The following is a 108,985-nucleotide window of genomic DNA, read 5'->3' as shown; positions in this document are numbered from 1 at the left end:
AAACTTATGTTGAGCGTGGGCGGGCAATAGCGCGCTCGAACTTTTTTGAGTTTTTTGGACTTATTCAGCAAGCCCTACTTAGCAGTAGCCAAATAAAGACGACCCACCCGAAACAAAAGAAGACAGGCAATTAAACAACAACTTCAATATATCAAAAGAAACCTCGCTCATCTTGAACAGCTAATCGAGTCAGGTGTGACCCTAGAATGGCTGAACAAAAAGCAATATAAAACTTTGCTATTCCTCACAGAAGTCGCTCGCCAGCAACAGTGGTTATTTGACAACGATAAACAGAGTATATCGGATAGAATAGTAAGTTTAAGTCAACCCCATATTCGTCCTATAGTCAGAGGAAAAGGCGGGAAAAGCGTAGAGAGGCGAGCCAAACTATCAGCCAGTTGTTTTGAAGGATATGTATTTTTAGACCGGATGAGCTGGGATAACTTTAACGAACCAGGGGACTTAAAAGCACAAGTAGAAGCTTATTCTAGATTTACAGGATATTATCCAGAGTCAGTTCATGCAGATCGCATTTATCGTACAAGATCAAACCGAGCGTGGTGCGAAGAAAGAGGAATTAGGCGAGCGTGGACTCCCTCTAGGAAGACCCCCAGCAAATGTGAGTAAATCAAAAAAGAAGCAAGCATTGGAAGATGAGAGGATTAGACTGGACTTCCCCCTGCAAATATACTTACATAGGCTCAAAGCCTATCATTGCAAAAGTTTCCATTGTTGAGTAAAATTTATGTAGCCATGTAGGTTATTCACGCCTGCAAGCTTACGCCAATTATATTGAATCTATTGCGTTCTGCACGATCGCCAAAACGGCTATTGCTTTAACTTGGGTACAGTTTTTTCACTCAACAATTGAAACCTATAATTGGTAAAGGTTTTAGATATTTTATTACATTTGTACGGGGGAAGTCCAGCTTAATAGTTAACAGCCCCCTCCTTGGGGTGGGTGAGATAACTTTCGATTGTCTAGTGTTGCTTCAGATAGACAGCCTTACCCGGAGCGGACGTGAATTTATGAAAAATCAATCTGACAGGATCTAACCGCTAACAATCAACAGACTGCATTTCTATTTTTAACGCCGTTTCGACTCTTTGATACTCCGCCTCAACCTGTTCTAAAAGCGCGCAGGCCGGATCGGGTAAAGGCTGGTTAGCATTCGTTCCGATGCGGCCCATGATTTCGAGTTGCTCACACAGCTCAAACAGGCGAAAAGCACCGAGAGTACCGCTAATTGACTTCAAAGAGTGAGCCGATCGCCGCAAAGCCAGCGGATCGGCGTTGCTCAGGGCCATAGAGATGCCTCGCAGCAGTTCGGGAGCTGTTTCGAGGTAAATCTCGATCGCCTCGTCCAAAGCTTCCACTTCTCGCAGTCCCTCTATAATCTTGGCACTCAGGGAATCGTGGCTATGTGACAAACCCCGATCGAGATTTGATTCGCCGCGATCTACGACTGCCGCCGAATTGGGAATTGTCTGTTGTGGATTTCCTGCAACAGCCACATTCGATCGCACTTCTAATTCACTCGTTCCTTCGATCTGTTCCGCCGGGGCATCCAAACAAACAATCGGCTGCAGGCGATCGAATGCGGAGTTCGATCGAGATTTACACGCGCTCAAAGCTCGCACCAACTGGTCAATGGCGATCGGCTTGCTCAAATAGTCGTCCATCCCCGCAGCCATACACTCTTCGCGATCGCCCTGCATCGCATTTGCCGTCATCGCCACAATCCAAGGCCTAGGTGGTTTTAGATTGTGGATTTTGGATTTTCGATTGTTAGATTCCTCATCAGTCAATTTTGGATTTTGGATTCTGGATTTTCCATTATTAGATTGCTCATCTGTTGCGGAAACTTCCGATCCTCCCGTGGGATTTTTGGTCGCGTCTCGATTATGAGATTGCTCATTTGTTACGGAAACTTCTGATTCTCCCGTGTGATTTTCTAAAGTTAAATCTGCTGAAAATTGCTCGCGGATGTGGCGGGTAGTTTCCAGTCCGTCCATTTCCGGCATTTGCACATCCATCAGCACCACATCATAAGGCTGGCGGCGCAAAGCTTCGAGCACTTCGATACCGTTTCCCGCCACATCTGCGCGATACCCCATCCGCTGTAAAATTTGCAAAGCCACCTTCTGATTCACCAAATGATCGTCAGCCAACAGAATCCGCAGGGGTAAGTTCTCAGCCAACATGGGTATGCTTTGCAAGAAAGCCCCGCTAGTGCGCTGCCCTTTAAATTCAGTTGTCTGTTCTCCAAAAATATTGATTAAAACATTGTAAAGCTGAGATTGTTTGATGGGTTTATTCAAAAAAGCAGCAAAATCCATCTCCATAGCAGGGGGGTGAATTTCTTGCCTGCCGATCGAAGTTAGCATCACTAACGGCAACCTTTCGCAACCAGGATACCGGCGAATTTGCGCCGCTAAAGCTAACCCGTCCATTTCCGGCATTTGCATATCCAAAACTGCCAAGTCAAACATCTCTTTAGCAGCCAGCCAATCTAAAGCCAAACGAGCCGAAGCTGAAGCCCTAGCCACCATTCCCCAAGACTGAGCTTGGAGAGTCAAAATTCTGCGGTTGGTAGCATTGTCATCGACAATTAAGACTCGCTTACCACTTAATTCAGGTTGAGAATTGCTCAAGTTAACTGGTAAGGAATTCTTGGAGCCAGAAACGATCGTACTGAAATAAAAAGTAGAGCCAACGGATTTCGTATTTTGGCCGAGCGGCTTGTGGCTGAGTACAGATTTGCCATAGGCGTATTTTTCGGCAATTTCGCAAGATTCTGCCCATCCCAAATCAAAAACTGCCGACGATCTAAAATCGGCAGGAGGATTGCCCGCGACACTACCCATACTTTCCACCCACATCCGGCCGCCCATCATTTCGGCCAAACGCTTGCTAATTGCCAAACCCAATCCGGTACCGCCGTACTGCCTGCTCGTTGAAGAATCAACCTGGCTGAAAGATTTAAATAGCCGATCCATGCGATCGCTCGGAATGCCGATACCAGTATCTTTGACCGCAAAATGTATTTCGTATGCTGAGTTAATTACTACCGATTCGCCATTAATTGCTGGCGGTTCTTTAGCGTTAGCCGCTGACACTGAAATCTTTTTGGCAGTCACCGCCACCACCACTTCTCCAGTTTCGGTAAATTTAACCGCGTTACTGAGCAAGTTGATTAAAATTTGCCTCAAGCGGGTGCTATCGCCGATCGCCGTTGCCGGTACTGTACGATCGATCAAGTAACCCACTTCCAGTTTTTTTTCTGCAGCCTTGGCAGCTACCAAGTCTAGAGATTCCTCAATGCAAGTGCGGATGTCAAACGGATGTTCCTCCAAGTCCAATTTGCCCGACTCAATTTTCGAGAAATCTAGAATATCGTTGATCAGCGTCAGCAAGGCATCGCCGCTGCTGCGGATAGTTTCTACAAAATCGCGCTGTTCGCGAGTTAAGGGGGTATCCAGCAGCAAACCGGTCATGCCGATGACTCCATTCATCGGAGTGCGAATTTCGTGGCTCATGGTGGCTAAAAATTCGCTTTTGGCTCTAGTAGCCGCCAGTGCTTGATCGCGAGCTTTTGCCAAATCTACGTCGGTTTGCTGACGTTCGAGTTCGCTTCCCACCCACTGAGCCATCAGTTTCATCAACTCTCTGTCTACAGCTCGGAACGGTTCTGTCACAGGAGTCGGAGAAAAGAAACACAGAGTGCCGTAAACTTCACCTGCCACAGTGACGGGAATGCCCATGTAAGCTTCGATTGGGAAGGCTCGATCGTCCGTGTTGAAGGAAAAACCCGCAAATCTCACCGACTCAAAGTAGATCGGTTCTTTTGCCATTGACGTAGCGACGCAGAAAGTTTTTTCCAGATCGTAGATTTGGTCTTTGACGATCGACCCGTCGGGACACTCAACAGCCATGATTTGATAGTTATCGCCTTGAATGCAGGACAAAATTCCCACGGACAGTCCTAAATGTCGGCATCCCATTGCCAGCAGTTCTTGGAGGCGCAAATCAAAGGTAGAGAGGTGGTTGAGCGGGTCTGTACGGGGAGCCGAAGTCACTTGGTACAAAGCTTTGATTGCAGCTTCGCTTTCTCGCAGTTCTTGTTCTGTTTGCTTCCGCACGCTGATGTCGCGGGAAATGCCGATAATTTCTTGGACTTCGCCGGTTTGGGGATCGCTGATCGTGCGACCGGTGGTTTCAAACCAAATGTATTTGCCGTCTTTGCGACGGATGCGGTAGCTAACGGTGTAAGTAACTGGGAGGGCCAGGACTTTCCAGTGAGCCTTGGCAATGGTTTCTAAATCGTCGGGGTGAAAATAATCGTTGGGAACGCGGCCGAGGAGTTCCGAAGGTTCGTATCCCAGCAAAGCCCGGCTGGCGGGCGAGACGTAAATAAATACGCCTTTGGGGTCGTGTCTGGTGATCATGTCGGTTGAGTTTTCGGCCATCAACCGATAGCGGTCTTCGCTTTCATTACGTTCGACTTGAGAATTGCCCAATGCTTCTAGCATTCTGTTGATGCCGTCTGCCAAGCTTGCGAGTTCATCTGCTCCTGCCATATGAACCCGCAAGTCTGGGTCGCCGTTGGCTGCGATGTTGCTGACGCTGGTGCTCAAGGAAGCCAATCTTGCCAAGACTAATTTTTCTAGCAACAGCAGGGTGATCGCGCTAAATATTAAACCTACTGCCAGTATTGATAAGGTAAATAGCTCCAAGGTAGCCTGACCTTGGCCGTAGATGATGCGATCTGTCTCTACTCGCAGCAGCAGCGCTAGGTTGCCGTCGATGTCGCGAATCAGGGCGTATCCTGCGACTAAGCTGTCGCTGAGCGGCTCCACTAAAATTTCTACTGATTTGAGGTGGGAAATTTTGAGTTTGAGGTTTTCCAAATCCTGCCTAGATGGAGCCATCGCCTTGGCGCCATGCCCGGAGTAGTTCGTGGCTCCCACTTTAAAATCCAAACTCGGCAATCTAAAATCTACTGACAGATGAGTTAGTTTTGAAAGCAAACCAATTTCGCTGCTGTCGAGATAGCGTCCCACGATTAGGGTTCCGCGCGGTGGGCCTTGGGCGTTGCTGTTGAAGATCGGCTTTGAAGCAATCAGCAGCGTGGCTTCTGGCAGGGTGAGGACGCCTGTTTTGGCGGGGCGATCGCCCGAACCTGTCGAGGAGTCTAGCAGCGCCTCGATCAAGTGCTGTTTTAAGCTTTCGGGAATTGGGATTTCGGTTTTGGATTTCAGGTCGAAACCTTTGCTGAATATCGTCTGACCGTTGGAGTCCAGCAACACCAATAAGTTTAGTCTCAAGTAAACAAATGTCGAATCGACGAAATTTGACTTGACAAATTTTTCGTTTCGTGTTACGGCGAAAGAGTAAGTATCGTCCCACTCGGCGTAATCTTGAGCGCTGGTGTCTAAATTCGACAAATCGTCATCTAATGCGTCCAAAGCCCGCGCGACATCCTGGCGGACGTACTGGGCCTCCAGGTTGTGAAAATCATGCAGCAAAATAGTTGATGCAGTGGCATAGAGAACCACAATCAGGCTGATCAGCGCTGCACTGATGATTAATAGTGTTTTTTTTCGGAGTTGCATGGCGTCGCCCTCCTCACGGTGCTACTCGGCAACTAGCCAGGAGAGGTTTGAGACGTAGGTTGTTTAGCATTGGCGATCGCAGGGCCTGCGTGTTTTGACTTTTCTGGGCTGGCTTGGCAAAGCCCTTGGTATTTCCAAGGTATCCGGTATGTTGCCCCCCACAGTCAGTGTAGTATTTTCACAGCTTTAGTTCCCTATTATGCACAACCTAATGGTCTACAAGTTATAACCTGACGATCGGCATCTTCAAAGGAAACGGGCGATCGAACTTTTTGAGTTCGCGTTTGATACTAGCGCAACCAGGGAGGCAGGCGGTTGAGAGAACAGGCGTGCTGGGTTTAGAACCCTACTATTACTGTAGCTAAAAAATATTGAGGAGAGACCGGACTGTCGCGTCGAGTTTTTCCTACAAAAAGATTCTTATTCCAAGAGCTTTTTTGATTTGTGTTGTTTTACAGCAATCCTTGCAGGAGTGGTGGAATACACCCAGAAGTCAATCCAGCCGCCTCGAAGCCTGGACCACGTTCATAACTGACGAAAAAATTGCGATCGCAGAGGTAAGGAATATCCGCCGAATTTTCATTTACATCCGCCAATAAAATAGACAATCTAAAAATTATGCTTTTGACTTTTTTATTGTGAATGAAGCAAAACTGCTAATTAAAATGTATAAACTCACAGTTTGCATTCTCCTCAATAAACTTGTAGGAGCGGATTTACGAATAACCTTAAAAAGTACCAACAAATTAAATAAACCAGTTCCCACTCCCCGATAACATCCTTTAATAAAAGTAGTGCCTGATATCAGTATCAACTCACATCAGGCACTATCTGCAATTCGATCGCAACTTGAGTCTTTTTTACCGGATAACGGCTAAAGCACCGGCGCCTGCAGCAGCAGCGGCCGAAGAAAGAGCGGTGAAAAACAGCCACCAAGAGGCAACTTCTGCTGCTTTCCGGGTTTCTTCGGCTTGTTTTTCGGCTTGCAGTTTGATGCTTTCGAGACGAAGCTGCGCCTCTTGCTGCAAGCGTTCTGCTCTTTGCAAGACGCTGTTGCGGCTTCTTTCAATTTGGTCGATCAAGCGGTTGGCATCTGCTTCGGAAATGTCCTCGCGAGAACTCATTAGTGCTACTAAAGTATCGCGATTGAAATGACCTAGCCGATCGCGCAAAGCGTCAAATCCGGCTTGCGGATCGTCAAATAGCTTCCGCACGTCCCGCGTAATGCCTTCGTAGTTGAGTTCAGGGCGATCGAGCGAATTGAGGTAATCCCGAATTTTTCCGAGAATCCCGTCAATTACCGACTGAATACCCTCCTGTATTTTCTGAATTTGCAGTGCGAACTCATCGCGCACCGACAAAATTCCATCGACAATGCGATTTGCTTCTGCTTCAGAAATATCCTGCCGCTGAGACAGCAGAGAAACAACTGTAGCTCGATCGATGTGCGACAAGCGCTCGCCCAAACTGTAAGCGCCCACTTTCGGGTCATGCAGCAGCAGTTGCAAGTCGCGCTTGATGGCTTCTGGATTTAATTCATCCTTGCCCGTATTACGCAAATAATCTTCTAAAACACTCTGAAAATCGTGCACTTGGCTTTGCACCCGTTTTGCCAAACGGCGCGGCGCTTTCACAATCGATCCAAGAGTTTCCTGCACTTGGTCGATAATTTGATTGACTTGTTCCTCACTCAAATCTTGTCTCTGAGAAAGCAGTTTTACCAAAGTATCGCGATCGACTTGAGACAGGCGGCCGCGCAGTGCTAAAGCTCCTTCTTTGGGATTTTCCAGGAGTTTTGTCAAATCCCGCTTAATCCCTTCAGGATTGAGTTCTGACTTGCCAGTATTGCGAAGGTAATCTGCAAGGGCGGTTGTGGTTTGGTCGTACTGATCCTTAGCTTTTTCGGCCAACTTTTGCGGCGCATGCAGCACGCCGTGCCAAGTTTCTTCGGTGCTGTCGAGAAGCTGATTTACTTGCTCTTCGCTGAGGTCTTTCCGCTGAGATAGCAATTTTACCAACGTTTGGCGATCGAACTTAGAAGCTCTAGCTCTCAGCGCCCACATTCCCGCTTCCGGGTTGTCCAGCAGCGTTTTCAAATCGCGCTTGATGCCTTCGGGATTGAGTTCTTCTTTGCCCGTAGACTTCAAATATTCTTGCACTCTTTGCCACTGGTTATCTAGTCGGGCTTGCGCTGCTTCTTGCAGACCTTTAGCATCTGCTAACACTACATCTCGCGTCCTTTCCAACTCTTGAACAATCTGTTCTACTTCCTGGAATCCGAAGTTTTCGCGACCTCGGAGAATTTGCACAAAACTGTCGCGGGTGTAAGGAGAAAGCCGATCGCGCAACTGTTCGTAAGTAGCGTCGGAATCCTCTAATATTTTTTTGAAAGCGCTCCCGATACCTGCTGCTGTGAGTTCCTCTTTCGGCGTCAGCTTCAAATAAGTTTCTACCCGCCACTGCAAATCGCGAGATTTTTCTTGCTCCTCGGCAAAGATCACGGTTTGTAAAACGCGCTGTCTAATTGCTTCTAATTCCTGGGAAATTTCTTTAATTTTGTCTTGGGTAAAAACGCCTCTACTAGCCAGGATTTCGGCAAAATAAGACTGTTTTAGTTTTTCTAATTCCCGGCGCACAGTTCCCGGATCGGCTGTAGGATCGTAGAGAACGTCCCGAAATTCGCGCTCGATGGCTTGGGGGTTCATCTGCCACGAATAAGTGTTGAGTAGGTAGTTTTCTACGTCGGCACGAATTGGGCTGTAAGTTACGGGTTCGCCTTTGACTTGAGCGGTAATTTTATCAGTTTGCTGAGTAACTTTGTCTTTAGCTTCTTTGAGCTGACCGACTACTTTTTCAAGATCCAAGTCAGAAATATCCGTGCGACCCAATACTATTCCCATTAAAGCATTGACTGCCATTGTCGTTGCTTGGGACATCATGGTCGGGCTTTGTCCAGAGTTTTGACCGCTCAGATTGCTGAGAGCTTTTTCTACCCTACTTGCCAATTTATCTGAAACCAAATCTCCCGATTTGGCAGATTTGAGATAGTCTACTAATTGGGCGATGCCGTCTGATGGCTGCCCTTGTTTTCCTACTTGTTTCCAAGCATCTTGAAGTTGGTCTACAATCCGGTTAACGTCGCGTTTTGATAAGTCCGATCGCGAACTTACTAAATCTACGAGAGTTTGGCGATCGAGATTCGGCAAATTTTCGGCTGCAATGGTTTTTAGTTGCGGATCGTTAAGCAATTTTTCAAACTCGCTACGCATCCCTTTGATGTCTAATTCTGGCGGTTTGAGGCTTTGGATGTAGTCTTCGACGTTTTCGCGCAAGCTTGTGGGGTCGATCGCGCTACCCAGTTCATGGCCCACTGCTGCTGCTGCTGCTTTGGCTGTGGCGACTACTTGGTTGCTGGCTGCTTTGGCGCCGATGGCCGAGGCTGCGGTGCCGACAATGGCTTGAAAGCCTGATGTGGCGGTGTTGACGACGGAACCGATCAAGGAACCGACGGTGGTGGAACTCACCCAAACAAGCATTGAGAAATACGCGGCCCACACTACTAAACCGACGATCGCACCTAAACCGGGACTGCTAATCAAGCTGAGCTTAACTGCTAGCAAGCAAGCAAAGAATAGGGCAATGGTGACGGTGACTAGCGTCCAAGTACCTACCTTTCGGCCGATGTGGCGGACTGGGGAGCTCCCGCTATCCGAGTGGTGGCCGTCGTCGTGGGATTGTCCCATGTACGAAAGGCCCGCAGCTACTGATAAATTTGTTAGCAAGAGTTGGAAAGCGCAGGCAAGTACGACTCCAGCTATCAAGGCGATAAAAAATTGCGGCCCGGAATAAAGGAGTGCTGCGTCTTCTGCTGTGTTTGTAGTAGTCTGCTCTACTGGCACTTGGGCCAGCCAGAACCCGATGTTATACAGTTGTGGATTTATTGGCAAATTTTGATACATAGTATATTCCTCGTTAAGAGTGGGTGCGCGCGCTCATTGGCGCAAGTTAACCAATGTATAGTTTTAGACTCATGCCCCCAATGGCAAGCATCGCCTTATTGACGAGCTAAAGCATCCCCCTACAGTTGGAAGTGTAGAAATATGTCTGCGGCCGGCTGTCACTTTAGGAATATTTGTGCTATGTAAATTGGCAGTTGTGAAGTTGTTACTTCTCAGGTATGAGTAAGGTGCGGTGTGGCGCATCCAAGATAGATGGTAGTAATGGTAAGTCGGATTAAAATAATGGCAGAGGAAAATCTTTGGTCGATCGATATTAAGAGTCGGCACAGAAGCCCAGACAGATTGTTCCCTATTCATCAACCAATGCCATAGCAAATTAGCTTTGAAGGAATTCGATAGTGCAGCGAGAAAGTCATGCAATTATTATTGGGGGGAGTTTAGCAGGACTGTTGGCCTCTAGAGTATTAGCAAAACACTTCGACCGAGTAAGTATTGTTGAACGAGATTTTTTTCCTGAGCAACCCGCACCTCGCCCCGGGATTCCTCAATCCAGTCACCTTCACATCCTTTTAAATCGGGGGAAAATCATCCTAGAAGAGTTGTTTCCCGGCTTGGAAAACGAACTGATAGCTGCTGGTGCTCCTAGGTTAAATCCGAAGTCGATCGGGTGGTTTAGTCCGGCGGGCTGGGCCCCGCAATTTAGCCCGGATCTAAATGATTTAATTATGTTCAGTCGGGATTTACTGGATTGGCAAATTCGCCGCCGATTGGCTGAAAATACGAACGTGCATTTCCTCGAAGGAGGCACAGTAACGGGGTTTCTGGCGAAGGCCTCGCGCGCGGAGATTGCTGGTGTATCGGTGCGTTTTCGCGATCGCCACAACCCGGGTAACATTCATGCAGAGAATTTGTATGCAGATTTAGTAGTCGATGCTGGTGGCAAAGTTTCCAAAACACCTCAATGGTTGAAAAGTTTGGGCTATGAACCTCCACAAGAAACCGTTATCAATGCTTTTGTCGGCTATGCCAGCCGCATCTATAAATGCAGCGGTAAATTGTCAGACACAGCGCCAGTATTTGTGTCTCCAGCACCGCCATTTCGCACCTGCGGCGGTGCAATTTTCCCGATCGAAGGCAATCGCTGGCTGGTGGGTTTCGCCAGGGGCGATCGCGATTATCCCCCCACAGACGAAGCAGGTTTTGTAGAATTTGCGCGCAGTCTGCCAATCCCGACAATTTATCATGCGATTAAAGACGCAGAAGCCATCACACCAGTTTATAGCTATCGAGGTACAGAAAATCGTTTGCGACACTACGATCGCCTCTCCCGTTATCCTGAAAATTTGGCAGTTATCGGTCATGCAGTTTGCGCTTTCAACCCAGTTTATGGCCAGGGAATGACCGTTGCTGCACTGGATGCTCAGATGCTAGATGGATGTTTGCAAAAGCAAAGAGAGCGGTATCCAGAAGGCGATTTAACAGGCTTTGGGCGACAATTTCAAGAAAAACTAGCAAAATTACACACTATTCCTTGGACGTTTGCTATCAGTCAGGATTCCCGCTATCGGGGAAGTGAAGGTGCAAAACTAAACCTTGCTACGCGGCTGACAATTGATTACATGGATCTGGTGTTAAAAGTGCTGGTCGGAGATGCTAAAGTTTGTCAAGCATTTTTGGAAGTTCTGCACATGATTGAGTCGCCGGCTGTACTTTTTTCTCCCAGTATTGCGCTTAAGGCGATCGGGCAATTAGTCACCGTTCGGCAGAAGGGAGAATTAAGATCGAGAGTTTATACAGAATCCGGTTAGTTTTGCCAAGTCTATTTTTTCACCGCCGAGGAAGGAAGATAAACGCAGATGAAATCCTATTCATCTGCGTTGATTTAACCTGATATGATGTTCCCTGGAACCGGGATGATAAAAAGCGTGACTTTTGCGACTGCGGTTTTCTGGTATTTCACGTAATTAAGATGGGTAAAATCCGATTTAGTACCGCAATTGTCGGTTTTTGAAATAAATCTAGTGGATTGATTTCAAAAAATGTTTGTAGTCACGACTTACCCACAGGACTCAAGAAACCCGGTTTTTGCCCCATATCCCTCGCGCTTCACGCTATATTGTCGTAAAAAAATCGGTTTCTGCCACCTAGAATAATCTAGACTTGTGCAATTGTCACTTGCCAGCCAAACAATCTAATTGTTGTTGCATTTGGGTGGTAACTCGCTCGAAACAAGCATCAACATAATCGCGATCGCGCGCCGCCTCCGAACCGTACTTCTCAAATACAATTGGTTCGCACACGCGAGTCCGAATTTGCACGGGTAAAGGCAGGTTTGGCAAAGGCCCAATACTCAATCCCCAAGGCAATCCCAAATACACCGGCAATACCACTGGATCGATGCCAAATAGCCACGGCATCCCCAATTCATGCAATTGCTTTGCTTGTTCGTACAAATCTGCCAAAACTATCAAAGTATCGTGGGCACCGTGCGATATAATTGGTATAATTGGCACTTCTTCTCGCAATGCTAATTTGATAAATCCCTTGCGTCCCGCAAAGTATATTTGATCGCGCAAATGGTGGGGGCGAAAAACATCTTGAGCGCCGCCCGGATAGACGAGAACTGCGGCATTTTTCCGCAAAGCTGCGATCGCCATTTTTGGATGTGCCTGGAGGGCACCACACTCAACCCCCATGCTAGCAATCTCTGGGGAAACCTTCCATACCGTGGGGTGCATCAATCCGTAGGCCAAGCGTTCCGTGCCGTACCTGCGGAACCATTCGTATAGGAACATAAACATATCGGGAGCGGCGAGTCCCCCGTTGTGAGAACCGACAACAAGCATTTTTCCGTTTGGGGGTACATTGTGCCAACCGTCGCTTTGTACGCGAAAATAGTAGCGGTACAGCCATTCCCAGATTGGCAACAGAAGCTTAATGAAGTCGGGATTGCGATCGTCTAAAGATAGACCGTCAAAGGGATATTTAGAGGGTTTGCCGTCTTTTTTGTTAGTAGTTTTTGTCACTGCAAAAATATTTAACGCTTCGATAATTATATAGCAGAAGGAAGAAAATTCTAACTCTCGAAGAGAGAAGGCTTGAGTTATTTGGGAAAGGAGGAATAAGGGAGGAGATTAGTTAGGCTTTTCCTCTTCTTGTGTGTGCGCTAATCGCCCTCGCCCTGCGAAAAAAAAGATTTTGTTTATCATTAATATACTCCCATTCCGAAGGAATCTACCGCATTAGTTTCAGCAAGTGAAAACCTCATAAACATCGAGTGCGGTTGCTATAGCAATATAATTAAATCAGAATTGGCGCCAATATTTGGTTTCTGATTTGAGCGGGCTGGTTTTGTTCGGAGGTTTTGTGCTGGTTGTCTCCACAGGAACAAAACCGTTTGCAAACAGCTACAGCAACTGTCGCTGATGGCGGGGCGGCTTTAGCGACAAAAACACAACTGTGTCTCAAGCCGATAAGTTTCCGTTTTGGAAGATTTTATCAAATTGACGCCAGCCATCGGGTCAAGGCGAGCGATTGGTGCTGTTTGCCACAATTTTAAGAGGACTTACCCACGTACTACGATTTTCTGTCGGGAGATAAAGTAGTGAAGCAATCTCAAACCCTTGATTTAACGGCGTTGAGTGCGTAAGTCCTGTTTAAGTAAGGTACGATCGACAGTGGAGAGCGAAGAACTGTATCCGGCTTCCGATACCCCAGTACGACGATGGGGTCGAGCGCGCCAATCGCCTGTCACTCAGAATCTGGCAGCATCTCAAGCACCATCTCGGTCTCGAATCTGCCAAGAATTCACCTGAAATGTAGCCCTATATTACTCAACGACAACAACTGACAGCTAAATAGTTTAACGAACACCTGACAAGATATTGGCGGACAACAGATGACTTGGATTCCTAGCAAACTGTGCCGCATTTAAACTGTTAACTGTTGAGTTTTGACTTTCCCGCTCTCCCATTCCCCGACTCGGACACTCTCGCCTTCTCCCTTCCCCGCTCTGCCATAATGAGTCATTTATCGGCGTAGCAGCTTTATTTGTCTTCGCTCAACTCACCAAACATTAAATAATATAAATAAAACTTGACTTGTGGTCCTAAAAAAGTTATATAAAGCTTTTTGGTGGAAGACAAATCGATTTTTTGCTATATTGACCTGCAATTAAGATAATGATTGTGGTTAAGTGAGGAGTTGAACTGATGAAAAACTTGAATTGCTGGAATAAACCCGCTGCATTGCTCGGCGCGATCGCGATCGTAGCCGGAAGTTTGCAGGCGAATGCCATCGGTGTTGCCGCCCCATCAACATCCACTGTCAGTCAAGATGCGGAAAATATTTCCTTTGAAGATAGCGCCACGTTTCAAATAGCCCAGGCTGGCAACCTTTGCCGTAAAGTCACTCCCAAAGAAGGTTTGACCGTTCGCCAGAACCCAGACCCCAAATCCCCTAGAGTGGGCGGGGTAGGACTTAACACTCAGGTAACGCTCTCCCAAGGCGCTACTTCGGTTAAAGCCTCCGACGGTCGCCTCTGGATTCAAATTACCGCTCCCGTCACAGGGTATGTAGCTAGTGGCTATCCCAACGACGAAAGTAATTTAGGTTCGTGCACCATTAGTCAAACCCCTTCCCCAAGTCCCGCACCGGCACCCGCACCGGCACCCGCACCAGCGCCTGCACCTGCACCCGCAGCAACACCGGCACCAGCACCAGCGCCAGCACCAGCGCCAGCGCCTGCACCAGCACCAGCACCAGCACCAGCACCAGCACCAGCACCAGCGCCAGCGCCAGCGCCTGCACCAGCACCAGCGCCAGCACCAGCACCAGCACCAGCACCAGCACCAGCGCCAGCACCAGCACCAGCGCCTGCACCAGCGCCTGCACCAGCAACGGGCCCCGTAAGTCTGTGCCGACAAGTAGAACCTCGCGTAGCGCCGAGGGGTCTAGCTATCCGCACCGAGCCTTCCAAGACTTCTGCTGTTAAAGGCGGTGTACCTGCTAACGGTCAAGTAACGCTTGTACCAAATTTCCAGTTAGTGAAAGATAAGAATGGAGAAAACCGCAATTGGGTTGAGATTTCAGCCCCTGTGGCGGGATTCATCTCGGCGGGCAATTTAATCATGTGCAAGTAAAATTCTGAGTTCGATCGCTCTTTTTGACTAAAAGAGTGATCGACACCAAAAATAGTTTTAAGATTGTGGCGCAGGCAGGAAACAACGCCGAGCCCTGACTGCTTCTGCTGCTTACGAATGAATAACTTATTTCTATCGGGAAGCAGCGGTAGCCAATCTTTATCAGCTTCTTTTTTTCGTGAGTGGCGTCAAGTCCTAGCTTGGTTCCTGGCAACGCACGCGGGATGAATGAATTTAAGCAAAAAGCCGATCGACCTTTCTACTGACAGCGGCCGCTTGCCCAATCTTGGTGTCCGCGATTTGGTTGACACTGGGATTGTCGGCCAATCCAGACAATTTCCCACTTATTTTGCCTGAGTCTGAGTTCGATGCGGTGCCGCATTCCAGCAACAGAATCGTCAGCTAAACCGACGACGGTTTGGAGAATTACGGCTGTTTCTCGCGTGGGATATTCAACTGAAATTTGGTCGCTTTTTCTGCCTTCAGATTCTCGGTCGCTGCTAAAAAGTTTTGCTGCGATATCTTTGGGGTTGGAGACGGTAATTTTGCGATCGGCAAGGAACTGTTTAGGGTTAATTGCTTGGTAGTTCGATCGGGTGGCGGGCTGCCCCTTTGCTGCGATGGGAATTTGGATGCAGGCGAAAACAGCTAGGAAAAAGAGCGATCGCTTGACAATTGATTGGTTCATTAGGCTTGAGATTGTGCCAGAAATTTTTGTCTTCGAGATGCGTAAGCCGCCATATCTGCCTCGGTGAATTGAGTTTGCTGCCATGAGGGACGCGACATTAGTCGATCGCACCAAGCTTGAATTTTAGGATAGCTGTCTAGGGACACACCAACCCAAGATAGCAAGGGCACGACGGTGCCGGCAACGCACTCGGCAAAGGTAACAGTGTTGCTAGCGAAAAAAGGGCGATCGTCCAGCAAGCCTTCAAAGAATGTCAGCACAGTATTGACTTTTTCCTTAGCCTTTTCGATTTCCTGCGGTTGGGGAGTTCCCCGTCCCATTTTTTCACTGCCTAGGGGGTAAAGTTGCGGTAGAAGTTCGTTAACCGTGACCAATTCTACCATCCTCACAACTGCCAAATCTTTCGGTTCTTTTGGCAGCATTGCCGGTTCGGGATACTTCGTTTCTAGATAGTCAAGAATTGCTAGAGACTCGACGACCGTGAAGTCATCATCGACCAAAACAGGGATGCGGTGAAAAGGATTTATTGCGACAAACTCAGGCTGCAAGTGATCGCCGTCCAAGTGGATTTCTATTAATTCAAAGTCGAGGTTTTTTTCTAGGAGGGCGATCCACACGCGGCGGGAGTTGGGGGAAATGGGATTGTGGTAAAGGTTCATAATTGGTGTGCCTGGTTATTGATAGGTAATAAAAGCCACATTTTGATTATGCACTTAGGCGGATCAGTTTTTGCTGCCTTCAATCAAAGTTATTCGAGAGTTTGATCTGAAATTACTCTGCTCCGTTTACAGGCTTCCTCCGCCGTCATCGCCTCGCTAGTTTCCCACTCTGCAAAAGTCACTTCTATGGCTTCAGATAGCGCTTCTTCATAAGCGATCTTTTCCAGTCCAGTATTCTGAGCTAAACTTGTCGTCATGTCTGAAAGGAGAAGCTCTAAAAATTTAATATTATTCCCTATATCGGCAGCCTCATCCTCATCTACATCTTCAATTACTTGCCAACGTTCTTTATAGGCATTTATTTGATGTTCAATGGCTTTTATAATATAAATATTAAATATTTAAATGATAGATTCATCTTATTTCCCTTCCTGATGACGAATATTTAGAAATTCCTAACTAGATGGTTGCTTGAAGAAGCATATCGTCTACTTGTCTAATTTCCTCCCAATTAATTACGGCCACCCAAAGACTTTCCTCTTCAGAATATTGCACCACGCCATCCACTTCTAATTCTTCACTATAGACGGTGAGCAATTGACCATTTTGCAATTTAATATTTTGGCGACTTAAATCTTCAATTGTACCAACACAATTCAGACGAAGGCGACTCTGTTTATCAGCATTATGAAAGTCGGCAAAGATTCTAGGAGAAGTCATATTTATTACTACACTTAAGATGAATTTTTTGATGGGGGGATTTACGCAACTGACTCACTTAGATGAGCTTGTAGGGTGCGTCAAACGAAGTGATGGATTAATATAACCAGGGTTTGAGGGTCTGACGCACCGTAATTTATGTGCCAGTTGCCTAAGTCCTAGATGGGTTAGGAATCGTTGGTATCAGCAGAAGACTTGCTTTTTCTGGTGTTAAGCCAGTCAGAGTTGCATGATTTAAACTTCTGCCAGAAGTACGGATCACATCTCCACCTTCGGAACGAACTTTACCCACTGTGGTAACACCAACTTGTCTATGAGGGATTGGTAATGCTAATTCTGCTACTGACAATTCTACTGCACATTCTACAGAAATTCCCGTGATGCCGCTGGGGTGGGTTCCTATGGCCCGTTGAATATCTTCTGGATGATTACGACCACCACGAACTACTAAGGCTTCGTTGGGAATTATCTCTAAATTTGTTTTAGTCATGTTCAAAATTAAAATTTCTAGTTTTAATGTCACCGCAGGGTTGGGCTATTAGGTTGTGACCTGGCGTTTTGAGTAAAAAAATATATTAATATTATTTAATATCTCTGAAAAAAGTATTTAACTTATCTTCAGAGTTAAAGTCATGCGTACGCTAAAAGCACTTCCAAATATAACAGGGCGGACATTATTGCCCGCCCCATCAAACTAGCGATTAGTTATCAAACTATCGATTAGTAATCGAAGTCGCCGCCGCCCATGCCGCCGCCAGCGCCAGCCGCAGCAGCGCCATCCTTCGGTTCAGGCTTGTCAACGACGATACACTCGGTTGTCAGCACCATACCAGCAATAGATGCGGCATTTTGCAGAGCAGAACGAGTCACCTTCGCAGGGTCAACGATACCAGCTTCAAACATATCGACAAACTCATTTGTCGCTGCGTTGAAACCAACGTTGAAGGGCTTTTCTTTGACGCGCTCAGCAATCACAGCGCCATTCAAACCAGCATTTTCAGCAATCCGCTTCAGAGGAGCAGCCAAAGCCCGTGCCACAATCAAAGCACCGGTCAATTCTTCGCCCTTCAGGCTGCTGTTAGCCCACTCTTCTAATTGAGGAGTCAGGTGAGCCAAAGTTGTACCGCCACCAGGAACAATTCCTTCTTCGACAGCAGCTTTGGTTGCGTTGATCGCATCTTCCAAACGCAGTTTGCGATCCTTCATTTCTGTTTCGGTAGCCGCGCCGACTTTGATCACTGCGACGCCACCAGCCAATTTGGCCAAACGTTCTTGCAGCTTCTCTTTGTCGTAGGAAGATTCGGTTTCGTCCATTTGACGGCGAATTTGTTCGCAGCGGGACTTGACGGCGGCTTCGTTACCTTCGGCAACAATTGTGGTGCTGTCTTTGGTGATGGTGATGCGGCGAGCTTTGCCGATCATGTCGAGCTTGGTGTTTTCCAGTTTCAAACCGGCGTCTTCGGTGATTAGTTGACCGCCGGTCAATACGGCGATATCTTCTAACATGGCTTTGCGTCGATCGCCAAAACCGGGTGCTTTAACAGCAGTCACATTCAACACACCGCGCAGTTTGTTGACAACGAGGGTAGCTAGAGCTTCTTTCTCAATGTCTTCTGCAATGATCAACAGCGGGCGGCCGGAACGAGCTACTTGTTCGAGCACGGGTACTAAATCTTGTACCAAAGCGATTTTCTTGTCTGTCAGCAAGATGAACGGTTCTTCCAGAATCGCTTCCATCCGTTCGGTGTCGGTGACGAAGTAGGGAGAAATGTAGCCTTTGTCGAAGCGCATCCCTTCGGTGATTTCCAATTCGGTGGTCATAGACTTCCCTTCTTCCAGGGAAATCACGCCTTCTTTGCCCACCTTGTCCATTGCGTTAGCAATCATTTGACCGACTTCATCGTCGTTACCAGCAGAGATGGAGCCGACTTGAGCGATGGCTTTGGAATCTTCTACTTGTTTGGCGTGTTCGGCAATTTTTTCTACCAAAAACGTGGTTGCTTTGTCAACACCGCGCTTGAGGGCGATCGCATTTGCACCAGCTGCTACGTTACGCAGACCTTCTTTGACCATTGCGTGAGCCAAAACGGTAGCAGTTGTGGTACCGTCGCCTGCTGCGTCGTTGGTTTTGGAAGCTGCTTGACGGATCAGGGCAACGCCTGTATTTTCTACGTGGTCTTCTAGTTCGATTTCTTTGGCGATGGTAACACCGTCATTGACGATCTGAGGAGCTCCGAATTTCTTTTCGAGAACCACGTTACGGCCTTTGGGGCCGAGGGTTACGGCCACTGCTTCGGCCAGAATGTCCATACCGCGTTCGAGGGCGCGACGTGCATTTTCGTTGTAGATGATACGCTTAGCCATAGTTTTTGGGGATTTGAGGGTTTGAGATTTTGGATTGGGGATTATGGATTTTAGTCATTTGTCCCGTGTCATTAGTTGTTTGGCGGCGTTCGCTTTAAACTAATGACTGATGACTAAGGACTGATGACTGATGATTAATTAGTTAACGATCGCCAGAATGTCTTTTTCTGCAAGCAAGACGTATTCGTCTGTGCCGAGTTTGATGTCGGTGCCGGCGTATTTCGAGTAGAGAACTTTGTCGCCGACTTTGACTTCCATTTCAGTGCGGCTGCCGTCGTCATTGCGCTTGCCAGGGCCCACGGCCGCGACTTCGCCTACTTGGGGCTTTTCTTTCGCTGTGTCGGGCAGAAGGATGCCGCCGGCGGTTTTTTCTTCGCTAGCGCTTACTTTTACGAACACGCGCTCGCCTAACGGTTTAACGGTAGAAACACTCAGTGATACTGCTGCCATAAATAAATCTCCAGATTACAGATTGTCGTGAGTCAGTCGTCAGGGGTCACGATGAAAGCAACAGCGGACTACTTACAACTGACATATTAGCACTCTCGACTCCTGAGTGCTAATTTAGCTTTAGTCAGGGTCGATCGCAACTTAGTTGTCAGTACGGGTTCCCGAACCGAGCATGAGTTGGAGGCAAGGAGAGGGGGGAGCGGGGGCTGTGGTTAAGACTTTCGACCGCTAACCAATTACTTTTGATTGATGAAGACAATGACAGAAAATAACGAGGAATCTTGCAGCCAAGGCTTGAGTGCTTGCGTCCAAAGCCTTGGCATCGATCGAATCGAGCGGCATATTTTTATCTGTGCCGACCAAACCGTGCCCAAGTGCTGCGATCGGCAAACCAGTCTGGAGGCGTGGAATTACTTAAAAAAACGCTTGCAAGAATTGGGGTTGGACAAGCCAAGTGCCACTCGACCAACCTGCGTCTTTCGCACGAAAGCCAATTGCCTGCGAGTGTGCGCGTCTGGCCCGATTATGGTAGTCTATCCAGACGGAGTGTGGTATCGCGACGTTACTCCACCCGTCATTGAGAGAATTATTCAGGAACATCTCCTAAACTCAAAGGTCGTTCAAGAATACGCTTTCTTAACTCATCCTTTGCCTGTGCCTTCTGAGGCCCAGCCAAACATTTAAGTATAGCGCTGTTTAAAGTACAGGGTTATAGGTAAAGTGTTAAATTTAAGGTTAAGGGTGAGAATTTGAGACAGTTTGGCGTCCGGGCGATCGCACCTGCTACAGTTCAATAAAACTGTAGTTAGGTTCTTGTCTTACTTGTGCGGCTTCCCGTGTTCCTGGTGTTTCTCAAAAGGTACAGTAAAAAAAATCTATCCGAGGAACTGTGAAATTTTGTGCAAAAATTTCTCAGTGGCAGACACTAAGCAGGTTGCCAAACTACACTAGAAGCAGTTAAATACGTAAGTAGGGAGTCTGCTTAAATTTCTCTATATCAGAAGTATCATTTAAAACCGGGGCATTAACCTGAAATTGAACCGATCGAGATTAACTATTTAACTTGGGCTCTGTTAGGGAGTCTCCAATCAATCAAGGCTGATCTTGGTAGGGCGATCGTGCATTACAGGTTTGGGCTGCATTCCAGGTCGTAAGACACTGACAAACAGCCGTCAATTATAGGTTGGAAAGCGGTAATACCCGCCCCGCTTTCCCTCACCGCCATCCCTTCAGCCGACCGTCGTCCTCCACTCCCAGCCTGGTGGCGGGGGACTGACGGAAAAAACAGAAGTGAAAACAAGGAAGTGTGCGGGATACTTTAGCGGGAATAAACATGACAAAGGACAATAATTCAGGAGAGCAAAAACGGCTGATGCTGGTTGACGACGACCCCAACTTGATCTTGCTCGTCAAGGACTACTTGGAGTTTCGGGGTTACAACGTCATTACAGCAGAAAACGGCAGAGACGCTCTGGAAAAACTAGAACAAGAAGTTCCCGACTTGATTATCTGCGACGTGATGATGCCGGAAATGGACGGCTACACTTTAGTCAAACACATCAGGGAAGACCCTCGCACTAGCTGGATTCCGGTTCTTTTCTTGTCCGCAAAAGGTCAAAGTTCAGACCGAGTAAAAGGCTTGAGCACTGGGGCTGACGTTTATATAGTCAAGCCTTTTGAACCAGAAGAACTGGTAGCCCAAGTGGAATCTTCTCTGAAAGCAGCATCGCGCTTGATTCGCCACTCAAATCCCGGTATGGAGAGTGGCCCAAAAATTAAGGCGCGCCGCAATGTCGAATTGACTCCCACTGAGTTAAAGGTGGTACAGTTGCTAGCCCAGGGTATGGCAAACCGCCAGATCGCAGACGTGATGAATGTCAGCCAGCGCACTATAGAGAGCCACGTCAGCAATATGCTGGGCAAAACAGGTCTGCACAACCGGACAGAGTTAGCTCGCTGGGCTCTTGAAAGCAAAAAGGCTTGAGCGGAGGTAGTCTGCGCTATGAAATCAGGGGAGCAAAATCTACTGCTATGCGTTTCGGTATGCCTGATTGGCGGTAGGGCGGTGGGCGCGGTAGTTTGAAGGCGCCATTAACCTTGACACGGCAGCCGGTATTGAGTTACGAGGCGTATAGTTTGTGAGAGCCCCTCGCTCAAATGCAAGGAGGGTTAAAAGAACCCTCTGGCGGTAGAGCCGAAAATATGAAATACTGGGGAGATGGAGTTTTCTGAAGTTTAATCTATTGCCTCAGTTAGCTCCATGTTGCTAAAATGTGATATTTAGATTAACTTCTTTCTACAATTATTAGGTCTAAGTTTCTATGACAAACTTAATGAACCGCCTTTCTATTTTTGTGGACGGGAACAATATGTTCTACGCTCAACAAAAGAACGGCTGGTTTTTTGATCCTCGCAGGGTGCTCGAATATTTCAAAACTTCGCAGCCGAATGTCATCTTGATCAATGCTTTCTGGTATACGGGTCTGAAAGACCCCCAAGATCAAAGGGGATTTCGAGATGCTTTAATCAGTCTAGGTTACACGGTTCGCACTAAAATTCTTAAGGAATATTACGACGATGCTTCGGGCAGATATTCTCAAAAGGCTAATTTAGACATAGAAATTGTGGTTGATATGTTTAATACCGTGGATCAATACGACCAAGTTGTGCTGTTTAGCGGGGATGGGGATTTTGAGCGGGCGATCGAACTGCTCCGCTCGAAAAATACTCATATTACTGTGGTATCAACCGAAGGAATGATTGCTAGAGAGTTACGAAATGCTACAGATAGGTATATAGACCTAAATGAAATTAGGGAACATATCGAGAAGATGGATTATTAGTCATTAGTCATTAGTCATTAGTCAGTAGTTATTAGTCATTAGTCAGTAGTTATTAGTCATTAGTCATTAGTTAGGGGTTAGGGGTTATTAATTATTCGTTATGGGCGCGAGACAGGGGACTGGTGACTGGAGGCTAAAAATCCAGAAAAACGGACAAGTAAAAATCAGGAAAACACTTTTTTAGAGCTATGAAAACTCAACCAAGTCAAGACCGGATTATTATTTTCGATACGACTTTGCGCGACGGAGAACAATCTCCGGGTGCATCTCTGAATGTGGATGAAAAGCTGACGATCGCTCGCCAGTTAGCGAGATTGGGCGTGGATGTGATTGAAGCGGGTTTCCCTTTCACCAGCACGGGAGATTTTGAGGCAGTCCAAAAAATAGCCCGATCGGTTGGCACAGAAAATGGGCCGACAATTTGCGGTTTAGCGAGGGCGAGAAAGGAGGATATTAAAAAAGCAGCCGAGGCTCTCAAACCCGCAGTAAATTCGCGAATTCATACGTTTCTGGCTACGTCTGATATTCACTTGGAGTATAAGCTGAAAAAGACGCGGGCTGAGGTTCTGGAAATTGTGCCGGAAATGGTGGCTTACGCTAAGTCTTTTGTGGAGGATGTGGAGTTTTCGCCGGAAGATGCTTGTCGATCGGAACCGGAGTTTTTGTATCAGGTTCTAGAACGGGCGATCGCAGCGGGTGCGACTACTGTTAATATTCCCGATACTGTCGGCTACACGACTCCGAGCGAGTTTGGGGCTTTGATTCGGGGAATTAAGGAAAATGTGCCGAATATCGATCGCGCAATTATTTCGGTTCACGGTCACAATGACTTAGGATTGGCTGTTGCTAACTTTTTGGAAGCCGTGAAAAATGGCGCCAGACAGTTAGAATGCACGATTAACGGGATTGGCGAACGGGCGGGAAATGCGGCTCTGGAAGAGTTGGTAATGGCGCTTTATGTGCGGCGCCAATATTATAATCCGTTCTTGGGCAGGCCTGCTGATTCTGAGGAACCGCTGACAAATATTGACTCGCGCCAAATTTACAAAACTTCCCGCTTGGTTTCCAATTTGACGGGGATGTTGGTGCAGCCAAATAAGGCGATTGTGGGAGCAAATGCTTTCGCTCACGAGTCGGGAATTCACCAAGACGGGGTGCTCAAAAATAAGCGGACATACGAGATTATGGACGCTGAGTCGATCGGCTTAACTGAAAATCAAATCGTCTTGGGCAAATTATCCGGCCGCCACGCATTTCACACTCGCTTGAAAGAGTTAGGTTTTGAAATGGCAGACGATGAGCTAAATAAAGCTTTTGTCAAGTTTAAAGATTTGGCAGACAAGAAAAAAGAGATTACGGATTGGGATTTAGAGGCGATCGCCAATAACGAAGTGCACCAAGCACCGGAACTGTTCCGGTTAGAATTGGTACAGGTTTCTTGTGGTGACAAATCCCGGCCGACAGCAACCGTCACTGTGCGGAATCCGGCGGGCGAAGAATTGACCGATGCTGCGATCGGCACTGGGCCTGTGGACGCGATTTACAGGGCAATTAACCGGGTGGTAAACGTACCCAACGAGTTGATCGAGTTTTCTGTACAGTCGGTGACAGCGGGCATAGATGCGATCGGCGAAGTAACAATTCGCTTGCGGCACGAAGGCAAAGTATTTTCCGGTCACTCAGCCAATACCGACATTATCGTAGCGTCTGCAGAAGCATACATCAGCGCTTTAAATCGCCTGTATCAGGCATTGCAGCATACTACTGAAAAATCCTCGGAACAGCCAACTGCGATCGGAAATCAAGTGGTTGCCAAAGCACAGCGCTGATAAATTTGTTGTCAGCCATTTTTCTTGAAACAAACCGCAGACGAACCCAGATCGAAGCAGATAAATCTCAATTAATCTGCCTTAATCCGGGTTTATCTGCGGTTTAAAATTACTTTTTTTACTAATAACCAACTCTTGAAAAATGCAAGACGAAACTTTAAAAAAAGAGCGACAATTCCACGATGCTTGGGCATCCACAATCGATATTGACGGCATTCGAGTCAATGATTACTTTGAAGCTTGTACCGCCCCAGAAAATAGATTTATCGTCCAGCAAATGGGTGATATTACAGGCAAACGCCTGTTAGATTTAGGCTGCGGCGCGGGAGAAAACAGCGTTTATTTTGCTAAAAAAGGCGCCGATTGTGTGGCTGCCGACTATTCTCAGGGCATGGTAGAAGTTGCTCTAAAATTGGCTGAGAAAAACGGCGTCAAAATAGACGGCTGCACGGTCAATGCAATGGCGCTGGATTTCCCGGACAACAGTTTTGATATTGTTTACGCTTCTAATTTGTTGCACCATTTACCGGAACCTGAAAAGGCAATTCGCGAAATGCACCGGGTGCTAAAACCTGGGGGTAAGGCTTGTTTTTGGGACCCGATGAAGCATAATCCGGTGATTAATGTTTACCGAAGGATGGCGACTGAGGTGCGGACAGAGGATGAAACTCCTTTGGATATTAATATTGTGAACTTTGTCAAGTCTTTGTTTTCCGAGACGGCTTATGATACATTTTGGCTGACATCGCTGTGGATTTTTTTGCGCTTTTATTTAATCGAAAAAGTGCATCCGAATGAGGAGCGTTATTGGAAAAAGATTATCATTGAACAAGAGAGATTGAAACCGGAATACTCTCGATTGGAAGGGTTGGATGGGTTGTTGAAGAAGTTGCCTTTGATGAAACGCTTGGCTTGGAATTTGGCGGTGGTGGCAACGAAGTAATTAAAAGAAGTACAATAAGTCAAAGCATTTAATTAAGAGGCTAATTATGCCAGAAACTATTACTGCTATCTACGAAAACGGGGTTTTGCGTCCTCTGAGTCCTTTGTCATTGAATGATGGGGAAACTGTGCAAATCACAATTGTAGCGGAAGTTTCGTCGGAAGAACTTAAAGGCGATAGCGAAAAAGCGATTAAGTTGATGGATGTACGAGGATTAGTGCGTTTGCCAAATAAGCAGGGTAAGCTCGATCGAGCCGAATTAATCAAGCGCGCGCAGCAGTGGCGCGGATTGATGCAAAAAATGGAACCGCTACCAGGTAAGCCTCTCTCAGAAATTGTTATCGAGGATCGCGGCCAGTGGTAAATGCTTATTTTCTGGATACTAGCGCTTTAGTCAAACGATACGTGCCTGAAATAGGGAGTGACTGGATTTTATCGATTACCGATCCTGCTACAAACAGCGATTTAGTTATTAGCCAGATTACTTGGGTGGAGGTACACAGCGCTTTTGCACGCCGTCTGCGGGATGGAAGTTTGTCTGCGGATCGCTTTGATTTAATTGGGCAAAAAGTTAGGGAGGATTTTGAAAATGAATACCGAGTCATAGATGTCGATCAAACTTTGATAGAAACAGCCACCGAATTGGTGATGCAACATCCGCTGCGCGCTTATGATTCTGTACAGTTAGCCTCGGCTTTGCGCTTTCAATCTACTACTCTCCTTTCCCAGCCAGAAACTCGGCTGATTTTTGTTTCGGCGGACAACAGATTGCTGGATATTGCTCAGTCGGCAGGGTTGGCGATTGATAATCCTAATAATTATCCGTAATCAAGCTGTGTGTAGTCAGGAATCCAAGTCCTCATAAAAATCAGAGGACTAAAGTCATTACTAGAAACTACTTTTAGTGCGATCGTTATTTAGAGAATTTCTTTCAAAATTTTAAGTAATATTTGATTCTGTTCCTCCGTACCTACACTAATCCGCAATTTGTCTTCTAATCGCGGCTGATTGAAGTATCGAATCAATATTCCCCGTACTTTCAGTGTTTGATAAATTCTTTCTGCATCGCCGTTTGGTGGCCGCACTAACAAAAAGTTGGTTTGCGAGGGCCAAACGTCAAAGCCTAATTCCTGGAAGCTAACGGCTAGTTTTGCTCTGGAAGCCTTAATCTTTTCGGCGTTGGCTATTTTGTGGTCTTGATCTGCGATCGCACCCGCCGCCACTGCATAGGCTAAAGCGTCCACATTATAGCTGTCTTTGATTTTATTTAATTCTGCCAGCAGCGCCGGATTTGCTATGCCAAAACCCAGCCTCAATCCTGCTAGGGAATAACCTTTGGAAAGCGTCCTCAAAACTATAACATTACTGTACTTTCCTGTCAAGTTCAAAGCATTTTCTTCGGCGAAATCTACATAAGCTTCGTCGATAACAAGAATACCCGATAACTCTTTAGCCAGCTTCTCCAAATCTGCAACAGATATGGCTGTTCCCGATGGACTGTTTGGCGAAGCTACAAATGTCACTGCACCTTGGGCTGCTATTAGCAAATCGACTGGTAACTTGTAGTCGTCGGGATAAGGAACTTCAACAAATTCTGCATCTTGAATTTCTGCCAAAGTGCGGTATAAGACGTAGGTAGGCGCAGGACAAACAATCTGTTTGCCTGATTCCCCCACAGCGCGAACTATCAAGTTTAATAAATCGTCGCTGCCGTTACCTACAACAATCCAATCGTCAGCAACTCCAAAAACTTGACTAGCAGCAATGCGGAAAACTTTGCCAGTTGGATCTGGATAGCGCCGCAGCATTTCTCCGTCTATTTCCTGAAGCACTTTTAAAGCTTTGGGAGAAGGCGGATAGGGATTTTCATTAGAATTTAGTTTAATAATTTTTGTGCCTAGCGGTGGCTGTTCCCCCGGCACATAGCCAGACATTTCGTGGATGTTTTTGCGAAAATAATTCATCTATTAATTGAGTTTGTGGAACGGGCATCTTGCCCGTTCTTGATAATGGTGCAAGATATCAAGTTAAACAAATTATATCAAACAATTAGTGACTATCCGCGTTATACCGAAATCAACTAACTTTTGCATATCTGCTCGATCGTCCACCGTCCACGCCACAATGTCAACTCCCTGACTCCGGCTTTCTTGAATTAGTGCGGGGTTATCCAGCAACACGCGGTACTGGCTGCTAATCAAATTATCCTGATGTGCCACAGCTTGAGCTAATTGAGTTTTGTATGCTTCTAGATTAGCAACAATATGTCCGATCGCCAAATCACCAGATAGCCGCCGCACTTGTTCCAGAAATCCAGCGTTAAAGGAGGTAATAACGCATTTGTGTTGGATTTCTTCGCCCTTCAAAGTATTGACAAAATCCGCGACATCGGCGTCAGACCACTCGCAGTGAGGTTTGACATCAAAATAAAGAAATTTGCCAACATTTTTGAGTATGGTTAATGATTCTTTTAAAGTAGGAATTTTTTCTTGTGAAAATTCATCGCTAAACCATTTTCCTGCATTAAATGTCTGCAACTCAGACAGGGTTGTTTCCCTAACTTTGCCAGAAACTCCAGTGATTCTATCTAATGTTGCATCGTGAAAAATCACTGGTACGTTGTCGGCGGATAGCTGGATGTCAAATTCGATCGAATGAGCTCCACGCGCGATCGCCAGTTCAAAAGCTGCTAAAGTATTCTCCGGGGCGATCGCCGAAAATCCCCGATGTGCGATAATTTCTACATTCACTGTCTTGTACCCTCTAAAAAATCTGCCACAGTTTGATTAAAAGTTTCTGGTTGAGTCAAAAAACACCAGTGATTCCCCGGTACTTTTGCAACGGTAAGATTTTTTAAGTATCTATTGTATGGCTGCATTTGCCAAGCCATGCGATTTACGCCTTTTTCCGGCTGTACAAACAAAGTCTGTATCTCAATATTTTCAGTTAAACCGGCAACTTTCATCACTTCTGCAAATATCTGATTTCTTGCTGCAATCGCAAATTTACTGCCCCAAGTTCCGTCCGATTTTTGTTCGATTTGGTGTTGGAATACCATTTGCTGCACCTGACTCCAATCTGCGTATTCTCCCGATTGTTTTGCTGCTGCTTCTGCTTGGGCTAAAGTCGCAAACGGGCCCACACATTTGAGACAGTCTAATTTTCGGTAAACAATTGGCAGGGTGAGTTTCATCGCGGCGGGCAGTTTGGTGATGAAGATGGGGTCTACTAAAATCATACTGCAAAAGCGATCGGGATTTTGCCTCGCCCAAATCGCTGCTAGTTTTCCCGTCCAAGAATGTCCTAAAATGTGTGCGTCAGACCAGTTGAGATGTGCCATCAAAGCTTCTAAATCTGCGATCGCACTTTCAAAAGTATAGCCTGTTTTCGGTTTGCTACTCTCTCCGTGACCGCGCATATCTGGCGCTACAATATGATAGCGGTTGGAGAAATAATTGCCCAAGCTATTCCAGACACACGAACTATCTGCTAAACCGTGTAACAACAGCAAATGCGGAACTTTTTTACCTGTTTCTGGCTTCCATTCTAGGTATGAAAGTTCCATTCCTGGCAGGTGCAAAGTGTTACGAATTGGCATGATTAGGGGTTTTTATAGTTGGAGAAATTTGATTTAACTTTTTTATGTACAGGCAAGATGCCTGTACCACAAAAAGTTAATTTTCTTCTACTGTTTTCATAAACAGGCAATATCCCTGTTCCACAAAGAATAAATCTTCTTGTGGGGTGGGGTGGGCTTCTAGCCCGCCCTTCTAACTTAACCTTTGCCCTTCAAACTCAACAAGATAAACTGAGTTTTCTGCGCTTCATCAAAATTGTCATCGCTGACCAAAACTAGACTCTGGCTGCCATCTGGCAAGAGCGGGCCCAGGGTCATCCCCTCTAAATTGTACAGCGGAATTCCGAGTTGGCTTAAGTCTAGCAGCAACTTTTTCTTAACAGGTTCTACTGCCACTCGCCCTTTAAAACTCTGGATTCTCGAAGTATCTGTAGCCGCCCCAACCGCTACTTGATAAATCATAGCGCCGTATCCCGAAAGCCCAAAAGAACGTTCTAAACTCAGAATCTGACCGCCACCGACAGTTACTAATTCTGTTAAACCGTTCAAAACTGTCATGGGAACTTGGTCTAACTTGTAAAGATTTTCCGATACTAATTGCGGCGTTTTATCGACGATGACATAATGTAAAAGACGGAGTTTATTTTCCTGTTCCGGGTCTAAATCTTGCATTAACGGCGCTTCCGTAGCTGCAAACAAACGAAACGGATCTAGACCGCCCGGACTAAAGGTTTCTGGGTCGATGGTTAAAGATTCAAAACCTAAATTGTCGACCACTCCTTGCTGCTGTTTTTCATCGCTGGCATCTGGAATATAGCGCTTTGGTATCGGCAATTTTCCCCGCATTTGACCTGTTTGGAGGTCAAATTCACCGAGAAAAGGAGGGATGCCAACATGAGTAACGCCTTCGCTGGCGACAAATACTGAATTGCGGGGAGAAAGGGCGATGCCTTCGGGATTGATGGAACCCCAAGAGAAGGTTTCACCGTCTGCTTTTTTGAGGGATGTAACGCCTTCAACGGTAACCTTTTTCAGGCGGATATTTGCTGGATCGCTTGATGTGATGTCGAGTCGGAGACTGTAAAATCTGGCTTCTCCGTTTTCGCTGGGGTCGTCGGAAAGAGCGTAAAAGCGATAAGCTTTGGAAGTGACTGCGGTAATACCTTTGGGGTCGTAGGTAATTCCTGACAAACCGCCGACTGGTACTCCTTCAAAATTGATTTTTGGCAATTCGTACTCGCCCAAAAATTCTAGAGACATTTCTGGAAAAGAGCGGTCTTTTGCAACTGCGGGAGGGGGGGCGCAAGCTGTGCAAACAGTTAACAGAATTAGGGCTAGACTAAATAAGCGTAAAATACGTTGGCGAAGCCCTTGAAGAGGATCGCGCAGCCTCTTTAAATCCCAACAATTGCTCAGCACGGTGACATTTATTTTATTGCTGTTGTTGAACAGTTTGCTTTTGTGCCATCTTTGTGACATAATTTATACCGTTTTGTAGATATGCAAAACTTGATGTTTCCAGAAGAGATGCCGAATCGCGGCAACCAAATTTTAAGAATGAGAAGTTCTGTGCCAATTGGGTGCTTGCTTTTCTTGTGGCTGTGTGCTGGTTCTATTGCTAGCGCCCAAACTAATCCACCAGGCCTCGATCAATTTTCTCCTAATCCTCTAGAAATTACCACACCCGATCCCCTAGCTCCCGCTAACGAATCTTTGAGCAGCACTCAGCGGGACGAACTGACCGCGGCTTTGGAGCAGTTAAACTTAGAAGCAGCGGCTAAACTGGAAGCTGGAGACGGCGCGGGTGCTTTTGAAATTTGGTTCCGAGAATTGCGGCTGCGTAGGTATCTCGGGCCTGCGGCGGAAATTGCTGCTTTGAGTCGGGTGGGAAGTGTTGCTTGGAGTAACGGTAAAAACCTCGAACTACAGCTTATTACCAAACGGTTGCAAGCAATTCAAAAAGAACTCAAATCCCAAGTACCACTTAATACTGAGTTGCTCCCCGCCTTCGCTGCAGCTTTTCAGCAGGTGCGCGCTAAAGGCCCGACTGTAGAAGTTTACCAACAAATTCTCGAAAATGCGCGCCAAAACGAAGATATATTGGCTCAAGGTCAGATTTTGAAGGCGATCGGGCTTATTCACATCAATTGGTTGAGTTACGATAAAGCTGCTCCCGTGTATGAGGAATTGGCAACTTTAATTCAGGAAAACCGCGCTTTATTTGCTGCTAATTCTGCTGTGCAAAGTTCTGGTGTAGTTGCGGGAAACGGCGCGCCACCGCAGCCTGTAACTCCTCCAACTGAGGTAGATACTCTCAGACAGTTAGCTTACGTTTACCAGCAGTCGAAACAACCCTTAAAGGCGATCGCAGCCAGGGAAAAACTAGCATCAGTGTATGTCAACCTGCAAAATCCCAGCGCTATACCACCGCTCAAAATTGCGATCGCCAGCGATTATCAAACCATAGGTCAAATCAATTTAGCAGCTCAATACTATCAGGAAGCATACAATTTAGCCGTCCCCATTCAACAGTATGCCCAAGCTAGCGAAGCTTTGGATAAATTAGCTTTACTTTATCGATCGCAAAAGCAATGGGAGCCGACATTGCGGATTTATCAAATGCAGTTGCTGTTAGAAGAGCGGGCTTACAATTTCTACGGAGTGATGAACACTTATGACAATATCGGTCAAGTTTATCAAGAGATGAAGGCTTACGATAAGGCTTTGGAATCCTATCAAAAAGGGTTAGACGTGGCTAAAAGATTGGGACACAGACAAGAGTATTTTGCTAAGAAAATTCAAAAAGTTAACAAGCAATTGCAAAGGACTTCGTAGTTGTCAGCCGACAAGAATGCCAATTTGGGATGCGAGTAATTTAAATGCAGTAAGGTGCGCCTAGCGCACCCTACAAAACTACTTTTGACTGGTAATTTTCTCGCGATATAGAATAATATACTACATCTGTTTCGTAGTAATGAGCATTTTTTTCATATTTCATGCCAACTTTCTGTATCACCCGCTGCGAGGCGATATTTTCTGGGCGGGCGATCGCAACTATTCTATCAAGCTGTAATATTTCAAATCCATAGTTTAGACTAGCAAAAGATGCTTCTGTCGCCAATCCTTGATTCCAATAAACTTTGTCGAGCGCATAGCCAAGCTCAACTTCCGGTGTTTTGTCCAGAAAACCCAGTCCGCACCGGCCAATCATTTTACGGTCTATTTTATGTACTACAGCCCACATTCCAAAGTTGTTTTCTTCCCAAAGTTGGATCATGGTATCAATGGCGATTTCTGTGGCTTCTCTACTTCTAACTCCTGTGATGTATTTCATTGTTTCCGGATCGCTGTAGATGCGGTACAGATCATCTAAGTCGTGTGGTGTAAATTGTCTCAGATACAATCGGGCTGTTTCTATTTCTTGCATGATTAATATAATTTCTCCTACTAGATTATGATACCAGTTTTGATAAGTCTTGCTACAAACATTTTGGTTGGATTTCCTTCCTCAACTCAACTAAAATACTTTTGACTGGTAGATTATTCGCGAGATTGAATAATATACTCGATTGGAATGGTCGAGGTTATGCTGGTATCTCATCCCCACTTTTTCCATTACCCGCCGCGAGGATCTGTTTTCGGTATCTGCAACAGCCAGAATTTTTTCTAGTTTCAATACTTCAAATCCATACTTGAGGCTAGCCGCTGCAACTTCCGATGCTAAACCTTTCCCCCAATACGCTTTTGCTAACACGTAACCGACTTCTACTTCAGGTGTTTTACCTAAGAAGCGAAGCCCCCCATCGCCGATCAATTAGTTATTTTCTTTATAGACAACAGCCCACAAACCGAAAGCGTGTTTTTCCCAATCTGCGATTATCTGAAATAAATCTGCTGATGTTTCTTCTCTATTTCTGACGCCTTCGCTCAAATATTTCATCACTTCTGAATCGCTGTAGATGCGGTACAGCTCATCTAAGTCGTCTGGTGTAAATTGTCTCAGATACAATTGGGCTGTCTCTATCTCTTGCATAATAAATATAAGTTCTACCAGTAGATTATAATACCAGTTTTGTCAGACTACAAACATTTTGGTTTGGTTTCGTTCCTCAACCCAACCTGCTGTTACAAGAAAACACTCTTTGTGAAACAGGCATCTTGCCTGTTACTGATAGTAGTGCCAAATATTCATTTTATTTGTTACACTTATTAACTAGATATATTGTACAGTTTTTGCCATCAATGACTATTTCATCACCACTAGCAGACACCAAAAACAAATCCGGCCAGGAAACAGACTGGCGGTTATTCATGAGGTTGGCATCTTACGCAACCCGCAGCAAACGCTTGCTGATTATTTCGATCGCACTATTAGTACCGCTAGCAGTCTCAGGAGCAATTCAACCCATTCTCATCGGACAGGCAATTTCCGTAATTCGCTCGGAACCTACCTACGAATTCTTGCGGGGATTGTCTTTATCTGCTGCATTGAATATTTTGGCTATTTTGCTGATGCTAACTATCACACTTAGATTAGCACTGCAATCAGTTCAAGGCTATTTAGTCACGAAAGTAGGGCAAATAATTACTACAGATATTAGAAATGATTTGTTCGCCCACGTCACATCGCTAGCAGTGAGATTTTTCGATCGCACTCCTGTCGGTAAATTGATGACTCGCCTCACCAGCGATGTAGAAGCTTTGGGAGAGGTTTTCTCTTCAGGGGCGATCGGCATTGTCAGCGATTTATTTTCAATTTTAGTAATTGCCATTTTCATGTTTACCATGCAGTGGCAACTCGCTTTAATGTTGGTGCTGATGATGATACCAATTACCGCAGTCATAATTTATTTCCAGTACCAATATCGCATAGCAAATTACAATACCAGAGAAGAACTTTCCGATCTCAACGCCCAACTGCAAGAAAACCTGACTGGTATTGGTGTAGTGCAGCTATTCCGCCGCGAAAGATTCAACTCAGAATTGTTTCGCGTCACAAATAAGCGCTACATTAAAGCCGTTGACAAAACTATATTTTACGACTCAGCCGTATCTGCGACATTAGAATGGATTGCTTTAGTAGCGATCGCAGCCGTTTTGTGGATGGGCGGTCAAAGGGTTTTAGCCGGTAATCTCAACTTCGGTACTCTCTCGGCATTCATTTTATTTGCTCAGCGTCTCTTCGATCCGCTGCGGCAGTTTGCTGAGAAATTTACCGCTATTCAAGCAGGATTTACCGCTGTCGAACGGATTAGCGATATTCTCAACGAACCGATCGAAATTAAAGATCCAACTAGCGGGAAGAAGGAAGAAGGAAGAGGCAAGAAGGAAGAAGGAAGAGGGAAGACGCAAGAAGGAAGAAGGGCAGCTTATTCACCGTTGTTGATAACTGGACATCCAGAGGCAACGGCTTACAACTTGTCTCCGTTCGATCGAGGATTGGCAGATAATCATCAAAATCCAGCAAGTTCAGAATATCGTTTATTGGCTAACAATCCCCAATCACCCCCCGCCACCCCCCCCAAGCTTCGGGGGGGTGAAAATGCCAAATCGCAGAATTCTGAATCTGGAGAAATCCAATTTGACAACGTGTGGTTTGCTTACAAAGAAGACGAATATGTCCTGCAAAACCTCAATTTCACCATCAAATCCGGCGAAAAAGTAGCATTAGTTGGCCCCACGGGTGCGGGCAAAAGTTCGATTATCCGTCTCCTGTGCCGCCTTTACGAGCCTAGCCGAGGACGGATTCTGGTTAATCATGTCGATATTCGGGATTTGCCTCAAGCAGAGTTACGCAGGCACATAGGCGTAATTATCCAAGATGGCTTTTTATTTGCTGGTGATGTGAAGAGCAATATCAGCCTGGGAGAAAGTTACTCGATTGAGGAAATTCAAGCAGCAGCAGAAAAGACAAATGTTGCCCGTTTAATCGAACAGTTGCCTCAAGGCTATGATACGCAATTGCGGGAACGGGGAACCAATCTTTCGGGGGGACAAAAGCAATTATTAGCGTTTGCTCGCGCCGCTATTCGCAATCCCAGTATTTTAGTTCTAGACGAGGCAACTGCTAGTTTGGATGTGGGGACGGAAGCTTTAATTCAAGAAGCTCTAGAGCGTGTGATGGCGGACAGAACGGCGATAATTATTGCCCACAGGCTCTCGACTATCCGAAATGTCGATCGTATTTTAGTGCTCAAACGCGGGCAGTTAGTAGAATCTGGCAGCCACGAAGAATTGTTGCAGCTAGAAGGTTTGTATGCCAGTTTGTACAAGCTGCAAATGCTGGGAAGTTAATATCTGAAGGAAGAAGGAAGAGGGAAAATTCTCGGAATACCCAGATACAGGACTTGACGGGGTAAGAACCCCGTCAAGTTTCCTACTGAACCTCTGTTTGCACTTTTTATCTGCGATTCACTTCACGTTAAGCTGAGGAGTCGGATCGCCCTGCCTCATCGCCAATCCCGCCATGTCAGATGCCAGCATCCCACTCAAGAAGGCCCCAAAGGCTGTCACCCCCACATTGACTGCATCCAGCGATTGCATCGGGAAAGCGCTGCTGTAGAGAAAGCCCCCAGCCATGCCACCCGCTACCCCAGAGATGCGGAAGGCAATTTCTCGGAACGGATCTGGAGGAGGAGGGGGAGGAGGAAACCGCCGCCGGAGCTCCCGAATTAAGACTGAAATGGGAATGGTTCCGCACCATCCGGCGATCGCCCAAGCAATTAATAAAGCTGTATTCATTTGCTTTTATGTCGATACGTTAGCTCTATTTTGGCGATCGGACTGAGCGATCGACCAGTCGCTTTTTTGAGTGACACTTATTTGAGCGACAGGCCTCTGTGCCACCACAGCAGACCTGGCATACATTCAATTAGATTTGTCCTCCATTCTAAAATCTAAAATCGCAAATCTAAAATCGGATCATTTGCCTGAAATCATTTTCCCCAGGGTTTCCGGCAAGTGAATTATATGTTGGAAAAGCTGATTGGGGCCAATGCCAAATAATAACTGCATCGTCAGCACAATTGCTGCTAAACCAATCGCTGTCCCGATGCTGGCTTTCAAAACTTTAAACGCCCAATTAAAGACTAGCCAAGATACAAGTAACGAAGCAATTAAGATAATTAGTTCTATTGGCATATAACATTTTAACTCTACATAAATTACGTATCAATACCAAAGAAACAGGGTTTTTTATCTGTGTTAAAAGCCGGGATGCAGTATTTCCGTAAACACCATGTTCCTACGTCAAGGACTGTACTTATTACTTTAAGCAATACTGCCGCGCTTCCGTGTTTCCTTATAAGAAATTCCGACATTTTTTAAGCCGGCTTTAATCATTTGCTGCTCTAACAAAGCGAAAAAGCGACTTCGATCGCCCCCCGTGACTACCGCTTGATTATGAGCTTCTGCTAGGGTCACCGGATAGCCGCCGCCTTTGTGTACTTGAGCCAGCATCATTCCTAATGCTAAATCTAGCTGTGCTGTATCTTGTGCTACCCATTCCGGCACTTCTATTCTAGCAATTTCTGTGCCAACGTGAACGTAACAGAAATAGACGGAATTAAGACCGTACAAATCTAAAATTCTAGCTTGGGATTTCCACAAAGGGCTTCTTTGTCCGGGTGACAGGATTGTTGCCCACAATATGGCATCCCGCAAAGGTTCAAATTCTTGACAAGGTGCTTTTTCGGCGAAAGAAATTGTGGCTGCAAATCCGACGTTCGGGCAATTTGTCATGCAGTCTGGTACTTCGTGGGTGCAAGCTTCAAACCGTAAAAAAGATAAGCTTTCGCTGCTGCGAGAAGCGCTTAAGTATCCTAACAGCGGAATTCCTGCTAAACGCAACTTGTCCCAAGCTTCTAAAATTGGCAGCAAAATTTGATCGCGCGCTTCGGTGGGTAACTGTTCCAAAAACCAATAAATCAGGGAACCGTCTACCATTGCTAAAGCTGGCGCGGGCAATTTATTGTCGTTAACTTTTGCCCAATTGCAACCCATTTCTGCTAAGGCAATTGCTTCGGAAACTGCGCGCCGATATCCCATCCATTCTTCGGTTCTAATTCCCCACTGTCGCGAACCGTACAAGTCTTCGGGTTTGTAGAAAACCTCGGGTACGCTGTCTAAAACTGGGTGGCGGCTTTGTCCGTAGTGCAGCATGACTGTGCCGACGTTTAGCAGGTAGCAGTAGGCTATTTCGTGATGGTTGGGGGAAATTTGCGATCCGTCTGTGGCAAAGACTGTGTGGGCGGCGGGGGGTGCGGTGATGTAGGTGCGCTCGTCTAAGGGCTCGATGGGTGTGGCAGCATTGAATAAAGTGCGATCGCGCCAATTCTCTTGCAATTCCACCAATTTTTCCTGTTCGCCTGCCGCCTTTACCAGCAAATTCTGAGCCACTTCCAAACGCTGGCGAGCGGCCTGAGCTTCCACATTCAAATGTTGGCTCATTCCCTGCATTGCCTTGGCTGCTTTAGTTAAATCGAGCATAGGTTTTAAGTCTCAATATTAGAAAGCTTTCAAGCTGAGAAATTATCAAAACACTTTTCAATTTTTTGGTGCCGAAGCTTGGTTTTTGGTCATACACGCGGTTTGATAGACTAAAATACTTCGTGCGCGCCCGCATAAATAGTAAAATAACCGGGTTTTTGAGGTCAAGATTACCTGCAATAGTCTATGAAAAAAACATTTTTTTGTCGATAGCCTTGTTTTTTTGAGGAGTTTCTGTTATATTTATATTATAATGGGATGGTGGCAAAAATAATATTTTTGCCACCATCCCATTATATTAAAATACCATTTCTACGCCACATAAGTCAACAAAAAAGATGTAAAATTTTGTGATTTTTTTGACTATGAAAAGAAAAAAAAACACAAGTGTAAATAAATCTAAAATTAACATTCGAGCGGCAGCCAATCGGCAAAATCTCCGGCAAACTGGGACAGAGAAAGCAATTGAACTGGTGGATTTTGAGCCACAGATTCCCGTTCTGGCAAAGTATTGTAACCCCAATCAGCCAAAAATAACCTCACCTGAGATAAATCCGGTTGCTGCTTCACCGACAGCAAAGTTTTTAACCGATCTTCCACAAACCAAATAGTCGAGTCTTTGCCAGACGCCGCCAAAAATTCCCGCAAAATTTGGTGTTTAGGCTTGTTGTATTCCTTACCAAAAATTAACTCTGACGGCATTTGTACCCCTGCTAGCTGCAAAAGTTCCCGCACAAAACGAGCTTCCTTAGTAGTGACGATCGCCACTTTCACCGAACTCTTCTGCAAAGAGTGCAGGCGATCCGCAACCCCTGGATAAAAGCGGTGCAAAGACAGCCACCCAGCTAAATCCTCAGCAATCCAATTATCGCGCAATCCGTCCAACATAGCGCCGACAGACTGTGCTTTTAAATTATTTTCGGTCAACAAATACGGTACTATATTGGGCCAATCTAGCAAAATTTGCTCTGCGGAAATTCCTGTCAGCAGTGCGCGGATCAGCAGCGGCATTTCCCAACCAGTTTCGATGGCGGGGCGCACTCGGTAAAAACTCAAAGCTAAATCTGGAGCTGGCACTGTTTCGACTGGTTTCCAGATTTGACAGTAGGTACGCCAAGCTGTCTGGAAATATTCGATTAGTCCGTCACAAATCACCCCGTCAAAATCAAGAGCTAGAATTGTCGGAAAGTTATTAGCCATCAATCGATTTTAGATTTTAGATTTGGGATTTGGGATTTGGGATTGAAGAATTTGAGAATTGAACAAAGCGATATCACTGATGAATCTGGGGACTGGTTATCGGATACTATTTTTTGGTTGTGCCAGGATAAAGACGGGGGCTTGTACCCTGGCTGCTTTCGGTCAGTGGATTGAATAATTGAAGAATTGACTGTGCAAACACTCAGCAATGATTGGTGAACAGTCGTTATTAAAAAGACTGAACTAGCGGTTGAGCGGCAATCGATTCTAGTCCTTGGGACTGCAACAATTGCGTCCATTCGGTCGTCAGCCGCGAATCATCGGGTGCAAGGCGCCGCATTTCGGCTAGAGTAGCAACAGTCTCGTACCAAATCCCATTTTTAGCATAAGCAATCACCTTAGCCATAGGGTCGGGATTTGCCAAATCATTCTTGAGATTTGCCTGGGGTTCAATTCGCTGCATCCATCCTTTAACAATATAATCTCCAGAACGCTCCAGAGGATCGCAGGCTAGTGCAAACGACCACACATATCGCTTACCAACCTCAATATTTTTTGTCTGGTCTTTCTCAGAAAGGCTAACTCCCACAATTCCGGCTTTGTCATTTTTTATAGTAGTTTCGTAGACTACTTCTGATTCATCTGCGTTTAGCAAAACAAACTCTACTTGAGCTGCGGGTTGAGAAACATATACAAAAAATGTTGGCGATTCTGTTAGCGTTAAACCAATATTGCTTTCAGGTATTAAGGGAGTAATGAATAAACCATCCCGTAACTTACAGCCTCGATGCGTCCCCCCTTGCCGGTTGTCGGGGGCTGTTACATCTGGGGGTGTGAAATTAACATTCTGACTCAGCAGAATGGGTGCAGGCACAGCCTGCATCGGTGTAAGCAAACTGGGGAGAGTAACGGCGATCGCCAATACAGTCATCGCCAGTGCAGTAAAATGTATAAAACGTTTCATTTTTCCACCCACTTGTAGAAATATTTATAGATCGCATCTCTAATGTTAACCCGGAGTTTTAGCCCCGGGCGCGATCGAGTAAATGGGTCAATTTTTACATCGCCATCGGCAGACCGACAAAATTTCCAGAAAGAGCGAGATTTAAAGAGGCGCAACCAGTGGTTGAGCTGCAACAGATTCCAGTCCTTGGGACTGCAATAATTGCGTCCACTTGGCTGTCAGCTTCACATCCCCCGGTGTCTGACGCCGCATTTGGGCTAAAGTAGCGAGAGTTTCGTACCAAATCCCATTTTGAGCATAAACGTTGAGCCTAGTCATCGGGTCGGGATTTGCCAAATCGCTCTTGAGAGTTGCCTGCGGTTCAATTCGCTGCACGAACCCTTTAACAACTAAATCTCCAGATCGGTCTTCGGGGTCGCAAACGAGCGAAAATGACCACACGTATCGCTTACCAACTTCAAGGGATTTGTTGTTGTCCGTAGCAGGAATGGTAACTCCAACAATCCCAGATTTGTCCAGTTTAAATGTTTTTTCGTAGACCACTTCCTCTTCCTTGTCGTTGAGGACAGTAAACTCTATTTTTGCCGAGGTTTGAGGAACATAGACAAAAATTGTGGGAGACTCTGTTAGGGTTAAACCGATATTAGTTGGAGGCACTAAAGGAGTAATAGATAAACCCGCTGGACAAAGCTTGTTGCCGCGATGTGTCCCTCCTTGTCGGTTGGTGGGGGCTGTTACGTCGGGAGGCTTGAAATTAAAATTTTGACTCAGCAGAAGCGGCTGGGATTGTGCGCGCATCGGTGCAAGTGAACTGGGTACGGTAGCTGCGATCGCAGATACGGCGACCGCAAGTGTAGCCCGATGTAGAAAACGTTTCATTTTGTTGTACCTTTCACTATAATTCCAAAGACAGGCATTCGCTGATGGCGACAAATATTTTTGAGCTGCTAGTCGAGGGCGCAGATACACAATTTATACCTTGACATATCATCAATAACATTTATTAATTCGAGCGGCAAGGGGATTCTCTGTCGGAAAACTCAGGTTGCCTAAACCGCAAGTATCATTAGATACAGTTGCTCGCCACGTAATGTAAATTTTTGTAACAAAGCGGTCGGAGTTTCCGAGTGTTCTAAGATGGAGGAAGTCTCCAGCAGGGGGGAAATGTGAAACAACTGCTGTTCCAGAAACGAGTCAAACTTTTATGCTGGGATAATGAGTAAAATATCTAATAAAATTCGATCGGCAGTGACTCAATTGAGTCAAATGTATAAACCATCACTAGCATTGGCTAAGTCTGTATTAATTGCCAGCGCGGCAGTAACATTATCCTTGATGGGAGCCCGACAACTAGGAATACTCGAACCATTAGAATTAAGCGCTTACGACCAAATGGTGAGGTGGCGTCCCGAAGAACAGCCAGACTCGCGTTTGCTAGTTGTGGGGATTACCGAAGCAGACATTCAGAAACTGAAACAGTGGCCGATATCCGATCGCAAAATAGCTGAAACATTACAAAAACTTGACAAAATGCAGCCGGCAGTGATCGGTTTAGATGTATTGCGAGACGTACCTTTAGGAGACGGGCGCGAGGAATTAACCAAAATTTTACAAAAAAGCGCTCGAATTATCGGGGTATGTTTAGTCACCGACGGAAGCCCGGACAATCCCGGTTCTCCGCCTGCGCCGGGGCTGCCACAAAACCGGGTGGGATTTGCAGATTTCGGAGTCGATCCCGGTGGCATACTCCGCAGGGCATTATTATTTATGAAACCCCCGACAATTAAGGGCAAATCCTCAGCCCAAAAACATCTTTGCAATGACGGCTCTCAAGTTTTAGCTTCCTTCAACCTCCAGCTAGCACTCCGCTACCTGCAAGGGCAAAAAATCTATCCTCAACTTGCGCCCGATCAATCTTTATGGCTGGGAAAAACCCAATTAAAACAACTAGCAAGCAATGACGGAGGATACACAAATACCGATGTCAGGGGATATCAAATATTAATTAACTATCGTTCCAGGCGGCAAGTTGCCAACCAAGTCAGAATTACGGATGTTTTAGAGGGGAAAGTTGACCCAAATTTAGTTAAAGATAAAATATTGCTCATCGGTTATACCACAGAAACCGTTAAAGATTTCTTTTATACTCCTTACAGTGGGGGACAGCAAAGCAACCAATTCATGCCGGGGATCGTGGCACACGCACAAGTAGTCAGCCAAATTTTGAGTGCAGTTTTAGACAACAGACCGATGTTATGGTTTTGGCCGGAATGGGCCGAAATCCTATGGATTTCGGGATGGTCAATTGTGGGAGGAACGTTGGCATCGCGGATGGCTCACCCAGCGAAGTTGACGGTGACATTCGCAGCAATGCTGTCCGGGTGCTGCGCGATCGGCTTTGGGATTTTTCTGTTGGGAGGGTGGGTGCCTGTGGCAGCGCCAGCCTTAGCATTAATCTTAACTGGGGGTAGCATTGTATCAGCAGAGAGATTTAATAAAGCCGGATATGGGAAAGCAATTAGCGATCGAGTAAAACAAGTCTTCAAAATCGAAATAGACCAAGCCAAAAAAGAACAGCAAGTCGCAGAAATCACAGAATCTGATTTCTTTAAAGAATTGCAGCAAAAGAAAGATAAACTGAGAATTAGCAAACAAGAAACCTCTGACAAAGTACCTTCCGAACCCCAAGAAATAACTGCAAGTACCGCAGAGCTTCCCAAGGTCGAAAGTCAGACAGACGACTACTTAGCTCAATTGCAGGAAAAAGCCAAACTGCAGAAGCAGCGCGCCCCTGTGACTGAATCGGAAAGCAGCTCACCAAAGGCTGCGTGCGAGGCGGGTGGCGGTGCTAGTTCAGCCGAAACCAAACCCCATGACGAGTTCAGCGATTTGCAAGCCAAAGCCAAACAGATGCGGCACCGCAGGGGCGCAGAAAAGAGGATAAAGGATGAAAAAATTGATAGTTTAGCAGACAAGGAGGATTTGGGGGGCAAGGAAGAATGACAGAGAACTCGACTGCATAGAGAATTGCATCATAATGGGTTCTCGCCGTTTCTTACCCTCATACGCAGATCATGTCCAAAATCATCTCTGTCCACTCTTACCGGGGCGGAACTGGCAAATCGAACACGACAGCAAACTTGGCATCTATTATCGCTCGTGGCGGAAATCGGGTCGCCATTGTGGACACCGACATTCAATCGCCCGGGATTCACGTGCTGTTCGGTTTCAGCGAGAGCAACATGGATCGCTGCCTGAACGATTACCTGTGGGGTCGGTGTCCGATCGCGGATACGGCCTACAATGTGAGTTCCCTGCTGCCAAAATTAGCCAGTAACGGCAACCTCTACCTGATTCCTTCGAGCATTAAAGCAGGGGAAATAGCGCGAGTTTTGCGCGAAGGCTACGATGTCGGACTGCTTACCGACGGCTTTCAAGAACTGATCGAGTTTCTGGAATTAGACTACCTATTTATCGACACCCACCCGGGGCTCAACGAAGAAACCCTCCTCAGCATCACCATTTCGGACATCCTGCTGCTGATTCTGCGTCCGGATCAGCAAGATTTTCAGGGAACGGCTGTCACGGTAGATGTGGCCCGCAAATTAGAAGTTCCCAAGATTTTGATGACGATCAATAAAGCTCCAGAATCCCTGGATTTCGAGGATTTGAAGCAGCAAGTAGAGAGTATTTACAACATCCCAGTGGCAGGGGTACTGCCCCACAGCGACAAGATGATGCTGCTCGCCAGCAAGGGAGTGTTTGCGCTGCACTTCCCTAACGACCCTCTAACTAAGGTTGTGGAAGGGATTGCGAAACAGATTGTGGGATAATTGGTGCAGCGAATGCCGATCGCCCGCCCAGGAGTGAGTTTCGATCTCAATTCCTGCGGAGCAATGTCCTTCTGCCTATCCGGCTGCCAGCAGAGGAACTTTCTCAGCGACAATATTTGGTTAAAGAGTCAGGAGAATGGCGACAAAATGAGATACAAATAGATTATGAGAATTTGTTAAAAAACTTTAGGAGGAGAACTCATGGATTTTGACTTCCGCATACTAATAGTATTGATGCCCGTATTGTTGGCGGGCGGCTGGGCTGCTTACAACGTCGGCGCTATAGCTCTCAAACAAGTGCAGAAATTGTTGAACAAGCAAGCTTAAACTCAGCCTTTTTTCAGGTAATCCCGCAGCCGACTGTTTTTTAAGATACAAAACAGTCGGCTGATTTGTGCATTGGCTCTGCTTAAGTGATGGCTGATTTTGGGCGGGCAATTTACGACTGCAGAGAGATGGGGCGAAAGCCAAAGAAAAGTTAAATTTAAAAATTAAGCAGAAACTGATTACGATCCAGCAAAATATTTTGTTGCAGCAAACGAGCCTGGGTAAAAAAACCTAGCTGTGAAAGCAGGGCGATCGTGTAACTCCAGATTTTGATGTTTTGAACTCTACTCATAACTTCTGAGTACAGTTCCATAAAAATATTGGGTAAGCACGTTATCGCAGAAAATATGAGACAATCACAAAAGTATTTGCCCTAACAATCGCCCTAAAAACTACGAAGTTTAACTGATAGGGAAGATAGGTCAAATTGTCAATGTTAAATTCCTATATCTTTAGATAGATTATGCTTTTTCCCCGATCGAGCGGCATTCTACTCCATCCCACATCCTTTCCCAGTCGATTTGGCATTGGAGACATGGGAATAGAAGCATATCGCTTTATTGACTTTTTAGTAGAGAGCGACCAGCAATACTGGCAGGTATTGCCGCTGGGGCCGACAGGATACGGCAATTCTCCTTATTCGTGCTATTCAGCAATGGCGGGAAATCCCCTGCTGATCAACCCAGAACTGCTGCGGGACGATCAATTGCTCACAGATGAAGACTTCGCTAATTTACCTGAATTTCCGCTCGATTATGTAGACTTCGAGCGGGCGATCGCCTTGAAAGTGCCTTTGCTCAAAAAAGCTTGCGAAAATTTCAAAGCCAAAGCATCTCCTATCCAGCAAAAAGAATTCTCAGCTTTTTGCGAAAGCAAAGAGAATTGGCTGGAAGATTACGCCTTATTTATGGCACTCAAAGATCACTTTGGCGGTGTTAGCTGGAACAATTGGGAAACAGAAATTGCCCGTCGAAAACCAGAGTCTGTAGAGAAGTGGCGTCAGCAGCTAAATGCTGAGATTTATTACTACAAATACGTTCAGTTTGAGTTTTTTCGCCAGTGGACGGAGTTGAAACGCTATGCTAACCTGCGGGACATTAAAATTATTGGCGACATTCCGATTTATGTAGCTCACGACAGCGCGGATGTGTGGTCTCATCCAGAAACATTCTGCTTGGATGAAGCCACCGGAGAAGCAGCTTTAATGGCAGGAGTTCCCCCAGATTACTTCAGCAATACAGGTCAATTGTGGGGCAACCCCGTATACAATTGGGAGAAGTTGCAAGCAAATAATTTCGAGTGGTGGGTAGAGCGTTTTGAAGCGATTTTCGCTTATGTAGACGTGACTCGTATCGACCACTTTCGAGGATTTGAGGCTTACTGGGCGGTGAAGCGCGGACAAGAAACTGCGATCGAGGGAGAGTGGATTAAAGCGCCGGGAATAGCTTTGTTGGATCTAATTAATGAGAAGTTTGGCAACTTGCCGATTATCGCTGAAGATTTAGGGGTAATTACTCCTGAAGTGGAAGCTTTGCGCGATCGATACGAGTTTCCAGGAATGAAGATTTTGCAGTTTGCTTTCGGCGCGGGCCCTGGCGATCCTTTTTTGCCTTTCAACTACGATCGCAACTCCGTAGTTTACACGGGCACCCACGACAACGACACGACTGTCGGCTGGTTCAATCAACTGCAAAACTACGAAAGAGATGAGGTTTTGCGTTATTTGGGCTGCATAGATCCCCAAGGAATTCACTGGTCTTTAATCCGCATGGGCTGGATTTCTATTGCTAATTTGGCAATTGTGCCGTATCAAGACTTGTTGGGTTTGGGTACAGACGCGCGGATGAATTTTCCGGGGAAAGCAGAGGGAAATTGGGGTTGGCGATATCGACCAGAAGCTTTGAATTGGGAAGTGCGCGATCGGCTCAAAACTATGACTTACATCTCTGGGCGCGCTCCTAATAAACATTGATCTTATGGAATGGGTAGTTGGTAATGGATAATTGGTAATTGTTAATGGGTAATATCAAATCTGTTAGCATCGAAATTATTCCTATCTCTCTTCTGTTAATCTGCGTCAATACCTTGTCATCTGCGGCTGGAGAAATTATCTTTTTTTGACCGCCGATAAGGGCAGATTAACACAGATTAATGCAGATGAATTATATCGATTCGGGTTGGACTATCCGTGATTCTTGACCCGTGACGGGATTTGACTATTCCGATGCAACCGGAATCGATATAATTGGTAATTGGTAATTGGTAATTGGTAATGAGTGACTCAAGACGGACATTATAATTAAAAGCTGGGGGCTGCCCGCTATTACCTATTACCCATTAACCATTACCAATTAACACTCAGCCTTCATTCTTGGGCGGTGCTGAAGGCGTGAGTTCGTTTGCTTTAAAAACAACTTCTTTGGCGACTCCAGGATCTCCGAGTTGTTCGGCTTGTCCGTTATTAACAGCCACCATTACCCCACCGGCGTTACCTGCTACCACTACCAATTGCTTTTGAGCCCCCCAGGTGCGAACGGTCCCGGTCGGCAAAGTTCCCTCAAACTCTGTTTTACCATCGACTTCAACCTGCATCCACGATTCTGCTTTAAAAGTGACGCTAACCATCACTGGTTTATTCCCAGATTTATCTAAACTTTGACCTGTTCTTACTGCTTCGACAGCTTCGTAACTATCCGGTTTCTGATTTTTTGAGGATCGAGATGCCTCAGCAGCAAAACGAGCTTGGTCTTTCTGCTCAAGTGCTAGTTCTTCGGTTCCCGCACCGCTTCTTGCGGTAACAGAACCGCTTATCAACTGAGATAAAACATTGACCGAACAGATAATTAGAAAGGTGTAAAAGAGGTAGAGGTGCATCGGCCGCAACTGAGGCCCATCTTGCCAGGATAGCTTGGTTCTCGATCGGGCTGGCGGTTCGATCGGAAAAAATTCGGCAAACTGAGCTCCGTCCAAACCCATTGCTTCAGCGTAGCGCTTGATCAAACCCTGAGTGTAGACTGGTTCGGGAAGTTGGTCTAGTTCACCGTCCTCGATGGCTTGCAGCAGATTCCGCCGAATCATTGTTACCACGGCTACTTTGTCCAAACAAATAGACTGCTGTTCGCGGTACTGACGGAGTTGAGTTCCAATTTCCGCTAGCTTCTTCTGAGCTGTTTCTGGCTCTTGGGAGTGCCGTTTCTGCTTAGTGGTTTTGAAGAATAAAAACAATAAATTCTTTGTCATATGCTGTGCTCCTGGGAATTTACTGGCACGCTTATTGATGTTAGGTTGACTAGATTCCATAAATAAATAATTTCCGCATCTTCTAGGGGTCGGCAGCAGCCTGGTGGCAATATTGGCGCACCGGGCCGCTGCAATTGAATCGGGCCAATGGCTGTGCGGTGCAGGCGCACCACTGGATATCCCAACAGCTCGGCTGTTCGCCGAATCTGTCGGTTTCTGCCTTCTGATAGAATGACTTCTAACAGAGTTTGGTCTTGCGCGCGATCGATAACTTTTACTTTCGCGGGCAAAGTTTTTCTGCCGGACAAGATGATGCCCTGACGCCACGTTTGTAGTATGCGTTCCGGGGGATCGCCCCGTACCCAAACCTGATAAGTTTTGGCGATCGAGTGACGCGGATGGGTCAAACAAAATGTCAGCTTACCATCATTGGTGAGCAAGAGGGCGCCGGTGGAATCTGCATCTAAGCGTCCTACGGGGTGGATGCCTTGACCGGAGCGCAGTTGTGGTGGCAGCAAGTCGAGAACTTTCGATCGGGCTCTTGGATCGCTGCAAGTAGAAACTACGCCTGCCGGTTTGTTGAGCAACAGATAGATCTTTGCGGGTCGATCCGTTGGTTTCACCGGGACTCCATCGACTTGGATGAGATCGCGATCGGGATTCGCTTTTTCTCCTAAGCGAACAATATTGCCATTAACTCGGACTCGTCCAGCTACAATCATCTGTTCTGCAAGACGGCGAGAGGCAATGCCCCACTGGGCGAGGATTTTTTGCAGCCTTTCATCAGACATGACGGGAGTGTGGAAATCCCCAACGAGCCAGCGGTGGGGAGGAAACACGACACGGTTAATTGATTAACCGTACTAGCAATGCTCAATTCCTGGTTGGGAATAAATTATAATGCTGACCAATTATTACAGGACGCCCGGCAAGAGTGCAGATTGTCCTTGTGCCCGGTGCAGATTGTCCTGATGGCATTACCCTGAATGCTGTGCAAAAACTACGACGAAAAGACTCGCTGCAGGCACAGGTTTGCACCGTTGGTTTGCGGCTGGTTTGAAAGGTGTGGGTCTGACCCGACCATAAACCAACACTACCATAAATCCCGTACTGCTGGTTAAATTTATACGCTCGATCGCGAATTTTTCATCGGGATCGCACAACTCGTGAACTATCCAAAGATCCCAAGGGGGGAAAGGTAAGAATTTTTCTGCTTCTGGCGTTGCTGATGCCAGATTTCTGCTTGATTTTATAGTTGATCGGTTGTATTCATCAACCCGGTTTCTAAGGAAAATCAGAGGTTGACAGGGGTCTATCTGTCCATAAACCGGGTTTTTGAGGCCGGATGTGCCAGTTCTAGTTAAATTTCTGTGCTTGAATATTAAGGTTTATATTCTGAAATTGTTTATGACTGTCGATCGAAACTCTATTCAATTTGACAATAGAGATGCCGCTGCTGGCTCTGGTGAGACTGTTAATCTCGGCGAGGAGCCGGGGAGACCTTCGCCCCGTCAAGGCAGCCGGATCGCAAGCGCAGTGCTGTCTCCGGCGGTGCAGTTGTGGCTGCGATCGCAAGTTCAGCAGGTGGACGAGTTGAAGGTGAAAATTGAGGGGAGCGATCGACAAATCTTCAGCGGTGCGATCCCCAAAGTCACGGCTGCAGCTCGCGGTGCTGTGTATAAAGGATTACACCTAACTGAAGTTGCCATAGAGGGCTGTGGCATTCGCATCAACCTCGGTCAAGCTCTCAAAGGCCAACCCCTGCGCCTCCTGGAATCCGTTCCCGTGGCAGGCGTTTTGAGGCTTAGTCAGGCGGATTTGAATGCGTCGCTGAAAGCGCCTTTGCTTGCTGATGCTTTGAACGAATTTTTGCTGCCTATGCTGCCGCTGACAGATAGGGAAAAGTCGCTGAAGTTGCAAAATTCGCAGATTATAATTGAGGCGGGTTTGTTGACGCTTTCGGCGACAATTTTGCGCGCTGGCGGTAGGCAAATTCCTTTGGTATTGCGGACGGGTTTGCGGATAGCCAGCGGTCGCGAATTGATGTTTGAATCACCAGAAATCGAAATGGATGGAGAATTAAAGAGCAGTGATTTCAATGGGTTTAAAATTGATTTTGGGCCGGAAGTTGAGATAGAAGAGTTGATCTTGAGTCCGGGGGAGATTGTTTGTCGGGGAGGAATTAGAGTTTTGCCTTAGTTAATTAACAGTTGACAGTTGACTTTAACCTGCGTCCTCGGCAAAGCCTGGGAATATATACCGAATTCCCAATTCCCCATGCCCACTTCCCAATTCCCACTTCCCAATTACCGATTAATTAAAAAAGAGTCGATCGCTGGCAACAGTAAAGTCACAAAATAGTAGACTAAGGGCGCGGTAAAAACATAACTGTCGGTGCGATCGAGAATGCCGCCGTGACCGGGGATCAACTGCCCCGAATCCTTAACGCCGGCGTCTCGCTTCATCATCGACTCAGTTAAATCTCCCAACAGGCTAGCAACCCCAATCAACAGACCAAAAGCAGCCCCTGTATACGGCCACCCCGGCCAGTGTAAATACCAAGACCCAGCGACGGCGACGGCGATGCTGCCGCAAACTCCAAATACAGCACCTTCAACGGTCTTTTTGGGGCTGATGTGGGATAGGCTAGTGCGCCCGAAGAATTTGCCGACAAAATAAGCCCCAATGTCAGCGGCCCAGATGCAGAAGAAAGCCAGCAGCAGCGAAGTCAATCCTAAAGATATGTGGCTCGAAGTTGTCCAAGACGGGGACGGGTAAATGTTAACCGGCAAATTGCTTGCTACTGCTTGCGAAAGTTGGGTTGTAGCAAGATTGCCAGGGTCGAGGCCGACTCGCAGCCGTACCCAATAGCTGGGCAAATAACCGCCGTAGAACAATCCTAAAACTGAGGAGGCAATATCGGCGATCGTCGATAATTTAGGTTGGAATAACAGGTAGAAACAGATTAAGGTTCCCGCTAAGGGGAACATGGCGTCTACAAGTTGCGGTGCTAGGGCTGCAGTAATTAACAGGCCTTGACTGACTGCTAAGGTAGTTTTGGCAGCGGGTGCAATGCCTTTAGCCCTGGCTAATTGAAAATATTCCAATTGGCCTAGGTAGACGATGACTCCAAAGCCGACGGTGAAGTACCATCCGCCCATAATAATCATTCCCAAAGCAAGGGCGATCGCAACTATTCCACTCAGGATACGAGACCAAGGCATAAAATGAATTTCTCTTGCAGACGGCGGATCATTCGATGTTGGATTTTGGATGTTGGATTTTGGATTTGAGATTTTGGATTTTTCTAGAGCACGAGTTGATCCCTTGCACAACTAACCCCCATCCCCCATCGGTCATCCAATATCTCAAGTCAGGCGGTCAATCCAGCGATGGTGGCGCCTATTCTTAAGTATGAAGGTTAAGTGAACTTAAAAAAGATTAAGAATTACAGAATTAATCGGTGTATCCATGTCAAACTGCGTGTCGTGCCTTCTTCTTCCTTCTAATCCAGCTTTTCGCCGCTGAGAATAAATATGGGATTCACGGCGGCAAAGGTTTGACTGAGGCCGCGAGTCTCCAAGCGGTTGACGGCGGACTGGACTACCTCGATGTTCCGGGCTTGCAACTCGGCGAACCCTTCGGAAAGGGCGTAAAGATTCTCTAAATTGGATGCTGTGGCGACAACTCTACCGTGAGGTGGCAAGTACCGCCAGACTTCTTGGAGAATCGCTTTAATCGGGCGACCTCCTTCGATGCAGACTCGGTGGGGGGGTTGGGGCAGGTTTGCAAGGCATTCCGGGGCACTGCCTTCTATGACTTCTACGTTGTCGAGCTCGAATCGATCGCAATTTCTGCGAATCAAGCTTGCTACTTCTTCGTCCCTTTCGACGGCGATAATCCGACCTTTAGGACACAGCAAACCTGTTTCTACGGCGATCGTACCAGTACCTGCACCGATGTCCCACACGACTGAATCTGCTTGCAGCCGCAGGTGGGAGATTAACAGCAGTCGGACTTCTCGCTTACTCATGGGAATTCCCGGTAAACGTTCAAATAAGTCATCCGGGATGCCTGGAGTGACGTAGGGCCAAAGCATAGTTATATTTTTGATTTTTGATTTTTGATTGAAGAAAGACCGAAGTTGGAACTCGCGGAAGAAGTAGAAATTCTCCCAATTTCCCCCAAGCCTTAATATTTACTGTCGCACAACCTTGAGAGTTTGGAGGTTTCTATCGCTACAACCTGTGATTTTGCCGCCGGCGGTAAGGACTTGTTGCAGGTAGTCAACGGCTGCTGGGGTAATGATTTCACCGGGCATCAGGACTGGTATTCCAGGGGGGTAGGGACATATGAGTTCGGCGCACAGGCGATCGACTGCTTTGTCTGCTGCTACTGTTTCCGCTGGAAAAAAGAAAGCCTCGCGGGGAGAGAGGAGAGGGGGAATGGGAGAGGGGGGGAGTGGGGGATGGGAAAAATCTTCCTTTTTCCTTCTTCCTTCTTCCTTCTTCCTTCTTCCTTCTAAAAGAGTACAAGCTTTAACTAGATTGTCAATATCTGATTCTGTATTTCCCAAGCTGATAATAAATGTTAGATGTTGCGGCATTGGTAATTCTGCGGTGACTGCGAGTTCCGAGTGCAGAATTTCATCTGCGGCAAATCCTGTGATTCCTAAATCGGATACTTTTACTGTTAGCCTGGTTCTGTCTAATGCTGCAAAACCGGGTGTATTTAACGGTTCTAAAACTGATAAGCCGGGAATTTGACTGATGCGCGATCGCGCTTTTTCTGCTAGCAGTAAAGTTTTGGTCATTAACTGTTCGCCGTGGAGTGCGATTTGTTGGCGGGCTGCGTCTAATGATGCTAATAGTATGTAACTCGGACTTGTGGATTGTACTAGCTGCAATGCTTTATTTAATTTTTGGATATCTATGCGATCGCCCTTGACGTGCAGCATCGATGCTTGTGTCATTGCACCGAGGGTTTTGTGGATTGATTGTACTGTTAAATCGGCGCCGGCTGATAGTGCTGGTTCTGGCAAGTTTGGATGAAAGTTAAAGTGCGCGCCGTGGGCTTCGTCTACTAATAACGGTATGTTGTATTGATGGGTAATTTTGGCGATCGCCCGCAAATCCCCGCAGACGCCGTGATAGGTTGGGTAAACTATCATTACTGCTTTGGCGTCGGGATGTTGTTTTAATGCTGCGGCTGTGGCTTCTGGGGTGATGCTGTTGGCAATATCCCAATCTGGGTTGTACTCTGGATTGACAAAAATTGGAATTGCACCGGATAAAATTAAACCAGAAATCGCCGAGGTGTGGATATTTCGAGGCAGGATAATTTTATCGCCAGGGCAGCAAGTTGCTAAAATGGCGGCGATAATTCCGCAAGTCGAACCGTTTGCCAAAAACCGAGTTGATTGGGCTCCAAATGCTGCTGCGGCTAAGTCTTGAGCTTCGGCAATTGCACCTTCTGGGTTAAAGAGATTGTCTAACTCCGGCAATTCGGGCAAATCCGATCTAAATACTGCCGCACCGAATAAGTCAATTAGCGGCCCTGAGATTCCTTGTCCGCGTTTATGTCCGGGGGCATAAAATGGGGCGTGTGGGTGATTTGTTCGATCGCGCAAGGCATTTAATAGAGGCGTTTGTTGTTGAGAGTTTGCTGGTGACACGCTTAATCCTGATTGCTGTATTTGATATTTAAGTAGAGCGGTATGAAAAAACCATAATATCTTGTTGTAGGGGCGGGTTGAGCCAATGTCTTTACTCTCACGCAGTTTATTTCTGTACTCACGCGCCCTCGCCATCTAATATTTATTTGTAACCACATACTTAGTTTAAGACCAAAGGCATAATTTTCTACGGAAGTAACAGTTAATGATAGTTATTTAGATAGATGTCTCCGCCGCAATCTTGAGTTTATTATTATGAAATAAGACACTACCACAACTCAGTTATTTTTGTTGTAAAATATAGCTAGGAGTGGCGAGCCAATGTTTTTGAAACATCTCTATTAGCGAGCAAAACACTAACATGATTTATCCCACTCCCGATCCATTTCCAGGCCCGCAGATTCCCAGTACCGAACCGGGGCTGCCGACTATACCCGCATCGCCACCAGTGCCGGGTCCCGTTCCCGAACCCATTCCCGGACCAGTACCGGAGCCGGTACCTGCGCCAATTCCGCAGCCAATTCCCGAACCGGTGCCGGAAACTGTACCCTCTCCAATTCCTCAGACAGTGCCGGGGCCAATTCCTCAGACAATCCCTGAACCTATTTAAATGATGTTTTAGTCGATCGCGAAATTTAAGATTGTTTGTGAGGCAGATCGCAAAAACCAGTTTCTCCCAAGTCCCCAATCTTTTTGATGAATATCAGACTTGAAAAAACTCGGTTTTTGCCTAAATTATCGATTAATTGAAGTTGAGCGCAGTCTCTTTACAAAGGTCAACAGAAGGCAAATCAGTGGATTTGCCGTCAGAGTATTCGGCCCTGACATCAAAAACACAGCCCGCATCCGAGCCGCCGTAGTCAGCTTGATTCCACTCAAAATCTGCCTTTTCCCGATCGGCAATGGGAGCATCTAGCTCGTTTTCTCCCCAAGTATCCTTATCGGGAGGAGACATATAGACTGCTGTCATCGTCTTGCCGCTGTTGTTAACCACCGAAATTTTGACCATCTGAGCGAAAACGCTAGCTGCTGTCAGCCCTAACAGGGGCAGCGACAGCGCCGCAGCGATCGTTACTTTGCTTAACAACTTGTTAACCATTTAGCCATCTACCTCAAGTTCGATATTTATTCAAGCTTACCTGTAGAAGTTAGAAGGGACAAGTCAGATATATTGCTATTGCTTATGATATTTTGAAACAGTGATATGTTTCTAAATAGCTATGCTTACTGCCGGAATTGTCGGACTGCCTAATGTTGGCAAATCTACTTTGTTTAATGCTCTGGTTGCTAATGCCAAGGCGACTGCTGCTAATTTTCCTTTCTGTACGATCGAGCCAAATACGGGTATCGTGGCAGTGCCAGACGAACGGTTGAAGGTGCTGAGCAATATTTCCAATTCCGTGCAAACTGTGCCGACGCGGATGGAATTTGTGGATATTGCGGGTTTGGTGAAGGGGGCGAGTCAGGGGGAAGGACTGGGAAATCAGTTTTTATCTCACATTCGGGCCGTAGATGCGATCGTCCACGTTGTCCGCTGTTTTGAGAATGACGATATCATTCACGTTGCGGGTTCTGTCGATCCGATCCGAGATATAGACATTATCAATCTTGAATTAATTCTAGCAGATTTAGCTCAAATTGAACGCAGGCTCGATCGCACTCGCAAGCTTGCCCGCAACAACAAGGAAGCTCAGGCAGAAGTGGATGTGCTCGAAAAATTAGTCGTGGTTTTGAATGCGGGGAAACCAGCGCGGCAGTACAATTTCACAGATGAAGAAGCTGAATTAGTTAAAGGTTTGGAATTACTGACCAACAAACCAATTATCTATGCTGCTAACGTATCTGATGACGATTTAGCAACGGGAAATAGCTATGTCGAACAAGTGCGGGAAGTAGCAGCTAAAGAAAATGCTAAGGTTGTCATAGTTTCGGCGCAAGTTGAGTCAGAATTGGTGGAGTTATCAGAGGAAGAACGAACGGATTTCCTAGAATCTCTGGGGGTAAAAGAAGGGGGCTTGAAATCTCTGATTCGAGCTACTTACGAATTATTGGGTTTGCGGACTTATTTTACTAGCGGCCCGAAGGAAACTCGCGCTTGGACAATTATCGCGGGAATGTTAGCACCGCAAGCTGCAGGGGTTATTCACTCGGACTTTGAACGGGGTTTCATCCGGGCCGAAACTGTGAGTTATGAAGATTTGGTTGCTACGGGCGCGATGAATGCAGCTAAGGAAAAAGGCTTAGTTCGCAGTGAAGGAAAAGAGTATGTTGTACAAGAGGGGGATGTGCTGTTGTTCCGATTTAATGTTTAGCTTTTTTAAGGAGATGAACACATGGATATCGTTTCGCTGGCAATTGCTTGGCTGGTAACTTCGGTGAGCTTTTTTATTATTTCCAAGTTGCCCATCGGGGTGGACATTGACACTTTTGGAAAAGCGATGATTTCGGCGGCGGTTTTTGGATTGCTGAATGCTTTAGTGCGGCCGCTTTTTGTGGTTTTGGGTTTTCCATTGGTGTTGGTAACTTTTGGTTTGTGGATAATTGTTATCAACGCAATTATCTTTGGATTGGCGGCTTGGCTAGTGGATGGATTTCGCTTGCGGTGGGGAATTTGGAGTGCTTTGCTGGGTGCTATAGCCCTCGGTTTTATCAACTCTTTGCTTTATGAGCTGTTGCGGACTCTGCCTAGTGTAAGATAGAGAAAGGTAACGCGCTGGGCGGAAGGAAGGGGCGGATTTATTCATCCTGTTAGTTATCGCAAATATTTCAGGTGAAACCCGCCCCTAATGCAAATATTTTAGGTTTAATTCCCCCATATCAGGTATGTATTTTTTGGTAGTGGTTGAGTTTTTAGCCTTCGCAGTAGTCGATAAATTGCTCTGGAACTAGGCGCAATTCGCCCGATCGAAAGGGCTCGATAGGCATCCAAAGTGCGGTAAATACCCACTCTCCGTCTGCAAAAGCTAGACTTTCCAATTGATAAAATTTGGGATCGACAAATTCGCACTGATAAAGTTGTATTAGTTCGTGTCCGGCCTGACCATTAAAAATAAAAAAATTTTCCAAACAAGCCAAATATTTGATATTTGTTAACTCGGCTTTAATTTCTTCTTGAAACTCTCTTTGCAAAGCGTCGATGCTGTGTTCTCCGAATTCTATGCCACCGCCCAGAGCTCGGTAAAATGTGTCTTGTTTGACCGGATCTTCGCATTCTGACACGAAAATGCGATCGCCCGATCGAATTAATCCTAAAACAATTACGCGAATTGTACCTTTTTGCATAATTAGTTATCAGTCATCAGTCATGACGCATTAACACCAAAACAAAAGAAACCGGGTTCCGACTTCGCCCAACCAGCAGGTTTTTTTGCCGTTGATGCGGGCTGTAACGAAGTATGATGCAAAAAACCCGGTTCATTACTACCCGTGCGTAAGTTCTATATTACTCAGCAATCATCACTCATTATCCGTGTATCCGTGTCATGCCTGTCGTGTCAATGGTTAATTATCAGCAGCAAAAGCCTCTCGACGGCGAGTGTTGTCAACGGGCCAGTCTGTATTTTCCCCGCCAATAATGAGTTTTTCAATCGTTACGAATTCTTTGCTGAGTTGCTGGAAAACATTAATCAAAACATCGAGGCCTATCGCATCGCTAGTGCCCAAATCAAACCAGCAGCGAGCCCAAGAACCTTGATACTCCATTTCTCCCATATTGTGCATCAAAGCCATCATGCTTTGGTCGGCTAGATTAACATCGTAATTCATCTGACTGATATCTAAGCCTTCATCTTGAACTTGCAAATTTTCCGCATTAAATCCTCCCAGTTTTCCCAAGAAAAACCAAGAGTCAAACACTTCTTCAACATACTGTTTTTCACCGTTTGAAGGCACGTTGCTGAACTTCAGCCAAATCCAGAGGTCAAAGGGGTTAAACTCGCGAAACTCTACTTGCATCAATTTTATCCAAGAAAGGGAATGGAATTGCAGGAATTGGATTGTAGGAGAGAGGAAAATTGGGAGAGAGGGAGACAGGGAAAATTTTCCTCCTAACTCCTGACTTCTGACTTCCCTCTGACTCTTTTTAAAGTGGTGGTAAGGCTGCCGGCCCCCAGACTCCATCTGCATCTCTAATTTTATCGCGCATGGGGTCGCAGGCACGAGATTTGCTGTCGAGACGGTTACGGGTTCTGCACTGCTGAAAGAAGATTTCGGCTACTAAACTGCGGGGCAGTTGGTCTGGTTTTGCTAAGGCTGCGTCGAAGTTTTTTCGGGCTTCCTCAAGTAAGGTTTTGTTGCTGTCTTTCCCCTGGGATTGGGAAAACAAGATTTGTCCTTTTAGATATAGAACTTCGGGATTGTTGGGCGTTTCTGCTAGGGATTTGTTGGCAAATTCTAAAGCGCGATCGTACTTTTTCAAGTCTCGATAGGCGACGGCCATGCCGCGATAAGCTAAGTAGCGGGGAAAGGCTTTTTGTTCTAGTCTTTGAATTGCTTCGTTCGGGTTGGAAAAGGGCAGGTTTGTGGCTAGCATTAAGTCCATGTAGCCTTTTATCAGGTTGAGTTCGGGGTCGTTGGGAGCTATTTTGTCGGCGGCCTCTAGGTATTGAAATACTACTCGCAATTTACTCAAAGCTTGGGGCGCGCCTTTGGCTGTTCCTTCTTTGGCTATAATGTTCGCCCCTTCTAGAAAGTGACCTGCTGCTGTGTAGATGTTGCCGCGCAATGGATTAGTTTTCGTCAAATTTTCGCCGACTTCGCGGGTTTTCTGTGCGTAGGAATTCATCGAGTTTAAGTCCTCCTCGATGTATGAGAGGGAGGCTGCCATTGCATAGGCTAGCGGCTCGTTTGGTTCGGCTGATAGTGCTTGTTGAATTTGAGTTTTTGCTTGTTTGTAGTTTCCTTGCTGAAACATTGTTTTGAAAGCGGTTTCGGTGTTAGGCCCGATCGCCTGCAGGTTGCTGGTGCGAAAGGGATCGCCCGCTACTGCCGAGTTAATGCAGATGCTGAGGGCGATCGCTCCTGCACTGGCGATCGCCCGCACTGTCTGTTTAGAACTTAACATTTGCTTGCCAAGCGATGCTAAAGGGGTTTTCGTCATCGTCACTTCTCTCAATGGAATATACTGTAAACTAGAAACAAGAGAGTTAAATTTTTAGACTTTCGGGCCGCAACCAAAAAAAGAGTGAAATTTGCTTGATTTTTTGTGGTTGTTGAGGTATATTTTAATAATCGAGGTGTGAATTGTAATATATTAAAGGACTGATTCCCATTATTAAAATATACCATGAAAAAACATAAAAATCAAACGCAAATCCTGAAAAAACCGGAAATCTTTGTAAAGATTTATGTAAAATAATAGTGCGCGATCGGCCCAAGCTAGAAACAAATCGCTGAGGCTGGATAATTAATCCGTGTATCTTTGTCAAAATTCGTGTAGTGCCTTCCTTCTCCCCAACCACCAATTGCGTTAATGCTGTATCTAAAAAACTTAGTATATCATCCTACCGCCTGTCCGAATGCTATTCTGAAAAATATTAACTTAGAACTTCCCTCGCAGCAAATGGGGCTGATTGTGGGTCGCAGCGGTTCAGGCAAAAGTACGCTCTTAGAAATATTAGCAGGTTTAGCGGAAAAAACTAGCGGCGACATCCGTTGGCGGGAACAAGAATTAACACCGGAACACTTGCAACAGTTAGGAGGTTTAGTGTTCCAGTTTCCAGAAAGACATTTTTGCGGCGGCACAATTTTAGAAGAATTACGGTTGGGTCATCCTGAATTGGGACAAGAACAAATTAACTCAGCAATGGCAGAAGTGGGACTAGGACATTTGCCGCTGCGCGCTTCTCCCCACGCTTTGAGCGGCGGACAACAGCGGAGGGTAGCCCTGGCGGTGCAGCTAATTCGGCAGCCGCATTTGCTACTATTGGACGAACCGACAGCGGGTTTGGATTGGTCGATGCGGCGGCAGTTGGTAAGCTTGTTGAGTAAGTTGAAAAGTCACTGGACTTTGTTGATTGTTACTCACGATGCTAGCGATTTGCTGAGCGTTGCCGATCGATTTTGGACTTTAGACCACGGGGATTTGCAAGAGGTCGATCGGGCTAAGTTAGAAGCTAAGGAAACGAGTTGCGTTTGATTTTTCTGGCGTTGCAAATGGTTTCCCGGCGAATAGAATTCGCGTCTATACAAACGAAGTCCGCCTAAGCAGACAGCAATAAAAAAGTGAGAATAGAACTAGATGATAAATGAGATTAAAATGTCTGTGTTGCCCCAGATGAACGAGTTGTGGCAAAAAACGCTGAATTGGCAGCCGGATGAGTCGCAGCAACAACAATTTCAGCGACTTTATGAGTTAATTGTTGAGGGAAATCGATCCTTGAATTTAACTCGAATTACTGAGCCGATGGAGTTTTGGGAAAAACATTTGTGGGATTCTCTGCGGGGAATTGCAAGACTGCTGCCAGCTAATCACAATTCGGCGGAAAATCCCGAATTGGCCGCCGAGTCAGTGCAGAAAGCGATCGACATTGGGACTGGTGGGGGTTTTCCGGGGTTGCCGATCGCGATCGCCCTGCCGCAACTATCAGTTACTTTGCTCGATTCTACTCGCAAGAAAATTGATTTCTTGGAAACAGTTTTGCCGTCTTTAGGCATAGAAAATGCTACGACTTTGTTGGGTAGATCTGATGAAATTGCCCGACAGCCGCATCACAAACAAGCTTACGATCTAGCACTTCTTAGAGCAGTTGGAGCAGCTTCTATTTGTGGTAAATACGCGTTGCCCCTGCTGCAAAATGGCGGTTTGGCTGTACTTTACCGTGGAAATTGGACGGTGGAGGAAGAAACGGAGTTGCAAAGGGCGATCGAGCATTTGGGCGGTAAAGTTGAGTCAGTCGAAGCATTCACAACGCCGACAAGTCAGGGGGCACGGCACTGCGTTTACTTGCGGAAAGTTGTACAGCAGTTCGAGCGTCCCGTGCGCTAGCTATAGCCGTTTTTCAATACTAACTATGCTTGCCAATAAGATTGCACTTGTCACAGGTAGCTCGAAAGGAATTGGTGCTGGCATCGCTCTTGAATTAGCCAAATCGGGTGCCGATGTTTGTGTCAACTATTGCGATTCTCCAACATCTGCACTCGAAGTAGTCAACCAGATTCACTCTGTCGGCCGTCGCGCTATCGCGATTCAAGCAGATGTCTCACAGCGCGACCAAGTGGAAAGGATGGTGGATACGTGCGAGCAAGAACTCGGTCAAATCGATATTCTAGTAACCAATGCGATCGCTAGCGTCCGAAACACCTTGCTGGAAACTAAATTTGAGGATTTACAGCGGACACTAGAAATAGGGGTGTACGGTGTGTTGCACGTCTGTCAAATAGTCGCCCGCCGTATGGTGGAAAGGAAGGCCCAAGGCTCGATTATCCATATCTCATCCCCCCACGCCCATTTTCCGTATAAGGGTGCTATTGACTACAACACCACCAAAGCAGCCTGTCATCACCTCGTTCTTTCTATGGCTAATGAACTGATGTGGCACAAAATTCGGGTCAACATCCTAGAGCCTGGGTGGACTGACACTCCGGGTGAGCGACGCTGGTATAGCGACGAATTGCTTGAGTCGTTCAGCAACCAAATGCCTCTTGGTCGGATGGGCTTCCCGGAAGACTTAGGCAAAGCAGCAGTTTTCCTGGCATCTGATGCAGCTAGCTACATCGCGGGCAGCGTGTTAAAGGTAGATGGTGGACTGTACATTGAGGGCAGCCCGAGTTTGACAGCAGAATCTCAAGATAAGTAGGTAGGCGGCATTAAACGAACCATCTAACAGTATGGAAACATTGCTCAGTCAGCCACGCTTAAGGCTCAGGATATTTTACAATCGTTTACTTAATTGCGTTTTACAGCGCCTACCTACTTAAAACAGAGTTGGTTGTTGGGCGGTTTGCGCTCGATCGCAACAACAAACTTTGTGGAACTAGGCGCTCGCCTTTTCGTAGCGCTTGTTAATTTCCGCCCAATTAACAACATTCCACCAAGCTTTTAAGTAGTCGGCGCGCAAATTTTGGTATTTGAGATAATAAGCGTGTTCCCAAACATCGTTACCCATAATTGGATAATTTCCCTCCATGAAAGGCGTGTCTTGATTGGCAGTAGTTGTAATCTCAAGTTTGCCTGCTTTATTGCGGACTAGCCAAACCCAACCGCTGCCAAAACGCTTGGTGCCGGCATCGTTAAATTTTGCTTTAAAATCGTCAACACTGCCGAAAGTTTGCTTAATTGCTGTTGCAATTGCCCCTGTGGGTTCGCCGCCGCCGTTGGGACCCATGATTTCCCAAAACATACTGTGATTTAAGTGTCCGCCGCCATTGTTACGCACGGTTGTGCGAATATCTTCCGGCACTTTGCTCAAATCTCGCAGCATATTTTCTGCAGAGGTATTTTTGAGTTGCGGGTATTTGCTGACAGCATCGTTGAGGTTTTTAACGTAAGCGGCGTGGTGTTTGTCGTGGTGAAATTGCATTGTCCGCGCATCGATGTGCGGTTCTAAAGCATTGTATTCGTAGGGCAGAGGTGGCAGTGTAAAAGGCCCGGGGGTTTGGGCTATTTTTGGACTTTCTGCAACTGGACTTGCTTGCGATACATTATTTCCTGACGCTTGGCAAGCACCTGCGGTAATAGCTCCGACGGTGGCGGTCACTAAATACAAGAAATCTCGGCGTTTAAGAGTCATAAAAAGTACCTGAGTGCATTATTAACTGTTTTATCTCAGATTAAAGCAAAATGGGAGTGAGTTGAGAAAAAAAGTTGTATCGCCCGAATGGATGAGACGGATGGGCGATGGTTGTGAGAGTTTCTCAAGTATAGGCTAATTGTGTGCGCGTAACTAACTCACGTGCTCCGGTTCACCAACCCGGTTTCTGTCTCGAAACCGGGTTTTTTTTAGATTATTCTTGGGACAAGCGCTGGATGGCTTCGCCTCCAAAAAGCCGATCGGCTGCTTGAAGAATACCGGGAATTTTAGCAGCGTGGGGACTGTGGGCTAGACAGCGGCGCAAGTCTAATTCATTGAGGCGATCGGCTTTCTGGCCGGGGAACCAGTGACTGGCATTACCTAAGAGGTTGTAGCGCATCTTGCAATAGTCGATCGTATCGTAAGCCTGCGCCAAGTTCCACAGCCACAGAATCACATAAATATTAATACCTCCGGGAGTATTTTCTATAGTTGGTAAATCGACGTGCCAAGTCTTAAACCAATCTTCTCCTAATTTATCAATTGCTGCTTTTTCTAACTTTTCTAATATCGGAGGCAAAATTTCATCGGCTCTATCTAACAATTCTACAGCTTTCAGATGTTCGTTAAAATCTTCAGGTTTGGCTGCGCCCAAACTCAAAGTGTGTACTTGCGGATGCGACAAACAAAACAAATCGTTAAACACCATCGGACTCAGCGGATAGCACAAGTCGATTAATTTTTGTGGCGGGCTGTAAAGTTGACCGCCTTTGTCGGAAGGACTGATAATAAAAACGCCCATATCGTGACGTTTAGCAGCTTCAATAGCCGGCCAATTAATTTGATTGATGTAGTACCAGTGCAAGTTAAGATAATCAAATTGATTGGTTTTAATTGTTTTGACAATAACATCCGTCGGGCCGTGAGTTGAGAAACCAATAAACCTAACTTTCCCTTCTGCTTGCAACTTTCTCGCCACATCCATGCAGCCGCCCGGACGCATAGACTCCTCTAGCAATTCCGACGTATTAATGCCGTGTAGCGACAGTAAATCGACGTATTCCAGTTGCAAATAAGCTAAGGATTTTTCAAAGTCTTCGCGAAACTCTTGGGAGTTTGGTTTGGGATTAACTTTCGTTTGCACTATCAAATTTTCGCGGGGAAAATTCGGCAAAATTCGCCCCAGTTGCATCTCGGAAGTGCCGTAACCGCGAGCAGTTTCTATATGATTGATGCCGCATTCAACCGAGTAGCTAATCGTCGCTTCTAGATTTTTTTGATTGTCTGGTGGAATTTCATTGGCTGGCACGTCTTGCCATTTGTACTGATATCTCATGCCACCGCAGGAAAAGACGGGCATGGATAATTCTGTGCGACCGAATCTGCGATATTGCATCATAATCAAAGTCAAAGCTATAGCATAAGGGAGAAGGAAGTTCGGCAACGGATTCGCTTTCTGAGGATGTAACGGATGTCAGGAAGAAATAAGTTCGGCAACGAGCACTGTACAAGATGTAACGGATGTAACGGATGTCAGTCCGATGGAAGTCGGAAAAAGGAAGAAGGAAGAAGGATGAATATGTAACAATCGCAAGGGTTTCATTGATTAAGAACTTCTTAATAGTCTTGGTGGTTGCTATAAGGTAAAAAACCTTATTTTTGGTATTTTTGCGGGTGGTAACTCCCATACTTCAGCATTCTCCTGAACAGGCAAGATTCCTGTTCCACAAAGAGTTTTTGCAGCATTCTCCTGAACAGGCAAGATGCCTGTTCTACAAAGAGTTTTTGACCACCAACGGGCAGTTTTGACTATTTAGAAATCTCTCGTACTACTGGTTTTCCGTCTTGGATTTCGCCGACTAAAACCAAATCTGTACAGTCTACAAACAAACCATTTTCTAACACACCAGGAATGTTATTCAAGCTTTTTTCCATTTCTCCGGGGTTGGCAATGTCATCAAATTGGACATCGATTACCATATTACCTTGATCGGTAATTACCGGGCCTGCTTTTTTCACACCCATGCGGAGTTCTGGTTTGCCACCCAATTTTTCAATGGCGCGCATCACTGGTGTTAATGCCATCGGTATAACTTCGATGGGTACGCGAAAAGTCGAACCCAATTTATCTACGATTTTGGAACTGTCAACTACTACAATAAACTGAGTTGCGAGGTAATCGACTACTTTTTCGCGGGTGTGGGCCGCGCCACCACCTTTAATTAAGTTGAGGTGGGGATCTACTTCATCAGCGCCGTCAATAGCAACATCAATTCTGTCAATTTCATCTAGTGTTGTCAGCGGTACTCCGTACTGTTTGGCTAACACTTCTGATTGAAAAGATGTCGGCACTCCTTTGATATCTTTGAGTTCACCTGATTTTATGCGATCGCCCAATGCTTGAATAGTATAAGCTGTAGTTGACCCGGTGCCGAGTCCGACAATCATACCAGATTTTACGCGATCGGCAGCAGCAAAGCCGACTTGCTGTTTCATCAATTTTACGGGATCTTGTTCTGTGGTCATGTTCGGTACTCCTCAATAGTTTTAAGATTGTACCATTTAATGAAAATCGGATTTCTCGATACTTATACTTGGGATTACAACATTGAAACTCCTTACCGCGAACCTTTGGGTGGCACTCAGTCGGCTATTTGTTACTTAGCTGAGGCCTTGGCTGCACAGGGAAACGAGGTATTTTTACTCAACAATACTTCCGAGTAGGGGATGTGGCGCGGCGTTGATTGCAGGCGCAGGGTGGGGGACAAATCTAATTTAGAATTGCTGCGATCGCTCGATTTTTTAGTTATAGTCAATATAGTCGGCAAAGCACTGAAAGTTAAGCCGCTTTTGGGGCATCACATTAAGTTAATTTTGTGGATTCATAACGAACCGGGCTTTGTATTTCTCCAATAGTTCCATAATCAGCGAGAAATCAATGCTTGCGATGCTTTTGTATTTGTCAGCGACTGGCAGCGCGAGCAACTTCATCGACCCTTTGGGATTGACTCCAATCGCTGTTGTGTTTGAAGAAATGCGATCGCATCTTGTTTTGCTAACATTTTCGCAGATAATCTTTATATCCTCACTCATAAATATCGACCGCCCATTCTAGCTTGCACCAGCACTCCATTTCGGGGACTCGATATTTTGTTAAAAGTCTTTCCCGAAATTCGTCAAGCTGTCCCCGGAACCAGATTAAAAGTATTTTCAAGCATAAAAGTACACCAAATAGACGACAATGATAACAAGCTTTTTGTAGGTCAACTTTACCGCCCTTGTCAGGAAACAGAAGGCGTCGAGTACATGGGTTCCGTACCCCAACCCGAACTCGTCCGGCAACTGCTTTCAGTTGCCGTTTTAGCTGACCTGAATACCTATTTAGAAACCTCATCTATTGCCGTGATGGAGGCAATGGCCAGCGGTTGCCGGATTGTGACCAGTGAATTGGCAGCTTTGCCGGAAACAACTGCTGGATTTGCCCGTCTAGTTTCCCTGTCAGAGGTGGAAAATTTTGCATCGATAACTAATTGGAAGCGGGCGGGCTAACCAGATTGGGAGGGATATACAAGGCGGTTTTTAGAGGCCGTAGTTGGAGTTTTAAATGAGGACACGGGTGCGGGTGGCGCAACTGCTAAAAATCATCTCAGACAGCAGGTAGAATATATAAATCGAGGGTGTACTTGGTCTGTGCGTTCCCGATAGTGGGTAGAATGGTTGAATATTATTAGTGTAAAAACTGTAAGAGTGGCAGAGCAAATGAGCGGGAATTCTTTAGTAGGTTTAGAGGCAGTGAGAGATTATTTTCAAAAGGGAAATTGGCTGAAAGATCGAGGTGATCTCGGTGGCGCTATCGAGAATTATCAGAAAGCTTTAGATTTCAATCCCGGAGATGCCGAACTTCATAAAAAATTGGCGGAAGTTTATGTTTTGCAAGGAGAATTTGAAAAGGCGATCGCCTCTTGCCATGTCGCTCTTAAATTTCAACCCAATTTTGCTCCTGCTTACTTAACAATAGGCAATGCTTTGCAGAGTCAAGGCAAGCTGGAAATGGCAATTGAAGCTTACTTGCAAGCTTTAGAAATTCAGCCGGAATTTGCTGAATCCAGCGCGAATCTCGGCAGTATGTATTACAAGTTAGGGCAATTGGAACAAGCGGCAAATTATTACCAAAAAGCTCTGGCGATTAATCCTCAATTGTCTTCGGTTAATATGATGCTGGGCAGCGTTTTGCAGCAGCAAGGAAACTTAGATGCAGCAATTACTTGCTATCAAAAAGTGATCCAACAGCAACCGGGAGATGCCAGCGCTGCTGAGAAACTATCGAGTTTGATCGCACAAAAAGAGCGGCCAACTACTGACAGCAACTTTATCGAATTAGAAACAGAATCAGGCGAACAGCAACCAGTATCTGTCAACAAAGATGAAGGCTACGGCTTGCAGCCTTCGAGCATCAATTTGCCGTCAGCGCCCACCACTGAAACTTTAAATACTCCGTTTACCAACCCCGCCGAACTTTCCGAACAAGTAACCTCGCTAAATGTTCCAGATAGCGGACAAGTTGCCAATTTTGAAGAAGTAGAACCCTACAAAAAACTGGCAGAACAGTTTTTAGTTCAAGGTAAAATTAAAGAGGCGATCGCAGCGTGCCAGCAAGCGATAAAAATCCGACCAGATTTCATCCACGCTTACGTCACTTTAGGCAATGCTTTGCAAGCAGAAGGCAAAAATGAAGCTGCGATTCGATCGTATTCTCAAGCCCTAGAATTGCAGCCAAATTTTGCGGAAGTGCGCGCCAATATCGGCAGTATGTATTTCAAAATGGGGCGTTTGGAAGAAGCGATCGCTCATTACCAGCAAGCGATTGCCCTCAGTCCAGATTTAGCGGGAGCTCACTGGAATTTAGGGAAAGTATATCAGAAACACGGCAACATCGAAGCAGCGATCGCCTGTTTTAAAAGAACATCCGAACTCAACCCCCAGCTAGTCGGTGCAGACTTCCACTTTAACTTAGGTAATCGACTTTTCAGCCAAGGAAAGCGCGACGAAGCCATCGAATGCTACGAAAAAGCGATCGCCATTAAACCAGATTGGGCCGAAGCTTACGGTAACATCGGCAGCGCGCGATCGCAACAAGGCAATCTCGACGCCGCCATCGCTTACTATCAGAAAGCTGTAGCTTTAAAGCCGCACTTAGAAGTTTTGCACTTCAATATAGCCAATTCTTTTTTGCAGCAAAACAAGTACGACGAAGCAATTACTAATTATCAAAACACTCTGAAAATTAAGCCCGACTGGCCGGAAGTTCACGCTAACCTCGGCAGTTGTTATTCCATGCAGGGGCGCCTCGAAGAAGCTGTAGCCAGCTATCAGCAAGCTTTGGCATTAAAACCGAATTGGGCAGAGGTTTACTGCCGGATGGGACACATTCAAAAACAAGATAAGCCGTTGGAGGCGATCGCCAATTTTGAAAAAGCGATCCAATGCAACCCCAAATTTAGCGAAGCCTACCAACAATTGTGCGACTTGCTAAGTCATTCCACCAACCTCGCCGGAGCCCGTAGCATAGCCGACAAATACTGCGAAAACTGCGGCGAAAATGCCCCAATCATGTCAGCGACAGCCTATGTCTTTTCCTACCTGCAATCAGGTGTAAGCAAACAGGCAATTCAGAAACTCGAAGAAATCGAAAAACTCTGCTACGAAAAGGTCGAAAGCTTTAGCGTAATCGAACTAAAACTGCTCTACGAAATCTTCCTGTTTGCAGTTTCTCACCTGCGAGACAACCGCGAAAAAAATGCCAGTTTCTACAGACTCATTGCCAAAGAATACTACCAAAAAGCCGTCCCCAAGCGCCAGGACATTAACAGAATCAACCTAGCAAATTACCAAACAAAAGAACAGCGTCCTTTAAAAATCGGCTTCCTTTCCAAACACTTCCGCCGCCACTCTGTAGGCTGGTGCAGCGAAGCTTTAATTCGCGAATTAAGCAACATTACCCCCCACGTTCACCTTTACGTCACCGGGAAACTCCACCGAGATGAAGTTACGCAGCGGTTTGAAGACATGGCGGGCAAGTTTTACTGGCCTAAAAAATATCCAAACGGCTTTGCTGACGGCGGGGAACTCTTTGCCGAAGTAGCGCAAGACAACTTGGATGTTTTGATAGACTTAGACTCGATGACAGTCCCAACAAATGTCGAAGTGCTGTATCAATATCCTGCGGGAATTTGCGTGTCTTGGCTGGGATTTGACGCACCCTACATTTCAGAGAATCACTACTTTCTCTGCGACGAACACACTCACCCCTCTGGTGTGGAAAAAAATTACTTAGAACAGTTAGTAAGATTGCCTGTTTGTTCCGTAGCAATTGGCGCACTGCAAAGCATTCCTGTGAATCGAGAGGCGATTAGAAACGCTCTCGGAATTGGCTTGGATCAAATGACTTATCTGTGCGTGGCGCCAGGGCGAAAAACCAATCCCGAAATGGTACGAGCTCAAGTTACAATTCTTAAGGAAGTACCCAATAGTGTGTTAATCCGCAAAGGTCAAGGCGACCCCGATATTATTCACAGCACTTACCGCGAAGAATGCGAAATTCAGGGAGTAGATTTTGGTCGAATTAAGTTTATAGGGCAAACCAGAAGTGAAGAAGAACACCGCGCTATTTATTATGTAGCCGACGTGCTTTTAGATTCCTATCCTTACAACGGTGGCACTCACAATTTAGAGGCTTTGTGGGCGAATTTGCCAGTGGTAACTCGCTCCGGCGACCAATATCTTTCGCGCATGGGTTACGCTTTTCTGAAAAGTGCAAATCTTGATGTTGGTGCGGCGTGGAGTTGGGAAGAATACACGCAGTGGGGAGTTAAGTTTGGCCGGGATGCTGGTTTCCGAAATGCGGTGAAAGAGCATTTAGTAAAATCTAAGCAGCCAGAACATCTCGCACCTTTGTGGAATCCTAAAAAGTTGGCTGAGGATATGTATGAGGTGTTTCAAAAACTGTTAGCTAAATAGGTGGGAAATTGGGCATTGGGCATTGGGCATTGGGCATTGGGAATTGGGCATTGGGAATTGGCATACCAATCCCTCATCATTTATGAACTCTTTTCTTACTCTCTTCTCTTCCTCTGTGCCCTCTGCGCCCTCTGCGGTTCAATAAAAAAAAGAGATATCAGGTAGAGAAAAGCGATTTCTGGATATTTTTACCCAACGCCCACTAAAGTTTTGTAAAAATCTCCATGAAAATGCGTAAAAATTCCGCGCCGAGTCTGATAGATAAATAGCTAATTCATAGTACCGCGATCGCACTAACTTTATGCCAGTTAGGGCGATCGCTTTTTTTGTGGTGCCAGTTTGAAAAAGGAATGCAACTGTAGACAAGCTCCAAACGACCAGCTTCATCAGTCATTCCCAATTCTAAAATCTCAAATCTAAAATCTCAAATAACCTGACTACTGACTAATCACTAATAGCCACTCGATCGCGCCCGCCAGACTTAGCTCTATAAAGCGCCTTATCCGCAGCTTCAATCAGCATTTTCGGCGAGTTTTGACCTTCAAAAATCGTCGCCACCCCCATGCTGAGTGTCACGCAATCGCTGACAACAGACTTGATGTGAGGAATTGCCAAGGCTTTGACGCGGCTGCGGATTCCCTCAGCAACAGCCTGTGCAGCGACGACATCTGTATTTGGCAAAATTACCGCAAATTCCTCGCCGCCGTACCTAGCAGCCAAATAGAGGCGTTGTGCGGGTGCGTTCGTGCAAGCATCTCCGATCACCCGCGCTACTTGCTGCAAACAAGCATCCCCGGCTTGGTGGCCGTAATTGTCGTTGTAAAGTTTAAAACAGTCAATGTCGCACATAATCAAAGATAGCGGTTCCGAAGAGCTCGACTGCTCCCATTCTCGGTTGATCACCTCGTCAAAACGGCGACGGTTAGCTAGTTGAGTTAAACTGTCCAAATTCGCCAACCCGTCCAACCGCTGGTTGGCCGCCGCTAGCTGCTGGTAAAGTAAAGATTGTTCGATCGCGATCGCAACTTGAGTACCCAACTGACTAAGCAAATCCACATCAAACTGCTGCCACTGGCGGGGTGCCGAACAGTGGTGGGCAATCAGCAAACCCCACAACTTCGGCACTTGACAAGAACCGTTACCTTCCCTCGGTTCAATTCCTTGCTGGACAATTGGCACCACCAAATTTGCCTTCACCTGACAAGCCTCCAAAAATTTAAGGTGACACTCGCTCAAATTAGAAGTGTTAATATCCTCTATGGCGCGAATGCGGCCCTTTAAATACTGTCCGATGTAAGTATTGGCAAAACAGCAATCGTCAATTCCCATGCCCTTCAGTGGAATCCATCCTTCTCCAACCGACTCCACCACCACATCTCCGTTCCAGTCGGGTCGGAAGCGGAAAACCAGCACGCGATCGGTTGCCAAAAACTCCCGCACTTCCGCTACTGTAGTGTTGAGAATATCTTGCAGATCCAGAGAAGAACGGATTCGCGATTGAATCTGCCCGATCAGGCGTTCCCGTTCTATTTGTTGCCGCAGCGCGACTTGGGCTTGCTTACTTTTAGTAATGTCTCGACCTTCCGGCAGTAACAATACTATTTTGCCAGTTTCATCCGCAACGGGTTTGAGAGAAAAATCAACAGTTGCCGTCTGATTTACACCTTGAACTTCCACTTCATAGCGGACAAATTCACCTCTTGCCGATCGAGAAATCGCCTCTTGCAACTGTTCCTGAACTTCCTCAGAATCTCCCCACCAAGGCAATAGCCAAAACGGTTTATTGGCCACATCCCGCAGCTTAATTCCCGCAAAATCTAGAGAAGTTTGGTTAGCTTCCAGCAGAGTGCCGTCCGGTTTCAATAAGCTCACAAATTGGAAAGAAGAATCAAAAATTGCGCGAAAGCGCCTTTGAGAATCTCCCAACATTGCCGTCACCTTTTCGCGAGATGTAATATCGCGGAAGCGCCACACCCTGCCAATAATATTTTGTCCGACTCGAATCGGCTGCGTGTAGCGCTCAAAAGTGCGACCGTCTTTAAATTCTAGAATATCGCAACCTTGCGACTCCGTATCACTATAAAATTCTTTAACTCTCTGCAAAAAAGCTCTCGGATCTTTAACTTGCTTAGTGAGAAATGCCAGTCGCACCGTTCTATCCATTGAGTTTCTCACTTCTTCATAAATTCCCCACATTTGAACTAACTTTTCGTTATAACTAATCATTTCTCCGGCGGTAGTAACAGCGAGAATGCCGTCTGCCGTTGCTTCTAAGGTAGCGTGCAGCAAAGACCGCGATCGCTCTAATTCTGCTGCGGTCAATTTCCGTTCTGTGAGGTCTCGGACTGCTTTCACCTGTACTAAACGACCTTCCCAAAATACGAATTTGCTGCGAACGTCAGCAGGAAAAGCAGTTCCATCTCGCTTAAGAAAAATAGTTTCACAGACTGTATTGCTGGCAGCAGAAATCATTTGCGGCGCCTGTTTGTATGATTTCGGCGACAGTAGTTCCAGCAAGCTCATTCCCACCATTTCCGCAGGTTCGTAACCGAAAAGTTGGGCAAAATTACTGCTGACGCTCAAAATTGTGTCGCGGTCAGCCACGGCAACTGCTTCAAAATAAGCTTCGCATTCGAGCAAACGCGCTGCTGAATGGCTGCTGCCATTTTCGCTCGAATAGCTGTTGTTAATTAGCTGTTGCAGTTGCGTATTTGCAGAGTACAAAGCGGTCATGGCTTGCCTGTACATAGCAGTACGTTTCTCTACTTTTTCTGCGAGGCGATCGCGATATTCTCGCAGTTCTCTTTCGACTTTAATTAAATCAGTAATATCTACTGCAAACACGATTACACCAGCGACTTTACCTGTTTCATCGCGGTAAGGTATTTTATCTGTCCGCACCCAGCATTTTTGACCGGAGGCTGTTGGTAAAAGTTCGACTTGGCCCTGCTTGGGAACGCCAGAATTGATTACTTCCAAATCTTCTAAATAATATTGCTCTGCTTCGTCTGGATAGATTTCATAAAAAGATTTACCTTCTAATTGAGCTGCGGGCAAACCTCTCGATGCAGCGGCGGCTTGATTAATTCGCAGCAGGCGACTTTCGGTATCTTTGAGCCAAATCATCGCCGGCACGGAATCAAAAATAATTTGCTGTTCTTGTTGCTGCAGGCGGAGTTCGGCTTCTGCTTGTTTTCTTTTAATTATTTCTTTTTGCAGTTTTTGGTTAGCTTTTTTGAGTTCAGCAGTGCGTCTTTCTACTCTTTCTTCTAGTTGATCGTAGTATTGGGTCAGCAAGTTTTGCTGCTGTTCGTGTCGGATTGCTTGTAATTTTAACTTTTCGCTAGCTGACAAACTTGAGGATACAAAATCTGCTAATATTTGGGTAAATTCGTGTTCTTCTTCTGTCCAATCACCGTCGGAACCCTGGCGTTCGGCGCTGACTATTCCCAACCTTTGACCTGCTAGCACAATCGGTACGTTTAACAGGGAAGTCGTGCCCTGATCGAGCAAATAAAGACCGACAAGTTCTCGCGTTCTGGGGTCATTTTCTGCTGCCACAGTAGCGATCACACTTGCAGATTTTAAAGCTTGAAAATATCCCGGACAGTCGGCTGCTGTGATAATAATTTGTACGGAATGGAGTTTAGTATTTTTTTCGTAAAGGTCGATGCAGTGAAGCTGCGTTTTGTCTTCGCCATACAGCCAAATACTGGCTCGATCGCAGTTGACAATACTGACAGCGGTTTCTGTTACTTCACGGATGAATTCTTCTATATTGTGGCGTTCTTTAAGTTGACTTTTGGCTAATTTTGCGATCGCTAAAGTTGGACTGCGCCAATTTCCTCTCTGGTTGGGCGACGTGGGTGACTGCGAAGCAGCCTTAATTTCTTCGCAAACTAACAGTACAGCCGGCCGTTGGAAATTGGCAAGTGAGCGACCATTAGTGTTTTCTTCTATTTTCCAATCTACCGCAGGCATTGCCCGCGCGGTTGCTTTTACCCAGATAATCCTGCCGTCTTTGCAAGTCAAGCAGCCTTCCCAACAGGCAACTTTTGGAGTTTGCTTACCGTTTTCCTGCTGTACCAATCCAGCAAATTCACTTTGCATTTTTCCTTGATATTGGCAGGAAAATATGTTAAAAATTGAATGACAAATTAATTCCTGCGATTTGTAGGCTAGTCTCGCCTCGCCGAATTCATTGAGGGAAAAAACTCTTCCCAAAGCGTCTAGAACAAAGTAAATGCCCGGAAAATTGTCGTAGAGAGTTCTATACCAATCCTGTTCGACTTGTTTGCTGCACGACTGTTTTGCTGCTGCGAGCTCGCCGTCAGTGCGGGTCAAGTGAGAATTGTTGGTTTCTGGGTTGCTTGAATTAAATTTTTTAGCAAACACTTTTGGCTTAACTCGACTGTAATTAATTTTACTTTCTGGAATTTAACTTTCTTGTGAAACTAAATTAAACCTGTTGTTTGAAAAAAGTTACAAGTTGTAACAAAATTACAACTTGTCCAGTGTGCTGGTTTTCGCTTTCCCATGCAACCACTTTGTTTGTAGTGGGTAGACCGTCTCTCGGCAATATTTCCCGCTAGTTGCAATGCCAGCAGGTTTAGCTGCAATTACCCAGTCTGTACTTTTAGCATCCTAGACAATAAAAAAATCGGCAATCAATAGTTTTAAGTATATATGATAACACTCAAATACCTAGTATTGGGACTGACCTACATGGGATTCGGTTTGGGATATTTGCCGGGACTGCGGGTGAACCGGGCGGCGGTTGCAATTATCGGGTCAGCTTTTGCGGTGGCTTTGGGGATACTCGACCTGAAAACTGCTTGGGAGGCGATCGACCCCAAGTACGATGTTTTGTGTTGGGAATAACGATCGTGAATATAGTTAATTAGACTGTTTAATAAATATTTGTAATAATTAAGTTAAGTAAATCTTATAAGGCACAATCGACAACGGGCTTTAGTCCTATAGTTTATACTTAATCTTGTGCAACAAACGCTAAGGAGGTAAGAAAGAGTGAGTATCGTAAAACCCGTTGCGAAACCCAGACTTAATTCTGCGTTCAAACAATTGATGTCTTTACACTGGGCGATGTCAGCTTGCTATTTAGTGCTGTTTATTACCGGTACTTCTATGGCTCAATTGCCAGGAGAATTGTTGATTCGAGGCCCCCTTTACGATTTTCACAAATCCGTAGGAGTGCTGACAATGGCTTTACTGACTTGGCGGATTTTAACTCTGCTGCGGGTATGGTGGAAAAAATATACGAAACGCCTGCCAAAGTTTACAAAGGAATGGTACAAAAATTTTGCTTTGCACGCAACTTTGTACGTTTTTATGTGGCTAGTTCCGGTTACTGGTTTCTTGCTTTCTAACTCTTACAAAAGTAACAATGTGAAATTTTTTGGAATTGTTTTGCCAGATATGTTTCCCCAGAATTCCGCAATGGTTGATCTGGGAAGGAGTTTGCATTTTTGGCTGGCGTACACATTTTTAGCGTTCGTAATTTTGCATATTATAGATCAGAAGAAAGTTGTGAGAGCTAATTGGCGCAGGTTGGCAAATTTTGTTCGCACTAAGTTCGCAAAGTCTCAAAAGGTTGGATAAATTTGCGATGGGTACTATATTTCAATTGGCAATGATAAATTTACTGCAAAACTGGCTATTTTCCACGGCGATATTTAGCGCTAGTTGCAATACCAGCAGGTTTAGCTGCAATTACCCGGTCTGTACTTTTAGCATCCCAGACAATGGAAAAAAGCGGCAATCAAGGATTTTAAGTATATATGATAACACTCAAATACCTAGTATTGGGACTGACCTACTTGGGATTCGGTTTGGGATATTTGCCGGGGCTGCGGATGAACCGGGCGGCGGTTGCAATTGTCGGGTCAGGTTTTGCGGTAGCTTTGGGAATACTTAACCTCAAAACTGCTTGGGAGGCGATCGACCCAAATACGATCGTTTTTTTGCTGGGAATGATGGTCGTTAATTCGGCTTTGGGAGCATCGGGTTTTTTTCAACTCGCTTTGGAGTTTTTAACTCGCTTTACTCGTTCTCCTTTCGGCATTATGGTGGCAGTTACTTTTGGCAGCGGCATTTTATCGGCATTTTTTCTCAACGACACTACTGCTATTTTGCTGGCCCCTTTAACGCTGAGTCTGACTCGCTCTTTGTCTCTCAATCCTATCCCTTATCTTTTAGCTTTAGCCGGAGGTACTAATTTAGGTTCAGTGGCGACTGTGAGTGGCAACCCGCAAAATATTCTCGTCGGTTCTTTTTCGGGAATTAGTTATTTGGAATTTGCCCGGTCTCTCGCACCAGTAGCTTTAATTTGTTTGCTGGTTCAAGTAGCTTGGCTGTGGTTGCTTTATCCAGAAGTGCGTTCTTGCAAATCTTTGCCGCAGGTTACTCAAGTCAGGTATCGATTGTTCAAGCCTTTACTAGCAAAAAGTTTGTGGGTGACAGCAGCACTCTTAGTAGCTTTTTTAGCGGGTGCACCTTTAGCAGAATCTGCCTGGATAGCTGCCAGTATATTGTTAATTACTAGGCGCGTCAAGTCCGATCGCATTTTGCAAGGCGTTGACTGGAATTTGCTAGTAATGTTTGCGGGATTGTTTGTGGTGACTAAAGCAACTCAACAACTGGGTTTGTTGGAGAATTTAACTAATTTGACTAATACGCCACTGAGTTTGTTGGGAGTTACCGTAATTCTTTCTAACTTAATTTCTAACGTACCGGCGGTGTTAGTTCTGCAATCGGTAATTGTCAAAACAGATACCCAAGCTTGGCTGTTGTTGGCGGCGGCTTCTACCCTGGCAGGGAATTTAACTTTGTTGGGTTCTGTGGCTAATTTAATTGTAGCTGAAGTCGCAGGACAATCAGGCGAGCGGCTGACTTTTAAAGAACATTTGCGATTCGGGCTATCGCTGACTTTCATTACTTTGGCAATAGCTTATTTTTGGCTGTACTAAAAGAGGATAATTATTGCCCTATCAGGCTCGTACAATTAAATTTTAGCTTTGGGCTTTTAGCTGTGCAAACTGAATTTGTTTTCCATGAACCGCAGAGGGCGCAGAGGGCGCAGAGGGGAGATGAGAAGAGAATAAATGAGAGAAAAAGATGTAGGTTTATAGCCGAGCGCAGATTTCGGTACAATACAAAATCCGGGAAATAAAACCCCTTTATCCTCCGATTGCGTAGGCTAGAATGGGCAAAGAAAATATCACCAAGTCATGAGATATGATAATCTTCAGCGATTCTAAAGATATCTATTATTTAAGAAACTATCATCCTCTTAAGTGGCAAAGCGAAGAGAATGATTGTTTTGATTACTTTAGTGAAAAAATACTTGAATTGAAAAACAAAGAAAGAACAAGTATTGATTTCTGGTTTGAGGAGCTAAAAAAGCATTTAAAGATGGATGAGAGCTTTGCCATTGCTGTAGTTCCTTCACATTCGTCAGGTAATCAAGTATCGGGTATCTATCTAGTAGCCCAAAAATTAGCTAAATCTCTCCCAGAAAAAATCACTGACGCAACTCTTTGCTTAATACGAGTTAAAAACATCGATCGATTATCTACAGGAGGCAATCGGGAACTCGACATTCATTTTGAATCAATGAAAGTAATCAATTTAGAATTGATTCAAAATAAAAATGTTTTTTTGCTCGATGATGTATCAACGACTGGTAATTCTTTACGCGCAGGCAAAGAGTTACTTCTGAAAGCAGGTGCTAGTAAAGTGAAATGTGTAGCTCTCGGAAAAACAGTCACATATTATGATTTTGATGATTCAGTTTACGAAAAGATGGGTAGGGATGCTAGTGGCTGTTTCCATGCTATAGACTACTGGGAAATTGAGGAACACGAAAAAATTTGCAGGGATGCACAAGAGTCTCACTTTTGTATTTGTCAAGAAGCTGAAGACCTACGAAAACAAATAAAAGATGAGGTAGAGTATGCTCGCGATCAAATACAAAGAGGTGCACATTATAGTCACCTCGAATTATGTTTTATACTAAATCCGGGTTAGATATCCCTGGTATGACTCGGCGGTTGAAACCGCGTCCACACGAACAAAATCGGCAGTAAGGGCGACTAAGAGATAAAGGGGGTAAGAAACCCGGATTTGGTATAAAGTCTTTAGGTGTCTGTTTTGGACACAATTGTAAAAGTCGCGATTTTCCAAGGCTCTATCTTAAATCCTCCTCCTTCGGGCAGCTTTTCAGACAAATTGGCAGGCCTTTCTAACAAATCTACTGGCTCTATAATCTCTAATCTTAAATCACTGTTCAATTCTAACACAGCCTCCTTTCCCTCGGATTCGCAACACCGCAAAATCCACAGCTTAGAATCGTCTTCCGATTGTTTGAAAGCCATCAAAACTAAATTGTCGGCAGACAAATCCAAGAACTTCCCCACTGCGGGTAAACTCTTGTTTCGATGTTCTCCCAACTGCGGCCATACCTTTACTAGCAGCGGCAAATTCAACTCATAGCCGCGCCGAACTGTGCCGGCTTCTTGCCAATTTCCGCTGTGGGGATAGACTGCACAAGTAAATTCGGAAACTCCTACATCTGCTTGTTCGTCCGGCCAAGTCGAACCCCGAAGCAAAGTCAGCCGAATTTGATTCGGTTGAAGGTCGCAACCGTATTTGCAATCATTGAGCAAACTGACTCCAAAACCGTCATTGCTGATATCAGTCCAGCGCAAAATCGGCACTTCCCATTTGGCTTTTTCGGCGGGTGTTTGCGGCTTGGTTGTGCGTGCGATCGCACCGCCGGGAATTTCGCAAGTTGCAAAATCTGCTTCTACATTTAACCCAAAGGCTGCTTTTACTAAAACGTGACTTTCTTGCCAATCTGCAACTGTCTTGATTCTCAGCAGCGGCGAACCTATTTCTACTATATAATCTTGGCAAAACTCCGATTTGCCAATTTGTCGGACTACGCGCAAACTCTGCCGTATTTCTCCCTGCTCTACCCAAGCAATCTCTTTGAGTGTCGGCGCGGGTAACAGATGTTTTTCATAATTTGGGTCGATGTTCCAAGCATCCCAATATTGGCCGCTGTCTTGAAATGCTTGCAGTTGATTTCCGCCTGCTGCATTCAGGGCTTCTCGGTTATTTACTTTATCCCAAATGCTGGATAAATCTCCAGTTTTGGCGTCAACTGTTGCCCGAATAAATTCATTTTCTAAAACCATTTGTGCGGCTGCAAAAGGCGTTTCTTCACTAACTGTGTTTTTTTGTGCTATACCGTATGTAAGTTTTGATAACTCTGTCTTTTTTTCGGTTTCTGGACTCGCGGACGCATTATCCACAGTTTGAGCGTCTTCGCGACACAGCCAGAACACCTGGTAGCCAACGGCAGGGAGATTATTTGCCCAGAATAATAGTTTAGATTCCGATTCGAGTCGATCGCTCCTGACAATCTGCCAAGCCAGTCGCCGTCGGGAAAAATCGTAAATTTGCCAAGCTGAATCAGCAGCATCGGGAAGCGGTACAGCGACAACCTCAGAGCGCGACCAATTGAGAGTATTGAAAATCAAAATCGGTTGAGCATCGGGCTGCGGGGGATTCGGCAGAGAAATTTGAGCCGAGATGGCATCCAAAGATTTTAGCAGGATTTCGCGACAAGTGCGATCGACCTCAGCAAAGGCTATATTAGCATCCGCGTAGACTTGGGCGATCGCAGAACCGGGCAAAATATCGTGAAACTGGTTAAACAAAATCTGTTTCCAAGCAGATTCTAATTCAGATTTTGGATAAACCGCACCAGTACAAATAGTGGCCAGCGAAGACAACAACTCCGCTTGGTAGAGCAATTCTTCGCAGCGACGGTTTTGGCGTTTTTGGTCGGCGCGAGTCGTGTAGCAACCCCGGTGGAATTCTAAATAAAGTTCGTCTTTCCAAACAGGGAGAGTTTTGAGTGGTGAGATGGAAGGATTTGCATCCGAAATGGCCGATAAATTTGACAATTCTCGCGCCCGCAAATTCCCCACGGTTTCGACAACGAGCAAATTTTCCTGATTGTCCGATTCTGAAACATCGCTTTCGGGCTTAGTTGCGGAAATTGCCGACAAGTTTGACAATTCTCGCGCCCGCAAAATCTCCTGATTATCCGATTCTGGAACATCGCTTTCCTGCGAACTTTCCGCAACTTCCGGCAAAAACTGACTCTCAATCAAAGACAAATAATCAACCGCTTTCGCAAACTCCAACTTCGGGAAAAAAGGCGACATTTTCCAGCGTTTCGCCACCTCCAACATATCACGAGTCGGGCCACCGCCGTGGTCGCCAACCCCAGGCAACCAAAGAGCATCTTGCAAATTAGTTTTAGCTTGCCAGTCAAAAGCATAACTTGCCATTTTCACAGATTCTATGCCTTCACCAATTGGAGGAGACATCATACTAAATATTTTAGTACCGTCCAACCCTTCCCACCAAAACGCACCGTGGGGAAACTCCGTTGTATCGTTCCAACGCAACTTTTGCGTTACAAAATAATCAACTCCGCCTTGCCGCAAAATCTGAGGTAATTGCCACCCAAAACCGAAAGTATCCGGTAGCCAAGCCACCCGCATCAATTCCCCAAATTTTTCTTTTGCATAACGCTGTCCGTAAAAAACTTGCCGCACCATTGATTCAGCGGAAATCAAGTTTAAATCCGGTTCTACCCACATCCCGCCGACAACTTCCCAACAACCCGCCGCCACCTGTTTTTTAATCGCAGCAAATAAGTCCGGGCGATGTTCTTCCATCCAAGCATAAAGTGCGGGAGTTGAATGACAGAAAATTAAATCGGGAAACTCCGATTGCAATTTCAATACCGACTCAAAAGTTCGCTTTGCCGCTTCCCAAGTTTCTGGGACAGGCCACAGCCAAGCTAAGTCTAAATGAGCATGACCGACCAAATAGATTTTACCTGTATATATAGATGTCAGCTCGCCACTTTCTCCTATATATATAGATGTAGAATTGCCCTTTTCTTCAACCTCCAAAACCTCATCTCTTCTTCCTCCCTCTGCGCCCTCTGCGCCCTCTGCGGTTCCCTCATCTAAATCCTTAGAAAAAGCCCGCAGATATCCCAGTAAATTGTGCCGCAAAACAGACAGCGAGCGAGCGAACTTTTCGCGCTCGCCCACCGCCGACCAATCAATCAAATCCATCGCCAAATCAATCTCAGATTTCAGCGTTTCCCCCTTGACAAACAGTGGGAGACTTGCTATTGTTTCAGTGGAGAAGTATTTGGAAGTTAAATTTTCTAAATTTCGACTTAGCGAATTTTGCAAAATCTCTAATTCGGCAGCCACAAAACCCGGATCGAAACAAGAAGAGTCAGCAGCTTCGTACAAACAAATCGATCGCACTAAAGCACCGTTATCGTGACCCGGACTTACCAACCGCAAAATAACTAAAAATTCATCTCCGGGATTGGCCGACGAACTCAACAAAACTCGATCGGCAAAATCAAATAAATCTCCCTGTCCGACTAACTCGCCGTTGACAAAAATTTGAGCATCTTCTGCCCACCAAGTCAAACTCAGCAGCAACCGCAAACCAACCACAGGATAGCCGTGCAAATTGTCAGGAATTACAAATTGCTGGCCCAAATACAAAACTTGCTTCCCAGACGGCCAAGCAATATGTCCTTTGCTGTTAAGTTCAGCAACAGGGCTGTTACAAATATTTACCGAAGAAACAGCCGAGTCAGAATCGCAGTACCTCCAACCAGACTGAACCTCCACTTGGCTGAGGCGGCGCAACTTCTCGACAGTGGCAGAAATATTGTTGCTAGCAGGTGACACAGAAGCGCTCATATTTCGCTAAAATAGGAATTGTGTATTAATCAAAAATTGGATTGAACCGCCCCGACGCAAAGGACGCGAAGAAATAAAGGTTTCAGAGGGTTTGAAGCTGCGATTAAGATCTCGCTTTGATTTTACAGCAATATTTCGCAATGCCGGCGCGAATCAAAAATCTGAATTCAAGAATAAAACTTATGTCCAACGGTTACTACGGCCCATACCAAAGCCGACTATTAAATTTTATATCGAAACAGTCCCGCCAAGTCGCTGACAATTGCGATCGAACTTGGCGTCAAATTAAAGAAGCAACTCTCACCGCCACCCAAATTCTGCTTTATCCAGCTTATTTGCTGGTGCAAAGTTCCCGACTGCTAGGGCGACAGTTGCGGGAATCAAGTCAAAAAGTAGATTTACCTGAACTGCAAGAATTTGGCGGGGACGAAAATCCCGATGGGCAACAAAATTGGTATCAGGGGGAAGTTTCCGAGGAAAGTTCGATCGCCGAAATTTTACACCTAGCCGAAAATTTACTAAACTCGTCGCAAACTGCGAAAACTGTAGCCAGCTTCCCGCTGTTAATTAATCAGGGAAATACTGCTAGCGATTTACATCCGGCAATCAATTTTAGCGGACAAATCACAAAGCATCAAACAACTTCCGTCTTAGAACTCCCGCTTGCTAAAACTGGATTAAAACCGCAACCGAAAGTTGAGGGAATTGCCAGTTTTATCCCTGCCCGCACTTTAGTATTGGTCGGAAAAGAAAATCAGGTTTTAGATATTTTGACACCCCAACAGCAGGAACTGCTCGAAGGTCGCATAACTTGGGAAGTAGCAAACTGCGGGCCCGAACGGCGGGAAATTACCCAAAAAGAATTAAAATTTAATCTCGGTTTGGAGTCGGCGGCCAAAAAAGCGCAGTTGCCGCCGATGCGTCGTTTTTGGGAATTGATGGCATGGCTTCAGACGAGTCCGGTTGCTATCAAAAGAAATCAGTTTGGAGAATCAATCCTTGCAGTTAAAAAATCGATCGACCGCAATTCAATCCTAGTCCAAAAAGCCCGCGCGCAGATTGAAGCAAAAACCGCACAGCAGTCAATTGCGGCATCGAATTCGATCGACCACAATACCCCAAAACTAGAAACTAATTTTAACAGCAAGTTCGATCGACCCCCTAGTCCTCTCTCCTTTGTTACATTACTCGATCGCGCCGCCGTCAACCTGGAAGAACTTACTCTACCGCCATCGGTAAAAACAATCGCCGCACCCACAGAAAACTCTGGAGTAAAAATTGACACATCCAGCACCGAAACCAATTTAGATTTTTCCGCCCGCGACATCCTCGAAAAATACGCTCGCAACATCGAACAAGTCATTTGGTCGTCAGTAGACCACCTTTTGGGCAAAGAAACGGCAGCGAGTGATAATACTGAGAAATCAGTCGCAATTCAGTATTATTTGAAACAGCGACAAGAACAAGAAAACACCGAAAAAAGGCCAGAGGTCGATCGACCGTGGCTGAACTGGCAAGACTTATTCGGCGAAGCAGCACCGCAGCATTTAATCGACGGAAGTTCCGAACCCCAGGCAGCAGCTCAAAGCCGCTTAGCACAAGTTAGCCCAAAAGTCAAGGAGGAAATGGCAGAAGCAGGAGAATTGGCAGAAGGTCGATCGACCGCAGTCTCAATATCCCCTTACCCCGAAGCACTTCACCGCCTGCTGGGGCAGCTAAAACAGAGCTTGCTGACAAAAAGCCCAACAAGTCAACCCGAAACAGCATCTGATTTAGCAGTTACTCAAAAAAATAGCTCTGCACTCGCAGCAGAATCAACCCCAGGGCGCGCGCCGGAAACCCAAGTGCCAAAAAACACAAACCCGAACACCGCACAAAACCACCAATCCCCAGCAGCAATCACCGCGCAAACTAGCAGATACACCCCCGCAACCCCCGCCGCAGCCGAACCCAAAAATCCCAGCGCAGGCATCCCATCCGATGGAGACTACTTAGAAACAAAAGCAGAATCCATGGGATATATTAAGCATCCGCTAGAACAAGTGCTCGAATGGCTCGATCGAGTTATGCTGCGGCTAGAAAACATCGCCGAGCAACTCTGGAATTGGGCAAAAATCAACTTGCCAAAAATCCTCAAAAGCAAAGATAAAATTGACTAATCTTTAGCTTATGATAAAAAAGTTGCTGCAACAGCAGCAAATCAGCTCAGTATTATGCCATCTTTGGAGACTCCCACAGTGCTAACCCTCAAAATCGTAGTTAATGTAGTTGTTTTATTTTTTGTTTCCCTGTTCATATTTGGATTTTTGTCCAATGACCCAGCCCGGAACCCCAACCGCAGAGACATGGAATAAACAAGTTATCCCGCCCGCTGGCTGGGGGGTACGCTACCGCAGCCCCGCAGCCAGCCCGCAAACTCGCAAAAATTAGTCGAACAAAACTTGACCTCGCACCAGCAGCGAGGTTATCTTGTGGCGAAAGCAAGTTCTCAAATCAGCCGTATTTCGGCCCGCCAAAGCCACTGCAAATTTTAGATGTCAGATTAATTTCTAAACAATTACCTTTTAGATGCAAAAATTTTCAATAATTTGCACCCTATAAAATCTAAAATCTAAAATCTAAAATCGGATGACTTACCTGTTGTAACTATGCCCTATCCGGTACCGCCGCCAGAACCCCCTGGCATCATCTACATCGCAAAGCCAAAAAAAGTCGCCCTCACTGTCGCGGCCGGCGATGGAGACACCCGCAGCAACCCCGCAGAAATACCGGAACCAAGCCCAGATATCGTTCAGCCACAACCCACACCAGCCCCAGCAGAAGCCGCAGCCACACTCCTCGGCACTACCCCAGCCACTGACCAGCCTCCAGCAATCGCCGACCCCCTAGCAGCAGTGGAAAGCGGCGACGCAGTGGTGGGATTTCAGCGTCGGGCTCCTGTGGGAGAACCCCAAACTGCGGAAACTCCGAAAGATTCCTCGTTTACGGCTTACCAATTGGGTTCGGTAGAAAATGCTATTGCCATTCGCAATCGAAAACGAACCGCAGAGGCGCAGAAACAACAGGAGAGGAATGTTGTCGGAAAGCAGGAAAGTTGGTATCAGGCCCAAAACCGACAGTTAGAAGAGAACCCTCCCGAACCTGCGGAGATTCCCGTTCCAGAACCAGCCCTGGAACCAGCACCCAGCGGACAACAGCAGTTCGACATTCCCACACCAGGAACTGCCCCCGCACCCAGAACACCCGCTGCGCCGACACCGAAGCCTAAACCAGCCGCCCCGCCGGGAGTCCGCACCGCCCCTTCTGGGCGGACGGTGCCTTTTCCGGTGACTCCGGCCGATACTATTGAAGTTAAGGCTGACAGCCAAGAATTCGACGACAAGCAGCAAATTGTGACGGCGGTTGGTAATGTCGTTGTGCGGTTCCGGCAAACTGTAATTGATGCCGATCGAGCGATCGTCAACTTAGTCACCCGCCAAGTGGTAGCATCCGGCAATGTCGCCTATACCCGCGGCCAACAAGTAGTGCGCGGCCAGCGGATGGAGTTCAATCTCGGCCTCAACGCCGGCGCAGTCGAACAAGCCAGCGGCGAAATATTCCTGCCGGCAGCAGGTAGCGAATTGACCCCCACACTGCCGACAGATATTAGTGCCGGGACGATTCTCGAACAGCCGCTGAGCGATCGAATTACCAGCCAGCAGCCCCTGCGCGGAGTCAAATCCCCCGGCGCTGCTACAGTGACTCTCGGCGGCGGCGGACAGCTAGCAGCCCCCCAAGTTACTGGTGCGGTCAACCGCGTCCGCTTTGAAGCAGAACGCATCGAACTGCTGCCAGACGGCGCGAGGGTAGCAACCAACATTCGGCTTACTAACGACCCGTTTTCCCCGCCGGAATTTGAATACAGGGCCCGGAGGGCGACGATTAGAAGGATTTCGCCCACGGCAGAGGAATTGGTCACAACTAAACCCCGCTTGGTGTTCGACAACCGGGTGAAAATACCCGTGTATCCCCGCAGGCAAGTGTTTGACAGCCGGCAGCAGAGCGGCCCGTGTTTGACCTTTGGTTACGACGGAGGCGACCGCGGCGGTTTGTATGCCGAGTGCGGTTTTGAGGTGTTGCAAAACGGGCCGGTGCGGCTGACTCTGACGCCCCAAATTTACCTGCAGCGGATCGTGGCAGAGAACGGTGGCAATCCGTTGTCTCCCGATAGCTACGGGCTGAAAGCGAGGTTGGGCGCTAGTCTCGGCCCGCGCACCAGGCTGGACGGATCGGCAATATTTCTGAGTTTTGAAGATTTCCCGAATTTGCCGGAAGACAGCTTTCGGGGCAATTTGCGCCTCCGACAGTTGATCGGCACTCACACTCTGGCAGCAGAATACAGTTATCGCGATCGACTGTTTAACGGTTCTCTGGGCTATCAAACCGTGCAGAGCAGTCTCGGGGCAGTCCTCACTTCCCCAGTCATCCAACTCGGAGGCACTGGCATCAATCTCAGCTACCAAGCTGGGTATCAATTTATCAATGCTGACACCGATCGAGCAGAGTTGCTCGAACCAGTGCGGGAAAACAACCGCGTCGATCTGAGCCGTTCCCAACTCAGCTTTGCCTTGAGTCGCGGTTTCAACCTGTGGGAGGGCGAACCGCTGCCCCGCACTCCCACCCAGGGTTTGAGGTATACGCGGACGCCGGTGGTTCCTTTCTTGCAACTGGCCTTGGGAGTCCGGGGAGTTGGCACTTATTACAGCAGCGGCGACAGACAAAATTCGATCGCTGGCAGCGTAGGCATTCAAGGGCAGTTCGGTCATTTCTCCCGCCCTTTCCTCGATTACACTGGGTTTAACGTGACTTATACCCAGGTGGGACGGGACGGTATATCGCCGTTTTTATTCGATCGCTTAGTAGATTTGAGAGTCCTGTCTTTTGGACTTGTCCAGCAAGTTTACGGAGGCTTTCGAGTTGGATTTCAAAGTGCTATTAATTTAGAAAGCGGGGAAACAATCAGTACAAATTACACTTTAGAATACAGCCGCCGCAGCTACGCAATCATTTTGCGTTTTAATCCTGAGCGTCAAGTCGGCAGCCTGACTTTTAGAGTTAGCGACTTCAACTGGAATGGGACTCCCGAACCTTTTTCCGGGGACGCGCGAACTGTAGAAGGAGGCGTGCGTTTATCCGATTAATTCAATTGGCTAATTGGGCCTTGGTAATAGGTAATGGAGAATAGGTAATAGGTAATGGGGAATTGGTAATTGGGTAATTGGAACCAAAAGACAACAGTCAACAGATAACAGTCAACAGTCAACAGTCAACAGTCAACAGTCAACAGACAACAAATGACAGAAGTGACGGCAATATCTGCACAAGCAGCGGCTCTGCTGGTTCACTACGGTTTTGACCTAGGTGGCAAAAAAGCCGAGAAATTGGCGGGTGAATGGCTGACCAAGTATCCCGGCTATTGGCTGCGTTTAGCAGTGGTTGAAGCGCTTTATCAAGGCCGCTACAAGGCTGTGTCTGTGGGACAGCTATTGAGTATGTGGCATCGGATAGGTCAACCTCTCTATCATTTCAATCGCGAGTTTGAACGCTTGGTATGCAATAATTTTCCTCAAAATTTAACCGGGGAAAGTGCTGCTCAACTGTCACCGGAAGATATACTTTTATCGAACCCGGAATCGGAAGTAACTGCCGCAGAGTTAGATTTGCGTGGGCCGTCAGAGGCGCAACTTGATGTGGGGCTTCATGCAGAAGTCCCAAACACAGAGGCAGAGGAAACAGGAAAATTACCTGCAGCCGACGATCGCACAAAAGAAAATACAGAATTTGTAGTATATGAAGATGTGGCTGTTACCGCCCTCGCCGATCGAGCCGAAGCTGAACACAAATTAGCAGACAAACCTGTGGCAAAATCCTTCCCAGTTGTCAAACACACTGATTTTCATACCAAGTTAAAAGCGATTGCCCGAGAAGGAAGAAGAAAGAAGGGAGAAAGCAGAAATAGGGTGTAATATCATTTTCGATTTTCGATTAAAGAATTAGGAATGACTGATGAATATCGTGATTTGGATCTGCCTACAGTTGCATTTTTTTTTGAAGTGGTGTAATGTTTGGGAATTACATAGTTGTTTGTGAGAGTTAAGTTTTCGGACTTCCTCCCATCCGAATCTCCGAACAAAAAGATGCTTGTTCGGTACCGTTAGCTTGCTTAACAATGCTAGTCCGCAGCCGCAGGTTGGGCATGAGATACCACAGCCTTTCTTCGGCATGGAGGGTGTCTGATTCTGTAATCAATGTCAGCACGTCGTCTCCCATCACGTAGCGGCCGTTACCCTTGTCTTGCAACACTTTGCCTTCGCTGGGATTGTCGGGATTTGGTACGATCGCTAGTATTGTAGAACCGATTTGTTTAGCTTTGTCGCGATCGGGAATACCGTCCCAACTAATCCGAACGCCCTTGAGCCCAGTTGAAGCCGGGTTAATCGAGTGTTGTTGGCAAAGTTTGACGACTGCTGCATCGCTAGCTGTCAGTATTTCTATTTTGAGGTCGGATTTACCCGCCTGCAATTCCCCAGAATTGAGATTGTGTACGGTACGCTGGGAAAACCATTTACCTGCACTTAACTCGAAAAACTCGATAACATCCATGAAATTTGTCTCTAAAGTCAATACTGCTTTATTTGCGATCGTGACTTGCGCGCTCTGGAGTCAGAAATCCGGTTTCTTCCTGGGTACCTAGCGGTCAAACCAATGATTTTGTTTAGAAACCCGGTTTAAGAGTGCAAGTCCTTTTCTATATTTTAGAGGAAGGGGGCGCACCTGCAAAGCTTTCTGAGAGCTGTGGGCGAAACAGATTACAGATACCGTTGAGGTACAAAACCCAACCAGGGGGACATCTGCCTTGCTGATGCGCCCGACTTGACAGAAAATTAGAGCATCCGCCATCATATTTCGTTATAAAAAGTCTTTTTCGCACATTAAATAGGATTGCGATACCTGAAATTTTTTAGCTTTGACAGTGTTGATCGATCGACCATCGTCGCCCAAATACCAGCTATGTTAAGAAAAACAACGATATATGCGAACTTTTATCGATTGATCGGTAAATTGGGCGTTGCTGAGTCGAATGATATTGGCGGCGATTTATGGTAATCGCACTGCTTGAAAATTCTCAAAGCAGACTTCGACTAAAAAACCAGCAATTCATCGAACCATCACCAAACCGAGGACAGCAAGCCCGTAGCACATAGCATTCAAATATGTCATGCTAAGTCAAGAGAAAAGATTCTCGATCGGCTTTTCGGTAGGGTGCAGCTAGCGATCGCATACATTTAAAAAACACATCCGTAAATTTATGACCGAGTTTAAACAAGGGCTGGATAAAATGAAGCCCGCAGAACAGACGCACTACCTGGGAATCCTGCCAAGTCAGCTAGCAGCGACTTCTGACTCCGAAAAATTATACAGCTTACTAACAGATTACAATTTTATTAAAGCCAAGCTGTCAGCATCGGGAGTACAGGCGCTAATAGAAGATTACGATTTAGCAACAAATCCCGATATTATTATCTCAGACCAAAATGCCGACCAACTCAAATTAATCCAAGAAGCAATTCGGCTGTCTGCCCACATTCTAGCCACAGAAAAAAGCCAACTAGCCACCCAACTAATAGCCCGCTTGATGTGCTTTGAAAGTCCAGAAATTCAAGCACTGCTAGCACAGGCACAACACCAAACCTCCCCCTGGCTGCGACCGCTAACCCCCAGTTTTACTCCTCCCGGCGGGAGATTGCTGCGTACCCTCACCGGACATACAGACTGGGTACAAGCTGTAGCAATTACCCCCGACGGCAAGCGGGCAATTTCTGCGTCCTCCGACCACAATCTCAAAATTTGGCACTTAGAAACAGGAGAAGAAATTTCCACCCTCAAAGGTCATCTTACCTACGTCAATGCTGTAGCTGTCACCCCCGACGGCACTAAAGTAATTTCCGGTTCTTGGGACAATACCATTAAAATTTGGGATTTAGAAACTGGGAGAGAAATATTTACCTTTGCAGGCGATACTTTTGCCGTAGAAGCAGTAGCAGTAACTCCCGACGGCAAGCGAGTAATTTCAGGTTCTTGGGATGGCAGTATTAAAGTTTGGGATTTGACAACTAGGGAAGTAATTTTTAACTTCAAAGGTCATAGCAGTTTTGTCCAGTCAGTAGCAGTAACTCCTGATAGCAAACGGTTGATTTCTGGGTCCGGAGACAACAGCATGAAAGTCTGGAACCTAGAAACTGGAAAAGAACTTTTTACTCTCACGGGTCATGAAGACTGGGTAAAAAGTGTAGCAGTTACTCCCGACGGCGAACAAATAATTTCCGGCAGTTACGACGGAACTGTTCAAGTCTGGAGTTTGTCAGAAAGAAAGCAACTTTTCACTTTAGGAAAACACAGCAGTTTCGTTCAAGCTGTGGCCGTCAGTCCCGACGGTAAACGGGTAATTTCGGCTTCCGGCGACAAAACGCTGAAAGTTTGGAATCTGGAAACAAAAGAAGAACTTTTCACTTTTACCAATCACATCGCCCCAGTGAATGCTGTGGCTGTTACCCCCGACGGCAAGCGGATAGTTTCTGGTTCCTCTGACAAAACTCTCAAAGTTTGGCACTTAGAAAGAGGCAAAGAAAATTTATCATTTGCACGTCACGATGACTGGGTAAATGCTGTAGCAGTGACGGCGGACGGTACGAAAGCGATTTCCGGTTCAGGAGACAACAGCATTAAAGTATGGAATCTCAAAAACGTACAGGAAATTTTTACTATTTCGGGACATCAAGATTGGGTAAAAGCGATCGCAATAACACCGGATAGCAAGCGAGTAGTTTCGGGTTCCGGCGACAAAACTGTGAAAGTTTGGGATCTAGAAACCGGAAAAGAAATCTTTACTTTCACAGGTCATACAGACTGGGTAAATTCTGTGGCAGTGACGGCAGACGGAACGATGGCGATTTCCGGTTCGGCAGACAAAACTATTAAAGTTTGGAATCTAGAAACAGGAGAGGAACTTTTTACTTTTTCAGGTCATGAGGACGGGATAAAAGCTGTGGCAGTTACTCCCGACAGCAATCGGGTTATTTCGGCTTCCGGCGACCAAACTCTAAAAGTTTGGAGTTTGGGGAAAGAAAAGAATATTTTGGCAAATTTATGGAATTTAGCCGTCAAAAATCTACTTTTCACTCTCAAAGGTCATGAGAGTTTTGTGAATGCTGTCGCAGTTACGGCGGATGGCAAATGGGCCATTTCTGGCGGGCGGGAACACAATTTGAAAGTTTGGGATTTGTCAAGTAGAAAAGAAGTTTTTACTTTGACAGGTCATGCTGATGCGGTAACATCTGTGGCGACTATGGGAACAAAGGCAATTTCTGTTTCGGACGATAATACTCTCAAAGTTTGGGATTTGTTAAGTCGAGAAGTAATTGCTACTTTCAGGGGAGATAGTGCTTTAAAAGCTTGCACTGTTGCACCTGATGGGGTGACAATCGTAGTGGCGGAAGCTTCGGGACAGGTGCATTTTTTGAGGTTAGAAGAGAGGAAATAGTCATTGTGCCGATCGCACTTTTGCTAAAATTTAAAAGTGCGATCGCTCTTTTCCCCCATCTAGTTTACAATTGTTCCGGGTCAATTCCCATAGCTCGCAGTCTTTCTGCCAGTACAGCAGCGCGCAGTCGTTCTTGTTGTGCACGCTCTTCGGCTTGTTCCAAGCTGCGAGAAACCCCCTCATAACTTCTAAACAGTTCGCCGTCAGGGCGATAAATTGGCAACTCTTCACCCGACGCTCCTCTGTGGAACAGGCGCCCCGCCTGTGAATTCTTGCAATTCATTAAAAAAAAATCTCATTCACAAAAGAGCGCATCGAAAATAGGGCAGACACCGCCTGCCCTACAAAACTACTTCCTCAGCAACTTCACCCCGCGAATCGAATAATCCAAAAGCTCAATTGGGTGCATTAAAGTAACTTCCTTTCCCTGCAACTCCAAATGCTTCTTAATTTGCAAAGAACAACCCGGATTAGAAGAAGCAATCAACTCCGCCCCAGTATTCAGCAAATTCTCCACCTTTTGCACTCCCAATTCATCAGCAATCTCCGGCTGAAGCATATTGTAAACCCCCGCACTCCCGCAGCACAAAGCCGCATCCACAGGTTCTTTTAACTTCACCCCCGGAATTTGTTGCAGCAACTGACGCGGCTGCAAACTAATCTTTTGTCCGTGCAACAAATGACACGCATCTTGATACACAATTGTCAAATCTCCGTCAATCAAAGGATTGAGTTTCGCCGTAATTCCCGCACTTGCCAAAAACTCTTGCACGTCCTTAACATTAGCAGCAAATTTCTCAGCTTTCTCCCGATATTGCGGATCCTCAGCTAACATATGACCGTATTCTTTCAAAGTATGGCCGCAGCCAGCAGCGTTGATAATCACAAAATCAACGCCAGTATTTTCAAAGCTATCAATCATTTGTCTCGCCAAAGCTTTCGCCTGTTCCGCTTGGCCTTGGTGTTCCGGCAAAGCAGCACAGCATCCCTGACTTTTAGGAACCACAACCTCGCAACCGTTAGCCGTCAAAACTCGCACCGTCGCTTCATTAACTGGCGAAAATAACAGCCGCTGCACGCAGCCTAAAATCACGCCGACTCGATAGCGTTTCTCTCCTTGTGCCGGAATTACCTCTGGTAAATTATCCCGGAAAGAATCGACAGTAACTTTCGGCAAAATTGATTCCATCGCCGCCAAGCGAGGAAATACTTTTTTCAGCAAACCTGTTTTGCGGACAAGTTTTGGCAGTCCTAATTTTTGATAAATAAACAGGGGTACAAGCAAAGGTCGCAATCTGTGAGGATAAGGGAAGAGATTAAAAATCAGAGTGCGAATTACATTGTCGGAAAAAGTGCGTTCCTGATTTCTAGTAACTTGGTGGCGAGTTGCGGAAATTAACTTGTCGTATTGAACTCCAGACGGACAAGCTGTTACGCAGGCCAAACAGCCCAAACAAGTATCGAAATGCTGTGAGGTTGCTTCGTTTAAAGGTGCGTCGCCTTCATTAATTGCATCCATTAAATAAATGCGGCCTCTGGGCGAATCCATTTCTTTGCCGAGTACGCGATAACTCGGACAAGTTGACAAGCAAAACCCGCAGTGCACGCAAGTATCGATTAATAGGGGATTCGGCGGATTATTAGCATCAAAACCCTGTAGTTCGGGATTTTGTAAATGGGGATTTTGTGCTAGAAAATTGCTTTCTTTAGCAGGTTTTAACTCGTCGCTGGGAACTTGAGATTTTTCTGAAGTTTGCATATATGGCAGAAGGAAGAGGGCAGAAGGAAGAAGGAAAAAATAAGAGGGCAGAAGGAAGAAGAAAAAAGGATTTAGTTATCGTCGCGAGAGAAGTCAGAAGCAATCGACCGCTTATATTTCTGCAATTAAGAAAATAACTTCCTAACAGTCAGGCGCGGTTGCTATGCTTAGCAAGCCTAAATCCATTAAGCAAACAAAAACTTCTCTTCTTTTCTCTTTATTCGCGGTCTAGCGCTAACGCGCCGCTTCGCTAATGTGCCTTCGCGGTTCGTAAAAAAACAAATTTAGTTAACAAAGGATTTAGACCGGGATGCAAGAAAAACCGAACTCCAGACTACCAAGTTTAAACTAAATACCGCTTATAAAACGATGGGGACTCAAAAGATTTTCCGGGTCAAACTGCTGTTTAATCCGCTGCATTAAAGCGATCGCACTTCCAGTATAACCCCAAACATCTAACTGTTGCTTGATGTCGGTCGGCGCTGCTAAAACAGTCAGAAAACCGCCTTTCGCTTCGCACCCCCTGCGTACCTGCAAAAGCGTTGCCGCAGTCGCAGCCTCAAACCGCACCACCCCTAAACCGCTGCCTGCATGAATCAAAGCGTCCTGTACCGGCAGCTTGTTAATTGCCGCTACAGCTTCCGACGGTCTAATCCCTATTTTGCAAATAATTGCGGACTTTGTGCCAGAATTCCAGACTGTTTCTGGTAATCTTTGCCATAACTGATGCTCATCATTGTCGCCACAGATATTTGCTTGCAAACCCAACTTTTCGCCAACTTCCAGTAAGCGAGCTGATTGTTCTTTAACGCTTTCTGCGATACTTTGAAATCTTACTATCAATCCTTGGCTCTTTCCTAAACCTAATTGTGCTACTAAATCAGGTGACACCAAATCAACGGCTGTCGGAGTCAAAGCAGAAGACAATAAGATTTGAGTTGCTTGAGCTAAAGCATTAGTTTCCCCTGTCAGCACTACGGTTCCCGATGATTCAGGCAGCGGATAAACTCGGAAAGTTACTTGACTGATAACGCCTAAAGTGCCGTAAGCACCAGTAAACAGTTTCATCAAGTCGTAGCCGGCGACATTTTTAACAACTCGACCTCCGGCTACCGCAATTTTACCGTCCGATCGCACAAAGGTAATTCCCAACAGCAAATCGCGAACCCCGCGATAGCGATGCCGCAAGGAACCCGCATCAGCAGTAGCGACAATGCCGCCCAAGGTTGCCTGTTGCGGATATGCTGGGTCGATCGGCAAAAATTGACCTGCTGCTGCTAAAATTTCCTGCAAATCCGCAAACTTCATCCCCGCTTCTGCCGTCACGGTTAAATCGCCCACAGCGTGTTCTACAAGCCGATTGAGGCGCGCAGTGCTGACAGCCACAAGCCCCGCTGCATCAGGAGATACCCTTAAATCCCCCTTAAAAAGGCCCACTTTGACAACATCTTGCTCCCCCCTTGTTAAGGGGGGGTGGGAGGGATCGGAGTCTAATTTAACTAAACCGCCCCAATCAAGTTTGCTGCCGCTACCACAAGGCAAGACTGCACAGCGATTTTGCTGTGCCCAAGCAATGACAGCCCCCAGTTCTTCCTGAGTATTCGGGTAAACTGTACAATCTATTTTCGTGTCGGGGGCAACTGCTTTTTCTACCCGTTCTTGCCAAAATGGCTCTGTATCTTGCCAGCGACAGATGCCAGCAGTCCCGACAATACTTTCTAATTCTTGTGTGCTTACGTAATTTTCGGTAGAAAAAGATTTCATGAAGGTTATCAGACGCCCGGTAAAAAAAATTATCAAAACAGTGCCTAAAACCATTAAATATTAATACGGGCCCGATATTCAAAACATGAACAAACAAATGTCTCAAAACCGAATTTCTCTGGGAATTACCGGTCTCAACGAAGTGATTGGCGGCGGGCTAATTTCTCAACGCTCTTATCTGGTGCGCGGCGGCCCGGGTACCGGCAAGACTACACTGGGCTTTCACTTTTTGGCAGCAGGTGTGGCTGTGGGAGAAACGCCCCTGTTTATTACTTTAGGAGAACCGGAAGCGCAATTGCGGGCCAATGCAGCAAGTCTCGGTTTTGATATGGAAGCGATGGCGTTCCTCGATTTGAGCCCATCGTCAGAATTCTTTACAGAAGTTCAGACTTATGACATTTTCTCCCCCTCCGAGGTTGAGCGAGAACCGACTACACAAAAGATTATTGAGCGAGTCCAAGCTGTCAAGCCACAACGGGTGTTTTTGGACGCAATCACTCAATTTCGCTACTTAGCTGCGGATGAGTTTCAGTTTCGCAAGCAAGTTTTGTCTTTTCTGCGGTTTTTGGTGGAAGGGGGGGCGACGGTGGTGTTTACCTCCGAAGGCACATCAAGTGCTCCCGACGACGATTTGCAGTTCATCAGCGACGGAGTAATTTATTTAGAACTATTGAAAGAAGGACGCGCCCTCTCTGTCACCAAGCTGCGAGGCTCCAACTTCCGCAGCGGCCGCCATTCGCTGCGCCTGACTCAGGCTGGTATGGAGGTATATCCGCGATTGCTGCCGGACAATTATCAACAGGATTTTGTTGCTGAAGCAATTTCTTCTGGGGTTCCAGAAATTGACGAACTACTGCACGGGGGACTGGAACGGGGGACTGTGACGGTGATTAGCGGGCCTAGCGGCGTGGGTAAAACGACGGTGGGCATTCAGTTTATGAAGGAAGCAGCAGGAAGGGGGGAGCGATCGGTAGTTTACATTTTTGAGGAGTCAACTTCTACTCTGCTGCAGCGCTGCGAATCAGTTAACATCCCGGTTGGGGCGATGATGGGGCAAGGAAGTCTTTCGGTGATACCCGTGGAACCTTTGCTCTACTCCCCGGATCAGTTTGCCTGTATGGTTCGCCAGGAGGTGGAGCAGGAAAAGACGCGGATTGTGATGCTTGACAGTATTTCTGGCTATCAGCTTTCGATGCAGGGGCAAGATTTGGTGAACAATTTGCACGCTTTGTGCAAGTATCTGAAGAATATGGGAGTCACCGTTATCTTGATTAATGAGGTAGAAGCCATTAGCGGAGATTTTCGCCTGACCGAGATCGGGATTAGCTATTTGGCGGATAATCTTCTGTTTATACGCTATATGGAACGCCAACTGCATAATAGGACAGAAATCCGCAAGGGGATCGGAGTAATTAAAAAACGAGTCAGCAATTTTGAGAGAACTCTGCGAGAACTCGAGATTACTCGCTACGGCATCAAAGTCAGCAAACCGATAGGGGGGCTGCGCGGCATTTTGAGCTCGGCGCCGGTGTGGATTGAGGGGGGAGCAGATGAAGATTGAATCGGGATTTGTCCTGCTGTTTTGGGGCAATTGCAGTTAATTTTGCAGTCGTGAATCTACTAATCAGTAGGGGCGCACCGCGCACCTCCCCACTAGCTGTAGTGCGCGCACCGCGCACCTCACCACTAGCCTAAGTCCTGGAAAACTTAAATATATTGGTAAATTTGTGTATTTTTCGACTTTTATAGCAGTTTTCAGTTGAGTGAAATACAGTATGGGCACATGGCGCGGGGCCGTTTCCTGTGTCAGATCATCTGTACTTCACTCAACTGAAAACCAATGTAATCCCTCGCCGAAAAGTAAGCTAATACCCGATAAAAAAAGAATCCAACTTTAGGCAAGCTCCCAACCCATATATAATCAGTCGGGAGCATCTCAATGAAAGCAGCCAAGCCCAAAATTGGAGTTTTGAGCCAGGAGTCACGAGTCACGAGGAAAGAGGAAGAAGGCAGCAGGAAGAAGAAGTGTTTTTACAAATATGAGATGCTCCTACTCAGTCACTCCCTCTTCTAAAATCTAAAATCTAAAATGGTTATAACCCGTATTCACAGGAAGCTGATAAATGACTGGCACTTCAATAATTTTAGCCGTAGACCGCAATCAGCGAAACTTGGAACTATTAGCACAATTTCTCAACAAAGAAGGATACCAGATGATTGCGGCTTATAACTTTGAAGATGTTGCACAAGCTATCAGTCAGCCTGCTAGGATCGGGATGGCTTTAGTAGATATTTCTGGTTTCGATCGCCGGATTTGGGATAGCTGCGAACAACTGCGAAATCACCAAATCCCTTTTCTGATACTCTCGCCCAAACAAAGCGCTGCCATTCAGCACGAAAGCCTCTGCCACGGTGCTCGGAATATGTTGGTAAAACCTTTGATCGTTAGAGATTTGCTGGGAATTGTGCACAGCTTGCTAGGAGAACCTGCGTGAGTCAAATTTTATTGCTTGTCGAACAGAAAGAAAATCGCCGCCTGTTATTAGAATGGCTAGCTGTTTACTATGAGGTATTGCTGCCAAACTCAACAGAAAATAGTGATGATTTTTTACCATTTAATCAATCTTTTGACCTGGCTATAATTGACGGTCTTGCCCTGAAACGCCATTGGCAATGGGTTGCAGCCCAAAAACAGGCAGAACACCCGGTATGCTTGCCTTTTCTTTTGATTACATCCCGCTCGGATGTAGGGATGGCAACGCAATTTATTTGGCAAAGTATTGACGATTTGATTATCGCTCCGATCGAGAAGATAGAATTGCAAGCGCGGGTGGAGATTTTGCTGCGATCGCGCCAGTTGTCTTTAACTCTCAAATTGTCTCACGACCAACTCGATCGCACTCTGCAAACAGCCCAAGAACTCAACGAGATGAAAACATCTTTGCTGTACATGATTGCCCACGACGTTCGCAATCCTTTGAATTTTATCATCGGCACTACACAACTTCTTACCAAGTACAAGTTGACATTAACAGATGAAAAAACACAGGAACTGCTAGACAAAACTCAAGCAGCCGCAAAAGGCATAGATTTGTTATTAGATGATGTTCTGCTGCTGGGTCGTGTGGAATCAGGAAAAACCGGGTTTTCCTTGCTACCGATAGACTTAACAAAGTTTTGTAATGAGTTGGTAGGGGAATTTCAGAACAGCCTGAAGCTAAAACCTGAAAATGACCGGGTGACGCTGATTTTTGTAAATCACAATCCATCCGCGATGGCGTGTTTGGAGGTAAGCTTGCTCCGGCGCATTCTGGGGAATTTGCTGTCCAATGCTATTAAGTATTCTCCCCCTAATACCGAAGTAATATTTGAATTAAAACTTACTGAAACCGAGGCTATTTTTTCGGTACAAGATGCAGGAATTGGCATACCTGTCGCCGACCAAGAACGGTTGTTTAATTCATTTTACCGGGCTAAAAATGTCGGTCGAATCCCCGGTACTGGACTGGGGCTGAGCATTGTTAAAAAATGCGTGGACTTGCACGGTGGCGAAATTACTTTGATCAGTGAAGAAGGGGTCGGCAGTACATTTACAGTAACGCTGCCGATCGCAAAACCTGGAAAAAAGCAAATCTCGCCTGCAACGCCTTAAACTAGATGCAGGCATTATATTGGGATATTCATCGATGAATTTGACGCCTGGGTGAGGCTATACGTGGTAGTGTGACCATGAGATTTCTCCTCAAAAAACTGAATAAAACTCTCGCTATTTTACAATACCAGAATTTGAAGAACCCTTAACAGCCGCTCGTCAAGTGATTAAATTGAACATCGTCGTTCTAGGAGCGATTGACGATCGTGAGAATTGGCGATCGAGCTGCGACGAACGATCGCTATCGTAAAAAATGTTGAAGGCACCCAAAAATAATTAGATGCCATACAAAACTGCTCCCAAATTGCCAGACTTTATATTTCTGAAAAAAAGCGACCTAACAGCCGTCACATCTTAGATGATATGATGAGGATTTTAACACTTTAAAAATGGTTAATCAACTCTTTTCTGAATTATTGTCGGACTACAATCAATCAAGAGTTGAAGAGCGATGGCCTGAGCTTTCAGGCCCAGAGTCCAACTGTTCAACTATTAATGGTTGAAACCTGATGTCTCCAGGTTCAATTGGCACTCTTCTCCACCAAGCTGGCAACAAGAGCAGCCAAAACTTACCCAAAGACACAGAACGCTGCTCGCCAACAAAAACCAAGGGCAGGAGAGCCGCCACTCGTAAGACGGCTGAGAGGGCAAACACCCCTGGCAAGCCACCGAGATTAGTCAAAGTGGCGATAAAGCCACCAAGGGTGATTCCCATTGCCCCAGTGACACCAGGAACCGCCGCCGCGATCGCAAAGTATATCGACTGATTGCGTAGTGGTGCCACCGACATCATCAGATTACCACTGCACAGGTCGATCGCCGCCCATGTGGCACCGCCGATGATGTGCAACAGCGGGAACCACACCCATATAAAAATTGGAGCCGTTCCAGCTTCTAGCCAGAGCAGAGGGGTCAGAGCCACCAAGATTCCCACTATTATCATGATCGGGCGGTTCCCAACCCGGTCAGCCAGTTTGCCCCAAAAAACCAGCAGCAGTAAGTTAGCACCCGCTCCTAAGCTGTTGTAGAGCGTTACCACACTGACATCTATACTTAGGTTATCCAGCAGATAGAGGTTAAAGAAGGGAGCGCTGACGTTAACGGCAAAGCTCCATAGAGCAGAGTAAAGCAAAAACTTTAAAAAATTGGGTTCCTTGAGAAAGCTAAAAATTGTCCCTATGGATGATTTTTCGCCTCTATCTGAATGCGTGACGTGTACAAGCTTTGGGTTCACATCGGTCATAAAGAACTGACAACCTAGACTGATGATGCCAAGCACAATTCCTAAAACCAAGATGGCACTGTAACCTTGGAGCCTTCCACCGGGCCAGTTCGATACCACTAGAGCCAGCAACGGCACACCAATGAGATTCGTCAAGCTGACAGCACTATTGCGAAAGCCAAAATACCGCCCGCGCAACCGCTGAGGTACTAAAACCGCCAACCAGCTCAAGAAGGAAGCACGACCTAAAGATTCTAAGACTTGAGTTACCCAGATGATTGCCAATGTCAACTGCACTAGCTGATGTCCAGCGAGCTGAAATGAGCCTCCCAACCAAATGGCTGGCACGATAATCAGCCACAGCAGTCGCGACAGTCCGAAAATCCAGATGGAATACCAGTGGCGGCTCTGCAGTCGGTCTCCTATATAAGCTCCGAACGGTTGGAGCAGATTTACCAGTTGAGGAATGGAGGCGAGCATACCAATTTCGATTGGGCCAGCCCCTAAATCCAGCAAGAAATTACTGAGCAACGCGCCGCCGATGATGCTGTAAAAAAGCGTAGCGAAGACACTCTCCAAAGTTAGCGATCTGAGGCTTAACCGAGTTTCCGGTTTGGAAAATTTTAGAGGCGGATTGGTCAGAAGTACCGTCTCTGGTAAGGCTATATCCTCTTGGATTTCCTGAAGAGGGAGAGGATTCGTTCCTACTAAGCTGTAATCTTCTTCTTGTGTTTCGAGCATACTGGATAGCCAATAGATGAGCTGCTACGCAGCTTAATTGTATAATATAAGGTTAAGTATTTTAAGGAGCACAGCCATAGATGCAAGCTAAAAATCATTTCTCTCAAAAGCCAAAAGAAAGATTACTTAAATAAATTAGAAAAAATAAGAATGCCCAAATTCCCGAAATATTATTAATTATAATTATATAAAGAGCTAATTTTTTATATTTTTTGCGACATTAGGTTACTGGATTCTTCAGGATGAATCCTCTAAAATAGAGAGCTTTTCAGATGAAAGAAGTCAAGGTTACTTTCGGAAACCCACCTTTTATTATGAATAAAGGTTGCTAAAAATGAGAACCCAATCAAAGTTCTAAAGGAGCAAGAGCGTTAAACAAATTTTCTAGGATAAATCGCAGCAAAGATTGAGTTGCAAATATTAAACCTAATCGCGCTTGGGCGAGTTTTGGCTGTTCTATTTTAACTTCTCCCCAAATTCGGCACTGGCTGTAAAAAATCTGAAAGGCTTCGCTCAAATTATTGGCTAATGTCAAATAATTAACAGGTTTTTCGCGGTTTTTTACCTCAAAAGTAGGATATAAATTGTCTAGCACTGTTAACAGTTGCGATATTAAACGGCGTTCTGCTGGATGCACTAACCGCAGTCGATCGCCCTCGTCAATCCAAGGGATAGGATTTGGACTCGCCAGCGACCAAATTTGCGGCGCTGTAGCGACATCGGGCTGGGCGATCGCAATTATCCGATCGCGGTGAGCCATTCGCAGCAGGGAACAGCAGCGCGCGTGGCTGTACTGAATGGGAAACAGTCGATCGGCACACACAACAGAATCTAATATTTTAGATCCTGAAACTGGAAGGTTCGTTTGAGCTAAACGCTGCAACCAGACGGCTAAACCTGCATCAGTCAACTCCATCTCGATCATTCCCCCCGGCGCTACTTTAACGGCGAAATCTGGGTAGCACAGCGGTTCGAGTGTTTCGACCAACTCGGCGGCGATTGTCTGCGGTGTCTGCTGCCAAGTTTTAGCCAATTTCAGGGCGATCGCAGACACGTACAGCACCCGCGCGGTATCTTTACTTCGATTTAACGGAATTATTGCACCCTTCTCAATAAGCTTGTTATGGGCGGGCAAGATGCCCACCCCACAATCAAATTCACTCTTCGCTTCACAGGCATCTTGCCTGTTCTTGAAAAGGCTGCCACCTATGGGATTTAACGGAATTTGGGCCAGTGTTCCCTGCTGGGCGATCGCGCTTTGGAACATTGAAAGCAAGAAACACTTCACTGTAACTTCCGGGCACTGTGAGCTCTTTGCTGTATCCATATCGGCTCATCCTACCGTAAAAGCAACGATCCACTGTGACCGCTTGCACTTTTCTTGTACGTTAAACTGCGGATGTCAGGGATAGTCGATCGGCTCCCCGGGACGGGGCTAAATCGAATTAATTGGCTTTGTAGCGATTTTGGGGCTAAATATACAATTATTTCAGACTAATTTTTTGCTGATCTCTACCATTTTGATGTATTTTTTGCTACATTTAATTTTTCGGTAAAACACAGAAAAGTCAGCACAGTTAAGAAGCGTACAAGCTCGATCGGGGGTTGGTTATCTCACTTTGTATCGCACTGCTGGCAGAAACTGTTTGTCTCACTATTAAATATATCCCAGAGCCTCACTTATGCAATCAACTTCCACACCTCTAGAGACTATCGATCGACCTTTTATCACTTGGCAGCGAATTATCGACTGGGCCCAGGAACACTACCGCTGCCGGACTTTTAGCAAAGACGAGCGGATTCCCGCAAGGCCCGGACTGCTGTATTTAGTTCAGAAAGGTTCTGTGCGGCTCGTAGGTAGCGCTCAAGTTAGCGCTGCGGCGGCGAAGTCAAAATCCGTTGACAAAACTACAGAAGAAGCTTTTTTGGGCTTCGTCGGCGCTGGCCAGCCCTTTGAACTGGTTGCTCAGTCTCCTTTTACTCTCCAAGCTTACGCTCATGCCGATCAAACTCACGTAGTGTGGATGTACTGGCACGACTTGGATAATTGGCCTCACTTTCGTAGGGAAATTTTGGATGCGTTTCGCTACCAGCACCAGCGGAAACTTCTCTGGCTGAGCACTTTGGGACAGCGCCGGACGATCGACCGACTGTTGGGATTTCTCACTTTGTTGATCGAGGAGTTCGGCGAACCTTACGTAGGTGACGGCGAACCGGATGTGGTTCGGGGCTACCGCCTGCCTTGGGCCTTGACTCACGCTCAAATTGGTAGCGCCATCGGGTCAACGCGGGTGACTGTGACGCGCCTGATGGGTAAGTTGCGATCGAAAGGTTTGATTAATACTGAGGATGATAATTTAATCTGTTTGCCGGCTAAGTCTAACCCCCAAAAGACAAAAAACCAACAGCAGGACTTAGAAGATTCCCTGGAAGATTCCCTGGAAGATTCGCTGGAAGATTCCCTGGAAGATGAAGATTCCCTGGAAGATGAAGATTCTCTCGAAGAATCTGCATAAAATCCTGCGGGAAATTGCCAACAAACAGCGCGTCACTATTAGTTTTGGGCAGTCCCGCTCGATCGCTCGATAGTGTACGATGAATTGTGTAAACTTTTCCCGTTCTCGAAAGGTGCGACTGACAATGACCGATGACAAGCAAAAATCTTCAATCCCGAACAATCAGCAACGGGTGGTATTCTGCGACTTTGACGGCACGATAACTGTTGAAGAAACTTTTGTGGCAATGCTCAAGCATTTCGCACCGGAATTGTCGTCTCAACTAATGCCTGAAATATACGCTAGAAGGCTGAGTTTGCGATCGGGAGTGCGGCAGTTATTAGAGTCTATTCCCTCGCAATGTTACGGGGAAATTGTGGAATTTTCTAGGGGAAGGCTAATGCGGCCGGGATTGTTGGAATTGCTGGATTTTTTGGACGAGAAAAAGGTAGATTTTGCGATCGTGTCCGGCGGTCTTCGGGTCATGGTAGAGACGGTAATGGGCGATTTGGTACACCGGGCGAGCGTTATTTACGCTGTGGATGTGGACGCTAGCGGCCCTCGGTTGCAAGTCAGTTCTGAGTTGGAAGGAGATGAGGAATTGGTGGCTAAGGTGCGGGTGATGGCGCAGCACCCGGCCGAAGAACAGGTGGCGATCGGAGATTCTCTGACGGATTTTAATATGGCTTTGCAGGCTTCGTCGGTGTTTGCGCGCGATCGGCTTGCCGAGTATCTAGACGAACAGCAAAAGCCTTATACTAAATGGGATAATTTTTTTGATATCTTGGAAAGTTTGTCCCAGAAATGGAATTGAAACTATAGCCTTTTTCAACAAAGGCTATATGTGTATTGGTAAAGTGGGCAGTATCCAGCCTAGGTTTACATAAGCCCCCGACTACTATTGTCAATAAGCCTTTCACGGGCGGGCGAAAAAGTGTTCAACCCACAAAAAAATTACGTTTTGTGGAACAGGCATCTTGCCCGTTTTTGAAAATAGTACAAAATGTCAGTATTAACGTAAAAAGTAGATCAAAAACTGAGGATTTATAAAAAATGAGAGGCGATTTGAGATCGGATTTAATTGCAGCCGCCAAACATTTTTACGATCGCGGTTGGATGGTTGGGACTGCTGGCAATCTTTCAGCCCGCTTACCAGATGGCAGTTTTTGGATTACTGCTAGTGGCCGCGCGAAAGGGCAATTAACTGAACAAGATTTTATCAGAATGAACTCAGACGGCGCAATTGTCGAGCAACCTGTTGCCGACAGCCGCCCTTCGGCCGAAACCAGCATTCATTTAGCCGTTTACAATTGTTTTCCAAACGCTAAAGCTTGCTATCACGTCCACTCCATCGAGGCAAATTTAGTTTCTCGGCTAACAGCAGGAGATGCAGTGCCTTTACCGGCGATCGAAATGCTGAAAGGTTTGGGGGTGTGGGAGGAAAACCCGCAAGTGTCGATACCCCTCTTTACAAATTATTTAGAAGTCCCTAAGATAGCCAAGGAAATTTGCGAATTCTTTGCCACCACTTGTACGCCTTCTGTACCCGCTTTGTTAATTCGCGATCACGGCATCACAGTCTGGGCAGACTCGCCAGCCGCTGCCTACAATTACGTAGAAATTGTAGAATACATTTTTCGCTATACGATCGCAGCCCGCCAATTAAATTTAGAGTGAAAATTTGGGATTTGAGATTGAGCGGTGCATGAATTCCGAGGCTTAGAGATTTGAAATTAGGAAACGAGCAAACGTCGGGAATAAACAACAGTTATGGCTAAATATACCAGGATTTTATCCATAGACGGAGGCGGAATTAGAGGAATTATTCCCGCGCAAATTTTAGTTAGCGTTGAGTCAAAGCTGCAACAAAAAAGTGGCAACCCAGATGCGAGAATAGCTGACTATTTTGATTTAATCGCGGGCACGAGTGCGGGAGGAATTTTAACTTGCATCTATTTGTGTCCCGATGCCGAAAATCCCAGCAGGCCTCGGTGGGCTGCCCAAGACGCTGTTAATTTTTCCATTAAGAGTGGCCGCGACGTTTTTCAGACTTCATTTTGGCAAAAAGTCAGATCTCTAGATGGTTTGAGAGATGAAAAATATCCCAGCGATCCCTTAGAAAAATTATTTTGGGAACATTTTAGAGATTGCAAACTCAGCGAACTGCTAAAACCTTGTTTAATTTCCAGTTACGACATCGAAAGGAGAAAAGCTCACTTCTTCGATCAAATAGATGCTCAAAAATGTCCAGCAGAAGACTATTTCATTAGAGATATCGCCAGAGCAACATCGGCAGCTCCCTCTTATTTTGAGGTTTCTAAAATCTACTCTTTTAGCAATGAATGCTATGCTTTAATTGACGGGGGAGTCTTCGCAAACAATCCCGCACTTTGTGCCTATGCTGAAGTTAGAAATAAATTCAGCATTCCTGACGATAGCCCCGAAAAAAGCCCGACAGCCAAAGATATGGTAATTTTATCCTTGGGAACTGGAGAAGCTCAGAAAAAATTTCCCTACGAAAAAGTAAAAAATTGGGGTCAAGTTGAGTGGGTTGAGCCTTTAATTAATATCATGATGACGGGAGTTGCGGAAACGGTAAATTATCAACTCATTCAAATTTATGATGCGGTTGAAAGACCGAATCAATATTTAAGAATTACTCCCAATTTGAGCCACGAACAACCGCTGGCCATTGATGATGCCTCGGAAGAGAAAATATCAGACCTGCTGAGAATTGGCAAGGATCAAGCCGACAAGAATAATGAAGAGTTGGATAAGTTTATCGATTTATTACTTGCGGAGTAGTCCTAGGGTTTTAGATTTTAGATTTTAGATTCGAAAATGAGTGATGATTACCACAGAATCAATCACTGCCAATCTAAAATCTAAAAAGGTAGAGCACACCAACCGGAGGGCAGGCAGACTGAAAATATAGGTTGACAAATCGTGCAATAATTGCTGTAGGATTGCCGAAAATCAGTAGGTGGCAGTGCTTCGCCCTGTTTGCAATTAATCGCGAGCCCTCAGTCATTGGTTAAAAAAGACCAAGAAAAGCACGATCGACATTTAGATGAAACCTTCAATAACAGGTGGTTTCAGCGTTTTTTTGTGACGTTGTTCCTGGGTGGTCAAGTGCTGCTACGCATACTCCAAGGCAAAATTGACCGCCGCAAAATCATGGAACATTTAGTAACAGTAGGCCTGGATTCTTTCCGATCCGTGCTACTAATAGCCTTTTTTGGCGGCATGATTTTTACATTTCAATCAGCCAGAGAATTGGTGCGCTTTGGCGCGGTTGGGGCGATGGGAGGTGCGTTTGCTGTGGCATTTTGTGGCGAATTAGCACCACTTTTAACGGCGGGCGTGGTGGCGGGACAAGTAGGTTCGGCATTTGCGGCGGAGATAGGAGAAATGCAGGTGACGGAACAAATAGACGCCCTGTATATGTTAAGAACAAATCCGGTTGATTATTTAGTAGTGCCGAGGGTGATAGCTTGCTGCATCATGCTGCCGATTTTAACAATTTTTTCGGTAGCGGTGGGGATTTTGGGCGGGCTATTTGTAGCGGTTAATTTTTATAATTTGGAACCGTCGGTATTTTTGGAATCGGTGCGGACTTTTTTGGGGCCTGGCGATTTAGTAACTGTGGTGATTAAAAGTTTTATTTTTGGCTTAATAATTGCCCTTGTCGGTTGCGGTTGGGGGTTGACGACGGTGGGTGGAGGGAAAGGCGTAGGCCAAGCTGCCACGGCGGCGGTGGTAACTTCTTGGGTGTTGATTTTTGTGGCAGATTTCTTTTTATCAGTATTGATATTTCACGAGTTGAGGATTCTGAAAAGTTGATAATCTTGGTGATTATAGGAGGATTCAGGAGTCAAGATGCTTAAATATTAAGGGTTTGAACAATCATCAACGCCCTACGCCGGCAAGGCGAGGGCTATAAAATAACATGAAGATTTTTTAAACCGCAGATGAACGCAAATAAACGCTGATGCAATTTTATCAGCGTTCATCCGCTGATATCTGCGGTTTAAAACTCTCAACTTTAGATGGTAGATTGGAGAAAGGAGGGCGATAAACTCGAATTGCTTCAATAGGAACTTTCCCATCTGTTTCGGGCACGATTTCTATGGTGTGTTTGGAGTTGCTCAAATTCTGAGCTAATGTTGTAGAATACTCGCGGCTTGAATCTGCAATTTGTGGCGGAACGTATGAATCCACAAACATTGGTCGCACCTGCCAGGAAATCTCAAAGCCTTTAGGCGTAGGTTTTTTAGAGTATTCATAAGAATTTTTAAGCCACCAGTTTCTCGGTTCAATCACGATGCGGCCGGAGTTTGAGACAAACATTTGGTCATTTGTACCGCTGCCGTCGTAACCTGTTTTAGAACCTACAACTTCAAATTTAAACTTGCTGGCGTCGCTGTTAATCTCAGTAATTACGGCTTTCCAATCTTCGACGATTAGCGGTTTTTGGCTAGATACTTGGATGATTGCCGGCCAAGGAACGCCAGGACTAGCGCTAGGTCTGGTGATGCTGTAAAGTTCAGGAAATTCTGAGGGTTTTTTGCCGTCGATCGCAATTCTAGCAGACATTGCCTTGCCGTTGAAGGTTTTATCGGCGATCGCATCTATTCTATTTCCTTCAAATTCTAAAACCAACTTGCCATCTTGCCACTTAACATCGCTGCCAACCGTATAGGTTTTCACTAAATCCTGCGGCGGTTGAGGAGAATTTGGTTTGTATCGCAGATGCGGTTTTATGAGAGCAGCTAGTAGAAAATTTCCCCAATCGTTGAGGTGAACGCTGTCGCTCAATAGCTGTTGTGGTTGCAAGCGATTGTCTTTCAAATACCTGCGCCAAGGTTCGCGAATTTCCGCGATTTCGCAGCCGTATTTATCGGCTAACTCAGGCAGCCATTTAGTAGAATGAGTGTTGTGCCATTCGTATCTTTTGACTTCTTCTGGATCGTCGCTGTTGCCTGTCGGCAGCCACTGGATGTGGTCTGAATGCAAGAGTATTTCGCTAGCAGTGCGGCTGCGGATATTGGCAACTATGGCTTCGTAATCTTCACCGCCTCCGTAGACGTGAAAAATTAGCAAGTCTGGATAAAAAGGATACAAATCGTGTTCGCTGGGACGGATTAAAATCGGGGCGGCAAATCCTCCGATTCCCCGATTTTCCACAATCAAATCTGCATAGGGAAATCGCTGTCTCAAATCCTTCACTACATCTTTCCACCAATCTTGCTGAGTGATGGATTGACCGTAGAATAGGATGCGTACTTGGCGGCGGTCTGTTGGAGTGCTAGCCGCAAGTAGCCCCATCGTCCTTTGAATCCTCGCTCCAAAAGTAGCATTATTTGCAATAGGAGCAGGTGGGGGGAATGGCGTATCGGCAGCTATTTTTTTGATGAGCGGAACTAACAGAAAGCTCAGACACAAAAAAAGCAGCCACAAGTAGCGATAAATCTTGGATTGTCTGCTATTTCCTTGGTGTTTTGCCATTGTTTGATTTTTCCCTGTCCGTTTCACTTCGATCGAGGCGACTGTGGGATGAATGCTACGCCTCTATTAGTAGCTGTAGCGTGCTTATGGGCGGACCTCACCAGTAGCTGTAGTTTAGCCTGTATGGAAATATATTACCAAATTGAGCGCGACAAAAAGTGATATAATGCCAGCTAATTAATTGCAGGAGATCGATCGCACGTCAAATGGATTACAAAACAGCCCGCAGTTTTCTGATCGACCAAGGAACCGCTCTGGAAACCAAGAAAAATCCCGACGCCTTCCTGATGCGTCTCAAACAAGGTCAACCGCCCGTACCCGGACAGGTGACATCGATTTTATTAGCTTTAAAAATATTGTTTGACGGGCTGCAAGAATCTCCAATGCTCGATCGACAATTAATCTCGGCACTGCATTTACTGTCAGTAGAAGGTTTGCAGCAATTTGAAGCTGGACTCCGCAGAGGAGTTTCTTGGCCACCGCTGCTGAAGGAAGACTTAAATCGAATTGCGATCGCAGTCAAGAATATCTTTTCCGGCGTCTGGCAATAATTAGCTCGGCAACCACGGCTCTCTATACCCACCGCCAGCAAACTCATTTTTTTTTATAGATTTTTTTATACATTTTTTTGTAAAATTTTATGTTAATCTTGCTACATTTACCCTCAAATTGTGGCATCTTAATATAAGAATCGCTTCTAACCAGCAATTGGAGAAATTTCTCATGAACGCGGAAGAAAAAGCTAGACAACTAATTGCACGAGAAAGGCAGCATAGCGAACACTTGCACGAATCTATGCTCAACCGTTCCTCCCACGAGCTAGAAACACATGGCGAGGGAATTGCTGAAGAAAAAGCCCGAGAATTAATGGCTCAAGAAAGGCAGCACAACGAACACCTGCACGACTCTATGTTAAGCCGTTCATCCCAAGAGGTAGAGGCATCGATCGCACCCGATGACACTAACCAATAAATTTTGTTAACACAGGACTGAGGGACACACACCAAGAAACCTGGTTTTTATACCATTTTTCATACCATGACAAAGGGCTGTAAAAATGTTTTTGTATAAACAACCAGGTTTCAGCGTTCCGGAAGAGTTTAGTACAGAAAAACTCTACTCAAATCGAGGAAAATGGTAGGTGCAATCCAAACATCCCGTGCTTGGTTGACAGCCACTATCACAAATCTCCATGCACCATATATAGCAATAGAAAATGCCAAGTTCTACTGCTCGCGAAAGCTTTCGAGGGATGCCAAAAGACTTGGCAGTCCCGCCAGGGTAGCAGACACCAGAGCCTCATCTTTGTAAACTCGCGATCGGAGAATACGGGTACTTTTAGACGCAGAGGTTAAAGATCCTCGCCGTTGGGAATTTCCGGTTTCAACCCGCCCTAAATTATTTGTTTCTCGCGTCACGCAAAACATAGCAGTATCCTCTAAGTATCGTCAATTAATCCCTAAAATATGCCCGTAAAATTTCTCACGGCTTGCTGTATGTATCTATTATTACTCAGATAGGTGACAGAGATAAAACCATGCAATAATTATTCACGATAGCTAGGGATCAACTTAAACAGCTTAACAACTTTTATTAATTGGTTACACGGCGCACGTTTGTTTCAGCCGATCGCCCACAACGACATAGACACCAGGCAGCAAAAGCAAAATCACCGATTTCACAAGAGGAACCCGGATCAATGATGCTAACTCTTAGTGCAGCAACAGTTATAAGTCAAATCAGACCGACTGTCGAAAGCTTGCGCGACGGAGACTACCGCTACCGAGACTCCTTTGCGATCGATCGACCTTTCAGAGAAATCCAATTTCGCAAACAAGACAGATACATCACCGGCAGCGATTCAGACAAACGCACGGGCAAAAGTTACTGCTTCCGGGGAATCCCCCAGCAGAACAACATTATTAACATCACGGTAGCGATCGAAATTTCCCCAAAAACAGCACAGAAAACCGAGTGGAAATTAGCACCGGGAAACCCCATTAATTTCGACAGGCTTTATCCGCTGCAAGCTGGACCGGGATTAGAATTGTACAAATGTTTGACAGCATTTTTACCCCAATTGAAGGAGTAATTAGGGCTTGCTGAATAAGTCCAAAAAACTCAAAAAAGTTCGAGCGCGCTATTGCCCGCCCACGCTCAACATAAGTTT

Annotated in this window: 89 protein-coding genes and 2 pseudogenes; 47 read left to right on the top strand and 44 right to left on the bottom strand. The window is 46.1% G+C overall.

Features of this window, described 5'->3' with window-relative positions:
• Positions 1 to 69 precede the first annotated feature (69 nt).
• Positions 70 to 667: pseudogene (locus tag QUA23_RS15270) on the top strand (transposase); the annotation flags it as partial.
• A 392-nt stretch (positions 668 to 1,059) separates the two neighbouring features.
• Here QUA23_RS15270 and QUA23_RS15265 read toward each other — a convergent pair.
• Complete coding sequence (locus tag QUA23_RS15265) at positions 1,060 to 5,616, bottom strand: response regulator (protein ID WP_333076721.1); 4,557 nt, start codon at positions 5,614 to 5,616, stop codon at positions 1,060 to 1,062.
• An 860-nt stretch (positions 5,617 to 6,476) separates the two neighbouring features.
• On the bottom strand, positions 6,477 to 9,575 hold the full coding sequence (locus tag QUA23_RS15260; RefSeq protein ID WP_333076720.1) for an MFS transporter: 3,099 nt from the start codon (positions 9,573 to 9,575) through the stop codon (positions 6,477 to 6,479).
• 398 nt (positions 9,576 to 9,973) lie between these two features.
• Between QUA23_RS15260 and QUA23_RS15255 the strand changes: the two genes are divergently transcribed.
• Positions 9,974 to 11,383, top strand: a complete 1,410-nt coding sequence (locus QUA23_RS15255) for a 2-polyprenyl-6-methoxyphenol hydroxylase-like oxidoreductase (protein WP_333076718.1) — start codon at positions 9,974 to 9,976, stop codon at positions 11,381 to 11,383.
• Positions 11,384 to 11,746: 363 nt separating this feature from the next.
• Here the strand turns inward: QUA23_RS15255 and QUA23_RS15250 are convergent, their stop codons facing one another.
• A complete protein-coding gene (locus QUA23_RS15250; protein ID WP_333076717.1) occupies positions 11,747 to 12,601 on the bottom strand; it encodes a lysophospholipid acyltransferase family protein in 855 nt (284 codons plus the stop codon).
• A 1,185-nt stretch (positions 12,602 to 13,786) separates the two neighbouring features.
• Here QUA23_RS15250 and QUA23_RS15245 point away from each other — a divergent pair.
• Positions 13,787 to 14,716, top strand: coding sequence for an SH3 domain-containing protein (locus QUA23_RS15245; RefSeq protein WP_333076716.1), 930 nt, complete (start codon positions 13,787 to 13,789; stop codon positions 14,714 to 14,716).
• Positions 14,717 to 14,975: 259 nt separating this feature from the next.
• Here the strand turns inward: QUA23_RS15245 and QUA23_RS15240 are convergent, their stop codons facing one another.
• From QUA23_RS15240 to groES, 7 genes are all read right to left on the bottom strand, one after another.
• A complete protein-coding gene (locus QUA23_RS15240; protein ID WP_333076715.1) occupies positions 14,976 to 15,404 on the bottom strand; it encodes a hypothetical protein in 429 nt (142 codons plus the stop codon).
• Positions 15,404 to 16,063, bottom strand: a complete 660-nt coding sequence (locus tag QUA23_RS15235; protein WP_333076714.1) for a glutathione S-transferase family protein — start codon at positions 16,061 to 16,063, stop codon at positions 15,404 to 15,406. Before QUA23_RS15235 ends, QUA23_RS15240 begins: the two co-directional genes overlap by 1 nt.
• Before the next feature lie 89 nt (positions 16,064 to 16,152).
• The gene (locus QUA23_RS15230) at positions 16,153 to 16,320 is read right to left on the bottom strand and encodes a hypothetical protein (RefSeq protein WP_333076712.1); all 168 of its coding nucleotides are present in this window, start codon (positions 16,318 to 16,320) and stop codon (positions 16,153 to 16,155) included.
• Between the two features lie 202 nt (positions 16,321 to 16,522).
• Positions 16,523 to 16,783, bottom strand: a complete 261-nt coding sequence (locus tag QUA23_RS15225) for a hypothetical protein (protein WP_333076711.1) — start codon at positions 16,781 to 16,783, stop codon at positions 16,523 to 16,525.
• 151 nt (positions 16,784 to 16,934) lie between these two features.
• Positions 16,935 to 17,273 carry a flavoredoxin gene (locus tag QUA23_RS15220; RefSeq protein WP_333076710.1) on the bottom strand — a complete coding sequence of 113 codons (339 nt, stop codon included), beginning with the start codon at positions 17,271 to 17,273 and terminating at the stop codon, positions 16,935 to 16,937.
• 230 nt (positions 17,274 to 17,503) lie between these two features.
• Positions 17,504 to 19,147 (bottom strand): chaperonin GroEL, encoded by a 1,644-nt coding sequence (gene groL, locus QUA23_RS15215; protein ID WP_015174510.1) that lies wholly within the window; start codon positions 19,145 to 19,147, stop codon positions 17,504 to 17,506.
• Between the two features lie 138 nt (positions 19,148 to 19,285).
• On the bottom strand, positions 19,286 to 19,597 hold the full coding sequence (groES, locus tag QUA23_RS15210; RefSeq protein WP_006633072.1) for a co-chaperone GroES: 312 nt from the start codon (positions 19,595 to 19,597) through the stop codon (positions 19,286 to 19,288).
• 258 nt (positions 19,598 to 19,855) lie between these two features.
• Here groES and QUA23_RS15205 point away from each other — a divergent pair, with 258 nt between their 5' ends.
• The 7 genes from QUA23_RS15205 to QUA23_RS15175 all read left to right on the top strand — a co-directional run bounded on the left by QUA23_RS15205 (position 19,856) and on the right by QUA23_RS15175 (position 26,040).
• Positions 19,856 to 20,281 (top strand): ferredoxin, encoded by a 426-nt coding sequence (locus tag QUA23_RS15205; RefSeq protein ID WP_333076708.1) that lies wholly within the window; start codon positions 19,856 to 19,858, stop codon positions 20,279 to 20,281.
• 649 nt (positions 20,282 to 20,930) lie between these two features.
• Positions 20,931 to 21,581: a response regulator transcription factor gene (locus QUA23_RS15200; protein WP_333038438.1), complete on the top strand. Its 651-nt coding sequence runs from the start codon at positions 20,931 to 20,933 to the stop codon at positions 21,579 to 21,581.
• Between the two features lie 337 nt (positions 21,582 to 21,918).
• Complete coding sequence (locus QUA23_RS15195) at positions 21,919 to 22,440, top strand: LabA-like NYN domain-containing protein (protein WP_006633075.1); 522 nt, start codon at positions 21,919 to 21,921, stop codon at positions 22,438 to 22,440.
• Between the two features lie 188 nt (positions 22,441 to 22,628).
• Positions 22,629 to 24,269 (top strand): 2-isopropylmalate synthase, encoded by a 1,641-nt coding sequence (locus QUA23_RS15190; protein ID WP_333076706.1) that lies wholly within the window; start codon positions 22,629 to 22,631, stop codon positions 24,267 to 24,269.
• Between the two features lie 142 nt (positions 24,270 to 24,411).
• Positions 24,412 to 25,212: a class I SAM-dependent methyltransferase gene (locus tag QUA23_RS15185; protein ID WP_333076705.1), complete on the top strand. Its 801-nt coding sequence runs from the start codon at positions 24,412 to 24,414 to the stop codon at positions 25,210 to 25,212.
• 46 nt (positions 25,213 to 25,258) lie between these two features.
• The gene (locus tag QUA23_RS15180; protein WP_333076704.1) at positions 25,259 to 25,576 is read left to right on the top strand and encodes an antitoxin family protein; all 318 of its coding nucleotides are present in this window, start codon (positions 25,259 to 25,261) and stop codon (positions 25,574 to 25,576) included.
• Positions 25,570 to 26,040 carry a type II toxin-antitoxin system VapC family toxin gene (locus QUA23_RS15175; RefSeq protein ID WP_333076703.1) on the top strand — a complete coding sequence of 157 codons (471 nt, stop codon included), beginning with the start codon at positions 25,570 to 25,572 and terminating at the stop codon, positions 26,038 to 26,040. The genes QUA23_RS15180 and QUA23_RS15175 overlap by 7 nt, the downstream gene beginning before the upstream one ends.
• Positions 26,041 to 26,129: 89 nt before the next feature.
• Here QUA23_RS15175 and hisC read toward each other — a convergent pair whose 3' ends face one another.
• From hisC to QUA23_RS15155, 4 genes are all read right to left on the bottom strand, one after another.
• Positions 26,130 to 27,176 (bottom strand): histidinol-phosphate transaminase, encoded by a 1,047-nt coding sequence (hisC, locus tag QUA23_RS15170; protein ID WP_333076702.1) that lies wholly within the window; start codon positions 27,174 to 27,176, stop codon positions 26,130 to 26,132.
• A 72-nt stretch (positions 27,177 to 27,248) separates the two neighbouring features.
• Positions 27,249 to 27,962 carry a glycerophosphodiester phosphodiesterase family protein gene (locus QUA23_RS15165; protein WP_333076700.1) on the bottom strand — a complete coding sequence of 238 codons (714 nt, stop codon included), beginning with the start codon at positions 27,960 to 27,962 and terminating at the stop codon, positions 27,249 to 27,251.
• On the bottom strand, positions 27,959 to 28,810 hold the full coding sequence (locus QUA23_RS15160) for an alpha/beta hydrolase (RefSeq protein WP_333076699.1): 852 nt from the start codon (positions 28,808 to 28,810) through the stop codon (positions 27,959 to 27,961). Before QUA23_RS15160 ends, QUA23_RS15165 begins: the two co-directional genes overlap by 4 nt.
• A 177-nt stretch (positions 28,811 to 28,987) precedes the next feature.
• On the bottom strand, positions 28,988 to 30,268 hold the full coding sequence (locus tag QUA23_RS15155) for an esterase-like activity of phytase family protein (RefSeq protein ID WP_333076698.1): 1,281 nt from the start codon (positions 30,266 to 30,268) through the stop codon (positions 28,988 to 28,990).
• Between the two features lie 33 nt (positions 30,269 to 30,301).
• Between QUA23_RS15155 and QUA23_RS15150 the strand changes: the two genes are divergently transcribed.
• The gene (locus tag QUA23_RS15150; protein WP_333076697.1) at positions 30,302 to 31,624 is read left to right on the top strand and encodes a tetratricopeptide repeat protein; all 1,323 of its coding nucleotides are present in this window, start codon (positions 30,302 to 30,304) and stop codon (positions 31,622 to 31,624) included.
• A gap of 70 nt (positions 31,625 to 31,694) precedes the next feature.
• On the opposite strand, the gene QUA23_RS15145 is transcribed toward QUA23_RS15150, so the two are convergent.
• Together QUA23_RS15145 and QUA23_RS15140 are read right to left on the bottom strand one after the other, a co-directional pair.
• On the bottom strand, positions 31,695 to 32,216 hold the full coding sequence (locus QUA23_RS15145; RefSeq protein ID WP_333076696.1) for a GNAT family N-acetyltransferase: 522 nt from the start codon (positions 32,214 to 32,216) through the stop codon (positions 31,695 to 31,697).
• Positions 32,217 to 32,306: 90 nt separating this feature from the next.
• Positions 32,307 to 32,822 (bottom strand): annotated as a pseudogene (locus QUA23_RS15140) (GNAT family N-acetyltransferase).
• A gap of 209 nt (positions 32,823 to 33,031) precedes the next feature.
• Here QUA23_RS15140 and QUA23_RS15135 point away from each other — a divergent pair.
• On the top strand, positions 33,032 to 35,083 hold the full coding sequence (locus QUA23_RS15135; RefSeq protein ID WP_333076695.1) for an ABC transporter ATP-binding protein: 2,052 nt from the start codon (positions 33,032 to 33,034) through the stop codon (positions 35,081 to 35,083).
• A gap of 117 nt (positions 35,084 to 35,200) precedes the next feature.
• Here QUA23_RS15135 and QUA23_RS15130 read toward each other — a convergent pair whose 3' ends face one another.
• From QUA23_RS15130 to QUA23_RS15105, 6 genes are all read right to left on the bottom strand, one after another.
• Positions 35,201 to 35,530, bottom strand: coding sequence for a hypothetical protein (locus QUA23_RS15130; RefSeq protein WP_333076694.1), 330 nt, complete (start codon positions 35,528 to 35,530; stop codon positions 35,201 to 35,203).
• Between the two features lie 180 nt (positions 35,531 to 35,710).
• Entirely contained in the window at positions 35,711 to 35,929 is a 219-nt protein-coding gene (locus tag QUA23_RS15125; protein WP_006633087.1) for a hypothetical protein, read from the bottom strand.
• A 129-nt stretch (positions 35,930 to 36,058) separates the two neighbouring features.
• Positions 36,059 to 37,276: a DNA double-strand break repair nuclease NurA gene (locus tag QUA23_RS15120; RefSeq protein ID WP_333076692.1), complete on the bottom strand. Its 1,218-nt coding sequence runs from the start codon at positions 37,274 to 37,276 to the stop codon at positions 36,059 to 36,061.
• Between the two features lie 405 nt (positions 37,277 to 37,681).
• The gene (locus QUA23_RS15115) at positions 37,682 to 38,476 is read right to left on the bottom strand and encodes an HAD family hydrolase (RefSeq protein WP_333076691.1); all 795 of its coding nucleotides are present in this window, start codon (positions 38,474 to 38,476) and stop codon (positions 37,682 to 37,684) included.
• A gap of 229 nt (positions 38,477 to 38,705) precedes the next feature.
• A complete protein-coding gene (locus QUA23_RS15110; protein ID WP_333076690.1) occupies positions 38,706 to 39,440 on the bottom strand; it encodes a DUF928 domain-containing protein in 735 nt (244 codons plus the stop codon).
• Between the two features lie 141 nt (positions 39,441 to 39,581).
• Complete coding sequence (locus QUA23_RS15105) at positions 39,582 to 40,319, bottom strand: DUF928 domain-containing protein (protein WP_333076689.1); 738 nt, start codon at positions 40,317 to 40,319, stop codon at positions 39,582 to 39,584.
• A 336-nt stretch (positions 40,320 to 40,655) separates the two neighbouring features.
• On the opposite strand from QUA23_RS15105, the gene QUA23_RS15100 reads away from it, so the two are divergent.
• The 3 genes from QUA23_RS15100 (at position 40,656) to QUA23_RS15090 (ending at position 43,600) form a co-directional block, all read left to right on the top strand.
• Complete coding sequence (locus QUA23_RS15100) at positions 40,656 to 42,443, top strand: CHASE2 domain-containing protein (protein WP_333076688.1); 1,788 nt, start codon at positions 40,656 to 40,658, stop codon at positions 42,441 to 42,443.
• A 71-nt stretch (positions 42,444 to 42,514) separates the two neighbouring features.
• Positions 42,515 to 43,273, top strand: coding sequence for a MinD/ParA family protein (locus QUA23_RS15095; protein WP_333068679.1), 759 nt, complete (start codon positions 42,515 to 42,517; stop codon positions 43,271 to 43,273).
• Positions 43,274 to 43,474: 201 nt separating this feature from the next.
• A complete protein-coding gene (locus tag QUA23_RS15090) occupies positions 43,475 to 43,600 on the top strand; it encodes a photosystem II protein Y (protein WP_333053037.1) in 126 nt (41 codons plus the stop codon).
• A gap of 157 nt (positions 43,601 to 43,757) precedes the next feature.
• Here the strand turns inward: QUA23_RS15090 and QUA23_RS15085 are convergent, their stop codons facing one another.
• Positions 43,758 to 43,892, bottom strand: coding sequence for a hypothetical protein (locus QUA23_RS15085; protein WP_333093888.1), 135 nt, complete (start codon positions 43,890 to 43,892; stop codon positions 43,758 to 43,760).
• Positions 43,893 to 44,063: 171 nt separating this feature from the next.
• Here QUA23_RS15085 and malQ point away from each other — a divergent pair, with 171 nt between their 5' ends.
• A complete protein-coding gene (gene malQ / locus QUA23_RS15080; protein ID WP_333076685.1) occupies positions 44,064 to 45,572 on the top strand; it encodes a 4-alpha-glucanotransferase in 1,509 nt (502 codons plus the stop codon).
• A 386-nt stretch (positions 45,573 to 45,958) separates the two neighbouring features.
• Here the strand turns inward: malQ and QUA23_RS15075 are convergent, their stop codons facing one another.
• Together QUA23_RS15075 and QUA23_RS15070 are read right to left on the bottom strand one after the other, a co-directional pair.
• Complete coding sequence (locus tag QUA23_RS15075; RefSeq protein WP_333076684.1) at positions 45,959 to 46,840, bottom strand: RodZ domain-containing protein; 882 nt, start codon at positions 46,838 to 46,840, stop codon at positions 45,959 to 45,961.
• Complete coding sequence (locus QUA23_RS15070; protein WP_333076726.1) at positions 46,837 to 47,631, bottom strand: pseudouridine synthase; 795 nt, start codon at positions 47,629 to 47,631, stop codon at positions 46,837 to 46,839. The genes QUA23_RS15075 and QUA23_RS15070 overlap by 4 nt, the downstream gene beginning before the upstream one ends.
• A gap of 616 nt (positions 47,632 to 48,247) precedes the next feature.
• Between QUA23_RS15070 and QUA23_RS15065 the strand changes: the two genes are divergently transcribed.
• The gene (locus tag QUA23_RS15065) at positions 48,248 to 49,039 is read left to right on the top strand and encodes a DUF2993 domain-containing protein (protein WP_333076682.1); all 792 of its coding nucleotides are present in this window, start codon (positions 48,248 to 48,250) and stop codon (positions 49,037 to 49,039) included.
• Between the two features lie 107 nt (positions 49,040 to 49,146).
• Here QUA23_RS15065 and QUA23_RS15060 read toward each other — a convergent pair whose 3' ends face one another.
• The 3 genes from QUA23_RS15060 to QUA23_RS15050 all read right to left on the bottom strand — a co-directional run bounded on the left by QUA23_RS15060 (position 49,147) and on the right by QUA23_RS15050 (position 52,514).
• On the bottom strand, positions 49,147 to 50,064 hold the full coding sequence (locus tag QUA23_RS15060) for a phosphatidate cytidylyltransferase (RefSeq protein WP_333076681.1): 918 nt from the start codon (positions 50,062 to 50,064) through the stop codon (positions 49,147 to 49,149).
• Positions 50,065 to 50,345: 281 nt separating this feature from the next.
• On the bottom strand, positions 50,346 to 50,939 hold the full coding sequence (cbiT, locus tag QUA23_RS15055; protein ID WP_333076680.1) for a precorrin-6Y C5,15-methyltransferase subunit CbiT: 594 nt from the start codon (positions 50,937 to 50,939) through the stop codon (positions 50,346 to 50,348).
• 99 nt (positions 50,940 to 51,038) lie between these two features.
• On the bottom strand, positions 51,039 to 52,514 hold the full coding sequence (locus QUA23_RS15050) for an aminotransferase class I/II-fold pyridoxal phosphate-dependent enzyme (RefSeq protein WP_333076679.1): 1,476 nt from the start codon (positions 52,512 to 52,514) through the stop codon (positions 51,039 to 51,041).
• A 361-nt stretch (positions 52,515 to 52,875) separates the two neighbouring features.
• On the opposite strand from QUA23_RS15050, the gene QUA23_RS15045 reads away from it, so the two are divergent.
• A complete protein-coding gene (locus tag QUA23_RS15045) occupies positions 52,876 to 53,124 on the top strand; it encodes a gamma-aminobutyric acid A receptor, epsilon-like protein (RefSeq protein ID WP_172184733.1) in 249 nt (82 codons plus the stop codon).
• A gap of 132 nt (positions 53,125 to 53,256) precedes the next feature.
• Here the strand turns inward: QUA23_RS15045 and QUA23_RS15040 are convergent, their stop codons facing one another.
• Positions 53,257 to 53,613, bottom strand: coding sequence for a hypothetical protein (locus tag QUA23_RS15040; RefSeq protein WP_333076678.1), 357 nt, complete (start codon positions 53,611 to 53,613; stop codon positions 53,257 to 53,259).
• A 121-nt stretch (positions 53,614 to 53,734) separates the two neighbouring features.
• On the opposite strand from QUA23_RS15040, the gene ychF reads away from it, so the two are divergent.
• Both ychF and QUA23_RS15030 read left to right on the top strand, forming a co-directional pair.
• Positions 53,735 to 54,826: a redox-regulated ATPase YchF gene (gene ychF, locus QUA23_RS15035; RefSeq protein ID WP_333076677.1), complete on the top strand. Its 1,092-nt coding sequence runs from the start codon at positions 53,735 to 53,737 to the stop codon at positions 54,824 to 54,826.
• A 21-nt stretch (positions 54,827 to 54,847) separates the two neighbouring features.
• Complete coding sequence (locus tag QUA23_RS15030) at positions 54,848 to 55,213, top strand: phage holin family protein (protein WP_333030414.1); 366 nt, start codon at positions 54,848 to 54,850, stop codon at positions 55,211 to 55,213.
• A gap of 151 nt (positions 55,214 to 55,364) precedes the next feature.
• Here the strand turns inward: QUA23_RS15030 and QUA23_RS15025 are convergent, their stop codons facing one another.
• The 3 genes from QUA23_RS15025 to QUA23_RS15015 form a co-directional block, all read right to left on the bottom strand.
• Positions 55,365 to 55,796 (bottom strand): NUDIX domain-containing protein, encoded by a 432-nt coding sequence (locus tag QUA23_RS15025; protein WP_333076676.1) that lies wholly within the window; start codon positions 55,794 to 55,796, stop codon positions 55,365 to 55,367.
• A gap of 219 nt (positions 55,797 to 56,015) precedes the next feature.
• The gene (locus tag QUA23_RS15020) at positions 56,016 to 56,468 is read right to left on the bottom strand and encodes a DUF3531 family protein (protein ID WP_190737061.1); all 453 of its coding nucleotides are present in this window, start codon (positions 56,466 to 56,468) and stop codon (positions 56,016 to 56,018) included.
• A gap of 127 nt (positions 56,469 to 56,595) precedes the next feature.
• Positions 56,596 to 57,612 (bottom strand): Sll0314/Alr1548 family TPR repeat-containing protein, encoded by a 1,017-nt coding sequence (locus QUA23_RS15015; protein WP_333076675.1) that lies wholly within the window; start codon positions 57,610 to 57,612, stop codon positions 56,596 to 56,598.
• A 372-nt stretch (positions 57,613 to 57,984) separates the two neighbouring features.
• On the opposite strand from QUA23_RS15015, the gene QUA23_RS15010 reads away from it, so the two are divergent.
• From QUA23_RS15010 to QUA23_RS15000, 3 genes are all read left to right on the top strand, one after another.
• Complete coding sequence (locus QUA23_RS15010; protein ID WP_333046972.1) at positions 57,985 to 58,650, top strand: energy-coupling factor ABC transporter ATP-binding protein; 666 nt, start codon at positions 57,985 to 57,987, stop codon at positions 58,648 to 58,650.
• A 102-nt stretch (positions 58,651 to 58,752) separates the two neighbouring features.
• Positions 58,753 to 59,499 carry a 16S rRNA (guanine(527)-N(7))-methyltransferase RsmG gene (rsmG, locus tag QUA23_RS15005; protein WP_333076674.1) on the top strand — a complete coding sequence of 249 codons (747 nt, stop codon included), beginning with the start codon at positions 58,753 to 58,755 and terminating at the stop codon, positions 59,497 to 59,499.
• 25 nt (positions 59,500 to 59,524) lie between these two features.
• Positions 59,525 to 60,310 carry a glucose 1-dehydrogenase gene (locus QUA23_RS15000; RefSeq protein WP_333076673.1) on the top strand — a complete coding sequence of 262 codons (786 nt, stop codon included), beginning with the start codon at positions 59,525 to 59,527 and terminating at the stop codon, positions 60,308 to 60,310.
• A 177-nt stretch (positions 60,311 to 60,487) separates the two neighbouring features.
• Here the strand turns inward: QUA23_RS15000 and QUA23_RS14995 are convergent, their stop codons facing one another.
• The 3 genes from QUA23_RS14995 to rpiA form a co-directional block, all read right to left on the bottom strand.
• Positions 60,488 to 61,243 carry a Fe-Mn family superoxide dismutase gene (locus tag QUA23_RS14995; protein WP_333076672.1) on the bottom strand — a complete coding sequence of 252 codons (756 nt, stop codon included), beginning with the start codon at positions 61,241 to 61,243 and terminating at the stop codon, positions 60,488 to 60,490.
• A gap of 214 nt (positions 61,244 to 61,457) precedes the next feature.
• Positions 61,458 to 62,642, bottom strand: a complete 1,185-nt coding sequence (locus QUA23_RS14990; RefSeq protein ID WP_445243498.1) for an aldo/keto reductase — start codon at positions 62,640 to 62,642, stop codon at positions 61,458 to 61,460.
• A 410-nt stretch (positions 62,643 to 63,052) separates the two neighbouring features.
• Positions 63,053 to 63,769, bottom strand: coding sequence for a ribose-5-phosphate isomerase RpiA (gene rpiA / locus QUA23_RS14985; protein ID WP_333076671.1), 717 nt, complete (start codon positions 63,767 to 63,769; stop codon positions 63,053 to 63,055).
• A gap of 39 nt (positions 63,770 to 63,808) precedes the next feature.
• On the opposite strand from rpiA, the gene QUA23_RS14980 reads away from it, so the two are divergent.
• The 4 genes from QUA23_RS14980 to QUA23_RS14965 all read left to right on the top strand — a co-directional run bounded on the left by QUA23_RS14980 (position 63,809) and on the right by QUA23_RS14965 (position 68,260).
• Positions 63,809 to 63,967 carry a hypothetical protein gene (locus tag QUA23_RS14980; protein ID WP_333076670.1) on the top strand — a complete coding sequence of 53 codons (159 nt, stop codon included), beginning with the start codon at positions 63,809 to 63,811 and terminating at the stop codon, positions 63,965 to 63,967.
• Between the two features lie 3 nt (positions 63,968 to 63,970).
• Positions 63,971 to 64,159, top strand: coding sequence for a hypothetical protein (locus QUA23_RS14975; protein WP_333093887.1), 189 nt, complete (start codon positions 63,971 to 63,973; stop codon positions 64,157 to 64,159).
• 123 nt (positions 64,160 to 64,282) lie between these two features.
• Positions 64,283 to 64,792 carry a glycosyltransferase gene (locus QUA23_RS14970; protein WP_333076724.1) on the top strand — a complete coding sequence of 170 codons (510 nt, stop codon included), beginning with the start codon at positions 64,283 to 64,285 and terminating at the stop codon, positions 64,790 to 64,792.
• Positions 64,793 to 65,002: 210 nt separating this feature from the next.
• A complete protein-coding gene (locus tag QUA23_RS14965) occupies positions 65,003 to 68,260 on the top strand; it encodes a tetratricopeptide repeat protein (protein WP_333076667.1) in 3,258 nt (1,085 codons plus the stop codon).
• A 444-nt stretch (positions 68,261 to 68,704) separates the two neighbouring features.
• On the opposite strand, the gene QUA23_RS14960 is transcribed toward QUA23_RS14965, so the two are convergent.
• A complete protein-coding gene (locus QUA23_RS14960) occupies positions 68,705 to 72,655 on the bottom strand; it encodes a PAS domain S-box protein (protein WP_333076666.1) in 3,951 nt (1,316 codons plus the stop codon).
• A gap of 291 nt (positions 72,656 to 72,946) precedes the next feature.
• On the opposite strand from QUA23_RS14960, the gene QUA23_RS14955 reads away from it, so the two are divergent.
• From QUA23_RS14955 to QUA23_RS14940, 4 genes are all read left to right on the top strand, one after another.
• The gene (locus tag QUA23_RS14955) at positions 72,947 to 73,141 is read left to right on the top strand and encodes a hypothetical protein (protein ID WP_333076665.1); all 195 of its coding nucleotides are present in this window, start codon (positions 72,947 to 72,949) and stop codon (positions 73,139 to 73,141) included.
• Positions 73,142 to 73,288: 147 nt separating this feature from the next.
• The gene (locus QUA23_RS14950; protein ID WP_333093886.1) at positions 73,289 to 73,879 is read left to right on the top strand and encodes a cytochrome b; all 591 of its coding nucleotides are present in this window, start codon (positions 73,289 to 73,291) and stop codon (positions 73,877 to 73,879) included.
• A 179-nt stretch (positions 73,880 to 74,058) separates the two neighbouring features.
• Positions 74,059 to 75,246, top strand: a complete 1,188-nt coding sequence (locus QUA23_RS14945; RefSeq protein WP_333076663.1) for an anion transporter — start codon at positions 74,059 to 74,061, stop codon at positions 75,244 to 75,246.
• Between the two features lie 268 nt (positions 75,247 to 75,514).
• Positions 75,515 to 76,306, top strand: a complete 792-nt coding sequence (locus QUA23_RS14940; RefSeq protein WP_333110415.1) for a phosphoribosyltransferase — start codon at positions 75,515 to 75,517, stop codon at positions 76,304 to 76,306.
• Positions 76,307 to 76,416: 110 nt separating this feature from the next.
• On the opposite strand, the gene QUA23_RS14935 is transcribed toward QUA23_RS14940, so the two are convergent.
• Entirely contained in the window at positions 76,417 to 80,094 is a 3,678-nt protein-coding gene (locus QUA23_RS14935) for an alpha-mannosidase (protein ID WP_333076661.1), read from the bottom strand.
• 182 nt (positions 80,095 to 80,276) lie between these two features.
• Here QUA23_RS14935 and QUA23_RS14930 point away from each other — a divergent pair, with 182 nt between their 5' ends.
• From QUA23_RS14930 to QUA23_RS14915, 4 genes are all read left to right on the top strand, one after another.
• The gene (locus QUA23_RS14930) at positions 80,277 to 82,253 is read left to right on the top strand and encodes a hypothetical protein (protein ID WP_333076660.1); all 1,977 of its coding nucleotides are present in this window, start codon (positions 80,277 to 80,279) and stop codon (positions 82,251 to 82,253) included.
• 78 nt (positions 82,254 to 82,331) lie between these two features.
• Entirely contained in the window at positions 82,332 to 82,448 is a 117-nt protein-coding gene (locus tag QUA23_RS14925; RefSeq protein ID WP_039887172.1) for a photosystem II reaction center protein I, read from the top strand.
• Positions 82,449 to 82,742: 294 nt separating this feature from the next.
• Positions 82,743 to 85,274, top strand: coding sequence for a DUF3769 domain-containing protein (locus QUA23_RS14920; protein WP_333076658.1), 2,532 nt, complete (start codon positions 82,743 to 82,745; stop codon positions 85,272 to 85,274).
• Positions 85,275 to 85,427: 153 nt separating this feature from the next.
• Entirely contained in the window at positions 85,428 to 86,099 is a 672-nt protein-coding gene (locus tag QUA23_RS14915; RefSeq protein ID WP_333076657.1) for a hypothetical protein, read from the top strand.
• Between the two features lie 127 nt (positions 86,100 to 86,226).
• Here the strand turns inward: QUA23_RS14915 and QUA23_RS14910 are convergent, their stop codons facing one another.
• Positions 86,227 to 86,736, bottom strand: coding sequence for a phycobiliprotein lyase (locus tag QUA23_RS14910; protein WP_333071253.1), 510 nt, complete (start codon positions 86,734 to 86,736; stop codon positions 86,227 to 86,229).
• 694 nt (positions 86,737 to 87,430) lie between these two features.
• Between QUA23_RS14910 and QUA23_RS14905 the strand changes: the two genes are divergently transcribed.
• Positions 87,431 to 89,674: a beta-propeller domain-containing protein gene (locus tag QUA23_RS14905; RefSeq protein ID WP_333076723.1), complete on the top strand. Its 2,244-nt coding sequence runs from the start codon at positions 87,431 to 87,433 to the stop codon at positions 89,672 to 89,674.
• Positions 89,675 to 89,738: 64 nt separating this feature from the next.
• Here QUA23_RS14905 and QUA23_RS14900 read toward each other — a convergent pair whose 3' ends face one another.
• From QUA23_RS14900 to QUA23_RS14890, 3 genes are all read right to left on the bottom strand, one after another.
• Complete coding sequence (locus tag QUA23_RS14900; RefSeq protein ID WP_333076656.1) at positions 89,739 to 89,957, bottom strand: hypothetical protein; 219 nt, start codon at positions 89,955 to 89,957, stop codon at positions 89,739 to 89,741.
• A gap of 66 nt (positions 89,958 to 90,023) precedes the next feature.
• Positions 90,024 to 91,433, bottom strand: a complete 1,410-nt coding sequence (locus tag QUA23_RS14895; RefSeq protein ID WP_333076655.1) for a (Fe-S)-binding protein — start codon at positions 91,431 to 91,433, stop codon at positions 90,024 to 90,026.
• A gap of 348 nt (positions 91,434 to 91,781) precedes the next feature.
• Entirely contained in the window at positions 91,782 to 93,197 is a 1,416-nt protein-coding gene (locus QUA23_RS14890; protein ID WP_333076653.1) for an FAD-binding oxidoreductase, read from the bottom strand.
• Between the two features lie 97 nt (positions 93,198 to 93,294).
• On the opposite strand from QUA23_RS14890, the gene QUA23_RS14885 reads away from it, so the two are divergent.
• The 3 genes from QUA23_RS14885 (at position 93,295) to QUA23_RS14875 (ending at position 96,849) form a co-directional block, all read left to right on the top strand.
• Positions 93,295 to 94,758, top strand: a complete 1,464-nt coding sequence (locus QUA23_RS14885) for an ATPase domain-containing protein (protein ID WP_333041152.1) — start codon at positions 93,295 to 93,297, stop codon at positions 94,756 to 94,758.
• Between the two features lie 562 nt (positions 94,759 to 95,320).
• Positions 95,321 to 95,692, top strand: coding sequence for a response regulator (locus QUA23_RS14880; protein WP_333076651.1), 372 nt, complete (start codon positions 95,321 to 95,323; stop codon positions 95,690 to 95,692).
• A complete protein-coding gene (locus QUA23_RS14875) occupies positions 95,689 to 96,849 on the top strand; it encodes an ATP-binding protein (protein ID WP_333076650.1) in 1,161 nt (386 codons plus the stop codon). Before QUA23_RS14880 ends, QUA23_RS14875 begins: the two co-directional genes overlap by 4 nt.
• 430 nt (positions 96,850 to 97,279) lie before the next feature.
• On the opposite strand, the gene QUA23_RS14870 is transcribed toward QUA23_RS14875, so the two are convergent.
• Together QUA23_RS14870 and QUA23_RS14865 are read right to left on the bottom strand one after the other, a co-directional pair.
• A complete protein-coding gene (locus QUA23_RS14870) occupies positions 97,280 to 98,812 on the bottom strand; it encodes an MFS transporter (RefSeq protein ID WP_333076648.1) in 1,533 nt (510 codons plus the stop codon).
• Between the two features lie 346 nt (positions 98,813 to 99,158).
• Complete coding sequence (locus tag QUA23_RS14865; protein WP_333076647.1) at positions 99,159 to 100,139, bottom strand: DALR anticodon-binding domain-containing protein; 981 nt, start codon at positions 100,137 to 100,139, stop codon at positions 99,159 to 99,161.
• Positions 100,140 to 100,494: 355 nt separating this feature from the next.
• Here QUA23_RS14865 and QUA23_RS14860 point away from each other — a divergent pair, with 355 nt between their 5' ends.
• From QUA23_RS14860 to QUA23_RS14840, 5 genes are all read left to right on the top strand, one after another.
• Positions 100,495 to 101,328 carry a Crp/Fnr family transcriptional regulator gene (locus QUA23_RS14860; protein ID WP_445242201.1) on the top strand — a complete coding sequence of 278 codons (834 nt, stop codon included), beginning with the start codon at positions 100,495 to 100,497 and terminating at the stop codon, positions 101,326 to 101,328.
• Between the two features lie 124 nt (positions 101,329 to 101,452).
• Complete coding sequence (locus tag QUA23_RS14855; RefSeq protein WP_333076645.1) at positions 101,453 to 102,121, top strand: HAD-IB family phosphatase; 669 nt, start codon at positions 101,453 to 101,455, stop codon at positions 102,119 to 102,121.
• 239 nt (positions 102,122 to 102,360) lie between these two features.
• Positions 102,361 to 102,984, top strand: a complete 624-nt coding sequence (gene mtnB / locus QUA23_RS14850) for a methylthioribulose 1-phosphate dehydratase (RefSeq protein WP_333076643.1) — start codon at positions 102,361 to 102,363, stop codon at positions 102,982 to 102,984.
• 93 nt (positions 102,985 to 103,077) lie between these two features.
• Positions 103,078 to 104,112 carry a patatin-like phospholipase family protein gene (locus tag QUA23_RS14845; RefSeq protein ID WP_333076642.1) on the top strand — a complete coding sequence of 345 codons (1,035 nt, stop codon included), beginning with the start codon at positions 103,078 to 103,080 and terminating at the stop codon, positions 104,110 to 104,112.
• Between the two features lie 225 nt (positions 104,113 to 104,337).
• On the top strand, positions 104,338 to 105,150 hold the full coding sequence (locus QUA23_RS14840; RefSeq protein WP_333076641.1) for an MlaE family lipid ABC transporter permease subunit: 813 nt from the start codon (positions 104,338 to 104,340) through the stop codon (positions 105,148 to 105,150).
• A 159-nt stretch (positions 105,151 to 105,309) separates the two neighbouring features.
• On the opposite strand, the gene QUA23_RS14835 is transcribed toward QUA23_RS14840, so the two are convergent.
• Positions 105,310 to 106,815, bottom strand: a complete 1,506-nt coding sequence (locus tag QUA23_RS14835; protein WP_333076640.1) for an SGNH/GDSL hydrolase family protein — start codon at positions 106,813 to 106,815, stop codon at positions 105,310 to 105,312.
• Positions 106,816 to 107,021: 206 nt separating this feature from the next.
• Between QUA23_RS14835 and QUA23_RS14830 the strand changes: the two genes are divergently transcribed.
• The 3 genes from QUA23_RS14830 (at position 107,022) to QUA23_RS14820 (ending at position 108,907) form a co-directional block, all read left to right on the top strand.
• A complete protein-coding gene (locus QUA23_RS14830; RefSeq protein ID WP_333071279.1) occupies positions 107,022 to 107,366 on the top strand; it encodes a Dethiobiotin synthetase in 345 nt (114 codons plus the stop codon).
• 172 nt (positions 107,367 to 107,538) lie between these two features.
• A complete protein-coding gene (locus tag QUA23_RS14825) occupies positions 107,539 to 107,787 on the top strand; it encodes a hypothetical protein (RefSeq protein WP_333076639.1) in 249 nt (82 codons plus the stop codon).
• A 727-nt stretch (positions 107,788 to 108,514) separates the two neighbouring features.
• Entirely contained in the window at positions 108,515 to 108,907 is a 393-nt protein-coding gene (locus QUA23_RS14820) for a hypothetical protein (RefSeq protein WP_333076637.1), read from the top strand.
• Positions 108,908 to 108,985: the final 78 nt, after the last annotated feature.

The sequence above is a fragment of the Microcoleus sp. Pol1C5 genome, assembly GCF_036701115.1.
GTDB lineage: Bacteria > Cyanobacteriota > Cyanobacteriia > Cyanobacteriales > Microcoleaceae > Microcoleus.
This window is presented reverse-complemented; position numbering and strand designations above follow the sequence as displayed.

Coding starts and splice junctions, on each gene's coding strand:
- QUA23_RS15265 (WP_333076721.1), bottom strand. CDS start 5,616: ATGCAACTCCGAAAAAAAACACTATTAATCATCAGTGCAGCGCTGATC.
- QUA23_RS15260 (WP_333076720.1), bottom strand. CDS start 9,575: ATGTATCAAAATTTGCCAATAAATCCACAACTGTATAACATCGGGTTC.
- QUA23_RS15245 (WP_333076716.1), top strand. CDS start 13,787: ATGAAAAACTTGAATTGCTGGAATAAACCCGCTGCATTGCTCGGCGCG.
- QUA23_RS15240 (WP_333076715.1), bottom strand. CDS start 15,404: ATGAACCAATCAATTGTCAAGCGATCGCTCTTTTTCCTAGCTGTTTTC.
- QUA23_RS15235 (WP_333076714.1), bottom strand. CDS start 16,063: ATGAACCTTTACCACAATCCCATTTCCCCCAACTCCCGCCGCGTGTGG.
- QUA23_RS15230 (WP_333076712.1), bottom strand. CDS start 16,320: ATGACGACAAGTTTAGCTCAGAATACTGGACTGGAAAAGATCGCTTAT.
- QUA23_RS15225 (WP_333076711.1), bottom strand. CDS start 16,783: ATGACTTCTCCTAGAATCTTTGCCGACTTTCATAATGCTGATAAACAG.
- QUA23_RS15220 (WP_333076710.1), bottom strand. CDS start 17,273: ATGACTAAAACAAATTTAGAGATAATTCCCAACGAAGCCTTAGTAGTT.
- groL (WP_015174510.1), bottom strand. CDS start 19,147: ATGGCTAAGCGTATCATCTACAACGAAAATGCACGTCGCGCCCTCGAA.
- groES (WP_006633072.1), bottom strand. CDS start 19,597: ATGGCAGCAGTATCACTGAGTGTTTCTACCGTTAAACCGTTAGGCGAG.
- QUA23_RS15205 (WP_333076708.1), top strand. CDS start 19,856: ATGACAGAAAATAACGAGGAATCTTGCAGCCAAGGCTTGAGTGCTTGC.
- QUA23_RS15200 (WP_333038438.1), top strand. CDS start 20,931: ATGACAAAGGACAATAATTCAGGAGAGCAAAAACGGCTGATGCTGGTT.
- QUA23_RS15195 (WP_006633075.1), top strand. CDS start 21,919: ATGACAAACTTAATGAACCGCCTTTCTATTTTTGTGGACGGGAACAAT.
- QUA23_RS15190 (WP_333076706.1), top strand. CDS start 22,629: ATGAAAACTCAACCAAGTCAAGACCGGATTATTATTTTCGATACGACT.
- QUA23_RS15185 (WP_333076705.1), top strand. CDS start 24,412: ATGCAAGACGAAACTTTAAAAAAAGAGCGACAATTCCACGATGCTTGG.
- QUA23_RS15180 (WP_333076704.1), top strand. CDS start 25,259: ATGCCAGAAACTATTACTGCTATCTACGAAAACGGGGTTTTGCGTCCT.
- hisC (WP_333076702.1), bottom strand. CDS start 27,176: ATGAATTATTTTCGCAAAAACATCCACGAAATGTCTGGCTATGTGCCG.
- QUA23_RS15160 (WP_333076699.1), bottom strand. CDS start 28,810: ATGCCAATTCGTAACACTTTGCACCTGCCAGGAATGGAACTTTCATAC.
- QUA23_RS15155 (WP_333076698.1), bottom strand. CDS start 30,268: ATGTCACAAAGATGGCACAAAAGCAAACTGTTCAACAACAGCAATAAA.
- QUA23_RS15150 (WP_333076697.1), top strand. CDS start 30,302: ATGTTTCCAGAAGAGATGCCGAATCGCGGCAACCAAATTTTAAGAATG.
- QUA23_RS15145 (WP_333076696.1), bottom strand. CDS start 32,216: ATGCAAGAAATAGAAACAGCCCGATTGTATCTGAGACAATTTACACCA.
- QUA23_RS15135 (WP_333076695.1), top strand. CDS start 33,032: ATGACTATTTCATCACCACTAGCAGACACCAAAAACAAATCCGGCCAG.
- QUA23_RS15130 (WP_333076694.1), bottom strand. CDS start 35,530: ATGAATACAGCTTTATTAATTGCTTGGGCGATCGCCGGATGGTGCGGA.
- QUA23_RS15125 (WP_006633087.1), bottom strand. CDS start 35,929: ATGCCAATAGAACTAATTATCTTAATTGCTTCGTTACTTGTATCTTGG.
- QUA23_RS15120 (WP_333076692.1), bottom strand. CDS start 37,276: ATGCTCGATTTAACTAAAGCAGCCAAGGCAATGCAGGGAATGAGCCAA.
- QUA23_RS15115 (WP_333076691.1), bottom strand. CDS start 38,476: ATGGCTAATAACTTTCCGACAATTCTAGCTCTTGATTTTGACGGGGTG.
- QUA23_RS15110 (WP_333076690.1), bottom strand. CDS start 39,440: ATGAAACGTTTTATACATTTTACTGCACTGGCGATGACTGTATTGGCG.
- QUA23_RS15105 (WP_333076689.1), bottom strand. CDS start 40,319: ATGAAACGTTTTCTACATCGGGCTACACTTGCGGTCGCCGTATCTGCG.
- QUA23_RS15100 (WP_333076688.1), top strand. CDS start 40,656: ATGAGTAAAATATCTAATAAAATTCGATCGGCAGTGACTCAATTGAGT.
- QUA23_RS15095 (WP_333068679.1), top strand. CDS start 42,515: ATGTCCAAAATCATCTCTGTCCACTCTTACCGGGGCGGAACTGGCAAA.
- QUA23_RS15090 (WP_333053037.1), top strand. CDS start 43,475: ATGGATTTTGACTTCCGCATACTAATAGTATTGATGCCCGTATTGTTG.
- QUA23_RS15085 (WP_333093888.1), bottom strand. CDS start 43,892: ATGAGTAGAGTTCAAAACATCAAAATCTGGAGTTACACGATCGCCCTG.
- malQ (WP_333076685.1), top strand. CDS start 44,064: ATGCTTTTTCCCCGATCGAGCGGCATTCTACTCCATCCCACATCCTTT.
- QUA23_RS15075 (WP_333076684.1), bottom strand. CDS start 46,840: ATGACAAAGAATTTATTGTTTTTATTCTTCAAAACCACTAAGCAGAAA.
- QUA23_RS15070 (WP_333076726.1), bottom strand. CDS start 47,631: ATGTCTGATGAAAGGCTGCAAAAAATCCTCGCCCAGTGGGGCATTGCC.
- QUA23_RS15065 (WP_333076682.1), top strand. CDS start 48,248: ATGACTGTCGATCGAAACTCTATTCAATTTGACAATAGAGATGCCGCT.
- QUA23_RS15060 (WP_333076681.1), bottom strand. CDS start 50,064: ATGCCTTGGTCTCGTATCCTGAGTGGAATAGTTGCGATCGCCCTTGCT.
- cbiT (WP_333076680.1), bottom strand. CDS start 50,939: ATGCTTTGGCCCTACGTCACTCCAGGCATCCCGGATGACTTATTTGAA.
- QUA23_RS15045 (WP_172184733.1), top strand. CDS start 52,876: ATGATTTATCCCACTCCCGATCCATTTCCAGGCCCGCAGATTCCCAGT.
- QUA23_RS15040 (WP_333076678.1), bottom strand. CDS start 53,613: ATGGTTAACAAGTTGTTAAGCAAAGTAACGATCGCTGCGGCGCTGTCG.
- ychF (WP_333076677.1), top strand. CDS start 53,735: ATGCTTACTGCCGGAATTGTCGGACTGCCTAATGTTGGCAAATCTACT.
- QUA23_RS15030 (WP_333030414.1), top strand. CDS start 54,848: ATGGATATCGTTTCGCTGGCAATTGCTTGGCTGGTAACTTCGGTGAGC.
- QUA23_RS15025 (WP_333076676.1), bottom strand. CDS start 55,796: ATGCAAAAAGGTACAATTCGCGTAATTGTTTTAGGATTAATTCGATCG.
- QUA23_RS15020 (WP_190737061.1), bottom strand. CDS start 56,468: ATGCAAGTAGAGTTTCGCGAGTTTAACCCCTTTGACCTCTGGATTTGG.
- QUA23_RS15015 (WP_333076675.1), bottom strand. CDS start 57,612: ATGACGAAAACCCCTTTAGCATCGCTTGGCAAGCAAATGTTAAGTTCT.
- QUA23_RS15010 (WP_333046972.1), top strand. CDS start 57,985: ATGCTGTATCTAAAAAACTTAGTATATCATCCTACCGCCTGTCCGAAT.
- rsmG (WP_333076674.1), top strand. CDS start 58,753: ATGATAAATGAGATTAAAATGTCTGTGTTGCCCCAGATGAACGAGTTG.
- QUA23_RS15000 (WP_333076673.1), top strand. CDS start 59,525: ATGCTTGCCAATAAGATTGCACTTGTCACAGGTAGCTCGAAAGGAATT.
- QUA23_RS14995 (WP_333076672.1), bottom strand. CDS start 61,243: ATGACTCTTAAACGCCGAGATTTCTTGTATTTAGTGACCGCCACCGTC.
- QUA23_RS14990 (WP_445243498.1), bottom strand. CDS start 62,642: ATGATGCAATATCGCAGATTCGGTCGCACAGAATTATCCATGCCCGTC.
- rpiA (WP_333076671.1), bottom strand. CDS start 63,769: ATGACCACAGAACAAGATCCCGTAAAATTGATGAAACAGCAAGTCGGC.
- QUA23_RS14980 (WP_333076670.1), top strand. CDS start 63,809: ATGAAAATCGGATTTCTCGATACTTATACTTGGGATTACAACATTGAA.
- QUA23_RS14975 (WP_333093887.1), top strand. CDS start 63,971: ATGTGGCGCGGCGTTGATTGCAGGCGCAGGGTGGGGGACAAATCTAAT.
- QUA23_RS14965 (WP_333076667.1), top strand. CDS start 65,003: ATGAGCGGGAATTCTTTAGTAGGTTTAGAGGCAGTGAGAGATTATTTT.
- QUA23_RS14955 (WP_333076665.1), top strand. CDS start 72,947: ATGATAACACTCAAATACCTAGTATTGGGACTGACCTACATGGGATTC.
- QUA23_RS14945 (WP_333076663.1), top strand. CDS start 74,059: ATGATAACACTCAAATACCTAGTATTGGGACTGACCTACTTGGGATTC.
- QUA23_RS14940 (WP_333110415.1), top strand. CDS start 75,515: ATGATAATCTTCAGCGATTCTAAAGATATCTATTATTTAAGAAACTAT.
- QUA23_RS14935 (WP_333076661.1), bottom strand. CDS start 80,094: ATGAGCGCTTCTGTGTCACCTGCTAGCAACAATATTTCTGCCACTGTC.
- QUA23_RS14930 (WP_333076660.1), top strand. CDS start 80,277: ATGTCCAACGGTTACTACGGCCCATACCAAAGCCGACTATTAAATTTT.
- QUA23_RS14920 (WP_333076658.1), top strand. CDS start 82,743: ATGCCCTATCCGGTACCGCCGCCAGAACCCCCTGGCATCATCTACATC.
- QUA23_RS14915 (WP_333076657.1), top strand. CDS start 85,428: ATGACAGAAGTGACGGCAATATCTGCACAAGCAGCGGCTCTGCTGGTT.
- QUA23_RS14910 (WP_333071253.1), bottom strand. CDS start 86,736: ATGGATGTTATCGAGTTTTTCGAGTTAAGTGCAGGTAAATGGTTTTCC.
- QUA23_RS14900 (WP_333076656.1), bottom strand. CDS start 89,957: ATGAATTGCAAGAATTCACAGGCGGGGCGCCTGTTCCACAGAGGAGCG.
- QUA23_RS14895 (WP_333076655.1), bottom strand. CDS start 91,433: ATGCAAACTTCAGAAAAATCTCAAGTTCCCAGCGACGAGTTAAAACCT.
- QUA23_RS14890 (WP_333076653.1), bottom strand. CDS start 93,197: ATGAAATCTTTTTCTACCGAAAATTACGTAAGCACACAAGAATTAGAA.
- QUA23_RS14885 (WP_333041152.1), top strand. CDS start 93,295: ATGTCTCAAAACCGAATTTCTCTGGGAATTACCGGTCTCAACGAAGTG.
- QUA23_RS14880 (WP_333076651.1), top strand. CDS start 95,321: ATGACTGGCACTTCAATAATTTTAGCCGTAGACCGCAATCAGCGAAAC.
- QUA23_RS14870 (WP_333076648.1), bottom strand. CDS start 98,812: ATGCTCGAAACACAAGAAGAAGATTACAGCTTAGTAGGAACGAATCCT.
- QUA23_RS14865 (WP_333076647.1), bottom strand. CDS start 100,139: ATGGATACAGCAAAGAGCTCACAGTGCCCGGAAGTTACAGTGAAGTGT.
- QUA23_RS14860 (WP_445242201.1), top strand. CDS start 100,495: ATGCAATCAACTTCCACACCTCTAGAGACTATCGATCGACCTTTTATC.
- QUA23_RS14855 (WP_333076645.1), top strand. CDS start 101,453: ATGACCGATGACAAGCAAAAATCTTCAATCCCGAACAATCAGCAACGG.
- mtnB (WP_333076643.1), top strand. CDS start 102,361: ATGAGAGGCGATTTGAGATCGGATTTAATTGCAGCCGCCAAACATTTT.
- QUA23_RS14845 (WP_333076642.1), top strand. CDS start 103,078: ATGGCTAAATATACCAGGATTTTATCCATAGACGGAGGCGGAATTAGA.
- QUA23_RS14835 (WP_333076640.1), bottom strand. CDS start 106,815: ATGGCAAAACACCAAGGAAATAGCAGACAATCCAAGATTTATCGCTAC.
- QUA23_RS14830 (WP_333071279.1), top strand. CDS start 107,022: ATGGATTACAAAACAGCCCGCAGTTTTCTGATCGACCAAGGAACCGCT.
- QUA23_RS14825 (WP_333076639.1), top strand. CDS start 107,539: ATGAACGCGGAAGAAAAAGCTAGACAACTAATTGCACGAGAAAGGCAG.
- QUA23_RS14820 (WP_333076637.1), top strand. CDS start 108,515: ATGATGCTAACTCTTAGTGCAGCAACAGTTATAAGTCAAATCAGACCG.